The following is a 113,559-nucleotide window of genomic DNA, read 5'->3' on the forward strand; positions in this document are numbered from 1 at the left end:
TTCCGCTATTCGGATGAGGAATGGACCGATCTCGGCGCGCTGACGGCTCGTCAGTTTGCCGACCCGTTCCAGCAACTTCAGCGGTGGGCACAGGGATTTGTCGCAAGCAATTCGACGGACACGCTGTCGCTTCTCAAGGACATAAGTGCGGGAGTGTCTTCATCGATCTCCTATCAAAGCCGTGAGGCGGAAGGCACACAGACGCCGACCCAAACTCTGGAACGTGGTTGGGGATCATGCCGTGACTTCGCGGTGCTGTTTGTTGAAACTGTTCGTTGTCTGGGCTTTGGAGCGCGCATCGTATCGGGATACCTGTTCAATCCCGATCGAATATTGCTTGGTTCGCGGGATCAGGGCTCGACCCATGCCTGGGTCGAGGTATTCGTACCCGGTGCTGGATGGATTACGTTCGATCCGACCAATCGCAGCATGGGCGGGGCCAATCTCATCCCTGTCGCCGTCACTCGCGATATCGCGCAATCCGTCCCCGTCGCCGGCAGCTTCGTTGGTGCGTCCGATGCCTTTATATCGATGGACGTGGAGGTCGAGGTATCCACGTGAGTCTCGGCAGGCCCACGAGGATTTTAGTCGTCCAGCCATTCGCCCATGGCACTTATTGCACGTGCGGATCCCGGTCGCGCTGCAGGTGTGAGCTGGCGATCACGCTGGTTTCCGGCGCGAACAAATCGTGTTTCTTGGCAAAGGCGGCAAACAGGCCGCGCGCGGTCTCGGCTTCGATCTCGCCGCGCAACGCCGCGACGCATGCCTTGAGAGCAACAGAATGCGCAGGATCCCTGAGCGATGCTGGTCATTCGCAAAGATGCCGGTAGGCGTCCATGACGCTGCGAACCTTTGCCGGATAGCCAAGTCCGACGAGGATGAAAACTAGCTGTCTGAACATATTGGGTTTCATCGCTCTCTCCTTCCCAACCCGGAATGTTGATGGATGGACGCCGTCGCGACGGCGCCCTGTTCGGCGGATAACGCAGTTACGCGGCCTTTTGCGCTTCTATCTGCGCTGGAGCAGCAGACGTCAGTGCGGGAGCGCTCTGGATGGAGATCTTGCGCGGTTTCAACGCCTCCGGGATCTCGCGAACCAGATCGATCGACAAGAGACCGTTGCTGAGGTCGGCCCCGTTCACCCTGACATGATCGGCAAGTTCGAACCGATGCTCGAACGGACGGCCGGCAATGCCGCGATGCAGGTAGCCTTCGTTTGCTGCTTCCTGCTTCTTGCTGGTGACGGTCAGAAGATTGGACTGGAAGGTGATGTCGAGATCGTCCTGCGCGAAGCCCGCCACCGCAATCGAGATCCGGTAGCTGTCGTCACCGGTCTTGACGATGTCATAGGGCGGCCAGTCGCTGATCGAGCGGGCACGCTGGGCGTTTTCGAGAAGATTGAAGACCCGGTCGAAGCCAACGCTCGAGCGGAAGAGGGGTGCATAGTCGTAAGATGTTGCCATAGCCATATCCTCCTTGAAGCAACATGGGTACGGGAGGGCCGAAAGACGACGCCTCCAGCAAGGCCAGCCCTGTCATCAGCGGCTGACGGGAATCGATTTGGTTTGGCATATTTTGATTCAAGAGCGCGCTGCTGAAAAAATTCGCAGCTCCGCCGATAAGGATTTTGATACGATGCTGCACTGCAGCGGAACCATTATCAGGCCAGCCGCATTTTAAAAGATCATCATCCCTTCGAGGCCAGCAGGTGACAATGATCTCTGCAGCAGATCCCGTCTATGTCGCCAGGAGACAAGACGACGGAACGTGGACCATCGTCGACATCAAAACCGGCCGAATAGCCGACATCAGCGGATGTGTTCTGAAACGGCTTGACGTTGCGATGGCAGCAGGGCTGGTGCAGGACTTGAACGAGACAGCGACGCACGGGTTCGAGAAGGTGGCGCAAAATCAATCCTGATCGCACATCATTTATTCCGCGAGACGCTCGGGAAGTTCAAAAACGGCAGCGTTTTCCTGCGACCCGGATGTCATGCGATCCAATTGTTTCACATTGAAGTTCTTTCCCCCATGATCTTGCGCGTCGGTGGAATCGGTCGGACGAAGAAAGGTTCGAACCGTCCAGGAAAGCCTGCAAGGATCTAAGGTATGCATGTCGATCGGCGAATCGCAGCTTGATGCGAGGTTTTTCACCACAGGTCTGCATGACGATTGACGTCCTTGTACAGCAGGTAGCGAAATCTACCCGGACCGCCCGCATAACAGGCTTGTGGGCAGTAGGCGCGCAGCCACATAAAGTCTCCGGCCTCGACTTCGACCCAGTCCTCGTTTAGGCGATAGACAGCCTTTCCTTCGAGAACGTAAAGTCCGTGCTCCATGATATGCGTTTCCATGAATGGGATCACTGCGCCCGGTTCGAGGGTCACGATATTCAGGTGCATGTCGTAGCGGATGTCGGAGGAATCAAGGAAACGGGTGGTCGCCCACTTTCCCTCGGTATCCGGCATCGCATCGAGCTCGCAATCGTCCTCGTGGATGAAGACTGCTGGCGGCAGATCAAGGCCGTCGACAACCTTGAAGGCCTTTCGGACCCAGTGAAAGCGAACCAGCGAGGTGCCGCGGTTGAAGAGCTGCCATGCCGAACCCGCCGGCAGGTAGGCGAAGGATCCTGCGCGTAGAGCATGTACCGTGCCTTCGAACTCGATCGTCATCTGCCCTTCGACGACGAAGATCGCCGCCTGCACTCTGGCATCCGGCTCTGGGCGGGCACTTCCACCGCCGGGTTGCACTTCCATTAAGTATTGGGCAAACGTTTCAGAGAAGCCGGTGAGCGGCCGTGAAAGAATCCAGGCCCTCGTCTTTGCCCAGTGAGGCAGCGCGCTGGTGACGATATCGCTCATCACGGTGCGCGGTATCACTGCATAGGCCGTTTTGAAAACGGCTTTGCTGGACAGGAGGTTGGTCTGCGGCGGTAGGCCGCCCACCTGAGAGAAATAGTTATTCGTGCTCACCATCAGCTCCGGCGTTTGTTTGAGCATCTGCTTTACCGCAGCCCCGAAATTCGGCAACCACAGAGTAACTGCGCCGCAGGAAAAAAGCGAGGCATGGCGCTATCTATCTACAACATTTATGAAATCTCAATTTCACATAATCTGGCATGAAATCTGCTTCTCTTTTTATGACTGGACAGAAGTCCAGCACAGTTCAAAAAAGAGGGAACGGCATGACCAGGACATTATCGATGACTCGATATCGCCTCGGCATTCTTCATACCTTGCGGATGACAACGGTATTGGGCACCGTCGCCGCCGCACTACTGGCAGCGGCCGTCAATCCGGCTCTTGCGGCCGGAACGCTGCGCATCGGCATGACAGCGTCCGATATACCGCTGACCACCGGCCAGACCGACCAGGGCGGTGAAGGCCAGCGCTTCATGGGTTATACCGTCTACAATTCGCTCATCGAATGGGACCTCACCAGCGCCGACAAACCTTCTGTGCTGATCCCCAGCCTTGCGACCTCCTGGCAGGCCGATGCAACGGATAAGGCCAAATGGATCTTCAAGCTGCGCGACGGCGTGAAATTTCATGACGGCAGCGCCTTCAACGCCGATGCCGTCGTCTGGAACCTCGACAAGCTGATGAAGCCGGACGCACCGCAGTTCGACAAGCGTCAGTCGGCGCAGGGCAAGTCGCGCATTCCGGCCGTCGTTTCCTATAAGGCGGTCGACCCACTCACCGTCGAGATCACCACCAAGGGGCCAGATGCTACGCTTCCCTATCAGATAAGCTGGATCTTGATGTCCTCCCCCGCAAACTGGGAAAAGCAGGGCAAGAACTGGGATATTGTTGCGCAGAAGCCCTCCGGCACCGGCCCGTGGAAGATGGAGAGTGGTTTTACGCCGCGCGAACGCGCCGAGTTGACACCCAACAAGGACTATTGGGACAAGGCGCGCATTCCCAAGCTCGACAAGCTGGTCCTGATCCCGCTGCCGGAACCGAATACCCGCGTCGCTGCCCTGCGCTCCGGCCAGGTGGACTGGATCGAGGCTCCTGCCCCAGATTCGGTCAAGTCGCTGAAGGATGCCGGCTTCAAGATCATCACCAATTCCTATCCGCACAACTGGACCTGGCATCTATCGCGCGTCGAGGGTTCGCCGTGGAACGACATCCGCGTGCGTAAGGCGGCAAACCTTGCCGTCGACCGAGACGGCCTCAATGAACTTCTCGGCGGCCTGTCGATTCCGGCTCAAGGGTACATGCCGCCAGGCCATCAGTGGTTCGGCAAGCCCTCCTTCAAGGTGGAATACAATGTCGACGAAGCCAAGCAACTGATGAAGGAGGCTGGTTACGGCCCCGACAACCCGCTCAAGACCAAGGTCATCATCTCGTCGTCCGGCTCGGGCCAGATGCTGCCGCTGCAGATGAACGAATATATCCAGCAGACACTCGCCGAGGTCGGCATCAATGTCGAATACGAAGTGATGGACTGGAACACGGTGATCAACGTCTGGCGCGCCGGCGCCAAGGATCCGAGCGCCAAGGGCGCGACGGCGATCAACTACAGCTACTTCATCCAGGACCCCTTCACGGCAATGATCCGCCAGTCCCAATGCAACCTCGCGCCGCCAACCGGCACCAACTGGGGTTATTATTGCGACAAGGACATGGACGCGCTGTTCGACAAGGTGCGCAACACTTTCGATCCCGTCGAGCAGGACAAGGTGATGCAGCAGGTGCACGAGAAATACGTGAACGACGCGCTCTTCCTGATGGTGACGCACGACGTCAACCCGCGTGCCATGACCGCCAAGGTCAACGGTTTCGTGCAGGCCCAGAACTGGTTCCAGGACTTTTCGACGATCTCCATGGATCCCTGATTTTGAGCAGGCGGCGCGCAAGGCCAACCGGCGCTCCGCCTTCCATGATGCCCGATCAATCGCTTTTCGTGAGGACACCATGCTGCTCTATGCACTCAAACGACTACTGCACGTCATACCTGTGACGATCGGCGTGAGCATCGTCTGCTTCATGCTGATCCATATCGCCCCCGGCGATCCGCTGGCCGCGATCCTGCCATCCGACGCATCGGCCGACATGCAGAACCAGATGCGCAGTTTCTACGGGCTCGACCAGCCGCTGCCCGTTCAATATGCCCTTTGGGCATGGCATGCGCTGCACGGCGACCTCGGCACTTCCATCGCCACCGGTCGACCCGTACTGCAGGAGATCCTCGGTGCCTCGGTCAATTCCATCATCCTGGCGCTGGCGGCGGCAACCATCGGCTTTCTCACCGGCTGCACGCTGGGTCTCCTGGCCGGCGTGTTGCGCGGCGGTTGGATAGACCGAATCGCATCGATGTTTTCGATGCTCGGCGTCAGCCTGCCGCATTACTGGCTCGGCATGGTGCTAGTCATTGCCTTTTCCGTCACGCTCGGCTGGCTGCCGTCCATGGGCGGCGGGCCGGAAGGATCGGCGGGCCGGAGTTTCAGCTGGGTCTATATCCAGTTCCTGATCCTGCCCGCGGTCACCATGTCGGTTATCCCGATGGGGATCGTCGCCAGAACGGTCCGCTCGCTGGTCGCCGACATCCTCTCGCAGGATTTCACTCAGGCACTGGCCGCCAAGGGGCTGATGACCCCGCAGATCCTGCGGCATGTGGTACGCAACGCCGCGCCGACGGCATTGTCGGTCATGGGCCTACAGCTTGGTCAATTGCTGGGTGGCTCGATCCTGATCGAGACCGTCTTCTCCTGGCCCGGAACTGGCTTCCTGCTGAACGGCGCGATCTTCACCCGCGACCTGCCTATCCTACAGGGCACGATCCTCGTGCTCGCGATGTTTTTCGTTTTCCTCAACCTCGCAGTCGACGTGCTGCAAAGCGCCATCGATCCCCGCATCCAGAGGAGCTGACCATGGCCGTCATAACCGCAGACATTCCACCGGCTGCAATAGCCGTCGCCAAGTCGCCCGGCTTCTGGAGCGGCGTGCTGCGCCGCATCTGTCGCGATCCCGTCGCCGTCACAGCACTGGTCATCCTTCTCCTCCTGGTGCTGATGGCGATCTTCGCTCCCTATATCGCGCCCAACGATCCGTCGAAGGGCAGCGTCATCCGTCGCCTGAAGCCGATCGGAACGCCGGGCTTTATCCTCGGTACCGACGAACTCGGCCGCGACATGGTCTCCCGGCTCATCTACGGCGCGCGACTTTCTCTCATCATGGGCGTCATACCCGTGCCGATCGCTTTCGTCATCGGCTCGACCATCGGCATCGTCGCAGGATATACCGGCGGCATTGTCAACACGCTGCTGATGCGCACGATCGACATCTTTTATGCCTTTCCGTCCGTGCTGCTGGCGGTGGCTCTCTCCGGCGCGCTCGGATCGGGGCTCACCAATGCGCTTGTTTCGCTGGTCGTGGTCTTCATTCCGCAAATCGCCCGCGTTGCCGAAAGCGTTACCACGCAGGTTCGCAAGCTCGACTATGTAGATGCGGCGCGGGCGTCGGGCGCTCCGCCGATGACGATTATCCGCGTCCACATTCTCGGCAACGTTCTGGGACCTATCTTCGTCTTTTCGACAAGCCTCGTCTCCGTGTCAATGATCCTTGCCTCCGGCCTTTCCTTCCTTGGCCTGGGGGTGCGGCCACCTGACGCGGAATGGGGGCTGATGCTGAACACACTCCGCACCGCGATCTACAACAATCCGTTCGTGGCAGCACTCCCCGGCGTGATGATCTTCATCACCTCGATCTGCTTCAACCTTTTCTCAGACGGGCTGCGCTCAGCCATGGACGTGAAGTCATGATTAGCATCGTCGAAGAACCGGCCTATGACCTTCCCGTCGGCGAAAGAGGCGGCCCGGCACAGCCACTCATCTCCGCCCGCAGGCTACTCAAACACTTTCCGGTCAAGGGCAGCGGCTTCATGAAGCCTAAGAAGGTGGTGCGGGCCGTCGATGGCGTCGACTTCGACATCCTCAAGGGCGAGACGCTCGGCGTGGTCGGCGAAAGCGGCTGCGGCAAGTCGACGACGGCGCGCCTGCTCATGCAGTTGATCGTGCCCGATCAGGGCGATATCCTGTTCGACGGCGAAACGGTTGGCGGCGCATTGCCGCTCTCGGACTATCGCCGGCAGGTGCAGATGGTCTTCCAGGATAGTTATGCCTCACTCAATCCGCGGCTGACCATCGAGGATTCCATCGCCTTTGCCCCGCGGGTGCATGGCGTGCCGATGGCGAAGGCGATCACCCGGGCGCATGACCTGTTGCACCGTGTCGGGCTGGAGCCCGCACGCTTTGCCGGCCGCTACCCGCACGAACTGTCGGGTGGCCAGCGCCAGCGCATCAACATTGCCCGTGCCCTGGCACTGGAACCGCGCCTCGTCATTCTCGATGAAGCAGTATCCGCGCTCGACAAATCTGTCGAAGCTCAGGTCCTTAACCTGCTCCTCGACCTGAAACGGGATTTCGGCCTGACCTACCTTTTCATCTCCCACGATCTCAACGTCGTGCGCTTTATGTGCGACCGGGTCATGGTCATGTATCTCGGCAAGGTGGCCGAGATCGGCAGCCGCGATGCGATTTTCGAAAACACCCGCCACCCCTATTCGGCGGCGCTGCTCGCCTCGATGCCGAAGATGGACCCCTCCGAGCGAACCACCGAGCCGCCGCTGTCCGGCGACCCGCCGAACCCTATCGATCCGCCATCGGGCTGCCGTTTCCATACCCGGTGTTCATTTGCAGAGGCCGTCTGCAGTGAAAAGCTGCCGCCGCTTGCCGATGTGTCCGAAAGCCAAGCGGCCGCCTGCCTGATGTCTGTACCCGGATCGGGCCACAGCCGCGCGCCAGTCTTGATGGAGGCATGACCATGCATACCGATGCCATGATCGATATCCGCAATCTCTCCGTTACCTTCAACCGCGGCCGCAAGCCGGTCAAAGCCGTCAACGGCGTCAGCCTTTCGGTCCGGCCGGGGGAAGTCATTGCCCTGCTTGGCGAATCCGGCTCCGGTAAGAGCGTCACCATGCGCTCGCTGCTGCGGCTGCACCCCAGGGGCACCAGGATCGAAGGTTCAATGACCGTCGATGGCCGCGACGTCACCGGGCTTTCAACCAGGGACCTCGGTGCCTTTCGTGGCGCCACGGTCTCCATGGTCTTTCAGGAACCGCGATTAGCGCTCGACCCGGTCTATACGCTCGGCCGGCAGATCGAAGAAACGATCATGCGTCATGAGCGTATCCCGCGGTCGCAGGCCGCAGCGCGTGCCCTCACGCTCTTCCAGAAGGTCAAGATCCCCTCTCCCGAGCGCCGGCTGCAGAATTACCCGCATGAAATGTCGGGCGGCATGCTGCAGCGCTCGATGATCGCCATGGCGCTCGCCTGCAACCCAAAGGTCCTGCTGGCAGACGAACCGACCACCGCTCTCGATGCCACGGTACAGATCCAGATCCTGCTGCTAATCCGCGATCTGCAGAAGGAATACGGTCTCTCCGTCATCTTCGTCACCCACGATATCGGCGTTGCGGCGGAGGTCGCCGACCGGATCGCCGTCATGTATGCCGGGCGGATCGTCGAGGAAGGCAGCGTCGCCGAGATCATCCGCAATCCCAAACACCCCTATACGAGGGGCCTTCTCGGCGCCCGTGTCGAACTTGCCGATGGGCGCGACCGTCTGATCACCATTCCGGGGGCACCGCCGGATCTCGCCAACATGCCGGCGGGATGTGCCTTCGCTCCACGCTGCGCACAAGCCACGGATCTCTGTCGAGCGAATGTTCCGGCCCTCATGACGATTGGTGAAGCAGCGAGGGTCGCCTGCGTGCAATATGCCCAGCAGCGGCTATGATTATCAAAAACGATAATGACTAAGGGAGGAGGACATGCGGTTCGCATGTCTGGAAACAATGAAGCGCATTACTCTGATCAACCCGAACACCTCTCAACCGACGACGGCGATGATGACTGACATCGCCCGCAAATATCAGCCCGAGGGCTTCACCGTCGAAGGAGTCACCGCAAGCACGGGCGTGACGATGATCCTCGACGCGGTCGCGCTTGCAGCGGCGGCGGAAGGCGTTGTTGAAATGGGGATGGCTGCCGCGCCACATGCAGACGGGTTGATCGTCAGCGCCTTCGGTGACCCAGGCCTCGACCGCCTGAAAAGACTGTCGGGCCTGCCTGCCGTCGGCATATGCGAGGCCAGCATGCTGGAAGCGACCGCCGGCGGCCGCCGCTTCGGTATCGCAACAGTCACTCCGCATCTGGTAACGAGTTTCGCCAAGAAAGCCGAGGAACTAGGGGTTGCGCGTCTTTTCACCGGCACGCGTCTGACGACCGGCGATCCGATACAGCTGGCTGCCGATCCGGATCGCTTGCGGGCTGAACTCGAAAAGGCTGTCCGCGCCTGTTTCGAACAGGATGGCGCAGATGCCGTCATCATCGGCGGCGGCCCGCTCGGACAGGCGGCCGACGATCTTCAACGACTGCTTTCAGCCCCGGTGATCGCGCCGATCCGGTCAGCCGTCGAACTTCTACTGTCGCACATGACCCATCCGTCGAAAGCGGTTGCGAAAGTTACGCAATGAGGAAGCTGCACCCGTCTCGCAATCGCGCAGCCGCTTTTTATGTTGCAAGTCGATTGTCGCCAAACGAAAGTCTGCCCGCTGAGAATATGGCGGAGTTTACGGTGCCGAAGGATAGATCATTCCTGTATCGCGTGCGGCAGGCATTGCCCGATCTCCACCCCGCCGAAAAGCGTCTGGGAGAATTCGTCTGCGACTTTCCCGGCGAACTCGCCAGTTACTCGGCGCAGGAACTCGCCGCCCTTGCGCATGTCTCGAAGGCGACCGTTACTAGGTTCATCCAGCGGCTGGGTTATGAAAACTACGAGGAAGCTCGCCGTCATGCCCGGGCGGAAAAACAAACCGGCTCCCGGCTTTTCCTCGCAAGCTCCGCCGATCCGACATCTTCTCAATCGGTAACGGCGCATATCGCGCAGGGGATCGCTAATCTCGAGGCGACATTCCTCTCCATTTCCGACGCCCAGATCGAGACGGTCGCTGCTACGATGATGCAGGCGCGCAAGGTGTGGGTACTTGGCTTTCGCAGCAGCCATCCCTTCGCGTCCTATCTGCAATGGCAGTTGACCCAGGTGATCGAGGACATCGTAGCGATCCCCGGTGCCGGCCAAACGCTGGGAGAACATCTCGTCAGCTTGCGCGAAGACGATGTCGTCATTTTCTTCGCCATGCGCCGCAGGATCGCCCAGATTGATTTGATCCTCGCACAGATCCGCAAATCGAAGGCGAAACTCCTCTACATCACCGACGAAGGTGCATCCTTCGAGACCGCTGCAAGCTGGCATTTCCGGTGCCAGACGCTGGCGCCTGGACCGCTGTTCAACCACACATCCATCATGGCGCTCTGCCACCTTCTGATCACCAGATGCCTAGAAAAGGCAGGCGTCGAGGGACGTAAGCGCCTCAGAAATATTGAAACACTCAACGAAGGCCTAGAAGAGCTTTAAAAGCAGATGAACGATCGTTTGGAGCATATGGGAGACGTGACGACGTTCATCGCCCGGGCTTCAAAAAGTTCTACCGACGAGAGACCCATATCCGCAAGGTTGGGATATTCACAAATCGCGACGGCTGCGAATTCCGGTGAGCGCATTGAGATAATCCGACGCGACGAAAGTCGCACCAATGCATCATCTTCAGCGTCACCTGAACCATTTGGGTAGGTCGCCTTGAGAGGAATCCAACCGTCGATCGTTACGCGGGGCTAATAAAAGATTTCTGGTGATTTCCTCGCCATATCCCGGAGCACCGAGCAACCTGCCGTCGCGCATGATGGTCTTGCCACGAAGAACCGTCGCCGTCGGCCAGCCCGTGATACGCATGCCTTCGTAAGGTGTGTAGTCGCAGCCGTCCTGCAGCATGAAATGGGTGATCGTCACCTCCTTTTTCGCATCCAAGAGCACGAGGTCGGCATCCGCACCGATCGCGATCGTGCCCTTCCTGGGATAAAGACCGTAGCGCTTCGCGTGATTGGTTGAGGTCAATGCGACGAAGCGGTTCAGATCGATGCGTCCCTTGACGACACCTTCGGAGAAGAGGATCGGCATGCGGGTGGCGATCCCCGGAATGCCGTTCGGCACATGGCGAAAATTGCCAAGGCCGCGCGGCGCCAGCTTGCCCGTTTCGTCGTAGCGGAACGGGCAACGATCCGACGAGAAGACATCGAAGACGCCCTGCTCCAGCCCCTCCCAGCATGCTGCCTGGCTCGCCGTATCGCGCGGCGGCGGGCTGCAGACATATTTGGCGCCCTCCATCCCGGCGCGGTCGAGATCGGCCTTCGTGAGCACCAGATATTGCGGGCAGGTCTCGCCGTAGATCTTCAGGCTGTTCTGTCGGGCACGGCGGATCTCCTCCATGCTCTCACGGTTGGAAACATGGACGACCATGATCGGCGTTTCGACGATCTCGGCGAAGCTGATCGCCCGGTGGGTGGCTTCGCGCTCGACGGGGATAGGGCGCGAGCGAGCATGCCAGTAGGGTTCGGTCTTGCCCTCTCGCTCCATGCGGTCGGCGAGAAACTTGATGGCATCATGTCCCTCGGCATGCACCATGACCAGTGCGTTGCTCTCGCGGGCGACCGCAAGCACTTCCAGGATTTCCCTGTCGTTCAGCTTGAGATCATCATAGGTCATGAAGATCTTGAAGGAGGTATAGCCATCCTTGAACAAAGCAGGCAGGTCCTGGCCAAGTACCTGCGGGGAGGGATCGCAGACGATCAGGTGCAGGGCGATATCGGTATGGCACTGGCCCTCGGCCTTCTGCCGATAGGCCTCCAGCGCGGCGCGAAGGCTCTCCCCCTTTTTCTGCAGGCAGAAGGGCATGACGGTGGTGTTGCCGCCGATCGCCGCCGAGCGCGTCCGTCAGAAAATCGTCGGCAGGCTCGTAACGCGCGGCACGACCAATGTCCGCAAGCTCAAGCTCCCGCACGGGACGCGAGGGTTCGGGGTCGAACATAGATGCCTCGTGCCTGTCATCAGCTTCGCCGAGAAGGATCCGCCGAGCAAACGGAAGGTGACAATCGCTGATGTTCTTCGCCGGCATCCATGTGCCGCAATGGAGAAGCGTCCGGAAGGTCCGGGACGGACTGACGACCGATGTCCTCTATGGTTTCCTGACCACGGCCCCGAACGATCTCGTGAAGCCGATCCATGAGAAGGCCATGCCGGTGCTGTTGCTGTCGAAGGAAGAGACCGACACCTGGATGCGGGGGCCTTGGGAGGAGGCAATGGAATTGGCCCGCCGTCTGCCAACTGACGCGCTGATCATTTCCTCGCGCGAACCGTACGGATCCACGATCGTCTCGACATCCGAAGAGCCGGTGGAACAGGGCAGTCAGCTTTGACGCCTGAACTCTAAGCTTGATTGTGTCGGAAAACGAAAAAGCCTGCCGCGGGAGGAGGTGCGGCAGGCCTCTCGAAATATTGAACAACGGCTGGGAGGAGGATTGCCGCTGTTCTGTCAGGCGCCCCTTGGGAGGAGGAATGGGTCGCCTGTGACACGAAGCTCTGCGGGAGGAGGTGCATTGCTTCGATGCTCTAAAGATACCAGGGACTGCTCACCTCGCCAGCGCTCAGATTGCAGTGCAGCTATGCATATGTTGCAATGGAGCATCAATTCTGTGCTCATTTTTCGGTCATTATGGGCGCGACGCATTCTTCTCGGTGCTCGGCTCGAAACCGAGAACGAATTCGATCACCTTGGCGGCGGACATTTCGCACGGCTTCAGTAGCGACCTCGTTCCTGCCAATCGGTAGAGGTTGAAGCTGACGATATTCGTTGCGCTAAGCTCCTCGCCATAAAGCCAGGTCCGTTTGCCATCCTCCGACCATTTGACCGTCACTCCCCATCGTCGACCGCCAAAATATCCGGCGCGATAGCCATCCGGCAATTTCGCAAGCGCGTCTTCGAACGTCACTGTAACAGGTGGAGGTGTTTTGCCGCAGGCGGTCATGGTGCAAGGCATTCGTCGCAGATCCCGCAGCCATCGTCATCCATGCTCGATGCCGGACGTAACTTTCGACAGCACGGACAGGTCGTTGCATCCGACGCGCACGTCTCTTCGCGGTCCGGCGGAAAAATGTCAATGCAGACTTTCGACAGTGTATTAGCCGCGCTTCGATCCATGGCGATGCTCCACGTTGGGGTTTATACAGAGATGGTACGCCGCGAAGGCTGCACAAGCCGTCAGATCGCTGTCTGCCACAATCGAACGGCCTTCTTGACGATCTTCCCCCGACCTTGTTCATTCGTGCAATGGGCAGAGCCGCTAACGCTGTGCAGATCAGAGTTTCTATCGACGAGATCCAGCCGGAAGTCTGGCGTCGGTGAACACGGCGGAGAGTAACGTTTTCGCGCTGCGGCTGTCGGCTATCCCCTGTACTTGTCAGGAGGCCTCTTAGAACTTGCCGTGCCGGGAGCGCTCCGCGATGCTGGAAAGATCGACTTTCTTGCCCGCGACATCCGCGACGATCTTCAACGTGCCACCCAGAGATTCGACATAATCGCGTAGCGTCGACAGCTTCATGTCGGCGCGCTTCTCCAGTCTTGACACGTTGGTCTGCTTGAAGCCGGTCCCGGCCGACACGTCTTCCTGCGTCCGTCCGGCGAGTGCCCGCAATTCACGCAGATTGTGCGCCGTGACAAGCTCCTCGGCCCGCTTTGCAACGGCGCGCTGTTCGTCATTGGGAAGCGTCTGTATCAGCTTGTCGAGATCATCCATGGTTCTTCTCCAACCCGCTCAAGTGCTCATCATATCGTTTATCGGCCAGATCGATCAGCCGCTTGTAGAAGAGTTTCTCGCTCACACCGCTCTTCGCACCACCGCAGAGAACCACAGCCTTTCGCTCCGGATCGAAGGCAAAGGCGAACCGCCATTGCACCTTCAACACCTTGACACGCAGTTCCTTCATGTTCGCGTATCTGGAGCCTTCGAGCGTGTCGACCTCAGGCCGCCCCACCCAAACCCCTTCTCGCGTATCAGCACCAAATGCGCGAGCAACTCGACCCGAACATCAGCTGGAAGGTCTGTGATCTCACCCTTGAAGCGGTCGTGAAACTCGACCTTCCACTCCATCATTTCATATCCTGAATGATATAGATACTTTGGGATATATAATCCGTGTCTCTCCTCGAGGCAATAGGGCCTGCCTTGAGGAGAGACGCTTACAAACGGTCCTTTTCTCACGCATCCTTATCCGTAAATGCCGCCAAAATGGTCCGCAAAATCGATGGCGAAGCAACGAAGGTCTATCCCCTCCCCTCGCCAAAAAACTGATTGGCTACGTCCGCGTTTCGACCGGCGATCAGCCAATCGCCATGCCGGGATAAAGAACTACGAGACAGGGTAAGAAAAAGCCAATCGGCTAGCTGAAGCCTCCGACCTCAGGCGGCACTACAATTGGCGCGCCCAGCCTCCAAAATCGCTCGAACCTCTTCAATCATCGAGCCTCGTTCATCGAGTTTGGTTATCGCCGAGCCCTCGGAATAACCTGAGAACGGATCACCCGGTGCACCATCAGACTTTCCATTTCGGTTCGCTCAACCGTGCCACGAATGCTCTCGTTAGTCTTTTGTCTGACGGAATCGGACCTGGCTATATAGGCGTTGCAATCCCCTCAGTAATCATGCCATTTCAATTTGAAACGGCATGGATATGCGTCTGGTGAGCGATTTGCTGTTTCTCCCGGATGAGATTCAGGAAGTCGCGCTCATCCAGGTTTTCGGCATCAAGCCCTTCCCAGTCGAGCGCCGTCTGCATGAGCGCCATATCCATCAGACGCACGAGATCCACGAGCTCCAGTGATGAAGCACTATCTCTTGCCGCAGAAATAAGACGGAAGAGCCGCAGGAATCCCACCGGCCCATTGCTATCAATCATATCAGAAATTCCATCGGCCATCGCCTTGATTTGCCTCCGAGCTTGGCGAAAGTTTCGCGATCGGGCAGGCCCGCCTGCATCGGTCCCGAAACGGAATGTTGAAATCGGATCTTGCCCGCCGCAAAACGCTAACACACCCCATGAGTTGCGTAAATGACCCGATTAGATCGATTTAAGTGACTAGAATAGCGCCACTTTGTTAAAATGCAAAAATAGAATTTTACACCAACTCAGTGGTATTTTGCAGAAGCCGGCGACCAGAATGGACGTTCGCGATCTTTAAACTGCGACTTCTCAACGCCCATAAGCTGTCATTCTTCAACAATTGCCCGTAATCCCCGATTAAGTATATTGTTGCGCCTCCACTCATACGCGAGGCGGTCGTGAACAAACCCTTCCCTCCTCTTCCATTCGGCAGCGAACGCGCCGATCTGGATAAATCGCCACTTGAAATCAGAGGCCTGCTTTCGCGGCCGATCTGGCGCGAACTCAGGACCTTTCTGGCGGTCGCCAAAAGCCCTTCCTTTGCTCAGGCCGCTGAGCTTCTCGGCACCAGTGCGCCGACCGTCAGCCGTGATGTGAAGCGCCTTCAGGACCAGATCGGTTCGCAACTCGTCATCTCGACCTTTTCCGGCGTCACGCTGACAGAAACCGGGCGCAAGCTCGCCATCCAGGTTGCAGAGCTCGATTTCCAGCTGTTTTCCCTTTCCAACGACCTGAAGGATGAGATGGACGCCGTCACCGGACGGGTTGCCGTCAGCGTGACCTCCGGCCTTGCCGTCGCCATCGTCGCTCCCGCTGTGCCCCGGCTGAACGACAACTATCCGCGCCTCAATCTCGATATTCGCGAACAGGTGTCGCTCGTCAATTTCGAGAAGAACCAGGCCGATCTGATGATCTCGCTCTCTCCGATTTCGAGGGCGGATGTCGATTGCGTCGAGATCGGCACCCTTCATCTCATTCCGATCGCCAGCCGTGATTATCTGAAGAAATCCGGTGTTCCGCAGCGCCAGTTCATCTCCCAGCATGTCTATGTGCAGTGCAACTATTATGCTTCCGAACGCGAGATCTGGGATGGCTGGCGCGGCCTCGTCGAAGCCGGCCACCAGACACACAACTGCGAGAATTCGCTTGCCTATTTTGCTCTCGTTCGCAACGGCGCAGGCGTCGGGCTGCTCGGCAATTACGTGCTCGCAGATCCCGAACTCGTGCCGCTCGATCTCGGCGTGCATGTCGCCCTGCCCGTCTATCTGACCTCGGTTGCCAATCGCCGGCAATCGAGACCGGTGGCCGCCGTCTATGACTGGATCGTCGATATTTTCAGGACCAACCCGTCTTTCGAAAGCAGATTGACCTTCCCGTCCGGGCGGCACGAACAGGAAGAGAGCTTGCGCAAGATGCTCGAAACTATCGCTCCTCCGCCGCCTTCACAATTTGGCTGAGCTCTTCGGAGATCGAAAGATAGGCATTCGCGACATCTTCCAGGAAGCCGGCGAGCTCGACCGGCTGCACTGTCGGATCATTGATGAGACGACGCACCATTTCGGTGTGTAGTTTCGTGCGCGTGAGAATTTCCTCCTGCAGCGCAGCCGTTGCAGACATGTCGCCCGCGTTGTCAAAACCTGCCATTGTTATGCTGTCTCAAACGAACTCGGGGCGTCCCATTGACCTTCGATGCGCAACAGCATGGCGCTGCTGCTTTCCATGGTAATCGGATCCGATGACGCGGGGATCGTGCCGACAACGGTCAGATAGGGCTCCGGATGGCCGGCGATTTCCACCGGCGGGCTGTCGACGATCTCCAGATCGAAGAGAATGGTCCACAGCCGCGCAAGGCGCTGCTCGGCCTGGGTCAGAACCTTCGTATAGCCCTTGCGCGCTACATGATCGAAGGTCATCTGAATGCAACGCTTAACCGTAAAAGGGTGTCGGTACTTTTCGCGGAAGCAGGTTCGTTCATACTTGGCAAAGTCGGCGAACCAGCGGATGCGAAGCGAGCCTACCGGCTCTTCGCCATCATAAAAGACGAAATGCGTGGCCTGGTGATCATTACCGTCGAAGATGAAGGAGGGCGAGATACCGTGCTCATGGACAAAGCAGATGCTTCTCAAGATCATCGCATCCCGAACATGGTCCGGGGTCGTTGCGACTTGGCATCGAAGATTGGGATATTTGTTCACCATCGGTCGGCCTCGTTGTCTGTGCAACCCACTTCAACTCCAGAACGCGTACTGCGCGAAGGACGAAGATTTCAGGGGGGATTTCAAAAATGACGGACCCTGCCAATCCGATGGCAACCATCATCGCTCTCTGCGCGGAAGGGGCACGCCGGTTTGGCGACGACCCACGGGCCATCGCGAGCTTCGTCGAAAATGAGATTGCGCATCTGTCTGAGAGAGAACAGCGGCAACTCAAAGAACAACTGACGCTTTTGACAGATGGAGGTGGATCTCAAAAGCCGATCATGTAAAGAGAACCTGCAAGATCTGCAGTCGACGGAAGTATTCTCAAGGAGAGGCATGAAAGATCAGGAACTGAATTTGGCAATCGGCCAGAGATTACGCTCCGTGCGCGCCGCTCGCGGCTTCACCCAGAGCGAACTCGCTGCGCATATCGGCGTCGCGTTTCAGCAGATCCAGAAATACGAGAATGGTACAAACCGCCTGTCCGTCGCGGTCATGCTGCGGTTATGCGACTTCATGAAGGTGGATGCCGGCTGGTTCATCAACGGCATCGAAACCGAGGCGGGCGCTGGCGTCGAGGACGAGGCAGCCTATCTTGCCAGGGAAATCGAGCGTATCACGGATCTGAAGATCCGACGCGATCTGACGATGCTGATCCACTCCCTGGCCGCCACCGATGTGGCGAACTGAACCCGTCTCCCGTAGGAAAACCAACAGCAATCCATTTGCCTGCGCGCGGCGGCCACCTGATGGGGCGCGCCTTCTTTGAGCGGCCTCGCAGGCAAGCTGCGAGGCCGAAGCGTTCCTGACAGCTTCAGGCGGCGTTCGGATAACGCGCAGCGTACCAGGTCTTGAACAGGTGATACTGGTTTTCGAGGTGATGGCGCTGCGAGTTGCTCAGCTTGTCGGTCTCGTTGAAGTGCAGCGTGTATTCAGTCTCGCCGTTCAACACCATCAGATACTTGTAGTGCAGCACGAGATCTGGACCTTCGTCGTAGGTCGACAGAACCATCAGCGCCTCTTCGAGCTCGCGGGCGGCGCTGCGGGCGGCCGCATCACCCTTGGCTGCCTGTTCGCAGAGCGAAACGAGATGCAGCACTTCCTTCGGCAGCGCGTTGCCGATGCCGGTGATTGCTCCGCCCGCGCCGCAATTGACAAAGCCGTGATAGACGCCGGTATCGACACCAACCATCAGCGTGAGCGCATCATCGCCGGACGTGATGTTTTCGGCCGCATAGGTCATGTCGCTCTTGCCGCCGAACTCCTTGAAGCCGACGAGGTTCGAAAAGCGCGAACGCAGATCGAAGAACAGATCGGCGCGCGTCGCAAAGCCGTAATAGGGGCTGTTGTAGATGACCGCCGGCAGGCCCTTGGCCGCTTCGAGGATCGCCGAGAAATGGTCCCGCTGGGCCGAAACGGACGAACCGCGCGACAGCACGCGGGGGATGACCATCAATCCCTTGGCGCCGACGGCCGCAGCATGCGCAGCATGGGCGACTGCCGACTTGGTGTTGACGGCACCGGTACCGACGATAACCGGAACACCTGCCTCGACGAGGCGCTGGACACCTTCCTGACGCTGCTCATCGGTCAAGAGCGGCCAGTCGCCCATCGAACCGCAATAGACGACGGCGGACATGCCGAGATCGATCAGTTCCTTGCCCTTGCGGGCAAGCGCGTCAAAATTTGGGGTGCGGTCGTCGTTGCAGGGCGTCATGAGCGCCGGGATGCAGCCTTGGAATACGGAACCAGTCATCGCCAATCTCTCGTTCTCTGGAAAACTCCCCGGACAGCGGGGTTGATGAGGCATGTAGCATCTTGCCGACTTCTTGTCGACAATAAAAATACAGAGAACGATTTTCCGTCCATGCTGGGCGAGGCACTGCTGCTACGGTGCGAGAATTTTGCCGGCGGCTTAGAGAGCCAGCTTAGCGTTGTGTCGGGAATCGGCGGTGATGTAGGAGCGGATTTGTCCGACGATCTGATCGGCGTGGGCAGATGCCAGGCTGTCGGCCAGCGTCACGTCGCGATTGATGATCGCCTGGATCATCTCCTCGTGCTCGCCGACATATTGGCGCGGCAGCACATCGTTGAAGGAGGAATAGTAGAGCCTCAGAATGCGGCGACCTTCATCCAGCAGCCGGGTGAAAAGCTCGACGTAATATCTGTTCCGGCCGGCCTGGGCGATCGCGATATGGAAGTCGCGATTGGTCGAAATCATGCCGAGCACATCGCGGTTCGTGACCGCCGCCTCGAAAGCCTTCTGCTGCACAAGGATCGCGGCGATATCGCCTTCGGCGTGATTGGCAGCCGCAAGCCGCGTCGTGACGCGGTACATCAGCGTCAGCGCGTCGAAAAATTCCGGCAGGCCGAGGAAATCGATGTTCGAGACGATCGTCGCGCGGTTGGTGAGCGTGGTGATCAGGCCTTCGGCTGCAAGCCGCACCAAGGCCTCGCGGATCGGCGTGCGCGACAGCGCAAAACGATCCGACAGCTGCTGTTCGTCGATCGGGCTGCCCGGCGGCAATTTCAGCTCGATGATCTCGTTTCGAAGCGTCTCATAGACCGTCGATACGCCGGAGCCGCGCCTGTGCGTTTGCAGTTTTTCGGTCTCGTCCACGCGCCCATCGTCCTTTCAAGCAGCCGAGTTTACACCCAGTTACTAGCGAATGCGCAAAAGGACTTCAAACTTAATATACTTTCTGTCGGCAGATGGAATTTTGAATGTTCCTTTACCTCGGCGGGAGACGGGCGCCTATTCCTGTTTGCCCGGCTTGCCGACGCGCAAGGCGTCGCTCAATTCCATTCGCGCCGTGCCGATCAGCTGCTCCATGGCAAAACGCGCCGCATCGGGCCGCCGCATACGGATGGCGTCGAGCACATCCTGATGCCGGGCGATGGCGTAGTCGTGACTCTGGCTTGCCCGGTTGGTCAGGCGAAAGCTTGCGAGCAGGGCAGCGCGGATGGCGGTGGCGAACTGGCGGAACACCCAGTTGCCGCTGGCATTGATGATGGCAGTGTGGAATTCGAGGTCGGCCTGGCTCCAGGCCTCGTTGTCACGGGCGTTGGCGGCCACCATGTCCTCGAAGGCTTCGGCGATCTGGGCGAGCTGCTTGGCTGTGGCGTTCGCAGCCGCCTGTGCGGCTGCTGCGGGCTCCAGAAGCTGACGGGCATCGAGGAGCGAATCGTAAAAGCTGCGGTCGTCGCTGAATTCGAGCGTCGCATCGAGGACCATCGGATCAAGATAGTTCCAGTTCTCGCGCGGCAGCACGCTGGTGCCGGCACGCGTGCGGGAGCGGATCATGCCGAGAGCCGACAGATATTGCATCGCCTCCCGAAGGCTGGTGCGGCTGACGCCATAGACCTCGGAAAGCTCCGCTTCGTTCGGCAGCAGCGAGCCTTCGGCAATGTCACCGGATACGATCTGCCCGATGAGCTTCTTCAACAGCTCCTCGCGCACCGTGCGCCGCCCCTGTTCCAGGTTGGCTGACGTAGTCCCCGTTCGCAGAAGTCCTGATCGCGTGCTCATAACGTCCCCCGTACCGCTGGTCTCGTTGTCACCATGAGCAGCGCCATGCTTTCTCATCAATGTGCAACAATAGGCTCAGCGGGCTTCTCCCAAGAAATCTGGTCATCACGCGCGACTGCCGCGCCCGGCAGCCGACGAGCGCATATTGTCGAGCAGGACGGCGATCAGAAGAATAAGACCGCGCACCACATATTGATAGAAGGCCTGGATGTTGAGCAGGTTCATGACGTTTTCGGCAATGCCCATGATCAGCACGCCGACGATCACGCCGGTCATCGCCGCGCGGCCACCGGCAAGCGACACGCCGCCGAGCACGCAGGCCGAGATGACGGAGAGTTCCAGGCCGGTCGCCGCATTGGGCTGGCCGGACGTGATGCGCGAGGCGAGCAGAATGCCGGCGATGGCGCAGACGAAGCCCTGCAGTGCGAAGATCCAGATGCGCATGGTGACGACATTGACGCCGGCAAGGCGCGAAGCCTCCGGATTGCCGCCGATCGCCAGCGTGTTCTTGCCGAAGACGGTGCGGTTCAAGACGAAGCCGAAGATGATGAAGAGCAGAGCCATGATCCAGATCGGCGTCGGCACCGTCAAAAAGCGCGACAGCGCCAGCTGGTAGAAGGCCGGATCGTTGATGCCGACGGCGCGGCCGTCAGAGGCGATCAGCGCCAGACCGCGGACGATCTGCATGGTCGCGAGCGTCGTGATCAGCGCATTGATGCGGAAACGGGCGATGACGACGCCGTTGACGACGCCGACGATGCTGCCGCAAACAAGCGCTGCCAGCAGGCCAAGCGGAATGGAGCCGGTCGCGTTCGATACCATGACGGCGATCATGCCGGAAAAGGCGACGGTCGAGCCGACCGAAAGGTCGAAGTCGCGCGAGGCAAGGCAGAACATCATGGTGCAGGCGACGATGCCGATCGTTACCACCGACTGCAGCAGGCCCAGCATGTTGCGTTCGGTCAGGAAGCTCGGCACGGTCAGTGAGACGATCACGAAAGCGATCGCGAAGATCACTACCAGACCCTGTTCGCCGAGAAGGACTTTTTTCAACGCGTTCATCACTGCTGTTCCTGAATTATATGGTACCGGCGGCATTCTTGTCGGGGAGGGCCGCGGTCAGAATGCTGCGTTCGTCGAAATCGGCGCGCGCCACGTCGGCGGCAACGCGGCCCTGGCACATGACGATGATGCGATCGGAAATGCCCATGACTTCGGGCAGCTCACTGGAGATGACGACGATCGCCATGCCGCCGGCTGCGAGTTCGTAGAGGATTTCATAGATTTCCGACTTGGCGCCGACATCGATGCCGCGCGTCGGCTCGTCGATGACCAGCACCTTGACACCCTGTTCCGAGAGCCAGCGGCCGAGAATGACCTTCTGTTGGTTGCCGCCGGAGAGATTGATGATGTCCTGCTTGCGCGAGGGCGTGCGTACCCTGAGCTTGGCGATAAACTGGTCGGCAACCGAAGCTTCCTTCTTCGGGTTCAGAACGCCGAAGGGCGAGAAATGTCGGCGTGAGGAGATCGCGATATTTTCCTCGATCGAGCGGCCCTGGATGATGCCGTCGAACTTCCGGTCCTCCGGGCAGAGAACCATGCCGGCATTGATCGCCGCCTTCGGATTGCTTGGGGAGACAGCCACGCCATCGATCGTAACACTCCCCTGATGGCGGTGGTCGGCGCCGTAGAGCAGGCGCGCCATTTCGCTTCGCCCGGCACCGATCAGGCCGAAGAAGCCGAGGATTTCGCCCTTGCGGACGGAAAAGCTGATGGGGTTACGGAGCTTCAAGCCGGCGAGGTTCTTGACCTCAAGACGCGTCTCGCCAAGCGGGCGCTCGCGCCAGCCCCAGATATTGTTGATCTCACGCCCCACCATTTCGGCGATGATCTGCTCGCGCGTCGTCTCGGCGACTTTTGGATGGTGGGCGGCAAGCTTGCCGTCACGCAGGACGGTCAGGCTGTCGCAAAGCCGGAAGATCTCGTCGAGGCGATGGGAAACATAGAGGATAACAGTGCCCTTGGCCTTCAGCTTGCCGATCAGAGAAAACAGGATTTCGCTTTCGCGCGAAGAGAGCGACGAGGTCGGCTCATCGAGCGCGATGACGCGGGCGTCAAGCATGACGGCCTTGGCGATCTCCACCATCTGGCGGGCGCCGATCGAAAGCGCGGATACTTTTACCGAGGGATCAACGTCAATACCGATCTCATCGAGCTTGGCGCGCACAGTCTCAACGAGGGCCTTGCCGTTGATGACGCCGGCCTTGCCGGGAAAGCGGCCAAGCCAAAGGTTTTCGGCAACCGTGAGTTCCGGAACGAGCTGAAGTTCCTGATGGATGACGATAACGCCGGCGTGGAAGGCATCGCGGACGGAGCTGTATTTCTGCTCGAGGCCATCGATGAGAATGCTGCCCTCATCGGCTGACTGGTCGCCCGAGAGTACGCGGATCAGGGTGGACTTGCCGGCGCCGTTTTCGCCCATCAGCCCGTGCACGGCGCCCTTGTCGACGCCGAAGGAGACGTTGGAGAGCGCCTGGACGCCCGGATAGCCCTTGGAAATGGTTTTGAATTCGAGGAAAGCCATCATCGCTCCGTCGAGAATATGCCCGGCGGCCGAAGATGCCGCCGGGATGAAATCATCATCAGAGGATGATTATTCGATGCCGAGGTCCTTGCGAACCTTTTCATAGTCGCCGCGCAGCGCCAGCGAACCAGAGGTCAGCGTCACCTTTGCCGGCTCCTTGCCGTTGGCAATCCAGTCATACATGTCGAGTGCGGTTTCATAGCCGTGACGCTTCGGCGAGATGATGACCGTGCCGAAGAAGCCGGTCGCAGACGGCTTCTTGAACTCGTTGATCGCCGATTCCGCACCACCGATACCCACGCCGATCATGTTGTCGGTGGGAATGCCGACCGATTCAGAGGCACGCACTGCGCCGAGCACGGCCTCGTCGTTAAGGCCGAAGGCGACCCAGTATTTCACGTCGGCATGCTTGTTGAGAACGGTGGTCGCGGCATTGAGTGCCGCTTCCGTATCGGTCTTTGCCTGCGGCGCATCATAGATGTTTTCAGCCGGGAAGCCGGCGGCCTTCAGCACCGAGATTGCGCCTTCGACACGGTCGACGGCGGTCGGAAGCTGGTCGTAGGAGACGCGGATTGCGCCGACAGTCTTCATGTCCCAGCCGCGCTTCTTCATTTCGTCGACGATTGCCTGGCCAACGCCTTCGCCGATCTTGGTGGCGGAAATGCCCATATGCGGCACGTCTTCCAGCGGCTTGCCATCGGCACCGACCAAACGGTCGTCGACCGTCATTAGCTTAAGCTGGTTGGCGGCGGCCTTGGCGACGATGCCGGGACCGAGCTTGACGTCAGGCGTGCAGATAATGAAGCCCTGGGCACCCTGTGCACCGAGATTGTCGATCGCCGACTGGACCTTCTCACCATCTTCGGCACCGATCTTGACGACGGTGAAACCCTTTTCCTTGGCGGCCTGGTCGGCGAATTTCCATTCGTCCTGGAACCAGGGCTCTTCCGGCTGCTTCACGATGAAACCGATCTTGACATCCTCCGCCAGGACGGAGCCGACGGCCAGAACGGCAAAGGCGCCAGCGAGGATGGCTGCTTTGAAGAAGCGCATAATCTCTCTCCCTAAAATCTCGATCTGCCGCTCACTCGGCAGCAGCCATTGAATAAAAATAAACATCATACCAGTCAAGATTTGTGTATGATTATTTATGCGATTCAGCGGGCGAAAAGCCGACTAAATTCATATTGGCGTGGCTCAACTCGCCGAAATCACCAGAAACTTAGGCTCGAACGCCGCCGGATATGCAAAATAAATCCTATCTATATTGACAATCAATCGACCGATAATAGGGTGCCGCCACAGTCGGATCAGCCTCGATCCGTGGGGAAGGCATTGTTTCATGGCGATCATCGATTTGCAGGAGGGTGCACTTTCGGCCCGTGTCTCGACGGCCGGCGGTGTGCTCCTTGATTTCTTCTGGATGCGGGATGGCCGGAAAATTCCGCTTCTGAGGCCGGCAGCCGATGATGCCGATGCACTGTCGTCGGCCTGCTATCCGCTCGTGCCCTTCGGCAATCGCGTGAGGAGCAATCGTTTCCATTTCGAAGGACGCGACTACAGCCTTCAGCCGAACACGTCCTGGGACCCACACTACCTCCACGGAGATGGCTGGCTGGCCGACTGGGCGCTTCTTTCCGAGAGTGCCACAGGCGCTGAGATCGGTTTCCGCCACCGGGCGGACGGTTCGCCCTATAGTTATAAGGCGAAGCAGAGCTTCAGATTGTCGGGCAAGGGGCTAAAGCTGCATATGAGCGTGGAGAATACCGGTGAGGCGGCCCTGCCCTTCGGACTCGGCTGGCATCCGTTCTTTCCGCTGACGGAACAGACGACGCTTCTTGCCAAGGCACAGCACTTCTGGACCGAGACGGAGGGCTGGCTGCCAGGCGAACCGGCCGAGATCCCTGCCGATCTCGATTTCTCGCAGCCCGCGCCCCTGCCGCGGCGCTGGATCAATAACGGCTTTGAGGGCTGGAGCGGTAACGCGCGCATTACCTGGCCCGAGAGCCGTGCCGCGCTTGACCTGGCGGCGGACCCGATCTTCCGCCACGCGGTCATCTTCCTGTCGGACGAGCGCTTCGACCCCGGATTTCGCCGAGACTATTTCTGCTTCGAACCGATGTCCCATCTCGCCAACGGGCATAATCTTCCCGGATTTGGCGATCTCAAGGTCTTGCAGCCGGGCGAAAGCTTGGAAGGCTCGATCCGCCTGCAGCCGCAGGCCATATCCTGATCACAAGAGAACGAGCATAAAGAGGAAGCAGACGATGACAAACCGCCTTTGCGGAAAACGGGTCTTCATCACGGGTGCCGCGCAAGGGATCGGAAAGGCGATCGCTGAAGCATATGCCGCCGAGGATGCCCGCCTCTTCCTCGTCGACCGCGATGAAACGCTGCTCGAAGAGACAGCCGCAGCACTCGCATCGAAGGGCACTGTACTTGGCTTTCAGGCGGCCGACATCAGCGATGTTTCGGCTATAGAGGCGGCCGTTGGCAAGGCGGAAGAGCAGATCGGCAGCATCAATGCCCTCGTCAACAATGCCGGCGTCAACGTCTTTGCCGAACCCTTGCAGACGACGGACGAAGAGTGGCAGCGCTGCTTCGACATCAATCTCAAGGGCGCCTGGCACTGCTGCCGTTCGGTTCTGCCGTACCTGATTTCGCAAGGCGGCGGGGTGATCCTCAACATCGCCTCGACGCACGCCTTCACCATCATTCCCCACACCTTCCCCTACCCGCTCGCCAAACATGCGCTGCTCGGCATGACCAAGTCTCTCGGCATCGAATATGCGCCCCAAAACGTGCGGGTAAATGCGATTGCTCCCGGCTACGTCTCGACCCAGAAGGTCATCGATTACTGGAACAGTTTCCCTGATCCGGAAAAGGCCAAGGCCGATACGATGAAGCTGCATCCGGGTGGGCGTATCGCCACGCCGCAGGAAATCGCCATGGCCGCAGTCTTCATGATCTCGGACGAATGCACCTTCATGAATGCCACTTGCCTGACGATCGACGGCGGCTTGAGTGTCATGCAGCACCAATAATAGCGGGCCTTTTCTCCTCTCTCTGGCCTCAGAGCGCGGGCGCTCACAACCATTGTCTAGTTTTTGCGCAGCAGCATTACTTGACACAATTTTGGGCGATCCATAGAGTTTTATCCATCTGGTAAAAAAGAGGGGAACTCATGAAAAATCAGATCACTATCTCCCGCCGCACGGTGCTCGCCTCCGGCATGGCACTCGGCGCGACCGCCTTTGCACCCAGGCTTTGGGCGCAGGAAAAACTCAAAGTTGCCGGCATCCATGCCTCGCCGGTGGAAAATGCCTGGAATTCCTGTCTGCACAAGGCGCTGCAGGACGCCGCTTCCGAAGGCGTGATCGAGTATGTCTTCTCCGAAGGCGTTTCGGGCACCGACTATCCCCGCGCCATGCGCGAATATGCCGAACAGGGTGCAGCACTCATCGTCGGCGAAGCCTACGCCGTCGAGCGCGAAGCCCGCCAGGTTGCTGCCGATTATCCGAAAACCGCCTTCATGCTGGGTTCGAGCGGCGAAGCATCGGGCGACAATTTCGGCGTCTTCGGCACCTGGAACCATGACGGCGCCTATCTGGCCGGCATGCTAGCCGGCCAGATGACGAAATCCGGCATTGTCGGCTCGGTCGGCGCGCTGCCGATCCCCGAGGTCAACATGCTGATGAATGCCTTTGCGGCGGGCGTGAAGGAAGTCCGCCCGGATGCCAAGCATCTGGTCGCCTTCATCGGCACCTTCTTCGATCCGCCGAAGGCGCGCGAAGCGGGCCTCGCCCAGATCGATGCCGGCGCCGACATCCTGTTCGGCGAACGTATCGGCACGGCGGACGCCGCCAAGGAGCGCGGCATCAAGTCCGTCGGCTCGCTGATCGACTATACGCCGCGTTATCCAGACACCGTCTTTGCCAACGCCATCTGGGGCTTCCGTCCGATCCTCAATGCCGCGATCGCCGATGTGAAGGCCGGCAAGCCGACCGGCAACAATTACACGCGCTTCGGCCTGATGAAGGAAGGCGGCAGCGATATCGTCTACGTCAAGGGCGTCGCACCGGCGGAAGCCGAAGCGGCGATGGAGGCCAAGCGCGCCGCCATCAAGTCCGGCGCCTTCGAAGTGCCCATCATGCCCGAGGAGCCGAAATAAGCCGGCAGCCGCATGAACGGGACTGATGCAAGCAAGGGCTCGATACCGGGCGGCGACGCGATAGCGCTCGCCGCCCGGATCAGGAGCGATGCACTTGGTTGTGCCGAGGCGATGAAGCAGGCGATTTCAGCCGCCAGGGCCAACGAGGCGCTTGGCGCGATCTGTCATATCGACGAAGCGCTAGGCACGGCGGATGCCGCTGCGCTCGATCGCGAATTCAGAAACAATCCCGCCACTTTCTCCGCCCGGCGCTTTGCCGGCGTGCCGACGCTTGCCAAGGATCTCGGTGGCCCATTCAAGGGGCTGGCCGTTCGTGCCGGCTCGCGGCTCTTCGACGGGATGCTCGATCCGTCGGCCGATTCCGATCTCGCGGCGCGCTTCCGGCAGGCCGGTTTCAGCCTGTTTGGCCTTACCACCAGCCCGGAAGTTGGCCTCTCGCTTGCAAGCGAGCCGGTGCGCGGGCCCGTCTGTCGCAATCCGCTCGATCCCTCCCGCACGGCGGGCGGTTCCTCCGGCGGTGCGGCTGCGGCCGTCGCAGCCGGTATCGTCGCAATCGCCCACGCAACGGATGCCGGCGGCTCGATCCGCGTGCCCGCGGCATGCTGCGGGCTCGTCGGCCTGAAAGCCAGTCGCGGCGCCATTCCCGGCGGACCGGGGTTCGGCAATCATCTCGGCGGCATCGCCAGCGAGCTCGCCGTCTGCCGTTCCGTTCGCGACGCAGGCGCGATCTTCGAAGCCTTGCGCGGAAAACCCGCCGGTCCCTATGCGGAACCGGCCCTCGCGAAGAACGAAAAACTCCACCTGCGCATCGGCCTGCTGACGCAGACCAGCAGCGATTTCCCCACCGAGCCGGCACGCCAGGAAGCCGTCGAAGCCGCGGCCCGCAGCCTCGAACAGGACGGGCATGAGATCGTCACCGTTGAATGGGAGCGGCTTGCAGCAAGCGTCGCTGCAAGTGCCGCCATTTTCGCAGATATCATTTCGATCAATCTGGCATGGCTCGTCGAAAGCCTGCATCTCGACCTATCGAAAGCCGAGCCGCTGACCGCCGCCTTTGCGGCGCGTGGGGCAGCGCTTGAGCCGACCGCGCTCTGGCAGGCCCTCAGCGCCATGCCGCATGTCAGCCATGATCTCTGGCGGCTGTTCGACGGCATCGATTGCCTGCTCACACCCATGCTTGCCACAGCGCCGCTGCCGATCGGCTCTTTTCCGACCGATCATCACGACACGGAGCTGCATCTGAACCGCATGGCGCGCTTTGCGCCGCTCGCCTGCCTTGCCAATATATCCGGCTTTCCGGCGCTGACCCTGCCTTATGGACACGATGCGGACGCAATGCCGCTTCCCCTTCAGCTAATGGCACCAATGGGCGGGGAACCCATATTGCTTGCCCTTGCCTCGCGGCTGGAAGCCGAGCAACGTTGGATCCATCCCCATGCCATTGCAGGACTTGCCCCATGACATCAGCTCCCGTGCTTCAGCTTGCCGGCATCAGCAAGCGCTTTGGCGCCATCCAGGCCAATGAGGATATTTCGCTGAGCCTCGCCAAGGGCGAAGTGCTGGCGCTGCTCGGCGAAAACGGCGCCGGCAAGACGACACTGATGAGCATCCTCTTCGGCCACTATGTACCGGATGCGGGAACGATCCATATCGAGGGCACCGAATTGCCGGCCGGCCGGCCGCGGGCGGCGATCCGCGCCGGCATCGGCATGGTGCACCAGCATTTTTCCCTGGCGCCGAACCTGACGGTGCTCGAAAACGTCATGACGGGAACGGAAAAGCTCTGGTCCTGGAAGTCGGAGAAGGCGGCCGGCCGTGCTAAACTGCTGTCGATCTCTTCGCGCTTCGGCCTCGACGTCAATCCCGATGCCCGGCTCGGCGATCTCTCAGTCGGCGAACAGCAGCGCGTCGAAATCCTCAAGGCGCTCTATAACGACGCCCGCATCCTGATCCTCGACGAGCCGACGGCGGTGCTGACCAACATCGAGGCGGAACGTCTCTTCCGGACGCTTCGGGAAATGGCGCGGCAGGGGCTGTCGCTGATCTTCATCTCACACAAGCTGGACGAGGTGATCAGCGCAGCTGACCGCGTCGTCGTGCTGCGCGGCGGAAAGGTCGTCGCCGAACGGCTGACCGGTCAGACCAGCAAGTCCGAGCTCGCAGAACTCATGGTCGGCAGGCGGGTGACACGCCCCGTGCGTGAGGCGTCAACGCCCGGTGCTGTCGTCTTCGAAGCCGTCGGCGTCACCGTTTACGACAGCGGCCAGGAGCGGCTGAAGGAAATCAGCTTGCAGCTTCATGCCGGCGAAACGCTCGGCATTATCGGCGTCTCCGGCAATGGCCAGGCGACGCTCAGCCATCTCGTCAGCGGACTTACCGGCTGGAGCAGCGGGGAGATCCTGCTGTTCGGACAGCCGGTCACCGAAATCGGCGTCGAAAGCCTGATTACTGCCGGCATCGGCCGCATACCTGAGGATCGCAACAAGGAAGGCGCGATCGGCGAACTCGCTGTCTGGGAAAATGCCGTGCTGGAGCGCATCACCTCGCCGCGCTTTTCGCGTCACGGGCTGGTCGACCGTAAGGCCGGCATGGCCTTCGCCCAGGAGATCATCGCAGAATTCGATATACGCGGTGGCGGCCCGGCGACACGCACGCGGCTTCTATCGGGCGGCAACATGCAGAAGCTCATCCTCGGCCGCAACCTGCATGACAGGCCGAAGATCCTGATTGCGGCCCAGCCGACACGCGGGCTCGACGAGGGCGCCGTCGCGGCTGTCCATGCAAGGATATTGCAGGCACGCAAGGAGGGCACGGCCGTGCTTCTGATATCAGAGGATCTGGACGAGGTGATCGGCCTTGCCGATCGCATCCAGGCGATCGTCAAGGGGCGCCTGTCGCCGCCCATCGATGCGGAAAGTGCCGATCCCAGAAAACTCGGCCTGATGATGTCAGGCGAATGGACGTCCGAGGCCCAGCATGCGTCTTGAACGCCGCGATCACCGCCCGCTCTATCTGGTCATAGCGGGACCAATTGCCGCCGTCATCGCCGCACTCGCCATTGCCGGCATCCTCATCGCGCTTGCCGGCGCGCCCGTGTTCGAAGCCTATTGGCGTATCCTCACCGGCGCCTTCGGCACGCGGCTTTCGGCGACCGAGACGCTGACGCGGGCCACACCGCTGATGCTGACCGGCCTTGCCGCAGCCGTCGCCTTCCGCGCCCGGCTCTGGAATATCGGCGCCGAAGGCCAGTTCTATCTTGGCGCCATTACAGTTGCCGCACTCGGCTCCAAGCTCTTGGCCGGACTGCCCGCAGCGTTGCTTATCCCCGCCTTGCTGATTGCGGGCGCCGTCGCCGGCATGGTGCTGATCCTCGTGCCGCTCTGGCTGCGGCTGCGCTTTTCAGTCGATGAAGTGGTGACCAGCCTGCTTTTGAATTTCGTCGCCCTGCTCTTCGTTTCCATGCTGATCGATGGTGTGCTGAAGGATCCGCTCGCCTTCGGCTGGCCGCAATCCATGCCGGTTAGCGATCATGCGCTGCTACCGAAGCTGGTGGCGCGTTCGCGGCTGCATGTCGGTTTCATCATCGCCATCTTCATTGCGCTCGCCGTCCACCTCCTCCAGTCGCGCACCGTCTTTGGTCTGCGCTCACGCGCAGCCGGCCTCAATCCCGCCGGCGCCGCCTTTGCCGGCGTGCCGCTCGGCATGACGCTGGTGAAGGTCGCCTGCCTTTCCGGAGGGCTGGCGGGTCTTGCCGGCGCAATCGAGGTGATGGGCGTGAAGGGCTATGTGACGACGGATCTGTCGCCCGGGTTCGGCTATTCCGGCATCATCGTCGCCATGCTCGCCAACCTGCACCCGATCGGCGTGATCTTCGCCGCCCTCTTCACCGCCACGATGTTCGTCGGCGCCGACGGCATGAGCCGGGCACTCGGCATACCGACCTATATCGCCGACGTGACGGTTGCCGTTTCGCTGCTCACCATGCTTATTGCCCTGTTCTTCACCCAATACAGGATCCGCAGATGATGGCTCTCATCGACATCGTCTCATCCGCAGGCCTCTGGGCCGCTGTGCTGCGCATCGCGACACCGCTGATCTTCGGCACGCTCGGCGCGCTTCTCTGCGAAAGGGCCGGCGTGCTCAATCTCGGCATCGAAGGCATCATGACCTTCGGGGCGATGATCGGCTGGCTTGCGGTCTTCCACGGCGCCGATCTCTGGACCGGCCTTCTGGTCGCAGCCTTCGCCGGCGCGGTCTTCGGCCTGCTACATGCGCTTTTGACCGTGACGCTCGGCCTGTCGCAGCATATCACGGGCCTTGGCATCACGCTCTTTGCCTCCAGCCTCAGTTATTTCGTCTTCCGCTTGGTCGTGCCGCTTGCCGGCACGCCACCGACGATCGTGCCCTTCCAGCCACTCGACATCCCGCTTCTCTCCAGCCTGCCCTTCCTCGGCCCTGCCCTCTTTGCACAGACAGCGCCGACTTATCTGGCGATCTTCCTGGCGCTTGCGATGGGCTATCTGATCTTTCGAACCCCACTAGGCCTGACGATCCGCATGACCGGCGAAAATCCGCATGCGGCGGAAGCCCAAGGCATCGATCCGATCAGGATCCGCTATGGCGCGATCATTGCCGGAAGTGCGCTGATGGCCGTCGGCGGCGCCTTCCTGACGCTCGCAGCCTTCAACAGCTTCTTCCCGACCATGGTCCAGGGACGCGGCTGGATTTCCATCGCGCTCGTTGTCTTCGCCTCCTGGCGGCCGGGCCGGGCCCTCTTCGGCGCCCTGCTCTTTGCCTTCTTCGATGCCTTTCAGCTGAGGCTGCAGACGGTGCTGGGAGGGTACGTGCCCTATCAGCTTTTCCTGATGACGCCCTATCTCCTGTCGATCGCAGCCCTTGCCGTGATGGCGCGGCGCGCCCGCGTGCCGCAGGCGCTCATGCAGCCCTATCGCCGCGGCGAGCGCTGATTGCCATGCCCAGAAACCTCAACAGACCGGTGCCGCCATGTTTGACCTGATCATCAAAAACGCAAATCTTCCCGATGGCCGCAGCGGCATCGATATCGCCATTCAGAAGGACAAGATCGCCGAGGTCGCTTCCGGGATCGACGCCGAGGCGGCCGAGGAAATCGATGCGAGCGGCCGCCTCGTCAGCCCGCCTTTCGTCGATCCGCATTTTCATATGGATGCAACGCTCTCGCTTGGCCTACCGCGCATGAACCGCTCCGGCACGCTGCTTGAAGGTATCGCGCTCTGGGGTGAACTACGGCCAATCCTGACGCGTGAAGCCTTGGTGGAGCGGGCGCTGCGCTATTGCGATCTCGCCGTCTCGCAGGGGCTTCTCGCCATCCGCAGCCATGTCGATACCAGCGATCCGCGGCTGGTAACTGCCGAGGCGCTAATCGAGGTGCGCGAGAAGGTCGCCCCCTATATCGACCTGCAGCTCGTCGCCTTTCCGCAGGATGGTTATTATCGTGCGCCTGAGGGCGTCGAAGCGTTGAACCGTGCGCTGGACATGGGCCTCGATATCGTCGGCGGCATTCCACATTTCGAGCGCACCATGGCTGATGGTGCGGCCTCCGTCGCAGCTCTTTGCCGCATCGCTGCCGATCGTGATCTGCCGGTCGACATGCATTGCGATGAAACCGACGATCCGCTGTCACGCCATATCGAGACGCTGGCAGCAGAGACGGTGCGGTTCGGCCTGCAGGGTCGCGTTGCCGGCTCGCACCTGACGTCCATGCATTCGATGGACAATTATTACGTCTCCAAGCTCATTCCGCTGATGGCGGAGGCGGAGATCAACGTCATTCCCAATCCGCTGATCAACATCATGCTGCAAGGCCGCCACGACACCTATCCGAAGCGGCGCGGCATGACGCGGGTGCGCGAACTGATGGAAGCCGGCCTCAACGTTTCCTTCGGCCATGACTGCGTGATGGACCCCTGGTATTCGATGGGTTCCGGCGACATGCTGGAAGTCGGCCATATGGCGATCCACGTGGCGCAGATGGCCGGCATCGAGGACAAGAAGAAGATCTTCGACGCGCTGACCGTCAACTCCGCCAAAACCATGGGCCTCGAAGGCTACGGCCTGGAAAAGGGTAAGAATGCCGATCTCGTCATCCTTCAGGCGCGCGATCCGCTGGAAGCGCTGCGGTTGAAAGCGAACCGGCTGATCGTCATCCGCCGCGGCAAGGTCATCGCGCGAAGCATGCCTCGCTTGAGCGAACTTGAGATCGAGGGCAGACCGGCACGGCTAGACGCATCGGATTTCCATCCTAGCCTACCGGGCTGACAACGGGTTTCTGTAGGAACGAAGCGCCGTTGCCGGTCCGAGCATATCCTGATCCCCGAGCGCATGCTCTCGCCCGGTCGAGGCGGCGCGCCTTTGCGGTTGTCGGGGCGTCGCATTCGACTCAGGGACAGATGCGGACTTCCTCACTTGGCGCAAAAATTGCTTTTCATGAGCGATGGAGAACACCATATGCTCGACATTGACCCGCGAATATTCTCGATAAACCGGCCGTCGCTTCAGCAATACAAAGCGTTCGTTCAGCGCGACCTCATCATAGAGACTTACCACAGCTCGTCCGGCGAGATGGTCTCGCAGGGCTCGCTTCACAGGATCTCGATCAACCGCACTGCTCACCGGAAGTATGCACACCGGTATGGTTCGGCAAATTTCAGATCTGTCGATAGACCGTCCTTCACACTGGGCTTCCAGCCGGCTTTGATAAATTTCGAAGTCGAAGGCGACGCCGCAGACTACATATCGATCTTCCAGGCTCCGAAGCTCTACGAGAACCTGGGCTTGAGAGATTTCGACCCTGACCGCCTCAACGACGATGCATTCAGTGCAGCATCGGACCCGACCACCTTGCAGGTGGCCCTTTCACTCGCTGCAGCCGTCGAGCAAACCGATTGCGTGGACCCTCTCTTGATGGAGCACCTTGGCATGGCGCTCGCCTGTTCGGTCGTCAGGCTCCTGGGGGCAAAAGCGCCTGTCGGGATGCGGTCGATCACGTCGGAAAAGCTGAAGCGGGTGACCGAGTATGTCGAAGATTACCTTTATCGTGCCAACCTCAACGTCGATGAGTTGGCCGGCGTCGCCCACATGAGCCACTTTCATTTCAGCCGCGCATTCAAGAAGGCCGTCGGGAAGCCGCCGCATCAGTTCATACTCGATCGAAGGATTGAGAAGGCTCGAATTTACCTGGCTGATGGCAAGGAAACTCTCTCTGAGATCGCCTATGCCATCGGCTTTTCCAGTCAGGCACATTTCTCAAGCGTATTTCGCCGGATGGTTGGCGTAACTCCCGCTAACTATCGCAAGTCATTCCAATGATCGGCGCTGATGCGCAGAAAAGCAGCTTTGCGAAAAAATAGCGCACGATTTTGAAATCGCACCCCGCGTTTGCAAGACACACTCTCGACAACAAGGGAGTATCGAATGTCTGCCTTCGCGCAAGTTAATCCAATCACCGATATTTGCTTTCTGGTCGAAGACATTGACCGGGCAGTGGCCTTCTACGTCGATAGCCTCGGCTTCAAGCCACGCCGGCGCGCTCCAGGCTTTGCCGATTTCAAGGGTGCGGGCGTTACCCTCGCCCTTTGGGAGATCGACCATATTGCTCAAAATACCGGCGTATCCAGCCTGAAGGCACCGCCCGGTGTTCACAAAGCCTGCGCTGCGATCGAGCTTTCTTCTCCCGCGGCAGTGGACGCAGCCTACGCCGAATTGGCAGCTGCCGGCGTCACCTTCCAGGGGCCTCCACAGGATTACAGCTGGAACGCGCGCTGCTGCTATTTTGCAGATCCTGATGACAATCTCTGGGAACTCTATGCCTGGGCCGAGGGCGGTCCCGTGGGCGATCTCGACTAAACAAAGTCTCTGCCGCCGATTGCTGGCAAGGGCGTTAACAGAAGGGGAATGGCGATGACGATGAACCGACGCAGATTTTTGGCCAACGGTGCGCTTACGCTTGCTGCTCTATCCGGCGGCCTAAGCATCTTTGCGCCCATCAGGGCGAACGCCCAAAGCGCAAAGGTTGTCATCAAGTACGACTGGTTGATGAGCAACGGTCAGATCGGGGACATCGTCGCGGCGAAGAAGGGGTTTTTCCAAGCTGAGGGACTGGAGGTGGAGTTTTCCCCCGGGGGTCCCAACTCCGCGACCGTGCCTCCGGTCGTTACCGGCCAGGCCGGGCTCGGCCAGTTCTCGGACTCGGCGCAGTTGCTGCTCGCACGCGCCTCAGGGGTACCGATCAAGATCATCGCTTGCGGATTTCGCATGGCGCCTTTCGCGTTCTACTCGCTGCCGAAGGCGCCAATCCGCGCTGTCAAGGATATGGTCGGTAAACGCATCGGGATTCAGCCAACCGCCCGCTACGTCCTTGATGCAATCCTTCTCAAGAATGATATCGACCCGTCGAGCCTCACGATCACAAACATTGGCTTCGACATGACGCCGTTGACGACGGGCCAGGTCGATGCGGTGACGGGCTGGATCACCAACACCCAGGCTCTATCCGTTATCGGACCTGACCGGATCGATTTGATGATGAAGGATACGGGGCTGCCATCTTGTGCCAACGTCTATTTCGCAACCGACGATACGATCGACAAGCACTCCGACACGCTTGCGAAGGCAATGCGAGCCATAGCCAAGGGCTGGTCATGGACGCACGAGCATCCAGAAGACGCCGTGAAGCTGACGGTCGAAGCCTATCCGCAGCTCGATCTGGCAGTGGAGTTGAAAACGATACCACGGATCATGTCGCTGAGCTTCGATGAGACGACGGCAAAGGATGGATGGGGTACCTTCGATCCCCAGGGCGTCGCCGAACAGATCTCGGTCTATGACAAGGTTGGCCAGTTCAAGTCCGGCCCACCAAAGCTCGATGAATGCTTTTCGACCGCCATATTGGAGATGACGGCAGGAGACCGTCCGAAGATCGGATGAGCCCTGTGACAAACGAAATTGCAATCGAGGCGAGGAGCCTTGGGCTCGGCTATCCGGGATCGATGCAGGCGGTTCTGGAGGGCGTCGATCTCAGCGTCGCCAAAGGCGAGTTTCTGACCATTCTTGGCCCGTCCGGATGCGGTAAGTCGACGCTCCTTCGCGCAATTGCCGATCTGCTGCCGCCGATCAACGGCCGGCTTTCCGTGCTTGGAAAGTCGGCGGCGGAAGCGAGAAGGCAGCGGGAGGTCGGATTTGTATTCCAGGAGGCCACCCTGCTTCCCTGGCGCACGGTGCGAGACAATGTTTGCCTGCCATTGCAGGTTGGAAAAGGCCGCATAGCCAAATCGGTCCAGCCAAGGGCCGACCATTGGCTGGAGTTGGTCGGCCTTGCCCATCTATCGGATCGCTATCCAAACCAGCTTTCGGGCGGACAGCGCCAGCGCGTTTCGATTGCACGCGCCCTGCAGTGCGAGCCGGACATCCTCCTGATGGATGAGCCCTTCGGCGCGCTCGACGAAATCACCCGCGACCGGCTCAATGATGAGCTTCTCTCCATCTGGCGTCGGACACACGCGACGATCCTCTTCGTGACACACAGCATTGCCGAGGCGATTTATCTCGGAGGGCGCGTACTGGTGCTTGCAGCAAACCCTGGCCGGTGCCAGGCCCTCATCGATCTGGCATCACTGAAGGACGAAAACGGCGTCTGTCGCAGGGAAAGCCCGCAGGCACAGGAGATAGCAGCGCAACTGCGTCGGCTGCTGCGCGATGGTGGAGCGTAATCCCTTGAAGAGAGACCAACTTTCCCTGTTGGAAGCGACTATTCTTCCAGTTGCCGGCGCGCTCTCATTACTGATCGTCTGGCAATGGGTGTTACCGGCGCTCGGCGTTCCGGCTTATATCGTCCCCACGCCACTCTCGGTCCTGCACACATTTGGCAGTGAATGGCGGGGGCTCGTCCAGAACGCGCTACCCACCTGGTACGAGGCTCTTCTTGGCTTTTTTCTCGGCAATCTGACTGCAGTGATCCTTGCCATTGTCTTCGTCTACAGCCCGCGTGTCCGGGCGGCATATTTTCCCGTCGTGCTGCTCTTCAATACCATTCCGGTTTTGGCCCTGGCGCCGATCATCATCCTCGTCTTCGGTCTCGGCATTTTACCCAAGGTCGTGATCGCCGCCCTCCTTTGTTTCTTCCCGACTCTCATCAACATGGTCCGTGGTTTGACATCGGCGACAAGCAACGAGCTGGAGCTCATGCATGTTCTGTCGGCGAGCCCATGGGAAACCTTCTGGCGTCTGCGGGCTCCACGATCGGTGCCGCTTCTGTTCGCCTCGCTGCGGATTTCGGCAACGACCTCTGTAATAGGCGCGATCGTGGGGGAATGGATCGGATCAGATCGCGGACTTGGCGCCGTAATCATCCAGTCGACGTTCAACTACCAAGCCGAAAGGCTCTTTGCGGCGGTACTGCTTGCCTCGCTGTCTGGCATCATCTTCTTTGCGATCGTTGGCCAAATCGAGCGAATCTTCCATCGGCTGGCATCCTCTTGAATTAGGTATGTCCTTTGACAAGCAGGAACGTCTGAATGGATTTTGATCTCATTGTGCAGAATGCCAACCTGCCAGATAGCCTCAGCGGCTTGGCGGGCGTCCGACAACGGTCGATGGGGCTGCCTGTGCGCCGATCATCCCAACCGCAAGATTGAGTGGAGCGATCAGCGCTCACCTTTGACCTGGATGAGGTAGGGCGGCGTCAGGCCTGAAGGCATGGCGGGCAGGTGCTGGAGGATTTTCAGGTTGGGGTCGAGCGCCCGGCGCAGGTGGTCAGCAAGGGCTGCACAGGCCCTGTCAATATCGCCGGCGAGCAGCGCGTCGTAGACACGGGTATGCTCTGATATCATCATGGAAATTTCCGCTTCGGTGCGGAAATTGGCGAAGGTCGAGTGGGTGGCGATGAGGACGCGCTGACTGCGTCGCACGGCCGCAAGAAGCACCGTATTGGGGCAGGGCGCGAGTGAATCGAGATGCAGGTCGGCTTCGGCCCGCTCCAGCATTTCCGGCGCCTGCGGATAGGGGCCGAGGGATTTCAATCTCTGCCGGCGCTCCTCAAGACCCTCCTTCTCAAGGAAAGGATAGGCCTGGCGCAGGGCTTCCGGCTCCAGCAGGCGACGCATGTCGTAGTGATGACGAAAGACCTTGGCGCTGAGCGGACCGGCATACCAGCGGTTATTGCTGTCCTGCTCGATGATGCCGCTGCGCTCCAGCTGGGTCAGCACTTCATGGGCTATGGTGCGGCTGACATCGTAATGCTGGGCAAGTGCTGTCTCGTTCAACAGGAAACGGCCATAGGCAAGACAGACGGCAACGGCATGTTCGACTTCCGGGTAGATCTGCTCCCGGCGATTGATGACCGGAACGGTGAGCGAACGTGGCAGGTCGAGGCCCGCAGCAAAAAGGTCGCCGCGCTGCGGCTCGCCGCCCGGCACGATATAACCGCGCCCTTCGAAGGTCTGGATCAGGCCTTCCGACAGGAGCCGCGCCAGCGCGATACCGGCCGGGATACGGCTGACATTGAAAGCGCGGGCGATGCTTGCCTGCCCGAGAATGAGGCCGGGCTCCAGCGCACCCCGCTCCAGATGGTCACGAAGAACCTGATAGATCGTCAGATAGATCGGCTCGGACCGCACAGCCGTGGCCGCGGTTTCAGCCTCCGCCCCGCTTGCCATCGTCATGTCTGTTCCAAAGGCCGTCTGCCCATTTCCCGATGCGCCCAATCAGCTTGCGGGCGGTTTTTCCTGCGCGATCCATGATGAAAAAGCCATGGATGGTTCCCTGCCATTCCTCGTAACAGACGTCATTTCCGGCGGCAATCAAGCGCTGTGCATAAGCGCGGCCCTCGTCGCGCAGCGGATCGTGGTCCGCGGTGATCAACAGCGTCGGCGCTAAGCTCGAGAGGTCGGCGGCGAGCAGCGGCGAGACGCGAGGGTCGGAGGGTAGCGTGCCGCCCGAAAGATAATGTTCCGCAAACCAGATCATCGTCGACTGTTGCAGGGAAAAGCCGTTCGCGAATTCCCGGCGGCTTTCTGTCGTGCCGGAGAGATCGGTAGCCGGATAAATCAAAACCTGCCCGGCAAGCGGGATGGCGAGATCGCGCGCCCGGATCGCCAGCGATGCGGCAAGACTGGCGCCGGCGCTGTCGCCCGCAAGGATCACCTTGCCGGCATCAAGTGCAAGCGCTTCGCCATTTTCCTGAAGCCAGAGAAGTGCCGTCTCGGCGTCCTCGAAGGCCGCCGGAAACGGCGCTTCCGGCGCCTTGCGGTATTCGACAGACAGCACATTGGCGTGGGCGGCATTGGCGAGCGTACGAACCGGCCCGTCATGGGTCTCGATGCTGCCGACCATCCAGCCGCCGCCATGGAAGAACAGGATAGTCCGCGTGGTGCCGGCCACGCGGTAGAGCCGCGCCTTGAGCCTGACGTCGTCGCTTGGAATCTCGACATCCTCAATGCCGGAGACCGCGTCCTTCGCACCCCAATGAAGGGCGAGCCGGATTTCGGAATCGGCGCGCGCCTGCTGCGGCGGGAGCGTCTCTATCGTAGCTCCGCCAAGCGCGTCCTGCTCCTCCAGGATGGTCCGATATTCCGGCAGAAGCCTCGATCGGTCGCCACGCGCCCCGTTCTCTTGCGGCTCCATCAACTCCTCCTCGCCGACTGCATGGTGCGATGGAAAGGGAAGATGACAAAAAAGTCAATAATCGAATATTGCATGCGATATTCGATCGTGTTAGCGATTGCACATGGCAATGCTGGAAGAGGACCGGACTTGCCCAAACGGGAGGATGTCATGACAATTCGCAGTCTCATTGCTGCAGGCCTTGCATGCTCTGTGGCAGTCGCGCCGCTCAGCGCTTTCGCCTCGGAAAACAAGATCGCCCTGGTTCCGGGCGGTCCGCACCCCTATTTCGCGCCCTGGGAACAGGCTGCCGCCGATGCCGCCAAGGATTTCGGCATCGCCGCTGTCGAGTACAAAGTGCCGAGCGAATGGAAATTGGAGGCGCAGACTGAGCTTCTGGAAAGCCTTGCGGCACAGGGCACCAATGGCTTTGGCGTGTTTCCGGGTGACGCAGTCGGCGTCAACGCCATATTGTCGGAAATGAAGAGCAACGGCATTCCCTCGGTGGCACTTGGCGGCTGCGCGCAGGATCCGACCGATGTCGGGCTTTGCCTGGCGACCGATGTTTCGCAGTCGGCCTATCTCGGCACCAAGGCGCTGATCGAGGCGATGGGTGGCAAGGGCACGATCGTTCATCTGGCAGGCCTGCTCGTCGACCCGAATACGACGCTGCGCGTCAAGGCGGTCGAAAAGGCCGTCGGCGAGACGAATGGCGCCGTCACCCTGTTGCAGACGGTCGGTGACACCGACAGCCAGGAACAGGGCGACCAGAAGATCAATGCCCTGCTTGCCGCGCAGAAGGACAAGATCAACGGCCTGATCGCCACCGGCTATATTTCCTCGGTGGTGGCTGCAACCGCGCTCAAGAACCTTGGCGATAAGAAGATCAAGCTTGTCGGCATCGACGATGACAAGATCATCCTTGACGGCATCCGTGACGGTTTCGTTGCCGGCACCATGGCGCAGAACCCCTATGGCCAGGCCTATATCGGCGCCTATGTGCTTGATCAGATGGCTGCAGGCTGCAGCGTGAAGGCGGACGCCCCTTGGATCGCCACACCTCAGACGGCGCATTTCGTCGATTCCGGCACGCTGCTGATCTCGGAAAAGAACGTCGACAGCTACAAGGACGATCTGAAGGCGCTGACGAAGAAACTGCAGGGGAGTTTCAAGGACACCTACCTCTCCTGCAAATAACGAGAGCGGCGCGGGGTCGAAAGCGCCCGCCGCCCAATCATTCCTGTTCCACGAGACCGGTCATCCCAGCGCATGGCACCCATCGACAATGATAGCCCCGTCCCCGATGCAGGCAGACACAGCCTGCTGGGATTGCTGACCAGGGGGCCGGCGCAGCTCGGCCTGCTGATCATCCTTCTGATCCTGTGGGCCGTCTTCACCAGTCTGGCGCCGGGCTTCCTGTCGCGCTTCAACCTGAATTCCATGGGCCGCTCGGTCGCGATCGATGTCGTCGTCGGCTTCGCCCAGATGGTAGTGCTGGCGACCGGCGGCATGAACCTCTCAGTCGGCGCGATCGGCGTCTGCTCCGTCATGGCTGCGGGCTATCTGATGCAGACTGCAGGCCTGCCCATTCCGCTTGCGATCATCCTGACGCTCGCGTTCGGCGGCCTTCTCGGCGCGCTGAATGGGCTTGCGATCGTCAAGACCGGCGTCAACAGCTTCATCGTCACGCTCGCCAGCGCCAGCCTGTTTTCCGGCGGCATGCTGATCTTCACCAAGGGCGTCCCGCTGAACGGGTTGCCGGCGAGTTTCGGCGCCTTCGGCCGCAGCGGCATCGGCCCGGTGCCGTCGCTGGCGGTCGCAGCATTTTTGATCGGCGCCCTGCTCTACATCCTTTTCAAGCATACGGTGCTCGGCCGGCAGATCCTGGCCGTTGGTGCCAATGCGCGTACGGCGGAAATGTCGGGCGTCCCCGTCGGACGGATTACCATCTTCGTGCATGTGCTCTCGGGAATGCTGGCCGCAGCAGCAGCCTTGATGCTGACGTCACGATTGTCAGCGGCCATGCCCGGCGTTGCCGGCGACGACTGGCTGCTGCCCTCTTTCCTTGCCCCCGTCATCGGCGGCACCGCGCTTGCCGGCGGAATGGTGTCGGTGGTTGGTACGATCCTCGGTGCAATGCTGGTCGCAACCATCCGCAGCGGCCTGCTGGTGCTGCAGGTCGGGAATTTCTGGCTGCAGCTCTTCCTCGGCATCTTCCTGCTCTCGGCAATCCTGTTCGAACGCTACCGGACGAAGCTCGCAATCCGCGAACAGACGAGGCGCGCATGAAGACGCTGATTTCCCTTGCCGCAAGGACACAATGGTCCGGCATCCTGGTCGGCGTCATCGCCGGCGGCATCGCGCTCGCCTTCGCCTCCCCCGCCTTCATGACGGAATTCAATTGGTTCGTCATGCTGCGCAGCATCTGCGTATCGCTGCTCGTCGCCTTCAGCCAGATGGTCATGCTGGGCGTCGGCCAGATGAACCTTTCCGTCGGGGCGCTCGGCGGGCTCGTCGCTGTCGTGACCGGTGGACTTATGGATGTCTGGGGACTGCCGGCCATCGCCGCAATCATTGTCGGCATCGCCTTCGGCGGTCTTGCCGGTTTTATCAATGGCTGGCTGACGGTGCGCACCGGCATCAACGGCTTCATCGTCACACTCGCGACCGGATCGGCCTTTGCCGGCATCAATCTCGGCATCACCAAGGCCATTCCCTTCTACAATCTGTCGCCGGCCTTCGTAGCCTTCGGCAATGGACGCCTCGGTCCCTTCCCGCTGCTGCTGATCGTGCCGCTGGTGGTGACCGTGCTGCTCATCATCTTCTTTGCCCGCACGGTCGAGGGACGCTACATGCTGGCGGTCGGCGGCAATGCCCATGCGGCGGGGCTGTCGGGCATTTCGGTCGCCCGCGCGACGATCATGGCGCATGTGCTTTCCGGCCTGCTGGCCGCAACTGCCGGCGTGCTCGCCGTCGCCCAGCTCGGCTCAGCGCAGCCGACGATCGGCGCAGACTGGGTGGTCATTTCCTTTGCGGCGCCGATCATCGGCGGAGCAAGCCTTGCCGGCGGCTCGATCTCCATTCTCGGCACTCTCATCGCCGTGTTGCTGGTCGGGCTGATCCAGAACGCCATGGTGCTGCTGGCGGTCGATCCCTACTGGGTCACCTTCTTACTCGGTGCGCTGATCCTCGCCGCCGTCTGGATCAACCGCTACCGCGCAGTCCGGGTCGGGGAGGATTGAGATGGCACTCATTCTGGACCGGATCGGCAAATCCTTCCCGGGTGTGCGGGCGCTCAACAATGCGTCTCTCACCCTCAATGGCGGCGAGATACATGCGCTGATGGGCGAAAACGGCGCCGGCAAATCGACGCTGATCAAGATTATCACCGGTGTCCATCGGCCAGACAGCGGGACAGTGACGCTGGACGGCGCACCTCTATCCCTCTCCTCGCCCCGCGATGCAATCGCGCTCGGCATTTCGGCGGTGCATCAGGAGCGCAACCTGATCCCTCGTTTCTCGGTGGCCGAAAACATTCTCCTGGAGGGGCTGCCGGTTCGAAACGGACTCGTCGATTTTCTCCGCGCCAACGAACAGGCGCGCGAACACCTTCGCAAAGTCGGCCTCGATGTCGATCCGGCAACGGAAGTGCGCCGCCTCAGCGTCGCCCAGATGCAGATGGTGGAGATTGCCAAGGCGCTCAGCCACCAGGCCAAGGTTCTGCTGCTCGACGAGCCCACGGCATCGATCACCGATGCCGAGACCGAAATCCTCTTCAGGCTCGTGCGGCAGTTGCGTGATCAGGGAACGGCGATCCTCTTCGTCAGCCACAAGCTCGAAGAAGTTTTGAGCCTTTGCGACCGGGTCACGGTTCTGCGCGACGGAGAGACGACACTGCGTGGCGCGCCGATGGCCGGCATGACACGGCAGACGCTGATCGAGGCGATGATTGGCCGCGCGGAGCGGCCGGTGATTGCCCGCTCAGGCAAGCCGCAGGAAGGTTCACCAAAGATCGAGCTTCGCGATGTCGCGACAGCGACCGGCCACGGCAATATCTCTTTTTGCCTCCGTCGCGGTGAAATCCTCGGCCTCTACGGCCTCGTCGGTGCCGGCCGCACTGAGCTCGTCCGCGCTATCATCGGCAAGGACAAGCTTACGTCGGGCACGGTTCTGATCGACGGCAAACCGGTGCGTATCGGCTCGGTGGAGGAGGCGATCAAGCGCTTTCGCATGGGCTATGTCAGCGAAGACAGGAAACATGAGGGCGTGATCCTCGCTCATCCGATCCGTTCGAATATCGCCATGACCGTCTGGGGCAAGATCGCCTCGACCTTCGGGCTGATCGGCGCCGGCCAGGAGCGCCGGACCGCCGCACCACTTGCCCGGCAGCTGGAAATCCGCACGCCCAATCTCGAACAGCTCGTCGGCAATCTCTCGGGCGGCAACCAGCAGAAGGTGTCGCTCGCCAAGTGGCTCGCCGCCGATGTCGATATCCTCTTCATCGACGAGCCGACCGTCGGCATCGACATCAAGGCCAAGGCCTATATTCACGAGCTGATCAACGGGCTTGCCGACAAGGGCATGGCGATCCTGCTGATCTCCAGCGACATGCCGGAAATGGTGGCGCTCGCCGACCGCATCCTCGTCATGCACGATTTCAGGATCGTCCACGAACATGAAAACGACCGCAAATATGAGACGGCAAGCCGCGCCATCATGTCGGCAATCCACGCGGCCGAACCCGCTCAAACCCGCACGGCACGTTAGGAGGAACCATGGCCCGCATTGAAAAGATCGAATTGCGCATGGTGGACCTGCCGCCCAAGGTGAAGCGCACCGATGCCATCCAGAGCTTCGTCAGCCAGGAAACGCCAATCGTCACCATCACCGATTCTGACGGCGCCTCCGGCACCGGCTATTCCTACACGATCGGTACCGGCGGCTCCTCCGTCATGCGGCTTCTGTCGGACCATCTGGCACCGCTCTTGATCGGCGAAGATGCTGATTGCATCGAGGCGCTCTGGCACAGACTAGAATTTGCCACGCATGCAACGACGATCGGCGCGATCACGGCGCTGGCGCTCGCGGCCGTCGATATCGCACTCTGGGATCTGAGAGCCAAGAAGCACAAGCTGCCGCTCTGGAAACTTGCCGGCGGTGCCAAGGAAAGCTGCCCGCTCTATACGACCGAAGGCGGCTGGCTGCATATCGAGAAGGAGGCGCTTGTCGAAGACGCCTTGCAGGCGAAAGCGAAGGGTTTTAGCGGTTCGAAGGTGAAGATCGGCAAGCCGCGCGGCGCTGAGGATTATGCCCGTCTGTCTGCCGTGCGCGCTGCCCTCGGCGATGGCTTCGAGATCATGACCGACTGCAACCAAGGCTTTACCATCGATGAAGTGATCCGCCGGGCAGAACGGCTGAGGGAACTCGATCTCGCCTGGATCGAAGAACCACTGCCGGCCGACGATCTCGACGGCCATATCCGGCTGTCGCGCTCGACCCCGACGCCGATTGCCGTCGGCGAATCCATCTATTCGATCCGGCATTTCCGCGAATATATGCAGAAGGGCGCCTGCTCGATCGTGCAGGTGGATGTTGCCCGCATCGGCGGCATCACACCCTGGCTGAAGGTTGCGCATGCGGCCGAAGCCTTCGATATCCCCGTCTGCCCGCATTTCCTGATGGAGCTGCATGTCAGCCTGGTCTGCGCTATCCAGAACGGCAAATATGTCGAATACATTCCGCAGCTCGACGATCTGACCACCAAGGGCATGGAAATCCGCGACGGCCGCGCCATCGCCCCCTCCGAACCCGGCATCGGCATCGAATGGGACTGGGATGCCATCAAGAAACGCAGCATCGCCGAATTCACGACAGAAATTACCCAAGGGCGGTAGCAATATGCAGCGCATGGGCATGGTGATCGGCCTGGAGCCGGACAAGGTCGCAGAATACAAGGCGCTACATGCCGCCGTCTGGCCGGAGATCCTGTCACTGATCTCGGCCTGCAACATCACCAACTATTCGATCTTCCTGAAAGAGCCGGAAAACCTGCTGTTTGGCTATTGGGAATATGTCGGTGACGATTTCGAAGCCGACATGGCGAAGATGGCCGCCGATCCGGCAAATCGGCAATGGTGGGCCGTCTGCATGCCCTGCCAGAAGCCGCTTGCAACACGCAAGGAAGGCGAATGGTGGGCAATGATGCCGGAGGTGTTTCACCTGGATTGAAGCCCAGACTTGCGCGTGCGTTGAAGCTCCGACACCGCTCAATAGGATCTGTCGAAACCGAGCTCGAACCAGTCAAGCGCATCATCCGACAAGAGTTCCTTCTTGGCCAAGCCATCCAGTATCCATTTGCCGTAACTATCGCCCTTCGGGAGTGGCCCAATCTTCAGGCGCTCGGCAATCTGCAGGGCAACGATAGTCTGATCCCTCGCTTTCAAAAGCAAGGCCAGTCGCCCCGCAAGGTTAGGGCCGCCCTTCCTCCTCCCGTCCAGCGTTCCAGCCACACAGCCTGTGAAATAGCCGGCTCTCTTCGCCCTCGGAAGCCAGGCGCTGCCGTCGTCAAAGGTCGGTGTGCCAAGCCTCTCCTGGATGGATTTATCGCGTTTGCCCCAATGGAGCACGGCATCAAGCTGATCAACCACCTCAGCGGCCCTATCGCTCGCGAACATGAGACGAACATATTGGCAAAGAGCCCGCGCGCCGCTGCTCCTCTCGATCTCATCACTCACGCCGGCAGGATCGGCGACGATCGCCGCGCCGAGTTCACTAAGAATTTTCTTCCGCTTCTGCTCATTGAGAGCGGTCAGATCGTGCCTGTTCTTGATGAAATCGCTCCAGGTGACGACGGCCTGGTTCTGCCCCATCGCGGAAATCGCAGATAACAGCAGCGCAACCGCGACAAGCGCAGGCCTGAAAGCGGATTTTACCATTCTGACGGAACTCCGTGGTGTCATCTTCGATCTGATGCAGCCTCGACTATTGTCCAGACTCGAAGGCTAGGCGAGAGCGTGGCAGCTCACCATCAGCTCTTATCCACCTCTACCGTCGCCGTCAGTCCGGCGATCAGCCTGACATCCTCAGGCACATTGTCGATGCTGATGCGCACTGGTACGCGCTGGGCAAGGCGCACCCAGCTGAAGGTGGGGTTGATATTGGCGAGCAGACCGGTGCCGGCCGTGCGTTCGCGGTCCTCGATGCCGGTTGCAATGCTTTCGACATGGCCGTCAAGGCTTTTCGTCTGACCCATCAGGTGGATGGAGACCTTGTCGCCGGGGTGGATGCGCGGCAGTTTGGTTTCCTCGAAATAGCCTTCAACACGCAGCGAATCCGTATCGATCAGCGCGATCCTGGCAGTGCCGGCGCTGACATAATCGCCCGGGCGCAGGCTGAGATTGGAGACCGTTCCGTTGACTGTCGCCTTGATTTCCGAACGGTCGAGATTGAGCGCGGCGAGATCGCGGTTGGCGGTTGCCTGGCGGAAAGCGGCTTCGGCCTGTTCTTCCGCCGTCTGCGCCTGCTCCTTCTGCTGCAGCGAGGCAGCGTCGCCAAGGCGCTCCTGACGCTCGCGCTCGCGATGGGCCTGGTCGAGGGCGGCCTTGCTGCTTTCGAGAGCTGCTTCCGATTGATCGAGAGCGATCGAAAAACGTTCGCGGTCGATGCGGAAGAGGACATCCCCCTTCTTGACCATCTGGTTGTCGGTAACGAGCACGTCGCTGACAAGGCCGGACACGTCAGGCGCGATCCCGACGACATCGGCGCGCAGGCGCGCATCGCGCGTCCAGGGTTCGTCCATGTAATGGCCCCAGAGACCGCGGCCGACGAACATGGCAGCAATGACGACGGCAAGAGTGACGATAAGGCGACCAGTGAATTTCAGGGCGTTCATGCGAAGTACCAGCGTGTGAAAGAGGAGACAGCTCCAAGGACGAGCACGTAGAGGGCAAGGTCGAAGAGACCGCGATGCCAGACGAGGGAATAGGCGCCGAGCCAGGCGAGCACCCGTCTGACGACGATGATCAGCAGAAAACTCAGCACCATGAGAACGAGGAGGCGCGGCACATAGACGCCGTAAACATCAAATTCTGCGGGCATGACAATTACTCAGCGGCAAGCGGGAGGAGTTGCGGCGCAGCCTCGTCCGCCTGCCAGCTTGCTGGCGGGGCTGCGTCAGGGAAAAGTGCGCGGCGAAGACCGACGAGGGCGTCGATACTGTCGGCGCCGCGCCTGTCATCTTCGAGCGCGATGATCTTGAGGCTGTCGTCGATCGACTGGCACAGGCCGTCCTGCGGATCGAGCGCCCGGCCAGCCTCGATGCGGCCATGGTAGAAATCGGCAATACCTGACAGCACAACGCCGAGCGATGCGGCGCTCGCGCCACGCAGCCTCTTGCGCTCGTTCTGCAGCATCAGCACGTTGAAGCTGATGCGCACTTCGGCAAAGCCATCCACCTTCTTCAGCTCACGGTCCTCGACGACGGCAAGACGCGGAACGAGCTGGCCGAGGCGATCGAGAATGCGGCCGGAAAGCCGCTCGTGATCGGCGCGGCGCTCACCGGCCGCGGTCTCGGCAAGATCGGTCCAGCCCGCCCGCACCAGGCGCCAGGCGGCAAGCTCGGCGCCGAAGGGGCGGGCAATCAGCGTCCAGACCAGGGCAAAGCCGATGCCGGCAAGGGCTGCGATCGCCTCATTGGCGAAGGTGGTAAAATCAGACGTGTAGCGGTCCTGCAATGCGATGAAGGAGGCGCTGTTTACGGTGAGCAGCATGGCCAGCATGTTGAACTGCGGCTTCGGGATCATCAGTCCGAGCAGCAGGAAGGGCGGCGCAAAGACCAGAACCAGGAGCTCGTAGCTGTTGACCATCGGCAGGATGCCGAAAATATAGACGAAGGAGATGATGAGACTGATGCCGCACCAGATGAACATCGAGGTGATGAAAGGAGCAGGCCGATCAAGCGCTGCGAAGAAGGAGCAGGCAACGGCTGCCATGGTGACGAAGCCGGCACCATTCTGCCAGCCGCTATAGATCCAGAACAGGCAGGCGATGAGAATGCCGACAACGACGGCGCTCGCCTGAAAGGCCAGCAGCGCATAATCGAAATGCCTGATACGGCCGACGATCTGGCGATGGCGAAAGGCCGGCCGCCAGGGGCCGGAATGTTTGCCGCTGATGATTTCATTGCGCAGCGTCAGGCAATCCTGCCAGAGATCGACGATCTCCTTCAGCCGCGCCAGAGCACTTGAAAGCAGCAGGTCGCCCCAGCGCCGATCCGGGTCGGCCTCGCGGAGACTTTCGATCCGCTGCGCCAGCTTTTCAGCCGTGTCGTCAGCTTGAGATTTTGCGCCGAGGCTCAGCCAGTCGGCGACCTCGTTCAGCAGGCAGATCAAATCTTTTGGCAGCACCTCGCGCTCGGTCCTCAGCGCATGAAGACGATCTGCGAGCGAGGAGAAGAGCGGCAGCAGCATCAGGAGACGACCACGCAGCTCGCGCGAATGGCGCACGATATCGCGGCTGCCCGCATCGTAACCAAGCTGGCTGATGATGAGGTCGAGACCGGTGACGTCGGCGGCAAGCTTCTGCCGTTTCAAGGGCGTTACCGGCGTCGCACCCTCGCCGCGCAAAATATCATTTGCCCAGCTACCGGCATCGTCGAGCCAGGTGGAAATGCGCTGGCCGAGCACGCTACGCACACTGGTCGGGAAGACGACGGCACTGACGAGGCTGGCGCAGACGATGCCGATAATGATCTCTTCCGAGCGGGCAAGGGCTGTGTCGAAAATGGTGTCAGGCGAACCAACGGACGGTAGCGCGATCAGCGGCAAGGAATAGCCGGCAAGCATGAAGACGTAGCTGCGCGAGGAGCGGTCCAGCATCGAGATGAACAGCAGCGTGCCGGTCCAGAGCGCGATGACGATGCTCAAGAGTTCCGGCGCATTGACAAAGAGCGGCACGAAGAAAACGGCAGCACTTGCGCCGAGAAGTGTGCCGAGCGCGCGATAGAGGCCCTTCGAGCTGGTCGCACCCGCGAGAGGATTGGCGACGACATAGACGGCCGCCATCGCCCAGTAAGGCCGCGGCAGATCCAGGGACAAGGCAATGAAAAGGGCAAGCATGGACGCGAGGAAGGCCTTGGCCGAGAAGAGCCAGTCCCGCCAGGAGGGAAGAGTCACAATGTTTCCTCAAACTGCTGTGCGACCGCCGCAACCTGCGACAGGCTGATCTCCTCGAAAGCCTGCAAAACACGGACCGCCGCTTCGAGATCGGCTTCGCTGACGTTTACGAGGATCCTACCGCGCAGGTCATCGAGAACGGCCTCCATACGGGTTGCGAGGCTCTGGCCCTCCTCCGTCAGCCAGAGACCCTTTGCCCGCCTGTCAATCGGATCATCCTTGCGCATCACGAGATCGAGTGCTTCCAGCTGATCGAGCAACCTGACCAGCGACGGGCCTTCGATGCCGACGTGATTGGCCAGCACGACCTGGCGCACACCACCGCCCAAACGGCCGATCCAGAGCAATGGTGCTGCGCAAGCTTCCGAGATGCCGTGGGAGGTCAGCGCAAGATCCACCGCCCGGCGCCAGTTGCGGCCGGTCGACAAAAGGTTCGCAGTGAAAACGCGCTGAAGGGACGTAAATGATTGCATCCCATTCTAGTAGCATTAAAATAGTTAGGATTCAAACAATATTCTGAAACAAACGGAAATTGCTCCCGACGGATGTCCGAAGACAGCTGGCGTCAGGATGGAGATGGGCAGGAATTGCCTTACCTGGAGGAAGATTGCAGGGCAGCGACGCTCGCCCTCAGCCGGGGTGCGGCGAAATCCAGAAAGTGGCGCATTTTGAGCGGCATCTGGCCACGGGCGAGATGGACCAGGTGGATGGGAGCCGGCTCCGGTTCGAAGTCTTCAAGCACGAGTTTCAGTGCGCCAGCCGCGACCGCCCCTGCGACCTGGTAATAAAGCAGCCTGGTGATGCCGGCGCCGCGGATGGCGGCCTCGGCCGCCGCCTCGGTCGTGGTGACGGAAAGTCGCGGGCTGATCGACACGTCGATGGCCTTTGCTGCTCCGACCTTCCGGAACTGCCAGCCGGCGGTTGGCGTCAGGATCTCGACGCTGATGCAGGGCAGGCCCAGAAGATCAGCTGGCTCCTTCGGCACACCGCGGCCGGCAAAGAAGGCCGGACTGCCGCAGACGACCCTGCGAACCGAACCGACGCGGGTGGCGACCATGGCGCTGTCGGGCAAATTACCGATGCGCACGGCCATATCGACATGCTCGTCGACGAGATCGATATTGCGGTCCGCCAGCATCAGCCGCACGTTGATCTCCGGAAAGGCCGCCAGAAAATCCGTCACGACAGGCAGCACGTGAAGGCGGCCGAACTGCACCGGAGCTGTGATCACCAGCTCGCCCTTCGGCATGGCAAATTCGCCGGATGCCTGACGTTCTGCCTCCTCCACCTGCTCGAGGATTCGTCTGGCGGCATCGACATAGGTAGTGCCTGCATCGGTCAAGGCGATCCTGCGAGTGGTGCGGGTCAAGAGCTTGGTTCCGAGCAGCGTCTCCAGATCGGTGATCTTGCGGCTCAGAGTCGGCAGGGGAATTTTCAGCGAACGGCTTGCCGCCGACAGGTTTCCCCTGTCCACCACCTCCAGCAACATCGACATGGCTTCGAACCGATCCAAACCACTCTTCCATTTTCCGGTAAAATTACTTTCATTTTAAGTATATTCTCTTGGTGAATGGAAATCGACACATTTGCTTCAACAAGCCAATCACGGTTTGGCGGCAGCGAAGGAGATCTCCATGTCCCGTATTATCATCCCCGCCAAGGACGATGCGCCAGAAGCAACAAAACCAACGCTCGACGCCATCCAGAAGACGCTGGGCTCGGTTCCGAATATCTTCCGCCTCGTCGCCAACAGCCCGGCCGCGCTGACCGCCTTCACCAGCTTCCAGAACGCCCTTTCCAGGACACTCGATGTCAAGACGCGTGAACGGATCGCTCTGGCCGTCGCTGAAGTGAACGGCTGCGACTACTGCCTGTCGGCCCATACCTATCTCGGCCTCAACCTTGCAAAGATCAGCCCGGAAGAAATCGCCCTCAACAGGAAAGGTGCCTCTGCCGATGCCAAGGCGAATGCTGCCGTCGGCTTTGCGGCAAAGATTGCCGAAGCGCGCGGCCATGTCGCCGACGCCGATATCACTGCCGTCCGCGCTGCCGGCTTTTCTGATGCGCAGATCGTCGAGATCGTCGCTCTGGTCGCCGAAAACACTTTCACCAATTATCTGAACGAAGTCGCCAAGACCGATATCGACTTCCCGGTCGCGTCCGCTGCCAATGCCGCCTGACGGATGACGAGCGGGCTTAAAGCTCCGCTCCCTCCCAACCTTGAGGAGATGGATCATGTCCTATGGATTTCTCGACATAGCCTCGACGCCCAGCGTGCGCGCCGCCCAGGCCGAAATGGGTGTTCAGGATTTCTGGACCAACCTGCCGACCGACCGCAGCTTCGACCGCTTCACGGAAAACGAGAGCGCCTTCATTGCGTCGCGCGACAGTTTCTACATGGCCTCCGTTTCCGAAACGGGCTGGCCCTATGTCCAGCATCGGGGTGGTCCGCAGGGCTTTCTCAAGGTGGTCGATGATCGCACGCTTGCCTTTGCAGATTACCGCGGCAACCGGCAGTATATAAGCGTCGGCAATCTCGCGGCCAATGAGCGGGTCTGCCTCTTTCTCATGGATTATCCCCGCCGCGCGCGGCTAAAGATCTATGCGCATGCCGAAAAGCTGGCGCTCGATGCGGAGCCTGCACTGACGGAGCTTGTCGCCACGCCGTCCTATCGGGCAAAGCCGGAACGCCTCTTCCGCCTGCGCCTCGAAGCTTTCGACTGGAACTGCCCGCAGCATATCACACCGCGCTATACCGAGGCGGAGATCGGCGTCGCCGTCCAGCCGCTTCGTCAGCGTCTCGCAGAGCTGGAGGCCGAGAATGACGCCTTAAGGGCGCAGATCGCGCGCGCTGGAGATGCCGAGTAGCGCCTGGCTACTGAGCCGAAACCATGCCCCGATCAGTGAGCGTCATACCGGCGAGATCAATGCCCATGCCACGAGCGCCCTGGGCTGCTGCCCGGCCGACGGCCTGGAGCTGGTCGGGTTCGCTCTGAGACTGCTCGACGGCGCTTTCGACCAGCAGCGCCTGCAGCAGCAGGGCCTCAGCCATCTCCTGTTTCGACGCATCGTCTGCGGTGGTGACGATGGCGGCCGATGCCATGGCATTCATGACCTGCCGGCGCACGGCAGCCGCGGATGCCGGGCTCGGATCGTCGGTCGTGCCCCGCGTCGCCTGCCAGCTGTTGATCAGCCAGACGGCATAGGCATCGGCAACATTGTCGATCCTCAGGCCGTAGCGGGCAAGCGGTGGGCGCATTGCCTCGATGATATCCTGCGAGGCAATGAGTTTGGCGAGCGTGTCAGCACCTTTTGGATCGACGGCTTTGGTCTTCGATACGAAATTCTCGAGATTGGCGGAACGGCGCGACTTCGACGGTGTATAGCGAAAGTCTGCGACGCTGACGGGCTTGGTGGCTGCAGACGCTTGCTTTCCTGCCTTCCCTTGCGGCGAAGGGGGCTGCATTTGCCGGCGCAGCGTGTCGGCAATCGGCCCCATATTCAAGGTGGCCTCGAAGGCACCGGGGCTCAGCGGCCCGGCAAAATCTGCCTGGGCGCCTGCGCTCACCGGCAGGCAGAGAACGAACCCAACGACGACAATCCGAGCATATCTCATCAATGAACCCCAAGGCGCAGCCGAGGCGAATATATGCGGCGTGTTCGCGTCGGCAAGGTGAAGAGATGGCTTGGGGGCCACTTCGCGTCCCCGCAGTTTCGCATCCTCGCAGAACCGTATTGCGAATGTGCGACATTGACCGGCATCGAACATCCCCCCGCCTCTAGCCTGAGCAGCAACTGGACTTTGCCCCAGCCTCCGGGGATAGTTCGAGCAATATCCGGATAGAGACGATGGAGGCTCCGGTGAAGGCTCATCTTGCGGCATGTCTTGGTCTCACTCTCCTGGCATCGCCGGCAATGGCCGAGGGCAGGGTCGCCGAGGTCTTCACGAAGACCTGTCTCGCGCAGTTTCCGGATTTCAAGAATATCGATATGGCGCCCTATCACCCCTCCACGAACTCGACCACCACCGATAGGCTCAGCCCGGCGAACGTTCCGATGATGATGCCGACCAGCAAGACCTTCTGGGAGATCGGAACACCGGCGAAGAAATCACCCGACGATTTTCTGCTGGAGGTGAGCGAAGGCACCGTCTTGGAAAAGCCCGCAAAGGGTTGCATGGTTCTCGGAATGGGTGGCGGCAGCTTTCAGGAAGAGACGTTGCTCGCGACATTCCAGACAAGCCAGTTCGTCGGCGAGATGACGTCGTCAATCACACCGGGCTTTCGCTACTGGATCGTTGATGGCAGCGGACGAAAAGCCTTTTCGGCATCAGTCTTGCCAATGCTTTTGCGCCTGCGGGCGCCTCGATGTTCCTTGTAGTGATCGACCCGTCGGTGGCGCAGCAATTGGGCGAGCTGCCCAAGCAGCAGAAAAACTGAGAACAGAGGCGCATTACACAACGCAAAACCGGTGACTGTTGCCGTCATCGGCACTCCAGAAATCCCGCCAGACTTGTTACTCCCGGTCATTGGCCGCCGGGCCTAGGCTCCTTGGCGATCATCAGGGAACCCCTCCTGATGACATGGTCAATTATAGGAGCATGTCTTGAACATCGAAAACAAAACGGTCCTGATCACCGGCGCCAATCGCGGCATCGGCCGGGCTCTCATGGACGAAGCGCTGCGGCGCGGTGCAAAGCACGTTTATGCGGGATCGCGCGGCGAGCAACAGCATGACGATGAACGCGTCACCTTCGTAAAGCTCGATATTACCGATGAGTGGGATGTCCAGAAGGCGGCCGCTACTGTCGGGAACCTCGATATCCTCATCAACAATGCCGGCATCTTCATGCCCGACGATCTCGGCGATACAGACATCATCAATCGCCATCTGGCGGTCAATTTCTTCGGGCCGCTGAGGGTGACCCAGGCTTTGCTGCCGGCACTGACGCGGTCGAAAGGCGCTATCATCAACAATCTCTCCCTATCGGCACTCGTGCCGGTCGCGTCCACGCCGGCCTATTCGATCTCGAAAGCGGCGGCACATAATCTCATGCAGGCCTTCCGAGCGCTCTTGTCAGGCCGAGGTGTCGCGGTGCACAGCTGTTTCACGGGGCCGGTTGACACCGACATGACACGCGGCTTCGAGGTACCGAAGTCGCCGCCTGCCCTGGTGGCAGCGGGAATACTCGACGGTTTCGAAAGAGGCGAGGAGGATATCTTCCCCGACCCCTATTCCGAACGCGTTGCCGATGGCTGGCGCACCGGCGTCATAAAGGCACTTGAGCAGGAATTTGCCGCTTACGTTCCGCCAGCGCCTGAAGTGGCTCAGGATTGCTGTCACCACTGACATTCTGTTTGCGCGTGAATGGCGTTGCCGCGCCGTTCGCCGCAAGCGGCTGGCTCTACTTCATATAAAGCGAACGCGAACGCTCCAGATGCTTGAGCACCGCCGCTTCGGCGCCATCGACGTCGTTGGCGGCAAGCTGCTCCAGGATCTCTTCATGTTCGGCGAGCGTATATTTTTCCTTGCCGGTCCAGATCAGCATTTCCGTATGATATTCCTTCAGCCATGCCAGCATGGCTTCGCTGACGGCCACATAGATCGGATTGCCGGAGATCTGGGCGATGCGGGTATGGAACCGCATGTCGGCGGAAATGAATTCTTCGGCGTGGCCGAGCGAGGCGCGCTGATGGTCGATGATCTCGCGGAGCGCTTCGATATCGGCCTGCTTGGCGCGCTGGGCGGCCTCCCGCGCCATGCCGCGCTCGAAGAAGATACGGGCACTCTTCAGGTGCTCCAGCGAATCCGCCGATTGCGACAGCATGATCTTCGCCGTCAGGTCGACCTGGCGAAAGATCGACTGGGCAGTCAGTTTCAAGACCCTCGCCCGCTCGCCGTGCGAGATGCTGACGAGGCCCTTGTTGGCGAGAGATTGCATCGCCTCGCGGATGGCGGGGCGGCCGACGCCGAAGCGTTCCATCAGAACGCGCTCGGAGGGCATTTCGTCGCCCGGTTGCAACTCTCCTGATGTGATCAGCCGTTCCAGCCGGTCAAAAACTTCATCAGACAGTTTTCGACGGACAATTGGCTCGATGGCTGAGGTCATGGCGTCTCGCTGGCTCAAATCTTCTCTCCCCTTAGCATTTTCACCGACCGACGACAAAGCGCGCCAAGCGAAATTCACACCTGTTGAAAATTTCCGTTGCAGAAAATGGAATACTCATTATACCAGATTACAAGTTGACACCATGGCTTCTTGACGTGGCGAGAGGAGCAACCGGCAATTTCATGATGATAACCCTCACTTACCGCATCGAGACGCCCGGCAGCGTCGAAGCGATGGCGAACAAGATCGCCTCTGATCAATCGACCGGCACCTTCGTTCCGGTTCCGGGCGAGACAGAGGAATTGAAGTCGCGGGTCGCCGCCCGGGTGCTTGCCATCCGTTCGCTGGAAGATGCGGGCCATCCCTCCTGGCCGGAGGCGCCCGAAGGCGTACGGCTGCAGCGCGCCGATGTCGATATCGCATTCCCGCTCGATGCGATCGGCACGGATCTTTCGGCCCTGATGACGATCGCGATCGGCGGGACCTTTTCCATCAAGGGCATGACCGGCCTGCGCGTCGTCGACATGAAGCTTCCGGAGGCCTTCAGACAAGCCCATCCCGGCCCGCAATTCGGCATTCCCGGCAGCCGGCGCCTGACCGGCGTCGAGGGCCGGCCGATCATCGGCACGATCGTCAAGCCGGCACTCGGTCTGCGCCCGCACGAGACGGCGGAGCTTGTCGGCGAACTGATCGAATCCGGCGTCGACTTCATCAAGGACGACGAGAAGCTGATGAGCCCCGCCTATTCGCCGCTGAAAGAGCGCGTGGCGGCGATCATGCCCCGCATTCTCGATCACGAGCAGAAGACCGGCAAAAAGGTCATGTATGCGTTCGGCATCTCGCACGCCGATCCCGACGAGATGATGCGCAACCACGATCTCGTGCTTGCGGCTGGCGGCAACTGCGCCGTCGTCAACATCAATTCGATCGGCTTTGGCGGCATGAGCTTCCTGCGCAAACGCTCCGGCCTTGTGCTGCATGCGCATCGCAACGGCTGGGACGTGCTGACGCGCCACCCCGGCATCGGCCTCGACTTCAAGGTCTATCAACAGCTCTGGCGGATGCTCGGCGTCGACCAGTTCCAGATCAACGGCATCCGTGTGAAATACTGGGAGCCGGACGAGAGCTTCGTTGCCTCCTTCAAGGCGATCAGCACGCCGCTCTTTACCCCCTCCGACTGCCCGCTTCCCGTTGCCGGCTCCGGCCAGTGGGGCGGCCAGGCACCCGAAACCTATCAGCGCACCGGCCGCACCACCGATCTTCTCTATCTCTGCGGCGGCGGCATCGTCAGCCATCCGCAGGGACCGGCAGCCGGCGTACGCGCCGTACAGCAGGCCTGGCAGGCGGCAGTCGCCGACATTCCGCTCGACGACTACGCCAAAGATCATCCCGAGCTTGCTGCATCGATTGCCAAGTTCAGCGACGGTAAGGCGGCGTGAGGATGCGCGACCTGCTCGTCAGTTATTACGGCGACGATTTCACCGGCTCCACCGATGTGATGGAAGCGCTCGCCAGCAACGGCATTCCAACCGTGCTCTTCCTCGGCATTCCCGAGCAGGCACTGCTTGACCGCTTCCGAGATTGCCGGGCTGTCGGCATTGCCGGAACGAGCCGCAGCGAGAGCCCGGCCTGGATGCAGGAACATCTTGCCCCGGCCTTCCAGTGGCTGAAAGGCTTGCAGGCGAATATCTGCCACTACAAGGTCTGTTCGACATTCGATTCCGCGCCCGAAGTCGGCAATATCGGCAAGGCGATCGAGATCGGCAAAGAGATCTTCGAGCAGGAGCTGGTGCCCATCATCGTCGGTGCGCCGCAACTCAAGCGCTATACGGCCTTCGGCAATCTCTTTGCCGCCTATCAGGGGCGCGTTTTCCGAATCGACCGCCACCCGGTCATGAGCCGTCATCCCGTCACGCCCATGCAGGAGGCGGATCTTGCCGTTCATCTCGGCAAACAGACCGACCTTGCCGTTTCGCTCGCCGATCTGACACTGCTTGCATCACCTGATGCGGACGCGAGGACCGACCAGCTGATCGCCGAGGCGTCAGGCATCCTGCTTCTCGATGTCGATTCCGCCGAGAGCCAGACCACCGCCGGCCGGCAGCTGCAGCGCATCGCGGCTGCCAAGGGCAGTTTCGTCGCCGGCTCCTCCGGCGTCGAATATGCGCTCATCGATGCGTGGCGCGAAAAGGGCCTGATCGGCCAGGGCGTCGAGTTTCAGTCGCCGGGTAAGGTGGATCGGCTCGCCGTCGTCTCCGGCAGCGTCTCGCCGACGACGGAACGGCAGATTCGCACGGCAATTGCCGACGGCTTTCATGATATTCCACTCGATCCTCTGGCACTCGTCGGCACCAATGCCGAGGCGGCACTGGACGTCGCGGTCGCAGCAGGCCTTGCCGCGCTGAAAGCCGGCCGCAGCGTCATCCTGCACACCGCCCTTGGACCCTCGGCCGATCGCGGCGCCGATATCGACCAGCTACCCGGCGCCCGTCATCGGCTGGGTCGCGCGCTCGGAACCATCCTGCGCCGCCTTGTCCAAACCGAAGGGCTTTCGCGCGCCGTTATTGCCGGCGGCGACACGTCGAGCCATGCGCTGAAGGAATTGCGCGTCGATGCACTGACGACCCTCTTGCCGCTGCCGCAGACCCCCGGTTCGCCGCTCTGCACCGCCCATGGCGGCTACGCGTCGACGGACGGGCTGCAGATTGCGCTGAAGGGCGGGCAAGTCGGCGCCGACGGCTATTTCGCGCAGATCCGGGACGGAAGGAAGGCATGATGCAATCGGGTGACTTCGTCCGCGAACGATAATGGAATGGTGATTGACTCATCATACCAGTTACGATACCAATCCCGCATATGAAGGTGAGGAAACATGACTGCAATTGCCCTCTTTGGCGCCGGCGGAAAAATGGGATACCGGCTGGCCAAAAATCTCATAGGTTCCCGTTTTGATGTTCGTCATGTCGAGGTCAGCGACGCCGGCAAGGCGCGCCTGAAGAACGATCTCGGCATCGATTGTACGCCGGCCGATGCCGCGCTCGATGGCGCTGATGTCGTGATCCTCGCCGTACCGGATACCGCGATCGGCAAGGTTGCAGCTGGTATCGTCGACAAGCTGAAGCCCGGCACGATGGTCGTCGCCCTCGACGCCGCCGCCCCCTTTGCCGGCCATCTGCCTGAGCGCGCGGACCTAACCTATTTCGTGACCCACCCCTGCCATCCGCCGATCTTCAACGACGAGACGGAGATGCAGGCGAAGAAGGACCATTTTGGTGGCCTCTTTGCCAAGCAGCACATCGTCTCCGCCCTGATGCAGGGTCCGGAAAGCGCGTACGGCCTCGGCGAAGAGATCGCAAAGGTTATCTGGGCGCCGGTCATGCGCTCGCACCGCGTCACGGTCGACCAGATGGCGATGCTGGAGCCCGGCCTTTCGGAAACCGTCTGCGCCTCGCTGCTCGTGATCATGCGCCAGGCGATGGACGAATGCGTCGCCCGCGGTGTTCCAGCGGAAGCCGCCCGCGACTTCCTGCTCGGGCATATGAACGTGCTCGGCGCCGTCATCTTCAAGGAAGTCGACGGTGTGTTCTCGGATGCCTGCAACAAGGCGATCGAGTTCGGCATTCCGGCCCTCATGCGTGACGACTGGAAGAAGGTCTTCGAACCTCAGGAGATCGCCGACAGCATCCGGCGCATCACCTGATACTGCCGCGGCGGGGCTCGAGCCTTGCCGCCTTTGCCGGCCCGGGGGGACTTTGAAGACGGGCCGGTTTTCGATCTCGCATGGATTGAACCGAACCGGGGTTGGTTCGGCCATGCGTCAAACCTGGGAGGAGAAGCCATGAAACTTACACGTAGACTGACCCTTGCAGCCTTCGCCGGCGCCCTGTCGCTTGGTGTTGCGATGCCGGCCTTTTCGGCGGACCTGATCGCCATCATCACGCCGGCCCACGACAACCCCTTCTTCAAGGCGGAAGCGGTCGGCGCCGAAGCCAAGGCCAAGGAACTCGGCTATGAGGCGCTCGTCATGACGCATGACGACGACGCCAACAAGCAGTCGGAAATGATCGATACCGCCATCGGCCGCGGCGCCAAGGCGATCATCCTCGACAATGCCGGTGCCGATGCATCGGTTGCCGCCGTCAAGAAGGCTAAGGATGCCGGCATCCCCTCCTTCCTCATCGACCGCGAAATCAATGCGACCGGCGTTGCCGTCGCCCAAATCGTTTCCAACAACTATCAGGGCGCCCAGCTCGGCGCGCAGGAATTCGTCAAGCTGATGGGTGAGAAGGGCAATTATGTCGAGCTCGTCGGCAAGGAGTCGGACACCAATGCCGGCATCCGCTCGCAGGGCTATCATGACGTCATCGACGACTATCCTGATCTGAAATCTGTCGCCAAGCAGTCGGCCAACTGGAGCCAGACGGAAGCCTACGCCAAGATGGAAACCATCCTGCAGGCGAACCCCGATATCAAGGGCGTCATCTCCGGCAATGATACGATGGCCATGGGCGCAATCGCCGCTCTTCAGGCTGCCGGCCGCAAGGACGTGATCGTCGTCGGTTTCGACGGCTCCAACGATGTGCGCGACTCCATCAAATCAGGCGGCATCAAGGCAACCGTGCTGCAGCCGGCCTATGCACAGGCCCAGATGGCTGTCGAACAGGCTGATGCCTATATCAAGAACAAGACGGCACCGAAGGAAGAAAAGCAGCTCATGGACTGCGTCCTCATCAATGCCGACAATGCGGGCAAGCTCGAGACCTTTGCCATCGCAAAGTAAAGCGGACGACTGCTGCAGGGAGCGCGGGAGACCGCGCTCCCTGCAGCCTATTCTCTTTCATTTCGAGGTTTATCGCATGTTGAGGATCAGGGGCGCCCTGATCGCCGCGCTCGTCGCGGCGGCTTTGCCCGGCTGCAAGATCATCAAGACACCGACTGCGGAAGAAAAAGCCGCAGCGGCGGCCAAGAGCGCTTTCGATCCGAATGCCAAGGTCGATGCCATTTGGCAGCCGCAAGTCGTGCCCTATTATGCAAAGCGCGCCGGCGCGCTGAAGGATGTCGCAGCACTTGCCGCTTCGAGCCCCGACCAGGCCGGCGAGAAATACGGCAATCCGCACAAACAGGCGAGCTCGCCCTGGACCTATGCCGTCAAGTTCAGCGGCAAGGTCGTCGCCGCCGATACCGCCTCGCGGGCAGCAACGCTCGATGTCGATGCCGATGGGGACGGCAAAGCCGACGCAAAAGTCCAGATCGGGCCTGCCATCCGCGGCACGGCGCTGCGCGACACGCTGGATTTCGTCAATTTCAACGAGTTCAAGAACCAGATCGAATGGGCCCAGTTCGGCAAGTCCTTCAATGAGCAGGCCAATAGCGCCTTCCTGTCGGCGATCCCGCGCGACGGCCTGGTCGGCAAGACGGTGACCGTGACCGGCGCTTTTCCGCTGCCCTCGGGCAGCGATCTGCCGCTCGTGACCCCTTCGGCGCTGACGGTGGCACCATGACGATCGCCGAGGCTCCAAAGGACGAGATCATCCTGCGCCTCGACGACGTGTCGAAGGTCTATTCCGGCATCGTCGCCGTCAAGCGTGCCAATCTCGAATTGCGCCGCGGCGCCGTCAACGTGCTGGTCGGCGAAAACGGTGCCGGCAAGTCGACGCTGATGAAGATCATCGCCGGCGTCGAACGGCCGACGCTCGGGAACATCATTCTGGACGGTGAAACCGTTTCCTTCGCCAGCCCCGCCGATGCGCAGGCGCATGGCATCGGCATGATCTTCCAGGAGCTCAATCTTTTCGCCAATATGTCGGTTGCCGAAAACATCTTTGCGACGCGCGAACTGACCCGCGGCGTGCTCGGCATCGACCACAAGGAACAGGTCCGCAAGGCCAACGAATTCCTTGGGCGTCTCGATGCCGGCATCGATGCCGAGACCATGGTCGAGGACCTTCCGATCGGCCAGCAGCAGCTTGTCGAGATCGCCAAGGCAATGTCGCTGAAGGCCCGCATCCTCATCATGGACGAGCCGACGTCGGCGCTGTCGGCAGCCGAAGTCGAGATCCTCTTCAAGGTGATCGGCGAGTTGAAGGCGCAAGGGGTCGCGATCGTCTATATCTCGCATCGCCTCGAAGAGCTCATGCGGATCGGCGATTACATCACCGTGCTGCGCGACGGGCAGATTACCGGCCATGCCATGGTCAGGGATATCGACACCCGCTGGATCGTGCGTTCGATGATCGGCTCAGATGCCAAGGATTTTGCGAAATCCGACGATCATGCGCTCGGCAAGGAAATGTTCCGCGCCGAAAATATCAGCCTGCCGCGGCCGACCGGCGGGCTTGCAGTCGATAATGTCTCACTGTCGGTCAGGGCAGGCGAGATCCTCGGCATTTACGGGCTGATGGGCGCCGGGCGCAGCGAATTCTTCGAATGCGTCATCGGCCGCCATGCGCACTCGACCGGCAAGATCTTCATCGACGGCAAGGAGGTACGAGCGCGCGATACGACGCGGCGCATCCGCCGGGGCCTCGCGCTCATTCCCGAGGACCGGCAGCGCGAAGGGCTGGTGCAGGTGCTCTCCATCGCATCGAACCTGACGCTTGCAAGCCTCGGCCGCTTCACGCGCCTCTTCCATATCAATGCCAAGGCAGAGAAGAACGCCATCGTCGAGGCGATCCGCGATCTCTCGATCAAAGCGCCGAACCCGGACTTCGAGGTGACCTCGATGTCCGGCGGCAACCAGCAGAAGGTTGTCATCGGTAAGGCGCTGATGACCAATCCGAAGGTTCTGCTGATGGACGAGCCGAGCCGCGGCATCGATGTCGGCGCCAAGGCGGATGTTTTCCGCACCATGCGCCGGCTTGCCGCCAATGGCCTCGCCATCCTGTTTTCAACATCCGACCTCGAAGAGGTCATGGCGCTTTCCGATCGCATCGCGGTGCTCAGCAACGGCCATCTCATCGCCGTCTTCGACCGCGCGCAAGCAACGGAAGAGGCCATTATCGCGGCCTCCGCCAAGGGGCACGAACATCAAGGGAAACTTGCGTCATGACGGCGGCTACCGCATCCACTTCCGCGCCGAAGGGCGCGAACGGCTCCTTCCTCCTGACGCTGATGAAGCTTCGAACCTTCATCGCGCTCTTTGCCGTCATCATCTTCTTCTCGATCTTCGCGCCGAACTTCACCTCGACGGCGAACATGATCCTGATGTCGAAACATGTGGCGCTGAATGCCTTCCTGGCGATGGGCATGACCTTCGTCATCATCACCGGCGGCATCGATCTCTCGGTCGGCTCGATCGTCGGCCTGTGCGGCATGGTCGCCGGCGGGTTGATCCTCTACGGCATCGAACTGCCGATCGGCTATACGGTCTATTTCAATCTCGTCGAGATCGTGCTGATCACGCTGGCAATCGGTCTCTTCATCGGCCTGATCAACGGCCTGTTGATCACCAAGCTCAATGTCGCGCCCTTCATCGCCACGCTCGGCACGCTCTATGTCGCCCGCGGCCTGGCGCTGCTTTCATCCGACGGCCAGACCTTTCCGAACCTCGTCGGGCGGCCGGAATATGCGACGACCGGTTTCGATTTCTTCGGTGCGGGCCGCGTTCTTGGCCTGCCGGTATCGATCTGGACCCTGATCGTGCTGGCGTTGGTGGCCGCTTACGTCGCGCGCTCGACGCCGATCGGGCGCCACATCTTTGCCGTCGGCGGCAATGAGCGCGCCGCCCGCATGTCGGGCATCCGCGTGGATCTGGTCAAGATCTTCGTCTACATGTTCTCCGGGCTTTGCGCCGCGATCGTCGGTATCGTCATCTCCTCGGAGCTGATGGCCGCGCATCCGGCAACGGGCGAAAGCTTCGAACTCAACGCGATTGCCGCAGCCGTACTCGGCGGCACTTCGATGTCTGGCGGGCGCGGCACGATCGGGGGAACGATCATCGGTGCCTTCGTCATCGGCATTCTCTCCGACGGACTGGTGATGATGGGGGTTTCCTCCTTCTGGCAGATGGTCATCAAGGGTCTGGTGATCATCATCGCAGTCGTCGTCGACCAGGCGCAGCGTCGGCTGCAGCAGCGCGTGACCCTCATGCAGATGGCAAAGGCAGGTTGAAATGGCTGACGTGAAAGGTGCTTTGATCGGCTGCGGCTTCTTTGCGATCAATCAGATGCATGCATGGAAGGATGTTGACGGTGCCGCGATCGTGGCAATCTGCGACCGCGATCCTGAGCGGCTAAAGATCGTCGGCGACCAGTTCGGCATTAACAGGCGCTATACGGATGCGGCGGGCATGTTTGCCGATGGTGGCTTCGATTTCGTCGATATCGCCACCACGGTCCAGAGCCACCGGGCGCTGGTGGAAATGGCGGCCAGCCACACGATCCCGGCCATCTGCCAAAAACCCTTCGCCAAGACGCTTGCCGATGCCAAGGCGATGGTCGAAGCCTGCCGGAAGGCCGGCATTCCGCTGATGGTGCACGAGAATTTCCGCTGGCAGACACCCATCCAGGCCGTGCGCCGGCTCTTGGACAACAAGGCGATCGGCATACCCTTCTGGGGCCGCTTCTCCTTCCGCTCCGCCTATGACGTATTTTCCGGCCAGCCCTATCTCGCCGAAGGCGAACGCTTCATCATCGAGGATCTCGGCATCCACACACTGGATATTGCCCGCTTCATCCTCGGCGACGTGAAAGCGCTGACGGCGCGCACGAAACGCGTCAACCCAAAGATCACGGGCGAGGATGTCGCGACGATCCTGCTCGACCACGAAAGCGGCGCAACTTCCATCGTCGACGTCAGCTATGCGACGAAGCTTGGCACCGACCCCTTCCCGGAAACGCTGATCGAGCTCGACGGCACCGATGGCACGATCCGCCTTTCGGCCGGCTATCGGCTCGAAGTGACCAATGCGGCAGGTACCGTCGTTTCCGACGCTTCGCCGCAGCTGCTCTCCTGGGCCTCCCGGCCCTGGCACAATATTCAGGAAAGCGTCTATGCGATCCAGAAGCACTGGGTCGACAAGTTGAAAAATTGCGGCGAGCCGGCAACGTCGGGCGCCGACAATCTCAAGACCTTTGCCCTTGTCGAAGCGGCCTATGACAGTGCCGCATCGGGAAAGACGATCGACGTGGAGGCGATGCTGAAATGACCACGGACGCCTTCGCCCTCTACGGCACGCATGAGGCCGAAGAGCATCCAGTCCGCCTGACCGCCGGGCGCCTCTCAGCCGATCTCGCAAAGGGCAATCTGCGCACGATCCGCTATGACGGTATCGAGGTGCTGCGCGCCGTCTCCTATCTGGTGCGCGACCGCGACTGGGGAACCTATAGCCCCCGGATCGAAGATCTCTGGGTCGAGCAGGGCAACGGTGCCTTTTCCGTCCGCTATGTCGCCCATTGCAAGGGACCCGAGGATAGCAGGCTTGCCATTTCGGTGCATATTGCGGCAACGGAGCGTGAACTGATCTTCGAAGCCAGCGCGCTCTCGCCGACCGGTTTCGAGACCAATCGCTGCGGTTTCTGCATCCTGCACCCGATCGTCGGCCTTGCCGGAAGCCCGGCCAAGGTCGAGCATGTGGATGGTCGCGTAAACGAGACGCGCTTTCCCGACCGGATCGACCCCTGGCAGCCCTTCAAGGATATGCGGGCGATCACCCATCATGTGCTGCCGGGCGTTTCAGCCGAGTGCCGTATGGAAGGCGATACATTCGAGATGGAAGACCAGCGCAACTGGTCGGATGCCTCCTACAAGACCTATGTGCGCCCGCTGGCGCTTCCCTGGCCCTACCAGATCGCCGCCAACGAACCGGTGCGGCAGAGGATCGTCCTTTCCATCCGCGACACCAGGAGCGGACAAACGACCGCCGCCGGCTCCGCTGCTGGCGCGATCCGGCTCGAACCGGGTGAGCACAGCGGCACCATGCCGGCCATTGGCCTGATCGTCGCGCCTGATGAAGCCAAGGCCGTGCTTGCGGCCCGTGATCTGCTTTCGGGGATTGCCCCGCAGGAATTGCTTTTCCACTTCGATCCTAACGCCGGGCATGGCGCTGATGCATTGCAGGATTTTGCCGCGATTGCCGCGCTTCACCGCGGACGGTCGACGCTGGAGATCGCCCTGCCCTGCAAGCAGTCGCCAGCATCCGAAACTGCCGAAATTGCCAAGCAAATGCAGGCTGCGGGTTTCCGCCCCGATGCCATCATGATCTCCCCTTCCGTCGACCGGCAGTCGACGCCTCCGGGCAGCACGTGGCCCGCATGCCCGCCGCTTGAAGAGGTCTATGCCGCAGCGCACGACGCCTTTGCCGGCATTCGCATCGGCGGCGGCATGCTGAGCTACTTCACCGAGCTCAACCGCAAGCGCGTGCCGGCCGATCGCCTCGGTTTTATCAGCCACTGCACCAACCCGATCGTCCATGCCGCCGATGATCTGAGCGTCATGCAGACACTGGAAGCGCTGCCCTTCATCACGGGCTCGGTACGCGCCATCTATGGCGACAAGCCCTATCGGATCGGCCCCTCGACCATTCCCATGCGGCAGAACCCCTATGGCAGCCGCACGATGGATAATCCCGCCGGCGGACGCATTCCGATGGCCAACCGCGATCCCCGCCACAATGGTCGCTTCGCGGAAGCCTTTGCGCTCGGCTACGCCATCCGCGTGTTGGATGCCGATCTCGAATGCCTGACGCTCGCAGCGCTGACCGGCCCCTTCGGCCTGGTTGCCGGTAAGGCAGAGCCAACGGAAGAAGGCGGCCACCGGCCACTTTTTACCATCGTGAAGCTGCTGTCCAGCCTTGCCGGGTCAGCCTGGATTGGCTGCACGTCTTCGCATCCGTCGAAGGTTCTGGCCTTCCTGTCGGGGTCGACGCTGCATATCGTCAATCTGACGGCCCAAGAGCAAAGCATCGATATCAGTGCCTTCGGCTCGGACTCGCAAGGCAAGAGCATGGCACTTGCGCATTTTGGTACGGCGTCGATCAAACTCGCCGTTTAGGGCTTTCGGGCACATCGCGCAGACCGGTGGGCATCAGTGTCTGTGCCGAGGAGGATGCACCGTTTAAAAATCCAGGCCACGCACATTCTGTGGTTGGTTTTATGTTTCTATTCTCGTAAACCGTTTATATGCGAAATATCGGGCGAGCCGTTACGATGGATACGATTCCCACCGAAGGCTTTGATGTGGCTTTGACACTAACCGACACCCTTGATCATCTGCCGGCCAGCAAGCGGCGCGAACTTGCCCGCGTGCTGGAGATCATCTTCTTCGAGATCGAGCAGTTTCGGTCAACCAAGCAGTCTGCAAAGAAAGCCAATGGCAAGATCCTCAAGGTCATCCTCTACGGCTCTTACGCCCGCGGCGACTGAGTGGAAGACCGGCTGAGTGGCTATCGCTCGGATTACGATATTCTCATCGTCGTCAATTCAGAGAGCTTTGCGCAGGAACAGGAGCTTTGGCTTTCGCTTGATGAACGGTTCCTGCAGGAACAGATGCCCACCGGATCGAGACGCCGGTCATTCCGATCGTCCATAGCCTGCATGACGTCAACGACCAACTGTCGCGCGGCCGGCCGTTCTTTGTCGATATCGCCAGAGACGGCAAGGTCCTCTACGAAGAGGAAGGTCATCCCTTCGTCCGGCCGAAGGCCCTGACGAAGGAAGAGGCGAACGTTGAAACGCAGCGGTATTTCGATGAATGGAGCCAAAACGCGAGAGGTTTCCTGAAGGCAGAAGACGCATTGGGACAGGAGTACCCTAAGCAACGCGCTTTCTTGCTTCATCAGGCTACGGAAGCACTGTATCACTGCCTGCTGCTGGCCCTGACGCTCTACAGTCCGAAATCGCACCGCATCAAGGTTCTGCGCTCCAAAGCCGAGGACCTCGACAAGCGGATCGCACGGCGGCGCTTCGAGCTCCTGTCACGCGCCTACGTCGAGGCCCGGTACTCGCCGAACTATGAGATCACTATAGAGGACCTCGCATGGCTGGTCGAAAGGGTGAAGGTCCTGCAAAGACTGGTCGCGATCATCCGCCGGGAACGTCTTTCGTAGTCTGTTCGCCTTGAAGGGAAACGAAGCCGCCGCCCCTCACTACCGCCGGCCTGCTCTGATCAAGAACTCATAACCGGCAGAATTCTTCTCGGGCTTTGCGTGAGACGGATACCACCGTCCTTTCCAACGGCAACTGTTTCGCTAAAGCCGAGACCTTGCGCCGTCGCATAGAGATGGAACACCATGCCCTCCCTCAGCAACCAGTTGGATGTCGGCAGGAAGACGCGGGAGAAATCGCTCGTGCGCGGCGTGCGGGTGTAAAGGCCAAGCGTATAGGCCGTGACGTTTTGGTAGGTCGGGCGCAAGCCCGCACCGAGCGCGCCCTGGCGCATGATCGCGTCGACGTCGCTTGCGATCGCACCCGACTTCATCGCGGCGATCTGACGATCCTGCAAATCGACCAGCTTTTCGGCCGCGGCCGTAAGCTCTGCCGGCGGTGCGCCAACCATGATCGGCCGCATCATGCGCGCGCCATAATTTCCGACGCGGGGGGTCAGCTCGGCATGTAGGACATCGCCCTCTTCGATCGCCTCGGTCTTGAACACGCCATGCAGGAACTCATGGCTGCCGGAGGCCTTCACCACCGGGCCGACCTCGCCGGTATCCGCGCCGTCGCGCAGGAAGACGCCGGAGGCGATAGCTGCTGCGTCGCGCGTGGTTATGCCAGGCTTCACCTGCCGGGCGATCTCCAGCATGGCTTTGTCGGCAATCACCGATGCTTGCTGCAAGACCGCGATTTCTTCAGCCGACTTCACCCAGCGCAAGCTATCGCTCAGGCCCGGCATCGGCACGATAGTCGCCTCTGGCAGAAGCTGGGTGAGACGCATGAAAGTTGCCGCACTTATACAGTATGAATTGGTGTCGAGACCGATCCGCGCCTTGCCGAAGCCGTGCTGGCGGATGCTTTCCGCGACTGCCGTCTGCGCGTCTTCCGTGTCGGCGAAACCGATGACGTCGGTGATCCAGCTCTTTTCACGACATGGCGCCTCGTCCAGCGCCCGCAACGTAAACCAGGCGTCACCCTCGCGCGGCAAAAAGGCGGCACGGTACATAGTTTCGGAGACGGTGTAACCGGTCAGCCAAGCCAGCAGCTCGCCGCTATCGACGAGCAGCAGATCGACGTCGGCGGATGCCATGGCGTCCCGGGCGCGTGCGATACGGCGATCAAATTCCGCCCGGGAGAACATGGTCAGGCAACCTCGCAGATATCGAGGATGGTCAGCATGTAGACGCGGATCATGTCGAGATAGTCGACGATGTCGACACGTTCGTCGGGCATGGTGTTGTAACGGCCGCCGGGGCCACAGACGATGCCTTCCATGCCGAGCTCCTTGTAGAGATGGCCAGCATCGGTTCCGTAGAAGCGCGTCGGCGTGATGGCACCGGTCGGCTGCTTTTCGCTGCGCACGGCTTCATAGGCGGCGTTGATCGACTTGACGATGCGCGATTCCGGCGAGACCTCGAAGGGCGGCATCAACGGGCGGCCCTCTATCATCTCGGGAACCAGCTTGGCCTTGAGGCCGGGGAAGCGGCCTTCGAGCGCCTTCAGTTCGCGTTCGAGATCGGCCAGCACACCTTCCTGTGTCTGGCCAGGCGCGTAGCGGCACGAGCCCTTGAGGCGGACAAAATCCGCGACCTGCGGCGGGCGCCATTCCTCAAGGTTGCGTCCAAGAGCGCCATGGACGACACCGACATGACCGCGATTGATCGACCTGTGCACGTCGCTCCTGGCGCCGCTGAAGGTCATCGCATTGATACGCGGAATGATGTCGCAGGCAGCCGCGATCGCGTCAACGGACTCTTCGCGCTTGGAAAGGTGGCGGGTATCGCCGGTGAGCTCGATGACGTAGCTCAGCGCCGCGGCGTGCATGGTTACGGCAACCAGGTCGCTCGGCTCGCTGTTGATGAAGTAGTCAGCCTTCACGCCGCTGCGGATCGCCGCAAGCGTTCCGATGCCGCCCTGCAATTCGCCGACCACGAAAGTCAGGACAACATCGCCCTTCAGCTTGACGCCGGCCTCGAGTAGCGTTTTCACGGCGCAGAAATAGGCGGCGTCGCCCGCCTTCATGTTCGAGACGCCAATGCCGTAGATGAACTTATCGTCGACAAGACCGGCATAGGGATCGACCGTCCAACCTTCGGTAACCGGATTGGTGTCGAGATGGCCGTTGAACAGTAGGCTCTTTCCGCCGCCGGTGCCCTTCAGGCGGCCGATCGTGTTGAAGCGGCGGCCTTCGTCGAAGGCCTGGAGTTCGGCTTCGACGCCGATTTTTTCAAGCGCCGTGGCCATCCAGCGGGCGAGATCCTTCTCGCCCTCAGTTTCCGAATGGCTCTTGTGCTGGACCATTTTCGACAGGAAATCGAGGCAGGCCTTTTCGTCGATCCGGTCCAACAGGGACTTCGGGTCCATTGTCATGCTCCTTGATGCGGTATCATTGGTATTGAGCGGCAGCGCGCGGCACCGCCTCGATCAGGCGGCGGGTATAGTCCGCCCGATCAGGACTATCGATCTCTGTGGCCTTCACCACCTCAATCAGGTCGCCGCGATACATGACGGCGATCCGGTTGGCGATCTGGCGGATCAGGTTGAGGTCGTGGGTGATGAACAGGTAGGCGGTGCCGCTCGCCTTCTGCAGTTCCAGCAGCAGTTCCACGACAGAGGCCTGTACCGAGACGTCGAGCGCCGAGGTGATCTCGTCGCAGATCACCAGCTTCGGCTTGGACGCGAACGCTCGGGCGATCGCCACACGCTGCTTTTCGCCGCCCGAAAGCTGGTGTGGATAGCGGCTTGCATGCGTGCGCGGCAGGCGAACCTGTTCCAGCATGTCGCCGATCTGCTTGTCGAGATCGGAGGCATGGCCGAACAGTTTCAGCGGCCGAGACAGGATTTCCGAAATCTTCTGGCGCGGATTGAGCGAGGCATCTGGATGCTGGAAGATGATCTGCACATCCTTGCGATAGGCATTGTCCATATCGCCGAGGTTCCTGATCTCGCGCCCGTCGAACCAGATCTTGCCCTCGAAGCGGTTGAGGCCGGTCATCGCCTTGGCGAGCGTGGACTTGCCCGAGCCCGACTCGCCGACGATGCCGAGGATCTCGCCCGGATTGACGCTGAGGCTGATGGCGTTGTTGCCGGTAACGCGCTCGGTCTTTTTGCCGGTCAGGGCGGCGAGGAGCGGCTTGCGGCCGAAATGGACGCTGACATTTTCGACCTTCACCAGTGGCTTGTCTGTTGCAACGACATCATCCTTGACCAGCCGGTGGGCCGGATCGGGAACGGCCGCGATCAGTGCGCGGGTGTAATCCTGCTGCGGGTTGGTGAATATCTCGCGGACGTTGCCCTGCTCGATGATATCGCCGCGATTGATGACGGCAACGCGGCCTGCGGTGCGTGCCACCAGAGCAAGATCATGCGAGATATAGAGCGAGGCAACCCCGGTCTCGGCCTGCAGTTCGACGAACAGGTCGAGGATCTGGCGCGAGGTGATCACGTCGAGTGCCGTGGTCGGCTCGTCAAAGATGATGCATTCCGGGTTGCAGGCAAAAGCCGACGCAATGACGACGCGCTGTTTCTCGCCGCCCGACGCCTCATGAGGCATGCGGTTCATCATCCGCGCTGGGGTTTTGAGGCCCACGTGAGCAAGCCGTGCCTCGCCTTCCTTCCACGCCTGCTGCCGGGTCAGGCCACGATGGCGGACCAGTACTTCGGCAAGCTGGGTGCCGAGCGACAAAGTCGGGTTAAGCGACGTGCTCGGATCCTGGAACACCATGCTGATGCGCCGCCCGCGAAAAGTTTCCATCTCGCGCTCTGACTTCTCCAGAAGGTTCTCGCCATCAAGTAGGATCTTGCCGCCCGGCTCGCGGGCATTCTTCGGCAGATAACGCATGATCGACCAGGCAAGCGAAGTCTTGCCGGAGCCGGATTCGCCGACAAGGCCGAGGATCTCGCCACGGTTGATGGCGATACCGATGTTTTTCAGCGCGTGATACGGGCCGTTCGCGGTCTCGTAATCCAGCGAGTAGTTTTCGATGGTGAGAACCGGAGAAACGACCGAGCGGTTTTCTGTCTTGGTCTTGGTCATGGTCATCACCTCACGTCCGCGGATTGAGGGCATCGCGGAGACCGTCGCCCAGAAGGTTGAAGCCGACGGCAACGATGGCGATCGCCACGCTCGGCCAGATCAAGATGCCGGCGGAAAGATGCATATAGCGGCGCGCTTCCGACACCATCAGGCCCCATTCGGCAGCCGGCGGTTGGGCGCCGAGACCGAGAAAGCTCAGGGTCGCAAACAGCATCACCGCAAACGACATGCGAATGGTCATCTCGACGATGATCGGCGCAATCACGTTCGGCAGCATTTCGCGGCGGATGATATATCCGGAGCTCTCGCCACGGGCGATTGCTGCATTGACATAGTCCTGCTTGCGAACCGACAGCGCCACGCTTCTTGTGATCCGCGCCATGCCCGGAGCAAAGGCGATGGCGACGGCGACCAGCGCGTTGACCGTGCTGGAACCGAGAAGGTTCACGATCAGCAGAGCGAAGAGCAGGCTCGGGATCGACATCACGGCATCGATCGTGCGCATGATCAGCTCGTCGGCGCGGCCGCCGAGAAAGGCGGATGCGGTGCCGATCAGCGCGCCGATCAACGTGCCGGCAATGGTCGCCAGCACCGCCATCACGACGGTGGCGCGGGCGCCGATCAGCAGGCGGCTGCAGATATCGCGGCCATACTGGTCGGTACCCAGCCAGTAGGTCAGGCTTGGTCCTTTATAGCGAGCAAGCGGCGACAACTTTTCCGGGTCGTAGGGCGCGACCAGCGGGCCGAAGACGACGATCAACAGGACCAGCACCACGAGGCCGGAGCCGATGGCGCCCTGAGGCGTCTTCAGGAGACGTTTGATAAACTCAGTCATACTGGATCCTCTTGTCGAGCCAGGCATAGAGGATGTCGGCAATGAAATTGACGAGCGAATAGGTGGCAGCCATGATCAGCACGCCGGCTTGGATGGCAGGCAGGTCGCGCGCCTGGATGGCGACGATCAGCTGGCGGCCGATACCGGGAATGGCGAAGATCTCTTCCACGACGATGACGCCGCCAAGCAGATAACCGACGTCCAGCGCGACGATGGTGATGGTCGGCAGAAGCGCGTTGCGCAGCGCATGGCGGCGCAGCACCTGGCCGCGGGAAATGCCCTTCAGCCGCGCCGCACGGATGTAGTCGGTATGCAGCACGTCGATGAGTTCGGAGCGCACCATGCGCGAGACATGGGCGATCAGGATGATAGAAATGACGCAGACGGGCAAGACGAGATGGGCAATGCCATCGACGAAATTTTCCGTCAGCGGCACGTAACCGGTCGCCGGCAGCCACTTCATCCAGTCGGCAAAGACAAGCACGGCAATCGTAGCGGTGACGAATTCCGGCAGTGCGACACCGGCATAGGAGATCAGGCTGACGACCATATCGGCAATCTTGCCGCGGCGGATTGCAGCGATGATGCCGAGCGGAATGGCCAGCACCAGCATCAGGCCGATCGACAGGAAGGCAAGAAGCAGCGAGCGTCCGAGTGCCTCGAACATCACCGGGCCGACCGGCTGACCGGTGCGCAGCGATGTGCCGAGATCACCCTGCAGGACATGGCCAAGCCAGGTTGCGTATTGCTGCCAGATAGGCGCATCGAGCCCCATTGTCTGGCGCAGCGCGTCGAGAGCATCCTGCGTGGCGTTCTCACCCAGCATCATGACGGCGGCGTCGGCCGGCAGGATCTGGGTTATGGCAAAGACGATCAACGACACGACGAACAGCGTGTAGACGATCATCACCAGCCGCTTGGCTATGTAATTCGGTGACAAGGTCATGTTCCTTGGCAGAAAGAGGTATCGGACGCGGCTCTCGCCGCGCCCGAAGGGATCACGACATCAGCCGCGCTTCGGCGCCTTGTCGGAGAGCGAGGCGTAGTCGAGGCGGAACACCGAGGCGCGCGGATGCGCTTCGAAGCCTTCGACCCAGCTGCGCTTGGCGGCCAGAACGTCAAAGAAGGACGGGATGATCGAGGGAACGTCCTCGTTCATGATTTCCTGTGCCTTAGTGTAAAGCTCAGTGCGCTTTGCCTCGTCGGTCGTGCCACGGGCTTCCGCGACCAGCGCATCGAACGCCTTGTTGTTCCAGCGTGTCTCATTCCAGGCCGCATCAGAGGTGTAGAGCAGCTTGAAGATGCCATCCGGGGTCGGCTGCATGTTGTAGAAGCCGACGTAGAATGTGCCCTTCTTCCACACCTGCTCCAGATAGGTCGCATGCGGCATGGTCTGGACGTTGATGGTGATGCCGGCTTCCTTGGCCATTTCGCGGAGCGCTACCGCGAGCTGGGTGCGCACCGCCGGACGGTCGGAGGCAATCAGTGTCAGTTCCAGACCGTTCGCATGGCCGGCTTCGGCGAGAAGCTTCTTGGCTTCCTCGATATTCACCTCACGCTGCTTGACCTGTTTGAAGAACTGGTAGGACGGGTTGAGTGGCGTGTCGTTGCCGACCGTGCCGAAACCTTCGGTGACGAAACCGACCATGGCTTCGCGATCGACCGTCAGGGCGATCGCACGGCGAATGCGTGCGTCATTGAACGGAGCCGTGTCGCAGCCGAAGTTGATGTTGCAGAACTGGCCGGACGGCGTGCGCAGCGTGGTGATGCCGTCATTGCCATCGACGCGCATGAATTCCGGCGGCTGGATGGTCGAGATGATGTCGATATCGCCGGCAAGCAGCGCTGAGCTTTCAGCCGAAGTGTCCGGGAAAACATGCACTTCGACGCGGTCGAGATAGGGCCGCGCAGGGTCGTAGTACTTCTCGTTGCGCTCGACGACGATCAGGCGGTCCGGCTCGTAGGACACAAGCTTGAACGGACCAGTGCCGACAGCCTTGGTCGACAGGCTCTTCAAGTCGCCGGTGGCAAAATGGGCCGGGATGATACGAGCGTTGGTGTAGGCCATCGAGACCGGAAGGTCGGCATAGGCACCGGAAAGCTTGAACAGTACGGTCGCATCGTCGACGGCGACGATATCGGCGATCGGGCCGACATTGTTGCGGCCGGGCGAAGCCGTCGCCGGGTCGAGGATCGCTTTGAACGTGGCGACGACATCCTTTGCCGTGAAGGCGGAACCGTCATGGAAGGTGACGCCGGTGCGCAGCTTGAATGTCCACTCGGTTAAGCCCTCGTTCGGTGTCCAGCTTTCGGCCAGGTCCGGCTCCACCGACATGTCGACCTTGAGGCGCGTCAGGTTGCTGTAGAGCAGTTCGGTCACCAAATATTCCGGGTTGACGCGGGTGAGAAGCGGATGGATGACGCTTGCCGCCTGGTCGACGGAGATCTTCAGCGTGCCGCCCTTGGCCGGCGTTGCTTGAGCAAAGCTCAGCGACGGTGCGGCCAACACGGCTGCCGTGCCAGCCAGGAAGAAGCGGCGTTTCATTTCCAGCATATGTAGTTCCCCTTGACGTATCAGTTGCTGTTTTCAGGAATGCAGTCCGCGGCGAAGTCGGCCGCGAGATAGGCGAGAATGCTCTTCGCGAGGGCGATGATGTCCTGCCGTGTCGTGTGTTCTTCGGGGCTGTGGATGCAGCTTTCCGGCCGGCCGAGTCCGCCGAGCAGCACTTCCGGGCCGAAACCGGCCCTCTGCACGTAACCGAAATCCGAACAGCTTGCGGCGCCCCATTTTTGAAAGTCTTCGGGCTTGTAGCCGAAGCCCAGCGACAGCGCCTTTTGCCATCGTGGCCAGTGCGGACCATCGGGATCGTCAGTTGGGACCAGATGCCCGACAAGATCCACAGAAAGGCCAAGCCCTGTGTCGGCGATGCAACCTCGGACCAGAGTCTCGATTTCGGCGCGTGCCTCATCGTAGTTTTCTTCCGGCGCATAACGGCGGCTGACGAGGATCTTGATCTCGGCCGGCACCTGTCCGCCGGCGGTGCCGCCGTTGATGGCCGAAATGGTCAGTTGTGGTCGAAGCGGCCCGGATGCATGCGGCGGCGGCGTTAGCCTGGATGTCCGGCTTGCCACCTCCGGTTTCAGCTTCACCAGGGCGTGGAGGACCGGAAGGGCGCCCTCGATGGCATTGATGCCGGCGCCTGTGCGATTGCCCTCGCCTGCATGCACGGCATGCCCTGTTATCGTCACCTGCAGATTGAATATGCCGAAACAGCCGGCCCAGACACGCGGTGCCGCCGATCCGTTGAAATTGATGATATGGTCCTTCAGCATGCCCTGCTCCGCGAGGTAGCGGATACCGGGATAGAGCCCGCCCTCCTCGTCGGTGCACAAAAGCAGCATCGGATCATAGGCGAGCGGCACGCCGCATACCTTGGCGGCCCGCAGCGCCAGCAAGGTTGCGGCGATCGTGCCCTTCATGTCGGCAGCACCGAGCCCGAACAGATCATCGCCCTCGACCGTCAGCCTCAGGGGATCACGAGTCCAGCCGGGCGCAACCGGCACCGTGTCGACGTGATAATAAAGGCCGCAGACAGGCTTTCCCGTTTCGCGGGTGGCAACGAGGTTGGTCCGCTCGCCAGAAGCCAGACCACCGGCTACGTACCAGAGATCACGCGGCACAACGACCCGCTCGAACTCAAACCCCAGCGGCGCCAGAAGCTCGGCCATCAGATCGGCGAAAGCGTTATAGCCCAGCCCCGGCGGGAATGAGGTGTCAACTTTGATCATCCGCGCCAGATCATCGACAGCAGCCTCGACATCCAGCTCAATCGCTGCCATGGCAGACTCAAAGCCTTGTTGCGAAGATGCTGGCTGCTGGGTGTTCATGGCAGTGTCCTCGGTACCCGTCACGCCAGCCTCCTCAGCTTGCGCTTTAATATAAACTATATAGTAATACTGGGTAGATCGAGATCATGAGTCAACTCCAAAGAAGAGGCAAATAATTGCCGGAACTGCCCAATAATTCATCAGGAGCGAGCAAGCTGACAGAATTGTCCTTGCCGCTTTACGAAGTGGTCAAGCGACAGATCACCGAAGCGATCATGATCGGCAAACTGGAACCGGGCTCTGTTCTGCCCAGCGAAGTGGCATTGTCGCAAACTTACGGCGTGGCCGTTGGGACCATTCGCCGAGCGCTGATGGACCTCACCAATGACGGCCTTCTCAGCCGCCGTCGCAAGACCGGCACCGTCGTGACCGGCCGCAAGCCGCAGCACAGCCTGCGATTGTTTTTTCAGTATTTTCGACTGCACGGGCTGGATGGTTCGCTTAGCAAGTCGGTGACGAAGGTGACCTCGCTCGACAGGAGCTTTGCTTCCACCGCCGACGCGGGGAAACTTCAGATCGAGGAAGGATCGCCGATCGTCACCTTCCACCGGGTGCGCTACGTCGACGATCGACCGATCATGCACGAGACGCTGACACTTTCCTGCGAACGGGTTCCGGACTTCCCGGAGAGGGCAGAAGAAATCCCTGCGCTTTTCTACCTGCATCTACTGGAAAATTACGGAATCCGCATCTCGGCCATACGCGAACAGATCGGTGCCGATCTCGCGTCCGATTTCGATGCCCGGTGGTTAGACCTTGCCCTGCCGGCTGCCGTGCTAACGATCGACGAGGTCGCCTATGACCAACTCGCGGTCCCCATTCTCATATCCGCTCATCGCGCGACGACCGCGCACCACAGATATGTCAATGAGGTACAGTGAGCATTTGCTAATTGGCGACCCGTGTGGCCGCCTTGAGGGGAACAAGCCGGAGGCTTGCGCGCAAGTTTGATCCTGAAACCTAGCAAAATTCAGCTGTTCTTTTGTGGTGCGAGCGCCGATTTAAAGCGACTGTTGCGCCCCCAGGTTTCCGAGATGATGGCTGAGCCGTTCAAAGGGTACGACCAAGGCGTCGTTGTTTTTGCTTATTTGCTGGACGGGCGTCCGATATCGCCGGCTTTCCACTCTTCACAAGCTCGCCGAGCCGGATCATCAGGAGCTGCTATCAATGCTTGCCGATGGCAGCATCTACCTGCTCTGGCCATCAGCGGCCCGGAACTTTCGGACCATGCGGATGCCCCGGATTGTGGAATGCGTCGTCTTCTCCACGACCGCCGGGTCGACATATCCAATCGGCTCGTCGAAGGCGAGGTGTACTCCTCAGTAGGCCGAGCCGTAGAGCACAAGTGCCGCTTTAGAACTCCTGCCATTCGTCGCCGGCCACGGCTACCGCGGCATTACCGGTGAAGGCGCGTGCGACCTTGCGGCCAAGGGCATGAGCCGGCGAGGCCACCGGTACGTCCCGGCCCTTGACGGGTCGCACGACAGAAGTCTGACGCGGACCAGATAGCTTGAACTGGGCCAGAAGCTCGTTTAGCGATGCGGCGTCACGGGCGAGACCGTGGCTGGCGGCGGTCGATTCCTCGACCATGGCAGCGTTCTTCTGCGTGTCCTGATCCATCTGGTTGACGGCGGTGTTGATCTGTTGAAGTCCAGAAGACTGTTCCTGCGCCGATTCCACAATCGCGTTGACGTGCCGGTTGATTTCCTGCACTTCCGCAACGATCGTCACCAGCGCCTGGCCGGTCTGGCCGACCAGTTGCACCCCGGCATTGACCTGCTCGTTCGATGTCGTGATCAGCGCCTTGATCTCCTTGGCGGCCCTGGCGGAGCGCTGGGCGAGCTCGCGCACTTCCTGGGCGACGACGGCAAAGCCCTTGCCGGCTTCACCTGCACGAGCCGCTTCCACGCCGGCGTTCAGCGCGAGAAGATTGGTCTGGAAGGCGATGTCGTCGATGACACCGATAATGTTGCTGATCTCGCCAGAAGACTTTTCGATCTGTTCCATCGCCTTGACGGCGCGCTGGACGACCTCCCCGGAGGTTTCAGCACCGCTGCGGGTGCGGGCAACAAGGGCGCCGGCTTCCTGAGCGCGCTTGGTGGCGTCCTTGACGGTGGTGGTGATTTCTTCCAGAGCGGCGGCGGTTTCCTCCACCGAAGCTGCCTGCTGCTCGGTGCGCTTGGCCAGATCGTCGGCAGCCGCCTTGATTTCGGACGAGCCGGCTTCGATGCTGCGGGCATTCTCTGCCACCTGCTCCAGAGCCGTCTGCAGCTTGCTGGCCGAGGTATTGAAATCATAGCGGACACCGTCAAGCGTCGCGGTGAAGGGCTTTTCGATGCGGTAGGACACATTGCCGTCGGAGAGATGGCTCAGGCCCTCCGCCAGGTTGTCGACGGCGAACTTGATCTCGGCGGCTTCCCGCGTCTTCTGGGCTTCGCGATCCATGCGGTCGCGTTCGGATAGACCGCGATTGTCTTCCGCTTCCTGCTCCAGGCGAAGGCGCTCGATCGCATTGTCGCGGAACACCGCCACGGCTTCTGCCATCTGGCCGATTTCGTCCTTGCGGTCGAGGCCGTCGATGGCAGCTTCCGTCTGACTGGCAGCCAGCGAAGCCATGCGTTCACGCAAGCGGGCCATCGGTACGGTGATGCCCTTATGGGCGATAGTCATGGACAGGACTGCGGCGATCGCAATCCCCAGAAGCATCCCGCAGATCGCATAGGTAATCGTGCTGGAGACCGATTGGCTCAACGTCTTGGCGCCGTTGTTGAGGATTTCGGCCATGGCGCCGTTATTGGCGCCGAATTTCGGCGAGAGATCGACGATCGCCTGGTCGAGCTTGGCGGAGAGCGTGCGAACCTTTTCTTGATCGCCTGCGGTATGGGCCTTGAGAAGATCGTCGCCGATTGCCTTCAGTGCGTCCGCTCCGGCAAGCAGTTCGTCGATCGCAGCCTTGCGGCTTGGCACTAGCGCCGGGATCTGTGTCAACCGGTCACGGGCGCCGGCAAATTCTTTCGAAAACCGGCCTGATAGATCCTGGAAAGCCGGCGTTGCCGGGTCCTGTGCCAGCGCGCGGCTCAGCCATGTCGTCGCGGTCCACATGCCGGCCGCACCGCGGGGTCCGAAGGTCGCCGCATTGCTTTCCTTCTGCAGGAACCCGGAATAGGCCTCATTGGCAGCGCTGAACTTGCTGGTGACATACATCAGGCCTGCCAGCGAAATGACGGCAAGGACGGCAATCGCCATCAGGAATTTTGTTTTGATCTTTAAATTCTTAAACATCAGATACCTCAAAAAACGCTCAATGAATGAAGGTGTATTGAAAAGCAAAATGCAGGAGCCGCAGTGGACATAATGCGGTAGCGATCAAACTTGATAGTTCGTGGATCATAGGTGCTTTTTCATAATAAAATCTTACCCTTGTCGCAGCGCACAAAAGCGCACGCCGATCTCCAATCTGCATTTCACGGGTGCTTAACCAAGGTGACAGAAGGTAATCCTGGTTTGTTGCGACGCACAACGGGCTGCCTTTAATTGGAAAGCGAACCGTGGTTTCGGTTCCCCGCCAAGTCGGGCAAATTGATATGAAATCAAAAATCACAATCGAAGGACTTCAATGTGAATTTTTCACGCCGCAACATCATGAAGCTTTCGGCGGCCGCCTTGGCAACCGTCGTCCCGAAAATGGCATCTGCGCAAGCGATCGGCTTTACGCCAAGCCCCATCTATCCCGATCCGGCCATCCAGATTCTCGATCCGAGCTTTGCGAAGTATCGTGTCGCCAGCAGCTCGCTCGAGCAGGTCGCAACCGGCGCTCGCTGGCTGGAAGGTCCAGTCTGGTTCGGCGACGGACGCTATCTGCTCGTCAGCGACATTCCAAACAACCGCGTCATGCGCTATGACGAAGCCAATGAGAGCTGGAGCGTCTACAACGCCAACTCCAACTATGCCAACGGCCACGCCCGCGACCGCCAGGGCCGCCTGCTTTCCTGCGAACATCTGACACGCCGGGTCACCCGCACCGAATATGACGGTTCGATCACGGTGCTTGCCGATAATTACAACGGCAAGAAGCTCAACTCTCCGAACGACATCGTCTGCAAGTCGGACGGCTCCATCTGGTTCACCGATCCACCTTTCGGCATCGCCGGCGAGTGGGAGGGCGAGAAGGCAATACCGGAGCTGCCGCACTCGGTCTATCGCATCTCGCCGGACGGCAAGCTCGATCTTGTCACCGACGAGCTGAAAGGCCCGAACGGCATTGCGTTTTCGCCCGATGAAAAGAAGCTCTACATCGTCGAAGGCCGCGCATCGCCCTACCGTATCATCTGGAGCTACGACATGGGCGCAGACGGCGTGAAGCTTTCGAACAAGACGGCGTTGGTGACGGCCGACGACAATGGCGGTCTCGACGGCTTCAAGGTCGACATCGACGGCAACCTCTGGTGCGGCTGGGGATCGAGCGGCGCTGCGGGCGCCAGGCCCGAGGATCTGAACGGCGTCAAGGTCTTCAACTCGATCGGCAAGGCGATCGGCTTCATCCGCCTGCCGGAGCGTTGCCCGAACCTCGTCTTCGGCGGCCCGAAGAAGAACCGCCTCTATATGGCGAGCAGCCACTCGGTCTACGCGATCTATGTGGAAACTCGCGGCGCCGTCTGAACGCGCGGACCAAAAGCGAAGCGGTCGGGCCACCAGCACCTAGCCGCTTTCATTATCAAAAGCTAAACCGTCCCTTGCGCAGCAAATATAGGCTAATGGAAAGATACTTGTAGTCCAAACCTGCGACATCGGGTCCAAAAATCATGATGTAAAATCCGGAGTGTTGAAAGCCTCGACCGGCGGCGGGTCGGAATCGAGTCTACGGATAGCGACCAGACATGTTTGGGCGCTGCAGCCCTGTGACAGTGAAGACGCCGGAATGTCGAGCGTTACGGTATTCGGATTGCCATGCCGCTCAATATTGCTATCACGGTCCATATCGAACCAAGCGCCGGTGGAAAGCCTTAACACACCCGGCATAATCGCGTCTGAAACGACGGCCGCGGAGATCAGCCGGCCGCGGGTGTTGAAGACTTCGACCAGATCACCATCAGCGATGCCACGATCAGCCGCATCGGCCGGACTGATATGGATCGGCTCGCGCCCTGCCACCTTGCCTGCCTTGCTGTGCGGGCTGGCATCAAGCTGGCTGTGCAGTCGGCGCACCGGCTGGTCCGAGATCAAATGCAGTTCCTGTTCGCCGCGCGATGCGGTACCCAGCCATTCCGGCGGTTCGAACCAGATCGGGTGGCCGGGGCAATCGGCGAGTGCGAAGCTATCGACCGTCTCGGAAAAGATCTCGATCAGACCAGACGGCGTAGGAACTGGGTTCGCACCAGGCGCGTGGCGAAACGCTTCTAACATGACGACCGGGCCTGCCTCGGGGCCGAGATCGAACAGGCCTGCCTCCCAGAATGTCTCGAAATCCGGCATGGCTATGCCTCTGGCGGCTGCATTGTCTCGGCTCACGGCATAGATGCGCCGCAGCCAGCCATCCTCGTCGAGGCCTTCGGAGAAATTGATCTCGAGCCGTTTGGCCAGCGCGTCGAAAATGTCGAAATCGTTGCGCGATTGGCCAAAAGGTTCTTCGACCTTCTTCATTGCGACGACCAGATCCTCGCCGCCGGCAGCGGCGATGTCATTGCGTTCCAGCGAGGTCGTAACTGGAAGGACGATATCGGCGAGCTTTGCCGTCGACGTCCAATAGGGCTCGTTGACGACGATCGTCTCCGGCTTTTCCCAGGCTTTCAGGAGGCGGTTAAGATCCTGATGATGATGGAACGGATTGCCACCCGCCCAATAGACGAGACGGATATCCGGATAGCTGTAGTTTTTTCCATTGTAGGTGAAGCTGCCGCCCGGATTGAGCAGCATGTCGGCGACGCGCGCAACCGGAATGAAGGTCGAGACCGGGTTCTGGCTCTGCGGGAAAGTGCCGAACTTGAACCGGGCATTATCGTGCCCTACGGAATTCAGTGCGCCATAGCCAACACCGAAACCGCCTCCCGGAAGACCGATCTGACCGAGCATCGCTGCCAGCGTCACCGTCATCCAGAAAGGCTGTTCCCCATGCACGGCGCGCTGCAGCGACCAGGAGACATTGATCATCGTCCGGCTTGCAGCCATTTCCCTGGCAAGCGAGGCTATCCGGTCGGCATCGATGCCGCAGATTGCGGATGCCCATTCCGGCGTCTTGGCAATGCCATCCGTGTGCCCGAGCAGATAGGGCCTGAACCGGCCATAGCCGGTACAGTGGCTGTTGAGGAAGACGCGGTCTGCGAGGTTCTCGGTCTCCAGCACAAAGGCGAGCGCCAGCATCAGCGACACGTCGGTATTGGGGCGGACCGCCAGCCACTCGCTATCGACCGGCATATTGTCGGAGACCGGGCTGATATTGACGAAGCGGGTTCCGGCCTTTTCCATGGCCCGCATGCCTGCCGTCACCCGGTGGCGGCCAGCGCCTCCCGGCGACATCTGGGCATTCTTCGTAGGCACGCCGCCGAAGGTGACGAACAGTGTCGTATGCTTCGTCATCACGTCGAAGGACGTATGCTGGTCGAGCAGGATTTCGGTCGAGGCAACCGCATGCGGCAGGATCACCCGACCGGCCGCGAGGCTGTAATTGTCAACATGGCTCACATAGCCGCCGATCAGATTGAGAAACCGGTGAACCTGGCTTTGCGCGTGGTGAAACCGTCCGGCGCTGGCCCATCCGTAAGAGCCACCGAAGATCGCCTCATTGCCGAAGGTCGAGCAGACCCGCTCGAACTCGCGGGCGAGAAGATCAAGCGCCACATCCCATTCTACCTCGACGAAGGGCTCACGCCCTCGTAAGTGAGGATTCGAGCCGGGTCCGTTTTCCAGCCAACTCCTGCGGACAGACGGTCTTGCTATGCGCACCTTCTTCAGATCGCCCGACGCCATATGAAGGCCGATCGGCGACGGATCGGAATCCTCTGCGGCGCCCCTTATTGAGGGGCTGCCCACCGGCTGGGGCACGACCTCGTAGACACCCCAATGAGCGGCAGTGCGAATCTTGCTGTTCGATGCCTTGCCTTGGCCCGTCACTTCACGGTCACCCGTTGCGCTTCGCGCTCCTGCAAGGCTTCGATGACGATGCGTGCACCATCCTCTATCGCATGCTCGATCGCCGCGCGGGCTGCATCGGCCCGCTTATGCTGTAGCGCCTGCATCAGGTCGTCGTAGTTGTGATGATCGCTGGACCCGGACTGAGCCTCCGGATAGAGGTAGTTGAAGCCCGGTCCAGCCCTCAGCCAGAGCATTTCGATAACGCCGAGAAGGGTCGGCATGCGAGCCGCCGCGTAAAGGACGAAGCGGAATTCCTTATTCAGCGTCAGCGCCAGATGCTGGTTCTTTTCTGCTTTCGCGGCGAGGTATTTCTTCAGCAACCCTCGCATCTCGGCGATTTCCGAGCCGTTAATTTTGCCTGCGGCATTATAGGCCGCAAGCCCTTCGACAGATTTGCGGATCTCGGCGATCTCGGAATATTGCGCCACCGTCATCGTCGGCACCCGGAAAGATTGAGCCGGTTCCGCGGCCAGGACACCCGAGGCGGCAAAGCGCACCAGAGCTTCGCGAACGGGTGTAATGCTAATGCCAAGCGAGTGCGCCAGATCCTTCGTGACGAGCCTGGTCCCGGGCTCCAGCCGGCCCTCGATAAGCGCCGCGCGGATTTCATCCTCGACATGCGTAACTAGGCTCTTTCTTGGAGCTGCATTGAACAAAGCTGTACTCACATCACCCTCGTCATTGGAAAATTTGCCTGTTTTTTATCACAGATTCGGAACTGCCCATATCTTGCTCATACAGGATATATCATATATCGTCACGTCATCAACTGCCGTCCTGCCGGACGGGGGAAATGTCAACTCCGGAGAAGGTGAAGGCCTAATGAAAAGACTAGTTGCTTTAGCTCTCGCGGCATCCATGCTGCTGCCAGTCACCACAGCGACCGCCGAGGCTGCCGATCTCGTCGTCGGCCGTAGCGCTTCCACTACCGCCATGGACCCTGGCTTCCTTCGCGAGGCCGCGACCATCGTCGATAATATTTTCGACACGCTGGTCATGCGAGACAAGGACATGAAGCTCGTACCCGGACTTGCGACCTCATGGACGGCGATCGACGACACGACATGGGAATTCAAGCTCCGCGAGGGCGTCAAGTTTCACAACGGCGAGGCATTCGACGCCGAGGCCGTCAAATTCACCCTCGACCGCGTTCTCGATCCGGCGGCAAAGTCGCCGACGGTCTCTTACATCCGCACCATCGCCAGTGTTGACGTCGTTGATCCGTCGACCGTCCGCATTAAGACCAATGGCCCCGATCCGCTGCTTCCAACCCGCATGAGCCGCTACCCGGCCTATATCGTTCCGCCGAAATACGTGAAGGAAGTCGGCAACGACAAGTTTGCCACCCATCCCGTCGGCACCGGTCCGTATAAATTCGTCGAGTTCATTCCGGACCAGCATGTCATTCTCGAAGCCAACAAGGATTACTGGCGCGGCGCACCGTCAATCGACAAGGTCACCTGGCGCTCGATTCCGGACGGCACCGCTCGCGTCACGGCACTTCTGACCGGCGAAGTCGATATTATCGAAAAAGTCCCGGTGGATTTGCTCCCGCTAATCAAGGAAAGTCCCGACGCCGATCTCGTGCAAGTGAAGAATGGCGGTCTTACCATCTATCTTGGTCTTACCATGAAGGAAAAGCCACTCGATAATGTGAAGGTCCGCCAGGCGCTCAACATAGCCATCGACCGCAAATCGATCGTCGATAACATTCTTCAAGGCATGGCGGCCCCACGTGGCACCCAGGTCGGCCCCGCCGACTTCGGTTACAAAGACGTTCCAGTTCCGGCCTACGATCCTGCCAAGGCCAAGGCGTTGCTTGCGGAAGCCGGCTATCCGAACGGCTTCAGCATCAAGATGCAGTCCTCGCACATCTACATCAAGGACAGCGAAGTGGCACAGGCGATCGCTCAGCAATATGGCGACATCGGCGTGAAGATCGACCAGGAAGTGCTCGACTGGTCCGTCTATGCGCAGCAGGTGCCGCGCAAGGGCCCGATCTTCATGCTCGGCTGGGGTTCGACCCAGACGCTCGATGCGGATGCCGCCGTCTATGCCATCATGAAGACCGGCGAGCCCTACTCGACGGCCTCGATCCCGGAGATGGACAAGCTTCTCGACGAAAGCCGGGCGATCGTCGATCCGGCGAAACGCGAAGCCGTGCTCGCTCAGATCCAGGATCTGGCCGCCAAGGACGTGCCCCTCATCCCGCTGTATCAGGAGGATGCGCTTTACGGAAAGGCGAAATCGGTTACCTTTGAAGGGCGTCCGGACGCGCGTATCCCGATCTTCGACATCAGGAAGCAGTAAGACAGCATGACGCGGTTTTGGAATGTCCGGGACAACGCGGATGCAATATTTGCGACGTTCCTTCTGGTCACGGTTCTGGCGCTCTGCCTCTTCGTGCCACTTTTGTGGCCGATCGATCCGGTGCGCGGAACCCTGACCGCGACATTCAAGCCGCCGCTCTCCGTTATCGGCGGAGAACTCCATCCGCTCGGAACTGACCAGCTAGGGCGGGATCTTCTCGCCCGGCTGGGTCTCGGCACGTTGATCTCACTGTCGATCGTGACCGCGGCATCTGCCATCTCCGTTGTGCTCGGCACGACGCTCGGCATGATCGCCGGTTATTATCGCGGCTGGTTCGACATCGTCATCATGCGCGCCGTCGATGTTCAGCTCGCCATTCCCTTCATCCTACTGATCCTGTTGATCGTCGCGGTCATCGGACCTAGCATGGCCAATCTGGTCGTGGTGCTCGGTATTACCGGCTGGGCGGTGTTTGCCCGTGTCGCTCGCGCCAAGACGCTGGAAATTCGCGAGCTGGAATATGTCGATGCGTCCCGCTCGATCGGACTGCCGGACAGGACAATCATCTTCCGCCACATCCTGCCGAACATCATTGGGCCGCAGACCGTACTGATGACGCTGGACCTGCCGCGCCTGATTATCCTGGAAGCCTCGGTCGGCTTCCTCGGTCTCGGCGTGCAGCCGCCGACACCGACGCTCGGCAACCTGATCGGCGAAGGTCGCTCCTATATCCTGCTTGCCAACTGGCTGATTCTCTATCCCGGCCTCGTCATAGGGGCATTGGTGATCGGCTGCAATCTCATCGGTGACTGGCTCGTGCGGCGTGCCGACAGTAGGAATGCCTGACGATATGAAAACAGCGAGCTTTATCACCGGACGAGCGCTGCAGGGCATTGTCGTCATGTTCGGCGTCTCGGCTATCGTCTTCTTCGCCCTGTTCCTGACCGGCGATCCGGCCGCCCTTATGATGACGCCCGATGCATCGCGCGAAGAAATCGAGGCCTTTCGCCAGGCCATGGGCTTCAACGATCCGATCTGGGTACAATATGGCCGTTTCCTGGCCGGCGCGCTGAGCGGCGAGCTCGGCACGTCGGTGCGCTTCCACCGTCCAGCACTTGATCTCCTGGTCGAACGCCTACCGGCGACGGCGCTGCTTGCCTGCACGGCGCTCGTCTGGAGTTCGCTGCTCGGTTTCCTGCTCGGCACGATCGCAGCGGTGCGCAAGAACAGCGCCATCGATTTCGCCATTCGCGTCATCTCGCTTCTCGGCCAGGCGATCCCGGTCTTCTTGCTGGCGCTGCTGCTGATCATCTTCTTCTCGCTGAAACTGCGCTGGCTGCCGTCGAGCGGTATCGGCTCGGTTGCCCAACTGGTCATGCCATCGATCGCACTCGGCGCCTATTATCTCAGCGCCATCACAAGGCTGGTGCGTGCCAGCTTGATCGAGGTTCTAGGCGAAAACTATATTCGCACCGCCCGCGCCAAGGGCATTTCCTCCTGGCGCATCATCGTTCACCATGCGCTGCGCAACGCGTTGATCCCGGTCATCACCGTGCAGGGCATGTATTTCGCCTCGCTGCTCGGGGGCGCGCTGGTGACGGAAATCATCTTCGCCTGGCCGGGCATCGGTCGTCTGGCCGTCGAAGCCATCCAGAACCGCGACTTCCCCGTAGTCCAGGCGGTCGTGCTGTTTGCGGCCGCGGTTTTCGTGGTCGTCAACTTCCTGGTCGACCTCGCCTATGTCTCGCTGAACCCGAGGATCAGGCTATGATCGACGAGTGGGCGGTCGAGGAGGCGCTGCAACTGACGCATGACTGGTGCGCCATCCCGTCGGTCAAGGGCGACGACAAGGCGCTGCGCGTCCAGGCGGACGAGATCCGCTGCTGGCTCCAGCAGCAGCTCGGCGCCGAGATCATCTGCTCCAAGTCGTCGCGGGGCCGCCCGCCCGTGGTTCACGCCCGCATCGACGTGGGAGCCGCAATCACCGTCATCCTCTACAACATGTACGACGTGATGCCTGCCACGTCGCAGGGCTGGTCCGTCGATCCGTTCCGCGGCGGCATCGTCGATCTGCCGGAGATCGGTCCGAGTTTCGTCGCCCGCGGCGCCGAGAACAACAAGGGGCCGCTCGCCGGCATGCTGCTCGCCGTCAAGGCGCTTGCGGATGCGGGAAAGCTGCGCGTCAATGTCGAGATCCTCGTTGATGGCGAGGAGGAAAGCGGCAGTAGCGCCATGCGCGACTACCTGGCCAACGATGCCTGCCCGGTGCGGCCGAGCGCAGCCGCGATCTTTCCCTCCTTCTGCGAATATGGCGGCGGTCCGCCGCGGATCTATCTCGGTTTTTCCGGCATCGCTAAGGGCGAGGTCCGTGTCGAGGGCGGCGAATGGGGTGGCCCGAAAGCGGCCATTCATTCCAGCAACGCACCCTGGATCGCCAATCCCGCCAGCCGGTTGGTCGAGGCCCTGTCATTGATCGGCAAACCGCCGACCGGCGAACTCGGCGGGATCGAGATCGACGCGGAGGCTGCCGGCATCATCGCGAGGCTGGCCGCGTCTTTCAATCCGGCGGCGGAACTGCGCTTTCGCAGAACCGAAAGGTTCGCACTCGAAGGTGGTGGCAGATCCCTCCTCGAACATGTCCTGTCGGCGGCCTCCTTCAACATTTCCAGCCTCGAAAGCATGCCGCTCACCGCCGATGGAGTCATTCCGCATGGCGCCCGCGCCGGCTTTGAACTGCGCACCCCGCCGACGCTCAATCCTGCCGATTTTTTGGCCACCTACCGAAATGCATTAAAGGCAACGCCCGGCGCTGTCTTGAATGTTGCGGACAGTTATCCCGGCCATCGGTTTTCCGCGGATGCGCCCGGTGTCGCACCGCTTCTGAAGAGCTACAAAAAGACCGCCCTTGCCGCGCCGCAGGTCTGGCCCTGGGCGATCGGCGCCGCCCCCGCCTATGCTTTTGCGCGGCATGCGAAGTCCTTCCTTCTCGCCGGCGCCGGTCGCGGCGGCAATGCGCATGGCATCGACGAGTTCATGACGCTCGAAGGGTATCGCCGATTCATCGAGTCCATCGCCCTCTGGCTCGATCTTGTCGCCGACGAAGCGGAGGCCGCATGAACACTATCCGCCATCTCTCCCGTGCCGACGCGATCGAAGCCGGTGCCCTTGACTGGACAGAAGCCGTCAAGGACGTGCAGGCAACGATACGCCTTCTGCGTGACGGCAAGGCCGGCATGGTCGCCGAAAGCGTCATGCCGCTCGGCGCCGATCCTCGCAACAAGGCCTATGGTCTCCCCGCCTTCGTCGGCGGCGTCTACGACGCGGCCGGCCTGAAATGGACGGTCCATCGCGCCGAACCGGTGGACGATCTTCCCAGTATCAGCAGCACTACATTCATCAACGGCCTGACCGATGGCGCGCCGCTCGGCACTGTCGAAAGCGCGCTTCTGACCCGCATGCGCACCGCCGCCGTCTCGGCCGCTGCGATCCGCGGCCTGATGCCGAACGCTTTCAAAGCCGTCTCTATCCTAGGTGCTGGCGCACAGGCGCAGACGCATCTGGACATGCTGCGCAGCCTGTTTCCGGACCTGGGCGAAGTTCATCTCTGGAACCGGACGAGAGCCCATCTCGATACGTTGATCAAACAGGCAATCCCAAGCGCGATCACGCGGCTCATCCCGCATGATCACCTGCACGACGCGTTGGAAAATGCAGATGTCATTCTCTGCTGCACCTCGGCGCCGGAACCGTTTCTCGAAGCCTCCGCCGCCGGTGCCGGCCGGTTGATCATGCAGATCGGTTTCAACGAGGTGAAGTTCGAGACGATCGCTGCGACGGATCTCGTCACCGTCGATCTCTGGGGCGATTTTGCCGATAAGAGTGCAAAAAGCCTCTTCCAGATGTATCGCGCCGGCCAGTTTGCGCCCTCGCGTGTCGCGGCGGACCTGCCAGCCATCGTCCTCGATGGCTGGCAGCCACCGACAGGTGCATCGCTGTATTTCTCGAGCTTCGGCCTCAACGTTTTCGACATTGCCTTTGCGGCACGTCTGTTGCGACGGGCAAACGAACTCGGGATCGGCACCGCGATGCCGGCCATCTGATGCCTATTGCAAGGAAAGGACCCGGTCATGATCATCACCGCCGAAGAACTGCTGAAGGTGCTACCGCAAGGACAACTTGTCCCAGTCGACGTTCGCCCCGAAGCCGCCTGGCGCGAAAAGACGCTGCCAGGCGCCATTAATCTCAACGTCTACGACTACTTCATTCCCCAAAGCGATGAGACGGGGATAAGAGGCATGGCGGCGGGCGCGCGCGAAGCCTTCGAACGGCTCGGCATCGGTCAGGGACGCGTTCCAGTCTTCTTCGAGGAACAGACCGGCATGATCTCGCCGCGCGGCCTCTGGTTTCATGAACTGGCCGGATTCGATGGCGGCCTCGTTCTCGACGGCGGTATCCAGGCATGGGAGGCAATCGGTGGTGAGGTCGCACCGGCGACCGGCGCCACCGACGCCATCCGGCAGTCGGATACCTCTCCGAATGGGTTTCGGCGCGAGCTTGTCGCCTCGACCGACGAGGTTCTCGGCCATTCGGACCGCAACACCGAAATTTTCGACGTCCGACGGCAGTCGGAATTCGAAGGTACCTTCGTGCATCCGTGCTGCGCCCGACCCGGCCGCATTCCGCATTCGCATTTCGCCTTCTACGAGGATATGCTGCGCGACGGCAAATATCGCCCCGCCTCTGAGATCCGCGAAATCGCCAAGGCCGCCGGCCTGACGCCGGATCGCCAGATCATCACCTATTGCCACCGCGGCGCCCGGGCCGCCACCGCGCTCTACGGCCTCAGGCTCGCCGGCTTCGACAAAGTGAAGATCTATACCGGCTCCTGGCACGAATGGGCCGGCAATGCTGCCCTGCCGATCGGGATCGGACCCGCCGAAGAGGTTTAAAGCCAGCTCTGGATTTCGATCGGGCTGCCGTCCTGAACCAGAGGCGGAATGGCGACGGATCGACAGACGGCTTGTCGCCGATGGCGATCTGCGCCAGCAGCTCTCCGCTCACCCGCCCGATCCCGAAACCCATCCGGCATGGAGCAGTTTTGCTGCAATCGGCGCGCCTCCCCACGCGAAGCGCCACTGAACATGGCCACCGGGCAGGTTGTTGGGCATCGTGCTGCCCCTCCAACCTGTCAGATTTTACGCGGCAACCGCAGCAGTGCCCCATTCGTCGCCCCAGACCTGCACCCTATGTCCAGGAGAGACTTCGAGATAGTCCCGCTTCGGGACCACGTAGGAAGTCGGCCGGATCGGGCTCTTGATCTCGTCGTTGCTGAGGCCCCGCCGGATACCGCGGCGCGACGGATCAGGAACCGGAACCGCCGCCAGAAGCCGCTTCGTATAGGGATGTTGCGGGTTTTCGAAGATCGACTGGCGCGGCCCGATCTCGACGATCTCGCCGAGATACATGACGGCCACCCGGTGGCTCATCCGCTCCACCACGGCCATGTCGTGGGAGATGAACAGATAGGCAAGACCGAGGCTTTCCTGCAGGTCGAGCATCAGATTGATGACCTGCGCTTTTATCGAGACGTCGAGCGCCGAGACGGCCTCGTCGGCCACGATGATCTGCGGCGCCATGGCGAGCGCTCGGGCGATGCAGAGGCGCTGGCGCTGGCCGCCGGAAAATTCATGCGGGTAGCGGCTTGCCATATCCGGCTGCAGGCCGACCTTGAACATCAGGTCGGCGACCCCGTCTCGCGCGTCGCCCTTGCCAGACGCAATGCCGTGGGCCAGCAGGGGTTCCGCGACCGCATCGCCGACTTTTATGCGCGGGTTGAGGCTGGCGAACGGATCCTGGAAGATCATCTGGATATGCCGCCGCATGGCACGCATTTCCGCGCCCTTGAGATCAAGGATCTCTTTGCCGTCGAGCTTGACCGAGCCGGAATTGGCGTCCAGCAGCCGCATGATCGTGCGTCCGGTCGTCGACTTGCCGCAGCCGGATTCCCCGACAAGCGCCAACGTTTCGCCGGCTTTCAGATCGAAGGACAGGTCTTGTACCGCATGCACGCGTCCCGACGTCGCCCCGAGAAAACCTGCGCCGACATCGAACCGGGTTACGAGATTGCGCACCTGGAGAAGTGGGAGCGGTTTGACGGAGACGGTATCGGCAACCGGCGGCATATCGACCGGCACGCCGCTTTCGACATCGATCAGCGGGAAACGCGCCGGGCCGGATGCGCCCTGCATGGAGCCGAGTTTCGGCACGGCGGAAAGAAGCGCCTTAGTATAGGCGCGCTGCGGTTGATCGAAGATCGCTTCCGTCTCACCGCGTTCGATCGCCTCGCCCTTGTACATGACGAGCGTCCGGTCGGCGATCTCGGCGACGACGCCCATGTCATGGGTGATGAAGAGAACGGCCATGCCATCTTCTTCCTGCAAGAGCTTGATGAGTTCCAAAATCTGCGCCTGGATCGTTACGTCGAGGGCCGTCGTCGGCTCGTCGGCGATCAAGAGCCGTGGCCGGCAGGCGAGTGCCATGGCGATCACGATGCGTTGGCGCATGCCGCCGGAGAGCTGGTGCGGATATTCCGTGAGCCGCGTGCGGGCGGAAGGGATACGCACCTTCTCGAGAAGCCCGAGCGTCTCCTTTGTCGCATCCCGGAAAGGCATGCCGCGATGGGCAACCAGCACTTCCGATATCTGGTCACCGACAGTCAAAGACGGATTGAGGCTGGTCATCGGCTCCTGAAAGATCATGGCGATACGGTTGCCGCGGATATTGCGCATCTGCCGCTCCGGCAGCGTCAAAAGCTCCTGCCCTTCCAGCCTCACCGAACCCTCGATCCGGCAGTTGTCCTGTCCGTAAAGCCGCATGATCGACAATGCTGTAACGCTCTTGCCGGAGCCCGACTCGCCGACCAGCGCCAGCGTTTCGCCGGCAGAGACATCGAAGGACACTTCGCGGACGACTGGCAGCCAGACACCCTTGCGCCGGAACGAGGTTTTCAGGCCAGAAACGGTCATTGCAGGTTCGGTCATGTCCATTCCTTTCATCGCGAAAAGGCACCCGCATGCCCGTGCCTCACTATCTTGAATGCCACAAACAAAAGCATCTTGCCAGGGTCGATATAGGATATATTATATATCATGATCTGGCGGAACCGTCCTTTGCGGGGCGGTCCGCCTCGGCAGCGATGAAGGAATTCCGCAGATGAAGCTCGAAGAACTCCCCCGGCTCTCCCTCGGCTACCTGCCGACCCCGATCGAACCGATGGAGCGCCTCGGCGCCGAAATCGGCATATCCCTGTCGGTTAAACGGGACGATTTCACCGGCTTCGGCGGTGGCGGCAACAAGGTCCGCAAGCTGGAGTACCTGATGGCGGATGCCGTCGCGCAGGAGGTCAAGGTGCTGATCACCACCGGCGGACACCAGTCGAACCATGCTCGCATGACGGCCGCCGCCGCCCGCAAGTTCGGGATGAAGCCGATCCTCGTGCTGCGCGGCAATCGTCCGGACCAGTATCAGGGCAATCTTCTGCTGGATCATCTGTTCGGCGCCGAGATCGATTTCCTCGATCCGGATGCCTATTTCACCGAAATCAACCCGCGCATGGATCACCATGCCGCGGAAGCAGAAGCCCGCGGTGAAAAGCCCTATATCATCCCGCTCGGCGGCGCGAGCGCGCTTGGCGCGATGGGCTACGTCAATGCCGTCAAGGAACTCTCGGAACAGTACATGGCCGTCGGCACGCCGGCACCGCAATATCTCGTCGCTCCCGTCGGTTCCGGCGGCACGCTGGCAGGCCTTCACATCGGCTGCTCGCTCTATTGGCCGACCACGGAAGTGGTCGGCATTGCCGTCACCGGCAGCGCCGTTCCCTTCAGCGAACGCATCGCCGCGATGGCGAACGCCGGCGCTGCGCTTCTTGATCTGAAGAAACGCTGGACTGGCGCCGACATCCGCATCGAGAACGACTATATTGGCCCCGGCTATTCAATCCCCTCGGAGGCGGGCAATGCGGCGATCAAGCTCGCCGGCAACCGCGAAGGCATGCTTCTCGATCCCGTCTATACCGGCAAGGCCTTCGCCGGCATCATGGGATGTGTCGAGAACGGTTCCATCGCCAAGAGCAGCTCGGTGCTGTTCGTCCATTGCGGCGGCTCCCCGGCGCTCTTCCCCTACGCAAGACTTCTGACCAGCGATCTGGCGGGCTGAATGCATGGTCCAGCGACCTCTCCCTGTTTGAAGAAGAAACGGGCAAGACGTTCTTACGCCGGGGGGAGCCTTTCATATCCGCCGTCGAATACATCGGGTCTCTGACGGGCTCTGTTGCAAATTTCCATCATGGTTATGAAGGCGGTTGGTTGAGGCTTCCATTACCTGGCAGCCTCGCGGTTTTCGAGATTCCTAGCGAGCAGTGCTACCGCCTTTGTTAGCGCGCTCGGTCCAATCCCGAAAGCACGTTCAACGATGCGTGCTTCTCCACGGATGTCGCCCGTCAGGTTGAAAATCGCAGCCTGTCCTTTGCGCAAAGCGCGCATGACCTCGAAACCTTTGATCGTCGCATAGGCCGTTTTCAGCGTCTTGAATCCTCTCACCGGTTTGATCAGTTGCTACAGCTTGCCGTGATCGGCCTCAACGACGTTGTTCAGATATTTGACCTGCCAGTGCACGAGCTCTACAGGACATCTGCTTTCGGCGCCGAATGGCCTTTGGTTCTCGCTAGAGGCCTTACAATGCCGGAAAGTTGATTGTGGGCGTTACAACTGCATTGCTTGGAACACACGCCCCGCCCTAAACGAAGTCCCATTCCGGTTGGTCACGGTTTGCGGGCCAACCAGGTGGACGCCCGCTCACTTAGCCGAACTTCGGGACTGACGGTTGCTCAGTCTCAGTTCAGGCGGTCATGAATAGCGGTGACGTCCAAATGCGGGATTGGTCCCTCTGTCTCGCTGTCAGGAAAAGCGGGTGTTCGGGCCCGTCGTTCAATGCAAGTCCTGCAAGCGGGATCTCACCCAAGAGGTCGCGCGGAAGAGGGTGATCGGTGACGCGCTCCAACAGAAGGCGCAATTCAACACCGGCAAGATCGACCGAGATGGAGCCCTGTGCGATCAGCTCGTTTCCGCTTGCCTCCAGCGACACTTCGGGGGCATGGAGATGCGGCGGCGGCTGGAGCGGATCTCCGATCTTGCTGTAGCCATGGAGCTTCACGGCAATAGCGATGCGCGCGTCGCGAAGGTCGGAAAGCTCAAGTTCGATCCCGTCGACGTCTCCATGCGTTGCCGTCCTAAAGCCGAGCGTGCCGAGCCCAGTGCGCCACACGCTTTGTTCGGGATGATCGAAACCGATCCCGTGCACATCCAGAAGCGCTGCACCGGTTACAACCACCTCCCCGCTCCAATAGGCAGCGCGATAGCGATCCTTGATCCGTGCGCCACCGAAGCGAATGCGCACTCTCCGCGCGCTGAAGCCCGCTTCGGCATGAAGATCGCGACGCCATAGGACGCAATCTCCGTCAAAGAGCTGAACCTCCTCCCATCCGGCATCGCCGAGCAGGCGGTAAGAGAGCGGCTCTTTGGATTCGGCGCTGAATACCTCGCCCATAAAATGCCTGCCTTGCGACAGAACGGCGAAACTACGTTCGCCAGTCGTGGCAAAAGTGCGCCTCGCCCGAAGCGCGCTGCCGACGCCGGCTCGGTCGAAGCGGTCGGCGATGACGCCGGTGAGCCCGCCGCGCGCACCGAAAGCTCCGGTGGCCGGCGCACCACCGCCGCAGCGGCCCTGGTGTTCGTCGCTCGCAGCGGAAGCGCCGACCCTGTACCCGCGTGCCAGGGCTTCGGTGTAAAGCCAATGAAATTGTCCCCAGGCGGAACCGACCTCGATCAGTCGTTCCAGCTCCGGATGGTTCCAGTCCAGAATGCAGCGCCTGCCACCCACATGCGGGATTAGCAAATGGCCTTCCGGATCATCCTCATAGGCGGCATAGAGCCTGTCGACGGGCCATATCCCAGGACGGATCGCGCCCGCCGTCGTCTCATTCCATTCGAAAGAGCGAAGGGAATGCCCCTTCTCGTCGAACGGAAACCGGGGCTTGCCGTCGCGCAGAAAGACGACGTTGCGGTCGCCGCCGGCAGCGGAGTTGCCGCACCATTCGGTGCCCGGGTAGCAGACAAAACGACCGGGCTCGTTGAGATCGTGGATGATCTCCACCGCCTTGTCCCAATTCGCCTCGGTGATGTTGAAGTCGTTGACGGTATAGCCCACCACGTCAAGCCCGGCGATGTCGCGCCCGTAGGTGAGATTGTAGGTCGCGTCATTGGTGCCGACAGTGTCGTCGGAATGGACGTGCAGATCCGCATAGAGAGGGCGCAAGGCGCCGTCTTCCCCCTGGACATAGGCGACGCCCGCAGCGACGAAGGGTTCGCCGTTCAGCCGTGCTTCCAGTTTCCACTCGCCGGCGTCGGCGAAGGAAAGGCCGGAGATCCGCGCGAATGTCCAGCCTTCCGCGGCGAGTGCCACTGGCTCCGTTGTTTGCGTGCCATCCGGGGCGGTCATGACGAGCGAGCCCTGCAGGTCGCGACCGCGGCAAGTGTTTCCCCATATATCGTCGACGCGCACGATAGCGTCGAAGATTTGACCGAGGCCAACCAGCCGCGGCGCGATGACCTGAAGCGCATACGGCTCGCCGGCCGCGATTTCCAGAGTGCAGTCGCCTGGAACTTCTGCAAATTTCGAGCTGCCGAGCGGATCGACGAACAGCCGGAAACGGAACGCCTTCTCCACGAAAGTCTGCACCCGCGTGCCGGCGCCGCCCTGCCGCCGATCGCCCAGGCGGATGACGATCTTGTCGCCGGGATTGAGATAGCCGTCGACGACGTCAACGATGACAGCTTTTTGGAAGGGACGCTCGTGTCCCTTTTGATCGAAACGCACCTTCAATGCTTGAATCGTGCCTGGGCTTTGCCCCGAAACCAGAGGGCCGGCGTGGTATTCGGCGGAGACATAGTTGGCGCCCGTCGGCTCCGTTGTCTGGAACAGCGCCCAGTCGGAATAGAACTTGAAGGCGAGCTTCAGCCACGCGCCGTCGGCGAGGCCGACAGCGCCGACCTCATAAGTGAGCTCCAGTTCGGTCCACTCGCCCGCCGTCAACACCTGCCTCTGGCAGGTCAGACGGCCGAGAAAGGGCAGAGTATCGAAATGATCGGCAAGCCCCTTCGGAGAATGAACGGTGGTTTGAAAAGTCCGATGCGGCAAAATCTCTGTCATGGGGAATGTCCGTTTATTGTCCGCGCCAGCCTTCGTAGTGGCGCTCTATCCGTCGAAACACGAGACTCTCCATGAGCCACGCCGTGAGCCCGATCAGGGCGATGCCGAGAAGCACCTGCGCCGAGTTGCCTAGCTGCCCGCCCATGGCGACCATCCAGCCGATCCCTTCGGATGCTCCGATCATCTCTGCCGCCACAAGCGCACGCCACGCCTGGGAAAATCCGATGCGCAATGCGGCAGTCAGGAACGGGAGAGAGGCAGGAAGATATACATGAGCCAGCAATTGCAGCCGCTTGGCACCCAAAATGCGCGCCGCTCGCACTTCGCCACTGCTGATGGAGAGCACGCCCTCCTGAATCGTCAGGGCCATTGGAAAGGCCGATGCGATGAATATGACGACGGCAATGGACAGATACCCAAGGCCGAAGAAAATCAGTGACAGCGGCGCCCAGGCAATCGGCGGGATAGCCATGAAGAGGCCGACCAGAGGCTGGACGAATTCACGGAAAGGCCGCCAGAGTCCGGCGGATACACCGATGAGCACAGCAGCCATGACGGCCGCTCCGAAGCCGCCGAATTCCCGCAACAAGCTCGCCATGACCTGGCGGCCCAACTCGCCCGACCGGATCCAGCGAAACCCTTCGGCCGCCACGTCCCATGGCTGCGGCAGCACATAGGAGGGAACGCGGCTTGCCGCGATGCACCACACGACAAGCAGGAACGGGAGCGCTGCCCAGCGCCAGGACGGTTGCGGAAAATGCAGCCGCGCTGCCAACTTCTTCATTGATCGGATCTCATCGTTGCGCGGCCGCTTTGACGGCGAAGCTGTCATCAATGATATCGTCGACATTCAAACGCTTATCGAGAAAGCCGAGGGCGACGGAATAATCGATGAGCCGCTGGATGAACGCACGATCGGAAGGCTCGATTTCGGCCGACCACCCAAGGCGCTTCCTTGCCTCCCCGACGATCGCTTCCGGCGGAACGACACTTCCGTCCGCGGCCGTCAGAGATTCCAGCTTAAAGCTCCGGGCAATGATCCGGTCGGCCTCCTCGGGGTTCTCCCGCAGAAAGGCGATGGCCTTCGAATTCGCCCGCAACAGCTTCACCAGATCCTCCGGTCGCTCCTTCAGCGTCTTGGCAGGCGCGGCGATGACGTACCAGGGATAGCCGGGCAGAGCTCCGTTCACGTCAAAGACGACGCGACCTGCACCACGGAGCAACGATTGGCTGATGAAAGGCTCCCACAAGAAGGCTGCATCAACGACGCCGGTATCGAGAGCAGCGTTCATGTTGGCCACGGGCATTTGCGACAGCGCAAGATCCGTGTCCGGGCTGAGGCCGGCGGCCTCCTTCAGGACGTAGCCACGCAGCAGCACATCCATGCCGCTGCCCCTGTTGACGCCGGCAAGCCTCTTGCCTTTAAGGTCGGAAAGCGCGTGGATGGAGCCGTCCGTCCTCGTGATCAGCGCTGCCTGACCATAGTTGACCTTGGCGATGATTTTGGCATCGAGACCACGCGCTGCCCATTGATAGACCGGCGGCGCACCGATATAGGCCACGTCGATTTCGCCTCCAGCCACCGCCTGCTGGATGACCGGACCATCACCAAAACCCTTGAGTTCGACGTTCAATCCCTCTTCCCGAAAATAGCCTTTCTCCTCGGCGATCAGCGCAGGCGCGTTCGCCATGGCTTGGACCCAGCCAATGCGAAGCGGCTGCGGGTCCCCGGCGTGGGCGGGCAAAGCCGCCGCAAGTGCGAGAAGAAGTGCAGGTAGAATGCGTTTCATCGGATGATCCCCTTCACGTAACGGGTTGATTGTCGGCCGTGACCTTGGCTATTTCCTCGCAGAGCCGTTCGCGCAGTTGTGCGAATAAAGGATTGGCTCTCGTGCCAGGCTGGTCGCGAGGACGCGGCAGATCGATCGGCACTTCGGCGGCGATGCCTGCCGGCGGCAGCCCAAGGACGAGAACCCGGTCGGCGAGATAGATCGCTTCGTCGATGTCATGGGTGATGAACAGCACGGTTTTTCCCAAGCCTGACCAAATGCGAAGCAATTCGTCATTGAGAGAGGCGCGCGTCATCGCGTCGAGCGCCGCAAATGGTTCGTCCATGAGCAGAAGGCGCGGCTCAAGCGCCAGCGAGCGCGCTAGCGCAACCCGTTGACGCTGGCCGCCCGACAATCGGTGAGGTGGCTCATGCGCCTGCTCTTCCAAGCCGACAAGCCGCAGAAAATGCAGCGCAAGGGCTCGCTGCTCTTGGGACGATCCACGGCGATTCATGCGTAGGCCGAAGCGGACGTTTTCTAGGACGCTCAGCCAAGGGAAGAGATTTGGCGACTGGAATACATATCCGAGAACCGGATGCTCCGGCGCAACAGGCGCACCATCTATGGTGATATGCCCCGATTGCGGGCGCAGGAAACCGGAAAGAAGATTGAGGAGCGTTGACTTGCCACAACCGGACGGACCGAGGATTGCCACGAATTCTCCCGGCCGAGCTTTCAGCGAAAACCGTTCGAATACGCCGCGTCGGCTTTCGGGATAGGCGAAAGCCATGCCGTCCACTGAGAACGCGGCGCCGGATGAAATCTGCCCTGGTGTAGATCGAGATGCCATGTTGGCTGAGGATGACCCTGGATTGGAGTTGCCCCAAAATGTAATACATTATAATACAGGCTATCAACGTGAAGAGTCCCCCTTGTCTGGCGACTAAAGGGAACGCTATTCCAAAGCTTTGCTGCTTCGTGGTCTTTTCGACCCAATGGAAGATAGATGAGTCTGATACGGAACAACCCGGTGGCGATGTATCTGCAGATCGCCGACCGCCTTCGTGGCGAGATCACCGAAGGGGCCTACGAACCCTCCGGACGGCTCCCGTCAGAATCGCAGACCATGTCCCGCTTCAATGTCAGCCGCGTTACCGTCCGGCTGGCGCTCGAACAGCTCGACAAGGACGGGCTGATCGAGCGTCGGAAAGGCAAAGGCACTTTCGTAGCAGGCAAGCAGGTGCGCCATCGGATCGATACGCTGCGTAGCTTTCATGAGTCGCTGAAAGTCCAGGGCTTCGATACCACCATGCGGATCGTTGAACTGACCGCCATCGAAACACCACCTGCCTTCATCCCGCTATTCGGAACGAAATGCGCACTTTTAGAGCGGCTTCATGTCGTGAATGATGAACCAATTGCGTTGGGCCGAAGCCTGTTGCCGACCTTCATATTGGAGCTAGAGCCAGCGGTCGCAGAACAGCAACCGACTTATGCACTCCTCAAAGACAAAGCCGGCACCGACATTGTCTCTGCTGAGATTGCGATCGGGGCGCGTGCTGTCTCGCCTCGGATCACGTCGCTGATCGGAGCGACGGAAAATACCGTCCTGCTCGTGCTCGAACGAACCTCCTATTTCGATAACGGCGTCTGCGCCGAAAAGTCTGAATTCTTTATTCGGCCGGAGCGCTATAAGTTTGTCCTCGGTAATCGAATCCTCGAGCGCTGATTGTTTGAGTACTTGCTCTTGATGAGACCAGAACCCAGAGCGCTGCCATTACGATTCTATCTGCAGGAGATTCTGCAGGAATAACGGGAGCTTGGCCTTTGTGGTAGGTCTAAGACATACTTGCCGCCGCGCAGCAATCATGTCTAACGTCTCAAAGGTCAGGATTGCAGTAACACCGCAGCAAGCTGAGCTTTTGCGCGATGCGGTCGAAAGCGGTGCTTATGCCAGCAGCAGCAGCGAAGTTGTACGCGAAGCCATGCGTGACTGGTCTGCGAAATTCTATGCCGGTCCCTCGACCCGCTACTGTCCGGCCGGCGTTTGCGAATGGGTCGAGAAGGATGGCCAGGAAACCTACGTCATCAACGCCCAGAACTGCGTCCAATGCAAGACCTGTGACATCAAGGATCCCCAACCAGGACATCAACTGGGTTCCGCCGCAGGGTGGCGAAGGGCTGGTCTATCCGAATATGTGACCGTTGCATTGACGCTGCCGCCAACCTGGCAGACGTCCGGTTCTTTGACAGTCACGCGAGGACAACATTCGCACTAGCACCGGCGCGCTTGACCCACCAACAACTCAACAGCTGGCGCCGAAGTTCACTTCCGCTCCACTCTCCATAACCGATGAGGCGAATTGCGCTCATAGCCGAGTTCCGCGAAGCTCGCGACTTCCAAAATCAACCCCCACGGGGCTCGGAAATAGATCCAATTGAATCCCGCCAATGGTCCGCTTTCAACTAAGTTGGGTCCATCCAGCATGTCGATGCCCTGCGCTCGCAATCGATTCGCGCACGCATGAACGTCGTCGACTTCAAAACAAAGATGCATGCCGCCGACCTCCGAGGATCGCTTCGGTCGGCTGTCTTCCTCGCCACTATATTCAAACAGCTCGACACTCGTCCCTTCGCCGCAACGCAGGAACACCAGATCGCGTATGGTCGATTGTGCGGATGCGCCCAGCTTTTTTGCCATGAAATCCTGGTCGACATCGAAGGGTCCAGTACGAAAGACCTCGATTGCGCCGAAAACCGCCCGAAAGAAAGCAATGCCCTCTTCAATATCCGGCACCGTAATGCCGATGTGGTGCATGCCGTAGACCCTGCCCGTCATATGATAACCTTATCCAATTTGTTGAGCCGCTCGAAAATGCCGGACGTGCGTGTGCTGATAGAAACCGCGGCTTGCCATCAGTCGCGGAGGAGGTCGCCTCAGCTAGTGTGCTGTCCGCCTGCGGGCAGCCGAATAGATCAGCGCCGCGACGACAATCAGGATGCCTTGGAACAGATATTGATAGGTCTGCGTGAGACTGAGGAATGTCACCGCGCTCAGCACTTCCGTCAGCAGGACGGCACCGAGGACCGTGCCGATGAATGTTCCGCGACCACCCGTCAGGCTCGTACCACCGAGTACGACCGCCGTGATGCTGGACAAGGTGTAGTTGACGCCCTGGCGTGGATCGCCGACGCCGATCTGTGTCATCAGCATGAGTGCGCCGACGGCGGTCATCAGGGAGCAAGCGATATAGCCGCTGATATAGGTCAGATCGACACGAATGCCCATTCTGCGTGCGGATTCCTCGTTTGAACCGACCGCCCGCAAGCGCCAGCCAAGTCTCGATCGGCGCAGCGCGTATTCACCAATCAGCGTCACGACGACGAGGATGAGGAAGGCGACGGGAAGCGGCCCCCATTGCCAGTTGATCCAATCTGTGACGGTCGAGCTGATATAGCCGTCCGGGTTTTCGCGTAGCAGAAAGCTGAAACCCTGTATCGCGATATACATGGCAAGTGTTGCCGCAATCGGCGTAAAGTTCGCGTATCGGATCAAAACGCCATTCACGGCGCCCGTGACGAACGCACCCGTCAGCATGAGCAGAAATCCAATCAACATCATACCGCTCGACATATCCTCGGTGACGAAGAACGAGGCGACGACGACGAGAAAACCGGCAAGCGGGCCGACGGATAGGTCGATGCCGCCCATGAGCAGCGCGATCGTCTGTCCGAGGGCGATGAAGCCCAGCGCGGTCGACAGCAGGAGGATGTTGTAGATGTTGTAGATCGACAGAAAGTTGTCGTTCTGACCATTGACGAAAAGCCCGAGAAGAATAGTCACAAGCGCCAACGGCACGGCGGGCGCAATATCCGACTGCAGGAAATGGCGCAGCCCGTTCGGTGCGGTCCCCCCTGATATCGAACCGCTTTCGACATCGTGAGTTGCGGCCTTGACGGCCGCCGCGACGATGCGCTCTTCGGTGACATCATCACCGGTCAACGTTTCGACGACGTGACCGCGCGACATGACGATGACCTTATCGCACAGCCCCTCGAGCTCGACCGCATCGGATGAGTTGACGACAACAGGCGTTCCTGCCTCCGAGACGTCACGCAGGATACGATAGATCTCGAAGCGCGCGCCAACGTCCACACCCTGCGTCGGCTCGTCGGCAATGACAATGCCAGGCTCTGACAGGAGGGCGCGCGACATTACCACCTTTTGCTGATTGCCGCCGGACAAGGACATGATCGGTGCTTCGAGACCGGGAGCTTTGACTGCCAGCTCGCCGAAGATCGCGGTGACTTTTTCGTGCTCTGTCCTACTGTTCATGACGCCACTTGCGGCGAATTTCTCCAGCGCAGAGAAGGTGGCGTTTTCGCGCACCGTCAGGCCGCTCGCCACGCCTTCGAGATGTCTGTCAGACGGCATGAAGGCAGATTGACGCAACAGCGTCGGTTGATTGACGGATTGCCCGTGAAGCGTGACCGCCCCCTCTGCTGTGTGCAGACCGGCAAGCGTGCGCATCAGCTCTGTCTGGCCGTTGCCGGAGACACCGGCGACGCCAATGATCTCGCCGCGCGCTACATCAAAACTTACATTGGTAAATCCGTGGCCGCTCAAACCCGCAACGGACAAACTGGCCTCACCGCCGACCCGCTTCGACTTTGGCGGAAAGGCAGCCTCCAGCGTGCGGCCGACGATGAGATTGACGAGCTCGGCATCGCTCGTGTCATCGACAAGTGCCGAACCGCGCACGCGCCCGTCTCGCATGACTGTGACGCGCTGGGCGATCTGGCGCAGCTCTGCCAGACGGTGGGTGATGTAGATCACCGAGGTGCCCGCCTTCACCGCCTTGCGGATAAGACCGAAGAGCATGTCAGTTGCCTCCTGGTCGAGGGAGGCCGTCGGCTCGTCAAGGATGAGGAGCTTCGGTTTCATTGCGAGCGCCTTGCCGATTTCGAGCAAATGCTTCTGCGCCACCGTCATCTGGCCGGCGCGCATGTGTAACGGTAGTGCCAATCCGACCGTGTCGAGCATCTCCCTTGCGACTTCGCTCATGGGCCTGCCGGAAAACATCGATGGCGGCAGGGCAACGCTCAGATTTTCGAGGATCGACAGGTCGTTGAGGATGGCGGGATGCTGGAAACAGATGGCAATGCCGATGGTGCTCGCGAACTCAGGCGTCATCTGCCTGATGCGCTCGCCCTCGAAGCTGATCTCGCCCTCGCTCGGTTGGAGCGTGCCGGCGATGATGTTCATCAATGTCGACTTGCCTGCACCGTTCTCACCGAGAATGGCATGGACCTCGCCCGGCCGGAATTCGACGCTCACGTCGCGAAGCGCGGCAACACCCCCAAAATATTTGTGGATTCCGGTCAGGCAGATCGTCTGGTCGGAACGGGTCGACAACGGTGTCGCGATTGCATTGATTTCTGCTGCAGCCATAGCTTGTCATCCGCTGGAAGAGAAAACCTGCCCGGAGCTCGGGCAGGTCCTGGATGTTTACGATTACTTTCCGACCGCCTTTGCCTGATCCTCGGCTGAAAGTTCGGAGGACAGGTAGATCGCGCCCGGAAGATCCTTGCGGCACTGCACCGCGCTTGGCTTGCCGGATACCGAATCCTCGAAGGCCGGTGCCTTGAAGACCTGTTCGCTCGGCGGCGTGCCGCCGGTGGCAAGCGCGACGGCCCATTGGACCGCGAGCCTGACATTGTCGTTGCCGGTTGCGACCGTGAAGAGCTTGAAGTCCGGATTGCTGTCCTTGTTGTCCTGCCAGAAGCAGCCGAGCGAATTGCCATCAGAGGTAGCAAGCGCCGGGATCGACTTCCCCTGTTTGGCAAAGAGCGGCAGCGCACCGACGAGAGAGGGACCGAAGTCGGAGATGATCACATCGATCTTCTGGTTCTTGGCGATTTCCGCCGTCAGTACCTTCTGTGTCAGCGCCGGATCCCAGTTGGTGACGGCGAAGGGCTCCTGATTGACGAACACATATTCGGGGCCAAGAACCTTCTTGAGGCCCTTGAGTTCATCGAGGCCCTGGCTGTTGCCGGCAGGCCCGGAGAGGAAGAGGAGGTTTCCGCCTTTCGGCAGGACGCTCTTGATCCAGTTGCCCCAGCTTTCGCCATCGTTTTCAAAGGATGCGCCGACGAATTTCGAATAATTCTGGCCATCCTTGCCACCAACGGCGACGCGATAGGGCACGACGACCTTGCCGGATTTGAAGACGCTGGTAATGGCTGGAAGCACGGCCGGGCCTGCATCGCCAAAGACGACAAGCGCATCAAGGCCCTTGGCCGCCATGCTCTTGATGTCGGAGATCGATTTCAACGTGTCGCCCTGACCGTCAGCATATTCGTACTTGGTGATGCTGGGGCAAAGATCCACGGTCTGCTTGCCGGAGGCCGTCGTGACCTGGCGCCAGCTGTTGCCGCCATAACCGTCCAGTAGTCCGAGCGTTGCCTTCTTCGGGCCGCACCAGGATGGGGCCTCGGCCTTGGCGATACCGGTAGTGGCGAATGCAGTGGTCGCGGCCACAACGGAAAGCGCCAGGTATTTCGAGAGAGATGCATGTTTCATGTTTTGTCCTCCACTTTTCTTGTCCCAGTCGTTGTCTTGCGGTTTACCGTCCAGCGGATCGAGTAAACACCGATGCCAAAACCCAGAGCCAAGGCCTGGATGATGGTTTGAGCTGAAAACGGCACCCCGACCGTCAGTGCGAATTGGCTCAATTGGTTGAGGAAAAATGCAGCGATGACCGTCGAGACGGGATAACCTCGCCCACCGAGAAGTGACGTACCGCCGAGAACCACGACAGCGACGGAGGGCAGCAGCAGGCTGTCCCCCTGAAAGGCGGTGGGTTCGCGGGTGATGCCGGCAATCAGTGTGCCGGCCATGCAATAGAGAAGCTGCGCATAAACATAGGCCATCATCTGGTGAATGCGCACGTTCAGGCCGGCAGCTCGTGCGGCAAGAGGATTGGCACCGATCGCCTCGAACCGTCGACCCGCCACCGTTTTCTTGAGCGCGAAGCTCACGAGCGCCATGCCCGCCAGCGCGAAGATGACCGAGTTTGGCAGGCCGAGACTTTCGCCGCCCGCGATCTCGGCCAGAAGGTTGGTGGTGATCGAGGGGACGCCGCCCGACACAGCAAAGACGACTGCGTAAAGCAGCGCATTGGTGCCGATCGTGGTGATGATCGCGTTCACCCTGAAGATGCTGACGAGAAGCCCGTTCAGGGAGCCGGCGACGAGCGAAATGCCAATCGACAGAAGGACTGCCTGATGGAGCAACGCATCGTTCTGCTGCGGAAAGTGGGTTGCGATGACGACGGCAAGCGACACCGCGCCAGGAAGGGAAAGGTCGAAGCCACCCTGCTGCACCACGAGCAACTGACCGAGACCGACAATGGCGATGATTGCCGCAAAGGGCAGGCTTCCCGAAAGCGCGCCCCAGGACAGGCTCGACGGCGCAAAGACCGCGCATACGAGAAGGAGAACGAGCGTCGAGAAGACGACGGTCACGAAGCTTCGTGCCAGCGGTATCGGCAAGATTGTCCCCCTTGGATGCTTGTTGGAAGCAATGGGAAAGGCGTTCGTCATCGAAGTCTGTCTTTCGCGCTGAATGTCATGGCTCCGCCGCCGAACTCCCGGCAAAAACCGGAGGGCCCGTTCGGCAAATGTTCAAGAGAGGAGACCGACGTCAGGTATCCCGTTTCGGAAAAACCCAACTTATCGATGGGCCGGCCTTTGGCGGAGGTCGCAGTCGGCTAGGCCGTCGACGCGCTGACAGTGGGTGGGACGGATTTCGCGATTCCTGGTACTCGACGTGAAATCCGCTGCAAATGCTCCCGGCTTCTGCGAGCCAGTCGCGGATCTCGTCCCAGTTGATTGTACCTGCCGCTTTCATTTTCCCTCCTCCTCAGAAAATCAGCTGCTGCCGGGACACGCGGGCATCCCGATGCGGTCATCTTAGCGATGGCCGCCGATCGTTGGCCGCCACTCGTAGATGGCGACGCTTGCATAGACGTCGTGGAGGACAAAGGGATCCTCCGCGCTGAAGCGATGCATTTCCTCCAGCGAACTGACGTCAGCCACGACAACTCCTCCGCTGCCTTCGCCGAATTCATCCACGATCGGTCCGGACTGGACGATGCCGACCCGACCGGACCGCAGATGGCGCTTGTGGTCCTCGAGATAGGTTTCGCGTTCGGCCGCCCTGCCGGGATTGGATAGTGCGACACGAACTGCAAGCATGACCTCTCCCTCCCTGGTAGCCAAATCGGCCCTCCGTCTCCCGTCCAATTTCGGATATCGGAGACATCGCAATAGTGATGGTAACCGCACTCTGAGCAAAGGAAACAGTGGAATTATCCATTTTGGATTTCCGGATTTCCCTGCCCCCACTACGCAAAACTCCTCGTCGCGTCCAACGCTCCCGGATGGCGGCGAACCTATTTTGCCCGGGGTTCGTCGCCCCGGAAAGCGCGCTCGAGCAGGTCGGTCAGACCTTCCTTTTCCAGAGCACGCGGGTTCCAATAAGCATTCGACATGGCTTGTTCGACGGCAGCTCCGACACTGCCTTGTGGCATGCCGAGCTCCTGCAGAGACATCGTCGCACCGAGCCGCCTCGAAAGATCAAAGAGTGCCTGGGCGGGATCGGCGGCACCAAGCTTGCCGCCGAGCATGTCCATCGCTGCTGGTGCGGCACTGGCATTGTAGGCGATGGCATGCGGCAATACGACGGTATGCATTGCTGCGTGCGGCAGGTTGAACATGCCGCCGAGCGTGTGGCAGAGCTTGTGGTGCAACGCCATTCCGACCGACCCGAGACAAATACCGCAGAGCCAGGCGCCGTAGAGAGCATCCGAACGGGACGTCCTGTCTCCAGGGTTCTGGCTGATCCCGGGCAAGGCGCGAACGATCGCATTGATCCCCTCCAGCGCCATCATCGAAATGATCGGGTTTGCCTCCCGGGCATAGAGTGCCTCGACCGCATGGGCAACCGCATTCATACCGCTCGTGACGGACATTGAAACCGGCAGGCTGAGCGTCAGCTCGACATCGTAGACGATGATTTCCGGAAGAATGCGAGGATCGGATCGCGTCACCTTTCGTCCACCCTCGGTTTCTCCAAGGATCGGCGTTGCCTCCGATCCGGCATAGGTGGTCGGAACAACAATCTGTGCAAGATCGGTACGATAGGCGATCGCCTTGCCGAGACCCGTCGTCGACCCGCCGCCGATCGCGACGAGGCCATCAGCTCGGAGTGCCTCGACCTGTCGCATGGCGTCGGCCGTCACATTGGTCGGCGTATGCATGGTCGCCTTGGAATACATTCCGGCCACGCGCGTACCGAGATGAGCGGCGATATCCTGCGCCTGGCTTTCCTGTTCCGGTGTGGAGAGCACGAGCAGGCGTCTTGCACCGAGCCTATCGGCCTCCTCCGCAAGCCTTGAGATCGTGCCGCTGCCGAAAATGACGCGGCCGGGATTTCCGGTATAGACGAAGTGTTCCATGCCGGCCTCCTAGCGCCCCTGCCCGGTGCGCGTGAGGACGAAATCGAAATCGGAGCGCCACAGCGTGTCGCCGTTCTCGACAGGTTCGAAAGGCGTGACCAGCGTCTTCTTCACCCCGAAAACGGTGTCTGATTGAAGGTAGGGGTCTTTCCCGACGAAAGTGTGCGTCACGAGCTTCTCAAAGCCGTCGGCGCGGACCATGTAGTGCATGTGGGCCGGACGATAGGGATGGCGTCCGAGCGACGCCAGCATCTTGCCGACCGGTCCGTCATCGGGAATGGGATAGGAAACCGGCTTGATGCCGACGAAGCTGTAGGCTCCGTCGGAGCCGGTGATAAAGACACCGCGATTGTTCCACTTCGGCTGGATATCGGGCTGCTGCACGTCGTAATAGCCTTCCGCATTGTCCGACCAGACATCGATGCGGGCGCCCGCAACCGGATTGCCGTCAAGATCGAGCACCTGGCCGGTGAACAGACAGCTTTCGCCCTTGCCGTCGAGGCAGATCTGATCGCCCATACGGCGTACGGGAGCGCCCTCGACATGGAACGGGCCGAAGACGGTGTTTTCGGTCGCCCCTTGTGGCCGCCGGTTGTTAATGGCGTCGACCAGCATGGAAAGACCGAGCGTATCCGAGAGCAGGATGAACTCCTGGCGTTCCTGCGTGCAGATGTGGCCCGTGCGCGTCAGGAAATCGATGCCGAATTCCCATTCCTCCTGCGTGAGCTCGATCTCGCGCGCGAAATTGTGGAGATGCTTCACGAGGGATGCCATGATCTTGGCGAGCCGCGGATTGACGTCCTTGGCCATGCGCGCATTGACGGTCTCGATCGAGTTTTCCTCGGTAAAATATCCCGCCGGCGAAACCGGTGCTGTGACGTCGGCACTCATGCGGTCCTCCTCCAATCAGGGTATGATGCGATCCGCGCGCAGGCGGTCGAAAGCGTCGGTGAAGGACTGGGTCGTGTCCTGATAATCCATGAAGCCGAGCTTGCGGCTGCGGCCCATATCGTTGAAGGTCTCGACCTGCCGACCGAGATCTGCGTCCGAATGCCAGAAGGAGGCGACCCGCGAGAGCGCATTGGGCTGCAGGTCATATTTTCTGACCATTCCGTTCCAGATCTCGTCTGCGCCCGCCATCTGGTTTTCGAGGGGGTCGGGCGCACCGGAATAGGGTGCTGCCTCAATGCCGAAATAGGCGGCGATCCGCGGCCACAACCATTTCCACCGGAAGACCTCGCCGTTGACGACGTTGAACGCGAGATTGGCCGCTTCCTTCGTGGTTGCGGCCCATCGAAGATGCCGGGCAAGCAGGCGCGCATCGGTGACATCGGTCGTCGCCTGCCATTGCTGCGGCGATCCAGGGAAGACGAACGGCCTTCCCGTCTCCTTGCAGATCGATGCGTAGATTGCGAGTGTTGCAGCCATATTCATTGCATTGCCGACGGCATAGCCGATCAGCGTGTGCGGCCGGTGGATCGACCAGGTAAAGCCGTCGCGGGCTGCGGCAGCAAACACCTCATCCTCCTGGACATAGTAGAAATTTTCCCCCGGCAGGCGCTCCTGCTCTTCGCGGAAAGGGGTCTCGGGCTGTGTCTTGGCGTAGGATTCGAACGGCCCGAGATAATGCTTCGTGCCAGTCGTCAACGCGACATGGCCGACACTTGCGCCCTGCAAGCCATCGAGCACATTGCGGACGATCGCCCCGTTCACCTTGCAGTTTTCCGCTTCCGTCTCCTGGCGCGACCAGGCAGTGATGAAGACGTGGCTTGGCCGCAGACCGAGCAGCGCACCACGGACGGAATCCGGATCGACGAGATCGCACTGAAGCGTTTGCACCCCGGCGATCGGGCTGACGGATCGGGACAGGCCCGATACGCCCCAGTCACCCGCGGCAAGCAGGAGTTCGGCTAGGTTGCTTCCGGTAATGCCAGTCGCGCCGACAATCAGGGCATGCTTTGTCATGGGTTCAACCGTTCAACAGTGTGATCTTGATACTCTTGGTCGGATCCTGTCCGAAGGCAAAGGCCTGGACCGCCTCCGTCAGGGCAAAGTCATGCGTCTGGATCGGCGACAGATCGATGCCTGTCCGTTCCAGAAAGCGAATAGCAGCCGGCCATACACCCGGTGAGCCGATGCAACCGCGCACCGTCAGGTTCTTCATCTGAATCTGGCCGATCACGACCGGCACCTTGCGGCCGATATTGATGCCGACCATCGACACACGGCCTTCCTCGCGCGCGTAGTCGAATGCTGCCGCAAGCGAGGCATCGTGACCGGAGGCCTCGATGACGAGATCGGCCCCCTTTCCGCCGGTCAGCTCGCGGATCGTCTCTGCCGCACCGCCGTCAGATGGATCGAGCGCGACGTCTGCGCCGAGCCGCTTTGCGACGTCCCGGCGCGAGGCAAGCGGATCGACGACGATCACGCGCGCGCCCATGCCGATGGCGGCTGCAGCCGACACAAGGCCGATCGTACCGCCACCCGAGATCACGACGGTTTCGCTGGCATTTGTCCCCCCGGAACGAAGGACGGCATAAAAACCGCAGGTAAACGGCTCGATCAGCGCGGCTTTCTTGTCGTCCACGGCGTCCGGCAGCTTATGAAGCCATTCCGGATTGACCGTGAAATACTCGCGGTCAGCGCCGCTGATCGAAAAGCCGAAATGATGTAGGCGCTCAGGCGTGCGCACCACGCATTCGCCGACAACGCGGTCTCCCTTGCTGAAGCCCTGGACGTTGCGTCCGACTTCGACAATTTCGCCGCTCCATTCGTGCCCTGGTGTCACCGGATAGGAGATCGGGATGATGTAGCGGCCGGCAAGCAGTTCATAATCGGAGTGGCAGATCCCAACCGCCTTGGTGTGGACGAGAACCTCGTTCGGCGACAGGTCCGGTATTCCAACCTCGGCGACGACGGGCTTTTCGGGAGCCTCGAAAACCAGAGCTTTCATGTCCTTCTCCTCAGACCTTCTCGAGCGTGCCGCTCTTTGCGGAGCGTACAATCGCTTCCAGCAGAGCGATATTGTTGATCATGTCCTCACCGGTGATCGGATAATGCGCCTCGCCACGGATCGCCCGGGCGAATGCCCTCAGATTGTCACGGACCGGTTCGGCGGGTGGCAGCTCACGAACGGTGATCTTCTCGTTCTTCCAGCCTTCGGTTACCACCCAGCCATCGGGTGCCTCGACATGGGCCCTGTCGCGCACTTCGATCCATCCCTCCGTCCCGAAGACGGCGAAGCGGGAGATGAAGGGCGTGGCGAGCGTTGCCGAGACATAGGCCGTCCCGCCGCCTGAAAAACGGATGTGAGCACTCATCGTATCGCCCTGCGGGATGCTAGACGCGAGATTTTCGCAAACGACGCGCACGTCCGCGGCAGGGCCCATCAGCTTCACCGAGAGGTCGGTCAGATGGATGCCGGTCGCCGTCATGCCGCCTGCTGGCGCCTGATCGGCCTTCAGCCGCCAATTGGAGGGATCGAGTGCCAGAAACTTGTCATGGCTGAAATTCGCCTCGATCTGCAGAAGCCTGCCAAGCTTGCCCGATTTTGCAGCCTCCAGGATTGCAGCGATCGGCGGCTCGAAACGACGCTCGTGGCCCATGCCGAGGACAAGTCCCGCATCGCGACAGAGATCCACCGATGCCTGCGCGCCAGCCTTGGTCAGGTCCAGCGGCTTTTCGCAGAAGACGTGTTTTCCGGCTGCAACGACACGCGCGATCTGTTCCCGGTGCAGCGAATGCGGTGTCGCGAGCACAACGGCTTCGATCGTCGGATCCGCGAGCGCTTCCGCCATGTCATGGGAATATTGCAAGCCCATCTCGGCAGCAAAGGCGGCTGCGTCGGGATTGGGATCGATGCCGCGGACGAAATGCATTTTCGCGCCCCCGGCATTGACGAGGCTCGCCATCTTGCGACCCCACCAGCCGAGACCGACCAGCGCTGCGATGACGGGTTTATCTTCGCGCATGGTCATCGATTGTCCACTCGCTTGTTGAACGGGTGGATGTTGACGGTTTTCCAAACGCCGGCCTTGGTGAAGGGATCGGCCTTGTTGAACGCAACGATTTCTTCCTTGGTATCGGCCTCGAAAACGAAAAGCGAACCGATCATGGTCTCGTTGTCGTCGGCCAGAAGCGGACCGGAGATGACAGTCTTGGTCTTGCCGGTCGACAGATAGGCCTTGTGGGCGTCGTAATTGGCGTGGCGCTTGTCGACAGCGCCCTCGTGATCAAGGCAATGAACAACATAATGCATGTCTAATTCCTTTCGAATTCAGGCAATGGCGTGGTCGTCGAAGGTTTGGCGTTTGGAAATTCCTTGATCAGGCCTTCATGTTGACGAGGATCTTCATGTGGGAGGCGGCCGGATCGATCAGGGCCTCGAAGCCTTCTTCGACCACGTCCTCCGGGGCGA

106 protein-coding genes and 7 pseudogenes (2 of these 113 cut by a window edge) are annotated in these 113,559 nt (G+C 60.6%); 57 read left to right on the plus strand and 56 right to left on the minus strand.

Annotation, left to right across the window (positions count from 1 at the left end; all coding sequences use genetic code 11):
• Nucleotides 1–561 carry the 3' portion of a transglutaminase family protein gene (locus AB8B33_RS33565; RefSeq protein WP_439018913.1) on the plus strand. It extends 303 nt beyond the left edge of the window, so 561 of the gene's 864 nt are visible here — the last part of the coding sequence; the start codon falls outside the window, past its left edge; its stop codon occupies nt 559–561.
• Nucleotides 562–613: 52 nt separating this feature from the next.
• Here AB8B33_RS33565 and AB8B33_RS33570 read toward each other — a convergent pair.
• Together AB8B33_RS33570 and AB8B33_RS33575 are read right to left on the minus strand one after the other, a co-directional pair.
• Nucleotides 614–913, minus strand: a pseudogene (locus AB8B33_RS33570) (DUF982 domain-containing protein).
• 76 nt (nt 914–989) lie between these two features.
• Entirely contained in the window at nt 990–1,463 is a 474-nt protein-coding gene (locus AB8B33_RS33575) for an Hsp20 family protein (protein ID WP_439018684.1), read from the minus strand.
• A gap of 251 nt (nt 1,464–1,714) precedes the next feature.
• On the opposite strand from AB8B33_RS33575, the gene AB8B33_RS33580 reads away from it, so the two are divergent.
• Nucleotides 1,715–1,921 carry a hypothetical protein gene (locus AB8B33_RS33580; RefSeq protein WP_439018685.1) on the plus strand — a complete coding sequence of 69 codons (207 nt, stop codon included), beginning with the start codon at nt 1,715–1,717 and terminating at the stop codon, nt 1,919–1,921.
• An 11-nt stretch (nt 1,922–1,932) separates the two neighbouring features.
• Here AB8B33_RS33580 and AB8B33_RS33585 read toward each other — a convergent pair whose 3' ends face one another.
• Both AB8B33_RS33585 and AB8B33_RS33590 read right to left on the minus strand, forming a co-directional pair.
• Nucleotides 1,933–2,154 (minus strand): hypothetical protein, encoded by a 222-nt coding sequence (locus AB8B33_RS33585; protein WP_439018686.1) that lies wholly within the window; start codon nt 2,152–2,154, stop codon nt 1,933–1,935.
• Nucleotides 2,151–2,975: a bifunctional allantoicase/(S)-ureidoglycine aminohydrolase gene (locus AB8B33_RS33590; protein ID WP_439018914.1), complete on the minus strand. Its 825-nt coding sequence runs from the start codon at nt 2,973–2,975 to the stop codon at nt 2,151–2,153. The genes AB8B33_RS33585 and AB8B33_RS33590 overlap by 4 nt, the downstream gene beginning before the upstream one ends.
• A 266-nt stretch (nt 2,976–3,241) precedes the next feature.
• Here AB8B33_RS33590 and AB8B33_RS33595 point away from each other — a divergent pair, with 266 nt between their 5' ends.
• From AB8B33_RS33595 to AB8B33_RS33625, 7 genes are all read left to right on the plus strand, one after another.
• Nucleotides 3,242–4,840 carry an ABC transporter substrate-binding protein gene (locus tag AB8B33_RS33595; RefSeq protein WP_439018915.1) on the plus strand — a complete coding sequence of 533 codons (1,599 nt, stop codon included), beginning with the start codon at nt 3,242–3,244 and terminating at the stop codon, nt 4,838–4,840.
• 79 nt (nt 4,841–4,919) lie between these two features.
• Nucleotides 4,920–5,873 (plus strand): ABC transporter permease, encoded by a 954-nt coding sequence (locus AB8B33_RS33600; protein WP_439018687.1) that lies wholly within the window; start codon nt 4,920–4,922, stop codon nt 5,871–5,873.
• Between the two features lie 2 nt (nt 5,874–5,875).
• Nucleotides 5,876–6,766 (plus strand): ABC transporter permease, encoded by an 891-nt coding sequence (locus tag AB8B33_RS33605; protein WP_439018688.1) that lies wholly within the window; start codon nt 5,876–5,878, stop codon nt 6,764–6,766.
• Complete coding sequence (locus AB8B33_RS33610; protein WP_439018689.1) at nt 6,763–7,824, plus strand: ABC transporter ATP-binding protein; 1,062 nt, start codon at nt 6,763–6,765, stop codon at nt 7,822–7,824. The genes AB8B33_RS33605 and AB8B33_RS33610 overlap by 4 nt, the downstream gene beginning before the upstream one ends.
• 2 nt (nt 7,825–7,826) lie before the next feature.
• On the plus strand, nt 7,827–8,804 hold the full coding sequence (locus AB8B33_RS33615; RefSeq protein ID WP_439018916.1) for an ABC transporter ATP-binding protein: 978 nt from the start codon (nt 7,827–7,829) through the stop codon (nt 8,802–8,804).
• 58 nt (nt 8,805–8,862) lie between these two features.
• A complete protein-coding gene (locus AB8B33_RS33620; protein WP_439018917.1) occupies nt 8,863–9,543 on the plus strand; it encodes an aspartate/glutamate racemase family protein in 681 nt (226 codons plus the stop codon).
• Nucleotides 9,544–9,629: 86 nt separating this feature from the next.
• On the plus strand, nt 9,630–10,484 hold the full coding sequence (locus tag AB8B33_RS33625) for a MurR/RpiR family transcriptional regulator (protein WP_439018690.1): 855 nt from the start codon (nt 9,630–9,632) through the stop codon (nt 10,482–10,484).
• A gap of 195 nt (nt 10,485–10,679) precedes the next feature.
• On the opposite strand, the pseudogene hydA reads toward AB8B33_RS33625, so the two are convergent.
• Nucleotides 10,680–11,894 (minus strand): annotated as a pseudogene (gene hydA / locus AB8B33_RS33630) (dihydropyrimidinase); the annotation flags it as partial.
• On the opposite strand from hydA, the pseudogene AB8B33_RS33635 reads away from it, so the two are divergent.
• Nucleotides 11,830–12,379 (plus strand): annotated as a pseudogene (locus AB8B33_RS33635) (SOS response-associated peptidase family protein); the annotation flags it as partial. The pseudogenes hydA and AB8B33_RS33635 overlap by 65 nt on opposite strands.
• A 294-nt stretch (nt 12,380–12,673) precedes the next feature.
• Here AB8B33_RS33635 and AB8B33_RS33640 read toward each other — a convergent pair.
• The 5 genes from AB8B33_RS33640 to AB8B33_RS33660 all read right to left on the minus strand — a co-directional run bounded on the left by AB8B33_RS33640 (nt 12,674) and on the right by AB8B33_RS33660 (nt 14,935).
• Nucleotides 12,674–13,000, minus strand: a complete 327-nt coding sequence (locus AB8B33_RS33640) for a hypothetical protein (protein ID WP_439018691.1) — start codon at nt 12,998–13,000, stop codon at nt 12,674–12,676.
• A 432-nt stretch (nt 13,001–13,432) separates the two neighbouring features.
• Nucleotides 13,433–13,756, minus strand: a complete 324-nt coding sequence (locus AB8B33_RS33645; RefSeq protein ID WP_439018692.1) for a helix-turn-helix domain-containing protein — start codon at nt 13,754–13,756, stop codon at nt 13,433–13,435.
• Nucleotides 13,749–13,946: a type II toxin-antitoxin system RelE/ParE family toxin gene (locus AB8B33_RS33650; protein WP_439018693.1), complete on the minus strand. Its 198-nt coding sequence runs from the start codon at nt 13,944–13,946 to the stop codon at nt 13,749–13,751. Before AB8B33_RS33650 ends, AB8B33_RS33645 begins: the two co-directional genes overlap by 8 nt.
• Nucleotides 13,943–14,113 carry a hypothetical protein gene (locus AB8B33_RS33655; protein WP_439018694.1) on the minus strand — a complete coding sequence of 57 codons (171 nt, stop codon included), beginning with the start codon at nt 14,111–14,113 and terminating at the stop codon, nt 13,943–13,945. The genes AB8B33_RS33650 and AB8B33_RS33655 overlap by 4 nt, the downstream gene beginning before the upstream one ends.
• 555 nt (nt 14,114–14,668) lie before the next feature.
• Entirely contained in the window at nt 14,669–14,935 is a 267-nt protein-coding gene (locus AB8B33_RS33660; protein ID WP_439018695.1) for a hypothetical protein, read from the minus strand.
• A gap of 362 nt (nt 14,936–15,297) precedes the next feature.
• On the opposite strand from AB8B33_RS33660, the gene AB8B33_RS33665 reads away from it, so the two are divergent.
• Nucleotides 15,298–16,356: a LysR family transcriptional regulator gene (locus tag AB8B33_RS33665; protein WP_439018696.1), complete on the plus strand. Its 1,059-nt coding sequence runs from the start codon at nt 15,298–15,300 to the stop codon at nt 16,354–16,356.
• Here the strand turns inward: AB8B33_RS33665 and AB8B33_RS33670 are convergent.
• Both AB8B33_RS33670 and AB8B33_RS33675 read right to left on the minus strand, forming a co-directional pair.
• Nucleotides 16,322–16,543 (minus strand): hypothetical protein, encoded by a 222-nt coding sequence (locus AB8B33_RS33670; RefSeq protein WP_007825337.1) that lies wholly within the window; start codon nt 16,541–16,543, stop codon nt 16,322–16,324. The genes AB8B33_RS33665 and AB8B33_RS33670 overlap by 35 nt on opposite strands.
• A 2-nt stretch (nt 16,544–16,545) precedes the next feature.
• Complete coding sequence (locus AB8B33_RS33675) at nt 16,546–17,031, minus strand: hypothetical protein (protein ID WP_113182666.1); 486 nt, start codon at nt 17,029–17,031, stop codon at nt 16,546–16,548.
• A gap of 152 nt (nt 17,032–17,183) precedes the next feature.
• On the opposite strand from AB8B33_RS33675, the gene AB8B33_RS33680 reads away from it, so the two are divergent.
• Complete coding sequence (locus tag AB8B33_RS33680; RefSeq protein WP_439018697.1) at nt 17,184–17,384, plus strand: hypothetical protein; 201 nt, start codon at nt 17,184–17,186, stop codon at nt 17,382–17,384.
• Nucleotides 17,385–17,433: 49 nt separating this feature from the next.
• Complete coding sequence (locus tag AB8B33_RS33685; protein WP_439018698.1) at nt 17,434–17,787, plus strand: helix-turn-helix domain-containing protein; 354 nt, start codon at nt 17,434–17,436, stop codon at nt 17,785–17,787.
• 124 nt (nt 17,788–17,911) lie between these two features.
• Here AB8B33_RS33685 and AB8B33_RS33690 read toward each other — a convergent pair whose 3' ends face one another.
• The 6 genes from AB8B33_RS33690 to AB8B33_RS33715 form a co-directional block, all read right to left on the minus strand.
• Nucleotides 17,912–18,853: a dihydrodipicolinate synthase family protein gene (locus AB8B33_RS33690; protein WP_439018699.1), complete on the minus strand. Its 942-nt coding sequence runs from the start codon at nt 18,851–18,853 to the stop codon at nt 17,912–17,914.
• Nucleotides 18,854–19,012: 159 nt separating this feature from the next.
• Nucleotides 19,013–19,717, minus strand: coding sequence for a GntR family transcriptional regulator (locus AB8B33_RS33695; RefSeq protein WP_439018700.1), 705 nt, complete (start codon nt 19,715–19,717; stop codon nt 19,013–19,015).
• A 135-nt stretch (nt 19,718–19,852) separates the two neighbouring features.
• On the minus strand, nt 19,853–20,626 hold the full coding sequence (locus AB8B33_RS33700; protein WP_007825326.1) for a FadR/GntR family transcriptional regulator: 774 nt from the start codon (nt 20,624–20,626) through the stop codon (nt 19,853–19,855).
• A gap of 105 nt (nt 20,627–20,731) precedes the next feature.
• Complete coding sequence (gene araH / locus AB8B33_RS33705; RefSeq protein ID WP_162748085.1) at nt 20,732–21,688, minus strand: L-arabinose ABC transporter permease AraH; 957 nt, start codon at nt 21,686–21,688, stop codon at nt 20,732–20,734.
• Between the two features lie 16 nt (nt 21,689–21,704).
• Nucleotides 21,705–23,210: an L-arabinose ABC transporter ATP-binding protein AraG gene (gene araG / locus AB8B33_RS33710; protein ID WP_439018701.1), complete on the minus strand. Its 1,506-nt coding sequence runs from the start codon at nt 23,208–23,210 to the stop codon at nt 21,705–21,707.
• A 69-nt stretch (nt 23,211–23,279) separates the two neighbouring features.
• Nucleotides 23,280–24,263 (minus strand): arabinose ABC transporter substrate-binding protein, encoded by a 984-nt coding sequence (locus tag AB8B33_RS33715; protein WP_439018702.1) that lies wholly within the window; start codon nt 24,261–24,263, stop codon nt 23,280–23,282.
• Between the two features lie 289 nt (nt 24,264–24,552).
• Here AB8B33_RS33715 and AB8B33_RS33720 point away from each other — a divergent pair, with 289 nt between their 5' ends.
• The 13 genes from AB8B33_RS33720 to AB8B33_RS33780 all read left to right on the plus strand — a co-directional run bounded on the left by AB8B33_RS33720 (nt 24,553) and on the right by AB8B33_RS33780 (nt 37,896).
• Nucleotides 24,553–25,443 (plus strand): aldose 1-epimerase, encoded by an 891-nt coding sequence (locus tag AB8B33_RS33720; RefSeq protein WP_439018703.1) that lies wholly within the window; start codon nt 24,553–24,555, stop codon nt 25,441–25,443.
• 34 nt (nt 25,444–25,477) lie between these two features.
• On the plus strand, nt 25,478–26,254 hold the full coding sequence (locus AB8B33_RS33725) for an SDR family oxidoreductase (protein WP_439018704.1): 777 nt from the start codon (nt 25,478–25,480) through the stop codon (nt 26,252–26,254).
• A gap of 140 nt (nt 26,255–26,394) precedes the next feature.
• On the plus strand, nt 26,395–27,381 hold the full coding sequence (locus AB8B33_RS33730) for a BMP family protein (protein WP_439018705.1): 987 nt from the start codon (nt 26,395–26,397) through the stop codon (nt 27,379–27,381).
• Nucleotides 27,382–27,393: 12 nt separating this feature from the next.
• Nucleotides 27,394–28,842: an amidase gene (locus tag AB8B33_RS33735; protein WP_439018706.1), complete on the plus strand. Its 1,449-nt coding sequence runs from the start codon at nt 27,394–27,396 to the stop codon at nt 28,840–28,842.
• Nucleotides 28,839–30,368, plus strand: a complete 1,530-nt coding sequence (locus AB8B33_RS33740; protein ID WP_439018707.1) for an ABC transporter ATP-binding protein — start codon at nt 28,839–28,841, stop codon at nt 30,366–30,368. The genes AB8B33_RS33735 and AB8B33_RS33740 overlap by 4 nt, the downstream gene beginning before the upstream one ends.
• Nucleotides 30,358–31,407 (plus strand): ABC transporter permease, encoded by a 1,050-nt coding sequence (locus AB8B33_RS33745; protein ID WP_439018708.1) that lies wholly within the window; start codon nt 30,358–30,360, stop codon nt 31,405–31,407. Before AB8B33_RS33740 ends, AB8B33_RS33745 begins: the two co-directional genes overlap by 11 nt.
• Nucleotides 31,404–32,348 (plus strand): ABC transporter permease, encoded by a 945-nt coding sequence (locus tag AB8B33_RS33750; RefSeq protein ID WP_439018709.1) that lies wholly within the window; start codon nt 31,404–31,406, stop codon nt 32,346–32,348. Before AB8B33_RS33745 ends, AB8B33_RS33750 begins: the two co-directional genes overlap by 4 nt.
• 37 nt (nt 32,349–32,385) lie before the next feature.
• Nucleotides 32,386–33,678 (plus strand): amidohydrolase family protein, encoded by a 1,293-nt coding sequence (locus AB8B33_RS33755; protein WP_439018710.1) that lies wholly within the window; start codon nt 32,386–32,388, stop codon nt 33,676–33,678.
• A 189-nt stretch (nt 33,679–33,867) separates the two neighbouring features.
• Nucleotides 33,868–34,728 (plus strand): helix-turn-helix transcriptional regulator, encoded by an 861-nt coding sequence (locus AB8B33_RS33760; RefSeq protein ID WP_439018711.1) that lies wholly within the window; start codon nt 33,868–33,870, stop codon nt 34,726–34,728.
• 105 nt (nt 34,729–34,833) lie between these two features.
• Complete coding sequence (locus tag AB8B33_RS33765; RefSeq protein WP_007825313.1) at nt 34,834–35,265, plus strand: VOC family protein; 432 nt, start codon at nt 34,834–34,836, stop codon at nt 35,263–35,265.
• A 54-nt stretch (nt 35,266–35,319) separates the two neighbouring features.
• Complete coding sequence (locus tag AB8B33_RS33770) at nt 35,320–36,345, plus strand: ABC transporter substrate-binding protein (RefSeq protein ID WP_439018712.1); 1,026 nt, start codon at nt 35,320–35,322, stop codon at nt 36,343–36,345.
• A gap of 5 nt (nt 36,346–36,350) precedes the next feature.
• On the plus strand, nt 36,351–37,127 hold the full coding sequence (locus AB8B33_RS33775) for an ABC transporter ATP-binding protein (RefSeq protein WP_439018713.1): 777 nt from the start codon (nt 36,351–36,353) through the stop codon (nt 37,125–37,127).
• The gene (locus tag AB8B33_RS33780) at nt 37,114–37,896 is read left to right on the plus strand and encodes an ABC transporter permease (protein ID WP_439018714.1); all 783 of its coding nucleotides are present in this window, start codon (nt 37,114–37,116) and stop codon (nt 37,894–37,896) included. Before AB8B33_RS33775 ends, AB8B33_RS33780 begins: the two co-directional genes overlap by 14 nt.
• Nucleotides 37,897–38,060: 164 nt before the next feature.
• Here the strand turns inward: AB8B33_RS33780 and AB8B33_RS33785 are convergent, their stop codons facing one another.
• Together AB8B33_RS33785 and AB8B33_RS33790 are read right to left on the minus strand one after the other, a co-directional pair.
• Nucleotides 38,061–39,077: a GntR family transcriptional regulator gene (locus AB8B33_RS33785; RefSeq protein WP_439018715.1), complete on the minus strand. Its 1,017-nt coding sequence runs from the start codon at nt 39,075–39,077 to the stop codon at nt 38,061–38,063.
• Complete coding sequence (locus AB8B33_RS33790) at nt 39,049–40,038, minus strand: alpha/beta hydrolase (protein ID WP_439018716.1); 990 nt, start codon at nt 40,036–40,038, stop codon at nt 39,049–39,051. Before AB8B33_RS33790 ends, AB8B33_RS33785 begins: the two co-directional genes overlap by 29 nt.
• A gap of 150 nt (nt 40,039–40,188) precedes the next feature.
• On the opposite strand from AB8B33_RS33790, the gene AB8B33_RS33795 reads away from it, so the two are divergent.
• From AB8B33_RS33795 to AB8B33_RS33820, 6 genes are all read left to right on the plus strand, one after another.
• Nucleotides 40,189–41,214, plus strand: a complete 1,026-nt coding sequence (locus AB8B33_RS33795) for a sugar ABC transporter substrate-binding protein (protein WP_439018717.1) — start codon at nt 40,189–40,191, stop codon at nt 41,212–41,214.
• A 72-nt stretch (nt 41,215–41,286) separates the two neighbouring features.
• A complete protein-coding gene (locus AB8B33_RS33800) occupies nt 41,287–42,306 on the plus strand; it encodes an ABC transporter permease (RefSeq protein ID WP_439018718.1) in 1,020 nt (339 codons plus the stop codon).
• Nucleotides 42,303–43,259: an ABC transporter permease gene (locus tag AB8B33_RS33805; RefSeq protein ID WP_439018719.1), complete on the plus strand. Its 957-nt coding sequence runs from the start codon at nt 42,303–42,305 to the stop codon at nt 43,257–43,259. Before AB8B33_RS33800 ends, AB8B33_RS33805 begins: the two co-directional genes overlap by 4 nt.
• A 1-nt stretch (nt 43,260) precedes the next feature.
• Nucleotides 43,261–44,784: a sugar ABC transporter ATP-binding protein gene (locus tag AB8B33_RS33810; protein WP_439018720.1), complete on the plus strand. Its 1,524-nt coding sequence runs from the start codon at nt 43,261–43,263 to the stop codon at nt 44,782–44,784.
• Nucleotides 44,785–44,792: 8 nt separating this feature from the next.
• Nucleotides 44,793–45,911, plus strand: coding sequence for a mandelate racemase/muconate lactonizing enzyme family protein (locus AB8B33_RS33815; RefSeq protein ID WP_439018721.1), 1,119 nt, complete (start codon nt 44,793–44,795; stop codon nt 45,909–45,911).
• 4 nt (nt 45,912–45,915) lie between these two features.
• Nucleotides 45,916–46,245: an L-rhamnose mutarotase gene (locus tag AB8B33_RS33820; protein WP_439018722.1), complete on the plus strand. Its 330-nt coding sequence runs from the start codon at nt 45,916–45,918 to the stop codon at nt 46,243–46,245.
• Nucleotides 46,246–46,283: 38 nt separating this feature from the next.
• Here the strand turns inward: AB8B33_RS33820 and AB8B33_RS33825 are convergent, their stop codons facing one another.
• The 6 genes from AB8B33_RS33825 to AB8B33_RS33850 form a co-directional block, all read right to left on the minus strand.
• Complete coding sequence (locus AB8B33_RS33825; protein ID WP_439018723.1) at nt 46,284–46,952, minus strand: hypothetical protein; 669 nt, start codon at nt 46,950–46,952, stop codon at nt 46,284–46,286.
• Nucleotides 46,953–47,044: 92 nt separating this feature from the next.
• On the minus strand, nt 47,045–47,908 hold the full coding sequence (locus tag AB8B33_RS33830; RefSeq protein WP_439018724.1) for an efflux RND transporter periplasmic adaptor subunit: 864 nt from the start codon (nt 47,906–47,908) through the stop codon (nt 47,045–47,047).
• Nucleotides 47,905–48,114 carry a DUF1656 domain-containing protein gene (locus AB8B33_RS33835; RefSeq protein ID WP_439018725.1) on the minus strand — a complete coding sequence of 70 codons (210 nt, stop codon included), beginning with the start codon at nt 48,112–48,114 and terminating at the stop codon, nt 47,905–47,907. Before AB8B33_RS33835 ends, AB8B33_RS33830 begins: the two co-directional genes overlap by 4 nt.
• 5 nt (nt 48,115–48,119) lie before the next feature.
• Nucleotides 48,120–50,189, minus strand: a complete 2,070-nt coding sequence (locus AB8B33_RS33840; RefSeq protein WP_439018726.1) for an FUSC family protein — start codon at nt 50,187–50,189, stop codon at nt 48,120–48,122.
• Nucleotides 50,186–50,662, minus strand: a complete 477-nt coding sequence (locus AB8B33_RS33845) for a MarR family winged helix-turn-helix transcriptional regulator (protein WP_439018727.1) — start codon at nt 50,660–50,662, stop codon at nt 50,186–50,188. Before AB8B33_RS33845 ends, AB8B33_RS33840 begins: the two co-directional genes overlap by 4 nt.
• A gap of 119 nt (nt 50,663–50,781) precedes the next feature.
• On the minus strand, nt 50,782–51,702 hold the full coding sequence (locus AB8B33_RS33850) for a LysR substrate-binding domain-containing protein (RefSeq protein ID WP_439018728.1): 921 nt from the start codon (nt 51,700–51,702) through the stop codon (nt 50,782–50,784).
• Nucleotides 51,703–51,823: 121 nt separating this feature from the next.
• On the opposite strand from AB8B33_RS33850, the gene AB8B33_RS33855 reads away from it, so the two are divergent.
• On the plus strand, nt 51,824–52,369 hold the full coding sequence (locus AB8B33_RS33855; protein WP_439018729.1) for a carboxymuconolactone decarboxylase family protein: 546 nt from the start codon (nt 51,824–51,826) through the stop codon (nt 52,367–52,369).
• A gap of 55 nt (nt 52,370–52,424) precedes the next feature.
• Nucleotides 52,425–53,057, plus strand: a complete 633-nt coding sequence (locus tag AB8B33_RS33860; RefSeq protein ID WP_439018730.1) for a pyridoxamine 5'-phosphate oxidase family protein — start codon at nt 52,425–52,427, stop codon at nt 53,055–53,057.
• A gap of 7 nt (nt 53,058–53,064) precedes the next feature.
• Here the strand turns inward: AB8B33_RS33860 and AB8B33_RS33865 are convergent, their stop codons facing one another.
• Nucleotides 53,065–53,805 carry a DUF6683 family protein gene (locus tag AB8B33_RS33865; RefSeq protein ID WP_439018731.1) on the minus strand — a complete coding sequence of 247 codons (741 nt, stop codon included), beginning with the start codon at nt 53,803–53,805 and terminating at the stop codon, nt 53,065–53,067.
• A 245-nt stretch (nt 53,806–54,050) separates the two neighbouring features.
• Here AB8B33_RS33865 and AB8B33_RS33870 point away from each other — a divergent pair, with 245 nt between their 5' ends.
• Together AB8B33_RS33870 and AB8B33_RS33875 are read left to right on the plus strand one after the other, a co-directional pair.
• Nucleotides 54,051–54,569, plus strand: a complete 519-nt coding sequence (locus tag AB8B33_RS33870) for a hypothetical protein (protein WP_439018732.1) — start codon at nt 54,051–54,053, stop codon at nt 54,567–54,569.
• 225 nt (nt 54,570–54,794) lie between these two features.
• Nucleotides 54,795–55,538 (plus strand): SDR family NAD(P)-dependent oxidoreductase, encoded by a 744-nt coding sequence (locus AB8B33_RS33875; protein ID WP_439018733.1) that lies wholly within the window; start codon nt 54,795–54,797, stop codon nt 55,536–55,538.
• Between the two features lie 55 nt (nt 55,539–55,593).
• Here AB8B33_RS33875 and AB8B33_RS33880 read toward each other — a convergent pair whose 3' ends face one another.
• Complete coding sequence (locus AB8B33_RS33880) at nt 55,594–56,298, minus strand: transcriptional regulator NanR (RefSeq protein ID WP_439018918.1); 705 nt, start codon at nt 56,296–56,298, stop codon at nt 55,594–55,596.
• Between the two features lie 182 nt (nt 56,299–56,480).
• On the opposite strand from AB8B33_RS33880, the gene oiaX reads away from it, so the two are divergent.
• The 10 genes and pseudogenes from oiaX to AB8B33_RS33930 all read left to right on the plus strand — a co-directional run bounded on the left by oiaX (nt 56,481) and on the right by AB8B33_RS33930 (nt 68,341).
• Nucleotides 56,481–57,737, plus strand: coding sequence for a 3-oxo-isoapionate-4-phosphate decarboxylase OiaX (gene oiaX / locus AB8B33_RS33885; protein ID WP_113320208.1), 1,257 nt, complete (start codon nt 56,481–56,483; stop codon nt 57,735–57,737).
• A gap of 2 nt (nt 57,738–57,739) precedes the next feature.
• Nucleotides 57,740–59,074, plus strand: a complete 1,335-nt coding sequence (locus AB8B33_RS33890) for a four-carbon acid sugar kinase family protein (protein WP_439018735.1) — start codon at nt 57,740–57,742, stop codon at nt 59,072–59,074.
• A 96-nt stretch (nt 59,075–59,170) separates the two neighbouring features.
• The gene (locus tag AB8B33_RS33895) at nt 59,171–59,998 is read left to right on the plus strand and encodes a phosphogluconate dehydrogenase C-terminal domain-containing protein (RefSeq protein WP_439018736.1); all 828 of its coding nucleotides are present in this window, start codon (nt 59,171–59,173) and stop codon (nt 59,996–59,998) included.
• A gap of 138 nt (nt 59,999–60,136) precedes the next feature.
• Nucleotides 60,137–61,078, plus strand: coding sequence for a D-ribose ABC transporter substrate-binding protein (locus AB8B33_RS33900; RefSeq protein WP_007820525.1), 942 nt, complete (start codon nt 60,137–60,139; stop codon nt 61,076–61,078).
• Between the two features lie 76 nt (nt 61,079–61,154).
• Nucleotides 61,155–61,799, plus strand: coding sequence for a DUF2291 family protein (locus tag AB8B33_RS33905; RefSeq protein ID WP_439018737.1), 645 nt, complete (start codon nt 61,155–61,157; stop codon nt 61,797–61,799).
• Entirely contained in the window at nt 61,796–63,346 is a 1,551-nt protein-coding gene (locus AB8B33_RS33910) for a sugar ABC transporter ATP-binding protein (RefSeq protein WP_439018738.1), read from the plus strand. The genes AB8B33_RS33905 and AB8B33_RS33910 overlap by 4 nt, the downstream gene beginning before the upstream one ends.
• The gene (locus tag AB8B33_RS33915; RefSeq protein ID WP_439018739.1) at nt 63,343–64,407 is read left to right on the plus strand and encodes an ABC transporter permease; all 1,065 of its coding nucleotides are present in this window, start codon (nt 63,343–63,345) and stop codon (nt 64,405–64,407) included. The genes AB8B33_RS33910 and AB8B33_RS33915 overlap by 4 nt, the downstream gene beginning before the upstream one ends.
• A gap of 1 nt (nt 64,408) precedes the next feature.
• A complete protein-coding gene (locus AB8B33_RS33920) occupies nt 64,409–65,443 on the plus strand; it encodes a Gfo/Idh/MocA family protein (protein ID WP_439018740.1) in 1,035 nt (344 codons plus the stop codon).
• Nucleotides 65,440–67,287 (plus strand): D-apionate lactonase, encoded by a 1,848-nt coding sequence (gene apnL / locus AB8B33_RS33925; RefSeq protein ID WP_439018741.1) that lies wholly within the window; start codon nt 65,440–65,442, stop codon nt 67,285–67,287. The genes AB8B33_RS33920 and apnL overlap by 4 nt, the downstream gene beginning before the upstream one ends.
• 155 nt (nt 67,288–67,442) lie before the next feature.
• Nucleotides 67,443–68,341 (plus strand): annotated as a pseudogene (locus AB8B33_RS33930) (HEPN domain-containing protein).
• 59 nt (nt 68,342–68,400) lie between these two features.
• On the opposite strand, the gene AB8B33_RS33935 reads toward AB8B33_RS33930, so the two are convergent.
• From AB8B33_RS33935 to AB8B33_RS33965, 7 genes are all read right to left on the minus strand, one after another.
• Nucleotides 68,401–69,528, minus strand: coding sequence for a M24 family metallopeptidase (locus AB8B33_RS33935; protein ID WP_439018742.1), 1,128 nt, complete (start codon nt 69,526–69,528; stop codon nt 68,401–68,403).
• 2 nt (nt 69,529–69,530) lie between these two features.
• Nucleotides 69,531–70,751, minus strand: coding sequence for a M20 family metallopeptidase (locus AB8B33_RS33940; RefSeq protein ID WP_310380399.1), 1,221 nt, complete (start codon nt 70,749–70,751; stop codon nt 69,531–69,533).
• Nucleotides 70,752–70,773: 22 nt separating this feature from the next.
• Nucleotides 70,774–72,423, minus strand: a complete 1,650-nt coding sequence (locus AB8B33_RS33945; protein WP_439018743.1) for a dipeptide ABC transporter ATP-binding protein — start codon at nt 72,421–72,423, stop codon at nt 70,774–70,776.
• A 10-nt stretch (nt 72,424–72,433) separates the two neighbouring features.
• Entirely contained in the window at nt 72,434–73,258 is an 825-nt protein-coding gene (locus AB8B33_RS33950; RefSeq protein WP_439018744.1) for an ABC transporter permease, read from the minus strand.
• Nucleotides 73,251–74,198: an ABC transporter permease gene (locus AB8B33_RS33955; RefSeq protein ID WP_439018745.1), complete on the minus strand. Its 948-nt coding sequence runs from the start codon at nt 74,196–74,198 to the stop codon at nt 73,251–73,253. Before AB8B33_RS33955 ends, AB8B33_RS33950 begins: the two co-directional genes overlap by 8 nt.
• A gap of 66 nt (nt 74,199–74,264) precedes the next feature.
• Nucleotides 74,265–75,812 (minus strand): ABC transporter substrate-binding protein, encoded by a 1,548-nt coding sequence (locus AB8B33_RS33960; protein ID WP_439018746.1) that lies wholly within the window; start codon nt 75,810–75,812, stop codon nt 74,265–74,267.
• A 20-nt stretch (nt 75,813–75,832) separates the two neighbouring features.
• The gene (locus tag AB8B33_RS33965; protein WP_439018747.1) at nt 75,833–77,098 is read right to left on the minus strand and encodes a M20 family metallopeptidase; all 1,266 of its coding nucleotides are present in this window, start codon (nt 77,096–77,098) and stop codon (nt 75,833–75,835) included.
• A 164-nt stretch (nt 77,099–77,262) separates the two neighbouring features.
• On the opposite strand from AB8B33_RS33965, the gene AB8B33_RS33970 reads away from it, so the two are divergent.
• Nucleotides 77,263–78,027 (plus strand): GntR family transcriptional regulator, encoded by a 765-nt coding sequence (locus AB8B33_RS33970; RefSeq protein WP_439018748.1) that lies wholly within the window; start codon nt 77,263–77,265, stop codon nt 78,025–78,027.
• A 472-nt stretch (nt 78,028–78,499) separates the two neighbouring features.
• On the opposite strand, the pseudogene AB8B33_RS33975 reads toward AB8B33_RS33970, so the two are convergent.
• Nucleotides 78,500–79,807, minus strand: a pseudogene (locus AB8B33_RS33975) (methyl-accepting chemotaxis protein); the annotation flags it as partial.
• Nucleotides 79,808–80,764: 957 nt separating this feature from the next.
• On the opposite strand from AB8B33_RS33975, the gene AB8B33_RS33980 reads away from it, so the two are divergent.
• Complete coding sequence (locus tag AB8B33_RS33980) at nt 80,765–81,805, plus strand: SMP-30/gluconolactonase/LRE family protein (RefSeq protein WP_310380384.1); 1,041 nt, start codon at nt 80,765–80,767, stop codon at nt 81,803–81,805.
• A 141-nt stretch (nt 81,806–81,946) separates the two neighbouring features.
• Here the strand turns inward: AB8B33_RS33980 and AB8B33_RS33985 are convergent, their stop codons facing one another.
• Nucleotides 81,947–84,253, minus strand: a complete 2,307-nt coding sequence (locus tag AB8B33_RS33985) for a molybdopterin guanine dinucleotide-containing S/N-oxide reductase (protein WP_439018749.1) — start codon at nt 84,251–84,253, stop codon at nt 81,947–81,949.
• Nucleotides 84,250–84,942: an FCD domain-containing protein gene (locus tag AB8B33_RS33990; protein WP_439018750.1), complete on the minus strand. Its 693-nt coding sequence runs from the start codon at nt 84,940–84,942 to the stop codon at nt 84,250–84,252. Before AB8B33_RS33990 ends, AB8B33_RS33985 begins: the two co-directional genes overlap by 4 nt.
• 154 nt (nt 84,943–85,096) lie before the next feature.
• Between AB8B33_RS33990 and AB8B33_RS33995 the strand changes: the two genes are divergently transcribed.
• From AB8B33_RS33995 to AB8B33_RS34020, 6 genes are read left to right on the plus strand one after another with little or no spacing between them, the layout of a single operon-like run.
• The gene (locus tag AB8B33_RS33995) at nt 85,097–86,584 is read left to right on the plus strand and encodes an ABC transporter substrate-binding protein (RefSeq protein WP_439018751.1); all 1,488 of its coding nucleotides are present in this window, start codon (nt 85,097–85,099) and stop codon (nt 86,582–86,584) included.
• A 6-nt stretch (nt 86,585–86,590) separates the two neighbouring features.
• Nucleotides 86,591–87,430: an ABC transporter permease gene (locus tag AB8B33_RS34000; RefSeq protein WP_310380375.1), complete on the plus strand. Its 840-nt coding sequence runs from the start codon at nt 86,591–86,593 to the stop codon at nt 87,428–87,430.
• A gap of 4 nt (nt 87,431–87,434) precedes the next feature.
• Nucleotides 87,435–88,355, plus strand: coding sequence for an ABC transporter permease (locus AB8B33_RS34005; RefSeq protein ID WP_310380373.1), 921 nt, complete (start codon nt 87,435–87,437; stop codon nt 88,353–88,355).
• Nucleotides 88,352–89,701 carry a M20/M25/M40 family metallo-hydrolase gene (locus AB8B33_RS34010; RefSeq protein WP_439018752.1) on the plus strand — a complete coding sequence of 450 codons (1,350 nt, stop codon included), beginning with the start codon at nt 88,352–88,354 and terminating at the stop codon, nt 89,699–89,701. Before AB8B33_RS34005 ends, AB8B33_RS34010 begins: the two co-directional genes overlap by 4 nt.
• Nucleotides 89,698–90,684, plus strand: coding sequence for a hypothetical protein (locus tag AB8B33_RS34015; RefSeq protein WP_439018753.1), 987 nt, complete (start codon nt 89,698–89,700; stop codon nt 90,682–90,684). The genes AB8B33_RS34010 and AB8B33_RS34015 overlap by 4 nt, the downstream gene beginning before the upstream one ends.
• A gap of 27 nt (nt 90,685–90,711) precedes the next feature.
• Nucleotides 90,712–91,533, plus strand: coding sequence for a sulfurtransferase (locus AB8B33_RS34020; RefSeq protein ID WP_439018754.1), 822 nt, complete (start codon nt 90,712–90,714; stop codon nt 91,531–91,533).
• 246 nt (nt 91,534–91,779) lie between these two features.
• On the opposite strand, the gene AB8B33_RS34025 is transcribed toward AB8B33_RS34020, so the two are convergent.
• Nucleotides 91,780–93,624 (minus strand): ABC transporter ATP-binding protein, encoded by a 1,845-nt coding sequence (locus AB8B33_RS34025; protein ID WP_439018755.1) that lies wholly within the window; start codon nt 93,622–93,624, stop codon nt 91,780–91,782.
• Between the two features lie 172 nt (nt 93,625–93,796).
• Between AB8B33_RS34025 and AB8B33_RS34030 the strand changes: the two genes are divergently transcribed.
• Nucleotides 93,797–94,801, plus strand: a complete 1,005-nt coding sequence (locus tag AB8B33_RS34030; RefSeq protein WP_439018756.1) for a 1-aminocyclopropane-1-carboxylate deaminase/D-cysteine desulfhydrase — start codon at nt 93,797–93,799, stop codon at nt 94,799–94,801.
• Nucleotides 94,802–94,962: 161 nt separating this feature from the next.
• On the opposite strand, the pseudogene AB8B33_RS34035 reads toward AB8B33_RS34030, so the two are convergent.
• The 5 genes and pseudogenes from AB8B33_RS34035 to AB8B33_RS34055 all read right to left on the minus strand — a co-directional run.
• A pseudogene (locus AB8B33_RS34035) lies at nt 94,963–95,283 on the minus strand (DDE-type integrase/transposase/recombinase); the annotation flags it as partial.
• Between the two features lie 199 nt (nt 95,284–95,482).
• Nucleotides 95,483–97,852: a hypothetical protein gene (locus AB8B33_RS34040; RefSeq protein WP_439018757.1), complete on the minus strand. Its 2,370-nt coding sequence runs from the start codon at nt 97,850–97,852 to the stop codon at nt 95,483–95,485.
• 13 nt (nt 97,853–97,865) lie between these two features.
• A complete protein-coding gene (locus AB8B33_RS34045) occupies nt 97,866–98,636 on the minus strand; it encodes an ABC transporter permease (RefSeq protein WP_310380358.1) in 771 nt (256 codons plus the stop codon).
• A gap of 10 nt (nt 98,637–98,646) precedes the next feature.
• Nucleotides 98,647–99,642, minus strand: a complete 996-nt coding sequence (locus AB8B33_RS34050) for an ABC transporter substrate-binding protein (RefSeq protein ID WP_439018758.1) — start codon at nt 99,640–99,642, stop codon at nt 98,647–98,649.
• 13 nt (nt 99,643–99,655) lie between these two features.
• Complete coding sequence (locus AB8B33_RS34055; protein ID WP_439018759.1) at nt 99,656–100,411, minus strand: ABC transporter ATP-binding protein; 756 nt, start codon at nt 100,409–100,411, stop codon at nt 99,656–99,658.
• 246 nt (nt 100,412–100,657) lie between these two features.
• Here AB8B33_RS34055 and AB8B33_RS34060 point away from each other — a divergent pair, with 246 nt between their 5' ends.
• Both AB8B33_RS34060 and AB8B33_RS34065 read left to right on the plus strand, forming a co-directional pair.
• Nucleotides 100,658–101,350, plus strand: coding sequence for a GntR family transcriptional regulator (locus AB8B33_RS34060; RefSeq protein WP_310382155.1), 693 nt, complete (start codon nt 100,658–100,660; stop codon nt 101,348–101,350).
• Between the two features lie 280 nt (nt 101,351–101,630).
• Nucleotides 101,631–101,823: pseudogene (locus AB8B33_RS34065) on the plus strand (4Fe-4S dicluster domain-containing protein); the annotation flags it as partial.
• 124 nt (nt 101,824–101,947) lie between these two features.
• Here the strand turns inward: AB8B33_RS34065 and AB8B33_RS34070 are convergent.
• From AB8B33_RS34070 to AB8B33_RS34125, 12 genes are all read right to left on the minus strand, one after another.
• Nucleotides 101,948–102,460: a VOC family protein gene (locus tag AB8B33_RS34070; RefSeq protein WP_113320215.1), complete on the minus strand. Its 513-nt coding sequence runs from the start codon at nt 102,458–102,460 to the stop codon at nt 101,948–101,950.
• Between the two features lie 102 nt (nt 102,461–102,562).
• Nucleotides 102,563–105,073, minus strand: a complete 2,511-nt coding sequence (locus AB8B33_RS34075) for an ATP-binding cassette domain-containing protein (RefSeq protein ID WP_439018760.1) — start codon at nt 105,071–105,073, stop codon at nt 102,563–102,565.
• 63 nt (nt 105,074–105,136) lie between these two features.
• Entirely contained in the window at nt 105,137–106,204 is a 1,068-nt protein-coding gene (locus tag AB8B33_RS34080) for a substrate-binding domain-containing protein (RefSeq protein ID WP_113320217.1), read from the minus strand.
• Nucleotides 106,201–107,175, minus strand: a complete 975-nt coding sequence (locus tag AB8B33_RS34085) for an ABC transporter permease (RefSeq protein ID WP_310380345.1) — start codon at nt 107,173–107,175, stop codon at nt 106,201–106,203. Before AB8B33_RS34085 ends, AB8B33_RS34080 begins: the two co-directional genes overlap by 4 nt.
• A gap of 420 nt (nt 107,176–107,595) precedes the next feature.
• A complete protein-coding gene (locus AB8B33_RS34090) occupies nt 107,596–107,880 on the minus strand; it encodes a YciI family protein (RefSeq protein ID WP_310380343.1) in 285 nt (94 codons plus the stop codon).
• Nucleotides 107,881–108,077: 197 nt separating this feature from the next.
• The gene (locus AB8B33_RS34095) at nt 108,078–109,142 is read right to left on the minus strand and encodes a maleylacetate reductase (RefSeq protein ID WP_439018761.1); all 1,065 of its coding nucleotides are present in this window, start codon (nt 109,140–109,142) and stop codon (nt 108,078–108,080) included.
• 9 nt (nt 109,143–109,151) lie between these two features.
• Nucleotides 109,152–110,033 carry an intradiol ring-cleavage dioxygenase gene (locus AB8B33_RS34100; protein ID WP_439018762.1) on the minus strand — a complete coding sequence of 294 codons (882 nt, stop codon included), beginning with the start codon at nt 110,031–110,033 and terminating at the stop codon, nt 109,152–109,154.
• Between the two features lie 15 nt (nt 110,034–110,048).
• On the minus strand, nt 110,049–111,107 hold the full coding sequence (locus AB8B33_RS34105; RefSeq protein WP_113320222.1) for an SDR family oxidoreductase: 1,059 nt from the start codon (nt 111,105–111,107) through the stop codon (nt 110,049–110,051).
• A gap of 4 nt (nt 111,108–111,111) precedes the next feature.
• Entirely contained in the window at nt 111,112–112,095 is a 984-nt protein-coding gene (locus AB8B33_RS34110; protein ID WP_310380336.1) for a zinc-dependent alcohol dehydrogenase, read from the minus strand.
• A gap of 10 nt (nt 112,096–112,105) precedes the next feature.
• A complete protein-coding gene (locus AB8B33_RS34115) occupies nt 112,106–113,119 on the minus strand; it encodes a Gfo/Idh/MocA family protein (protein ID WP_310380334.1) in 1,014 nt (337 codons plus the stop codon).
• Nucleotides 113,116–113,400, minus strand: a complete 285-nt coding sequence (locus AB8B33_RS34120; protein WP_113320225.1) for a YciI family protein — start codon at nt 113,398–113,400, stop codon at nt 113,116–113,118. The genes AB8B33_RS34115 and AB8B33_RS34120 overlap by 4 nt, the downstream gene beginning before the upstream one ends.
• A 67-nt stretch (nt 113,401–113,467) precedes the next feature.
• Nucleotides 113,468–113,559, minus strand: the final stretch of a protein-coding gene (locus AB8B33_RS34125; protein ID WP_439018763.1) for a 2,3-butanediol dehydrogenase. The gene runs 997 nt beyond the window's last position; 92 of the gene's 1,089 nt are visible here — the last part of the coding sequence; its start codon lies off the right edge, out of view; its stop codon occupies nt 113,468–113,470.

It is taken from the genome of Rhizobium sp. 768_B6_N1_8, from assembly GCF_051811225.1.
Classification (GTDB): Bacteria; Pseudomonadota; Alphaproteobacteria; order Rhizobiales; family Rhizobiaceae; genus Rhizobium.

What these genes read in the sequence shown, in the direction of transcription:
- AB8B33_RS33995 (WP_439018751.1), top strand. Translation starts at nt 85,097, where the DNA reads ATGAAAAGACTAGTTGCTTTAGCTCTCGCGGCATCCATGCTGCTGCCA.
- AB8B33_RS33835 (WP_439018725.1), bottom strand. Translation starts at nt 48,114, where the DNA reads ATGCCCGCAGAATTTGATGTTTACGGCGTCTATGTGCCGCGCCTCCTC.
- AB8B33_RS33810 (WP_439018720.1), top strand. Translation starts at nt 43,261, where the DNA reads ATGGCACTCATTCTGGACCGGATCGGCAAATCCTTCCCGGGTGTGCGG.
- AB8B33_RS33740 (WP_439018707.1), top strand. Translation starts at nt 28,839, where the DNA reads ATGACATCAGCTCCCGTGCTTCAGCTTGCCGGCATCAGCAAGCGCTTT.
- AB8B33_RS33800 (WP_439018718.1), top strand. Translation starts at nt 41,287, where the DNA reads ATGGCACCCATCGACAATGATAGCCCCGTCCCCGATGCAGGCAGACAC.
- AB8B33_RS33805 (WP_439018719.1), top strand. Translation starts at nt 42,303, where the DNA reads ATGAAGACGCTGATTTCCCTTGCCGCAAGGACACAATGGTCCGGCATC.
- AB8B33_RS33590 (WP_439018914.1), bottom strand. Translation starts at nt 2,975, where the DNA reads ATGGTGAGCACGAATAACTATTTCTCTCAGGTGGGCGGCCTACCGCCG.
- AB8B33_RS33890 (WP_439018735.1), top strand. Translation starts at nt 57,740, where the DNA reads ATGCGCGACCTGCTCGTCAGTTATTACGGCGACGATTTCACCGGCTCC.
- AB8B33_RS33735 (WP_439018706.1), top strand. Translation starts at nt 27,394, where the DNA reads ATGAACGGGACTGATGCAAGCAAGGGCTCGATACCGGGCGGCGACGCG.
- AB8B33_RS33650 (WP_439018693.1), bottom strand. Translation starts at nt 13,946, where the DNA reads ATGAAGGAACTGCGTGTCAAGGTGTTGAAGGTGCAATGGCGGTTCGCC.
- AB8B33_RS33960 (WP_439018746.1), bottom strand. Translation starts at nt 75,812, where the DNA reads ATGCTGGAAATGAAACGCCGCTTCTTCCTGGCTGGCACGGCAGCCGTG.
- AB8B33_RS33910 (WP_439018738.1), top strand. Translation starts at nt 61,796, where the DNA reads ATGACGATCGCCGAGGCTCCAAAGGACGAGATCATCCTGCGCCTCGAC.
- AB8B33_RS33780 (WP_439018714.1), top strand. Translation starts at nt 37,114, where the DNA reads ATGGTGGAGCGTAATCCCTTGAAGAGAGACCAACTTTCCCTGTTGGAA.
- araH (WP_162748085.1), bottom strand. Translation starts at nt 21,688, where the DNA reads ATGAACGCGTTGAAAAAAGTCCTTCTCGGCGAACAGGGTCTGGTAGTG.
- AB8B33_RS33770 (WP_439018712.1), top strand. Translation starts at nt 35,320, where the DNA reads ATGACGATGAACCGACGCAGATTTTTGGCCAACGGTGCGCTTACGCTT.
- AB8B33_RS33815 (WP_439018721.1), top strand. Translation starts at nt 44,793, where the DNA reads ATGGCCCGCATTGAAAAGATCGAATTGCGCATGGTGGACCTGCCGCCC.
- AB8B33_RS33760 (WP_439018711.1), top strand. Translation starts at nt 33,868, where the DNA reads ATGCTCGACATTGACCCGCGAATATTCTCGATAAACCGGCCGTCGCTT.
- AB8B33_RS34030 (WP_439018756.1), top strand. Translation starts at nt 93,797, where the DNA reads ATGAAGCTCGAAGAACTCCCCCGGCTCTCCCTCGGCTACCTGCCGACC.
- AB8B33_RS33765 (WP_007825313.1), top strand. Translation starts at nt 34,834, where the DNA reads ATGTCTGCCTTCGCGCAAGTTAATCCAATCACCGATATTTGCTTTCTG.
- AB8B33_RS33785 (WP_439018715.1), bottom strand. Translation starts at nt 39,077, where the DNA reads ATGACGATGGCAAGCGGGGCGGAGGCTGAAACCGCGGCCACGGCTGTG.
- AB8B33_RS33730 (WP_439018705.1), top strand. Translation starts at nt 26,395, where the DNA reads ATGAAAAATCAGATCACTATCTCCCGCCGCACGGTGCTCGCCTCCGGC.
- apnL (WP_439018741.1), top strand. Translation starts at nt 65,440, where the DNA reads ATGACCACGGACGCCTTCGCCCTCTACGGCACGCATGAGGCCGAAGAG.
- AB8B33_RS34025 (WP_439018755.1), bottom strand. Translation starts at nt 93,624, where the DNA reads ATGACCGAACCTGCAATGACCGTTTCTGGCCTGAAAACCTCGTTCCGG.
- AB8B33_RS34060 (WP_310382155.1), top strand. Translation starts at nt 100,658, where the DNA reads ATGTATCTGCAGATCGCCGACCGCCTTCGTGGCGAGATCACCGAAGGG.
- AB8B33_RS33655 (WP_439018694.1), bottom strand. Translation starts at nt 14,113, where the DNA reads ATGATGGAGTGGAAGGTCGAGTTTCACGACCGCTTCAAGGGTGAGATC.
- AB8B33_RS34040 (WP_439018757.1), bottom strand. Translation starts at nt 97,852, where the DNA reads ATGACAGAGATTTTGCCGCATCGGACTTTTCAAACCACCGTTCATTCT.
- AB8B33_RS33720 (WP_439018703.1), top strand. Translation starts at nt 24,553, where the DNA reads ATGGCGATCATCGATTTGCAGGAGGGTGCACTTTCGGCCCGTGTCTCG.
- AB8B33_RS33750 (WP_439018709.1), top strand. Translation starts at nt 31,404, where the DNA reads ATGATGGCTCTCATCGACATCGTCTCATCCGCAGGCCTCTGGGCCGCT.
- AB8B33_RS33605 (WP_439018688.1), top strand. Translation starts at nt 5,876, where the DNA reads ATGGCCGTCATAACCGCAGACATTCCACCGGCTGCAATAGCCGTCGCC.
- AB8B33_RS34075 (WP_439018760.1), bottom strand. Translation starts at nt 105,073, where the DNA reads ATGGCTGCAGCAGAAATCAATGCAATCGCGACACCGTTGTCGACCCGT.
- AB8B33_RS34090 (WP_310380343.1), bottom strand. Translation starts at nt 107,880, where the DNA reads ATGCTTGCAGTTCGTGTCGCACTATCCAATCCCGGCAGGGCGGCCGAA.
- AB8B33_RS33640 (WP_439018691.1), bottom strand. Translation starts at nt 13,000, where the DNA reads ATGCCTTGCACCATGACCGCCTGCGGCAAAACACCTCCACCTGTTACA.
- AB8B33_RS33680 (WP_439018697.1), top strand. Translation starts at nt 17,184, where the DNA reads ATGACGGACCCTGCCAATCCGATGGCAACCATCATCGCTCTCTGCGCG.
- AB8B33_RS33940 (WP_310380399.1), bottom strand. Translation starts at nt 70,751, where the DNA reads ATGGACCCGAAGTCCCTGTTGGACCGGATCGACGAAAAGGCCTGCCTC.
- AB8B33_RS33755 (WP_439018710.1), top strand. Translation starts at nt 32,386, where the DNA reads ATGTTTGACCTGATCATCAAAAACGCAAATCTTCCCGATGGCCGCAGC.
- AB8B33_RS33595 (WP_439018915.1), top strand. Translation starts at nt 3,242, where the DNA reads ATGACAACGGTATTGGGCACCGTCGCCGCCGCACTACTGGCAGCGGCC.
- AB8B33_RS34120 (WP_113320225.1), bottom strand. Translation starts at nt 113,400, where the DNA reads ATGCATTATGTTGTTCATTGCCTTGATCACGAGGGCGCTGTCGACAAG.
- AB8B33_RS33725 (WP_439018704.1), top strand. Translation starts at nt 25,478, where the DNA reads ATGACAAACCGCCTTTGCGGAAAACGGGTCTTCATCACGGGTGCCGCG.
- AB8B33_RS33845 (WP_439018727.1), bottom strand. Translation starts at nt 50,662, where the DNA reads ATGCAATCATTTACGTCCCTTCAGCGCGTTTTCACTGCGAACCTTTTG.
- AB8B33_RS33620 (WP_439018917.1), top strand. Translation starts at nt 8,863, where the DNA reads ATGAAGCGCATTACTCTGATCAACCCGAACACCTCTCAACCGACGACG.
- AB8B33_RS34115 (WP_310380334.1), bottom strand. Translation starts at nt 113,119, where the DNA reads ATGACCATGCGCGAAGATAAACCCGTCATCGCAGCGCTGGTCGGTCTC.
- AB8B33_RS33645 (WP_439018692.1), bottom strand. Translation starts at nt 13,756, where the DNA reads ATGGATGATCTCGACAAGCTGATACAGACGCTTCCCAATGACGAACAG.
- AB8B33_RS33965 (WP_439018747.1), bottom strand. Translation starts at nt 77,098, where the DNA reads ATGGCAGCGATTGAGCTGGATGTCGAGGCTGCTGTCGATGATCTGGCG.
- AB8B33_RS33855 (WP_439018729.1), top strand. Translation starts at nt 51,824, where the DNA reads ATGTCCCGTATTATCATCCCCGCCAAGGACGATGCGCCAGAAGCAACA.
- AB8B33_RS33790 (WP_439018716.1), bottom strand. Translation starts at nt 40,038, where the DNA reads ATGGAGCCGCAAGAGAACGGGGCGCGTGGCGACCGATCGAGGCTTCTG.
- AB8B33_RS33915 (WP_439018739.1), top strand. Translation starts at nt 63,343, where the DNA reads ATGACGGCGGCTACCGCATCCACTTCCGCGCCGAAGGGCGCGAACGGC.
- AB8B33_RS33880 (WP_439018918.1), bottom strand. Translation starts at nt 56,298, where the DNA reads ATGACCTCAGCCATCGAGCCAATTGTCCGTCGAAAACTGTCTGATGAA.
- AB8B33_RS34080 (WP_113320217.1), bottom strand. Translation starts at nt 106,204, where the DNA reads ATGAAACATGCATCTCTCTCGAAATACCTGGCGCTTTCCGTTGTGGCC.
- AB8B33_RS33660 (WP_439018695.1), bottom strand. Translation starts at nt 14,935, where the DNA reads ATGGCCGATGGAATTTCTGATATGATTGATAGCAATGGGCCGGTGGGA.
- AB8B33_RS33935 (WP_439018742.1), bottom strand. Translation starts at nt 69,528, where the DNA reads ATGTTCTCCCGGGCGGAATTTGATCGCCGTATCGCACGCGCCCGGGAC.
- AB8B33_RS34100 (WP_439018762.1), bottom strand. Translation starts at nt 110,033, where the DNA reads ATGAGTGCCGACGTCACAGCACCGGTTTCGCCGGCGGGATATTTTACC.
- AB8B33_RS33920 (WP_439018740.1), top strand. Translation starts at nt 64,409, where the DNA reads ATGGCTGACGTGAAAGGTGCTTTGATCGGCTGCGGCTTCTTTGCGATC.
- AB8B33_RS33600 (WP_439018687.1), top strand. Translation starts at nt 4,920, where the DNA reads ATGCTGCTCTATGCACTCAAACGACTACTGCACGTCATACCTGTGACG.
- AB8B33_RS34005 (WP_310380373.1), top strand. Translation starts at nt 87,435, where the DNA reads ATGAAAACAGCGAGCTTTATCACCGGACGAGCGCTGCAGGGCATTGTC.
- AB8B33_RS33795 (WP_439018717.1), top strand. Translation starts at nt 40,189, where the DNA reads ATGACAATTCGCAGTCTCATTGCTGCAGGCCTTGCATGCTCTGTGGCA.
- AB8B33_RS34105 (WP_113320222.1), bottom strand. Translation starts at nt 111,107, where the DNA reads ATGACAAAGCATGCCCTGATTGTCGGCGCGACTGGCATTACCGGAAGC.
- AB8B33_RS33860 (WP_439018730.1), top strand. Translation starts at nt 52,425, where the DNA reads ATGTCCTATGGATTTCTCGACATAGCCTCGACGCCCAGCGTGCGCGCC.
- AB8B33_RS33715 (WP_439018702.1), bottom strand. Translation starts at nt 24,263, where the DNA reads ATGCGCTTCTTCAAAGCAGCCATCCTCGCTGGCGCCTTTGCCGTTCTG.
- AB8B33_RS34095 (WP_439018761.1), bottom strand. Translation starts at nt 109,142, where the DNA reads ATGGAACACTTCGTCTATACCGGAAATCCCGGCCGCGTCATTTTCGGC.
- AB8B33_RS34055 (WP_439018759.1), bottom strand. Translation starts at nt 100,411, where the DNA reads ATGGCTTTCGCCTATCCCGAAAGCCGACGCGGCGTATTCGAACGGTTT.
- AB8B33_RS33700 (WP_007825326.1), bottom strand. Translation starts at nt 20,626, where the DNA reads ATGAGCACGCGATCAGGACTTCTGCGAACGGGGACTACGTCAGCCAAC.
- AB8B33_RS33670 (WP_007825337.1), bottom strand. Translation starts at nt 16,543, where the DNA reads ATGGCAGGTTTTGACAACGCGGGCGACATGTCTGCAACGGCTGCGCTG.
- AB8B33_RS33865 (WP_439018731.1), bottom strand. Translation starts at nt 53,805, where the DNA reads ATGAGATATGCTCGGATTGTCGTCGTTGGGTTCGTTCTCTGCCTGCCG.
- AB8B33_RS33610 (WP_439018689.1), top strand. Translation starts at nt 6,763, where the DNA reads ATGATTAGCATCGTCGAAGAACCGGCCTATGACCTTCCCGTCGGCGAA.
- AB8B33_RS34070 (WP_113320215.1), bottom strand. Translation starts at nt 102,460, where the DNA reads ATGACGGGCAGGGTCTACGGCATGCACCACATCGGCATTACGGTGCCG.
- AB8B33_RS34045 (WP_310380358.1), bottom strand. Translation starts at nt 98,636, where the DNA reads ATGAAGAAGTTGGCAGCGCGGCTGCATTTTCCGCAACCGTCCTGGCGC.
- AB8B33_RS34110 (WP_310380336.1), bottom strand. Translation starts at nt 112,095, where the DNA reads ATGAAAGCTCTGGTTTTCGAGGCTCCCGAAAAGCCCGTCGTCGCCGAG.
- AB8B33_RS33575 (WP_439018684.1), bottom strand. Translation starts at nt 1,463, where the DNA reads ATGGCAACATCTTACGACTATGCACCCCTCTTCCGCTCGAGCGTTGGC.
- AB8B33_RS33690 (WP_439018699.1), bottom strand. Translation starts at nt 18,853, where the DNA reads ATGACTGGTTCCGTATTCCAAGGCTGCATCCCGGCGCTCATGACGCCC.
- AB8B33_RS34010 (WP_439018752.1), top strand. Translation starts at nt 88,352, where the DNA reads ATGATCGACGAGTGGGCGGTCGAGGAGGCGCTGCAACTGACGCATGAC.
- AB8B33_RS33820 (WP_439018722.1), top strand. Translation starts at nt 45,916, where the DNA reads ATGCAGCGCATGGGCATGGTGATCGGCCTGGAGCCGGACAAGGTCGCA.
- AB8B33_RS33895 (WP_439018736.1), top strand. Translation starts at nt 59,171, where the DNA reads ATGACTGCAATTGCCCTCTTTGGCGCCGGCGGAAAAATGGGATACCGG.
- AB8B33_RS33945 (WP_439018743.1), bottom strand. Translation starts at nt 72,423, where the DNA reads ATGACCAAGACCAAGACAGAAAACCGCTCGGTCGTTTCTCCGGTTCTC.
- AB8B33_RS33900 (WP_007820525.1), top strand. Translation starts at nt 60,137, where the DNA reads ATGAAACTTACACGTAGACTGACCCTTGCAGCCTTCGCCGGCGCCCTG.
- AB8B33_RS34050 (WP_439018758.1), bottom strand. Translation starts at nt 99,642, where the DNA reads ATGAAACGCATTCTACCTGCACTTCTTCTCGCACTTGCGGCGGCTTTG.
- AB8B33_RS33825 (WP_439018723.1), bottom strand. Translation starts at nt 46,952, where the DNA reads ATGGTAAAATCCGCTTTCAGGCCTGCGCTTGTCGCGGTTGCGCTGCTG.
- AB8B33_RS33615 (WP_439018916.1), top strand. Translation starts at nt 7,827, where the DNA reads ATGCATACCGATGCCATGATCGATATCCGCAATCTCTCCGTTACCTTC.
- AB8B33_RS34000 (WP_310380375.1), top strand. Translation starts at nt 86,591, where the DNA reads ATGACGCGGTTTTGGAATGTCCGGGACAACGCGGATGCAATATTTGCG.
- AB8B33_RS33625 (WP_439018690.1), top strand. Translation starts at nt 9,630, where the DNA reads ATGGCGGAGTTTACGGTGCCGAAGGATAGATCATTCCTGTATCGCGTG.
- AB8B33_RS33830 (WP_439018724.1), bottom strand. Translation starts at nt 47,908, where the DNA reads ATGAACGCCCTGAAATTCACTGGTCGCCTTATCGTCACTCTTGCCGTC.
- AB8B33_RS34020 (WP_439018754.1), top strand. Translation starts at nt 90,712, where the DNA reads ATGATCATCACCGCCGAAGAACTGCTGAAGGTGCTACCGCAAGGACAA.
- araG (WP_439018701.1), bottom strand. Translation starts at nt 23,210, where the DNA reads ATGGCTTTCCTCGAATTCAAAACCATTTCCAAGGGCTATCCGGGCGTC.
- oiaX (WP_113320208.1), top strand. Translation starts at nt 56,481, where the DNA reads ATGATGATAACCCTCACTTACCGCATCGAGACGCCCGGCAGCGTCGAA.
- AB8B33_RS34015 (WP_439018753.1), top strand. Translation starts at nt 89,698, where the DNA reads ATGAACACTATCCGCCATCTCTCCCGTGCCGACGCGATCGAAGCCGGT.
- AB8B33_RS33745 (WP_439018708.1), top strand. Translation starts at nt 30,358, where the DNA reads ATGCGTCTTGAACGCCGCGATCACCGCCCGCTCTATCTGGTCATAGCG.
- AB8B33_RS33675 (WP_113182666.1), bottom strand. Translation starts at nt 17,031, where the DNA reads ATGATCTTGAGAAGCATCTGCTTTGTCCATGAGCACGGTATCTCGCCC.
- AB8B33_RS33950 (WP_439018744.1), bottom strand. Translation starts at nt 73,258, where the DNA reads ATGACTGAGTTTATCAAACGTCTCCTGAAGACGCCTCAGGGCGCCATC.
- AB8B33_RS33685 (WP_439018698.1), top strand. Translation starts at nt 17,434, where the DNA reads ATGAAAGATCAGGAACTGAATTTGGCAATCGGCCAGAGATTACGCTCC.
- AB8B33_RS33580 (WP_439018685.1), top strand. Translation starts at nt 1,715, where the DNA reads ATGATCTCTGCAGCAGATCCCGTCTATGTCGCCAGGAGACAAGACGAC.
- AB8B33_RS33905 (WP_439018737.1), top strand. Translation starts at nt 61,155, where the DNA reads ATGTTGAGGATCAGGGGCGCCCTGATCGCCGCGCTCGTCGCGGCGGCT.